Annotated in this window: 107 protein-coding genes, 3 tRNA genes and 1 pseudogene (2 of these 111 cut by a window edge); 45 read left to right on the top strand and 66 right to left on the bottom strand. The window is 58.9% G+C overall.

What is annotated here, in order from left to right; genetic code table 11:
• Positions 1 to 929, bottom strand: partial view of a class I adenylate-forming enzyme family protein gene (locus tag BLW66_RS04235; RefSeq protein ID WP_089945682.1) — the 5' portion only. 559 nt of this gene lie to the left of the window's left edge; the window shows 929 of its 1,488 coding nt (coding positions 1-929); the start codon lies at positions 927 to 929; its stop codon lies beyond the left edge, outside the window.
• Positions 930 to 986: 57 nt separating this feature from the next.
• On the opposite strand from BLW66_RS04235, the gene BLW66_RS04230 reads away from it, so the two are divergent.
• Entirely contained in the window at positions 987 to 1,610 is a 624-nt protein-coding gene (locus BLW66_RS04230; RefSeq protein ID WP_089945313.1) for a helix-turn-helix domain-containing protein, read from the top strand.
• Between the two features lie 14 nt (positions 1,611 to 1,624).
• On the opposite strand, the gene BLW66_RS04225 is transcribed toward BLW66_RS04230, so the two are convergent.
• Together BLW66_RS04225 and BLW66_RS04220 are read right to left on the bottom strand one after the other, a co-directional pair.
• A complete protein-coding gene (locus BLW66_RS04225; protein ID WP_089945312.1) occupies positions 1,625 to 2,653 on the bottom strand; it encodes a patatin-like phospholipase family protein in 1,029 nt (342 codons plus the stop codon).
• Positions 2,654 to 2,681: 28 nt separating this feature from the next.
• Positions 2,682 to 3,467, bottom strand: a complete 786-nt coding sequence (locus BLW66_RS04220; RefSeq protein ID WP_089945310.1) for a 3-hydroxybutyrate dehydrogenase — start codon at positions 3,465 to 3,467, stop codon at positions 2,682 to 2,684.
• Positions 3,468 to 3,784: 317 nt separating this feature from the next.
• On the opposite strand from BLW66_RS04220, the gene BLW66_RS04215 reads away from it, so the two are divergent.
• Positions 3,785 to 5,596, top strand: coding sequence for an extracellular solute-binding protein (locus tag BLW66_RS04215; RefSeq protein ID WP_089945308.1), 1,812 nt, complete (start codon positions 3,785 to 3,787; stop codon positions 5,594 to 5,596).
• Positions 5,597 to 5,641: 45 nt separating this feature from the next.
• Here BLW66_RS04215 and BLW66_RS04210 read toward each other — a convergent pair whose 3' ends face one another.
• The 11 genes from BLW66_RS04210 to BLW66_RS04160 form a co-directional block, all read right to left on the bottom strand.
• On the bottom strand, positions 5,642 to 6,613 hold the full coding sequence (locus tag BLW66_RS04210) for an ABC transporter ATP-binding protein (RefSeq protein ID WP_089945306.1): 972 nt from the start codon (positions 6,611 to 6,613) through the stop codon (positions 5,642 to 5,644).
• On the bottom strand, positions 6,610 to 7,587 hold the full coding sequence (locus BLW66_RS04205; protein WP_089945304.1) for an ABC transporter ATP-binding protein: 978 nt from the start codon (positions 7,585 to 7,587) through the stop codon (positions 6,610 to 6,612). Before BLW66_RS04205 ends, BLW66_RS04210 begins: the two co-directional genes overlap by 4 nt.
• Positions 7,588 to 7,591: 4 nt before the next feature.
• Positions 7,592 to 8,497, bottom strand: coding sequence for an ABC transporter permease subunit (locus BLW66_RS04200; RefSeq protein ID WP_089945303.1), 906 nt, complete (start codon positions 8,495 to 8,497; stop codon positions 7,592 to 7,594).
• Entirely contained in the window at positions 8,498 to 9,505 is a 1,008-nt protein-coding gene (locus BLW66_RS04195; RefSeq protein WP_089945301.1) for an ABC transporter permease subunit, read from the bottom strand.
• Positions 9,499 to 10,608 (bottom strand): M24 family metallopeptidase, encoded by a 1,110-nt coding sequence (locus tag BLW66_RS04190; protein WP_089945299.1) that lies wholly within the window; start codon positions 10,606 to 10,608, stop codon positions 9,499 to 9,501. The genes BLW66_RS04195 and BLW66_RS04190 overlap by 7 nt, the downstream gene beginning before the upstream one ends.
• Before the next feature lie 78 nt (positions 10,609 to 10,686).
• The gene (locus BLW66_RS04185; protein WP_089945298.1) at positions 10,687 to 12,276 is read right to left on the bottom strand and encodes an ABC transporter substrate-binding protein; all 1,590 of its coding nucleotides are present in this window, start codon (positions 12,274 to 12,276) and stop codon (positions 10,687 to 10,689) included.
• Positions 12,277 to 12,351: 75 nt separating this feature from the next.
• Positions 12,352 to 13,002 (bottom strand): helix-turn-helix domain-containing protein, encoded by a 651-nt coding sequence (locus tag BLW66_RS04180; protein ID WP_280140664.1) that lies wholly within the window; start codon positions 13,000 to 13,002, stop codon positions 12,352 to 12,354.
• 164 nt (positions 13,003 to 13,166) lie between these two features.
• Positions 13,167 to 13,868, bottom strand: a complete 702-nt coding sequence (locus BLW66_RS04175; protein WP_089945296.1) for a DUF502 domain-containing protein — start codon at positions 13,866 to 13,868, stop codon at positions 13,167 to 13,169.
• A 98-nt stretch (positions 13,869 to 13,966) separates the two neighbouring features.
• Entirely contained in the window at positions 13,967 to 14,869 is a 903-nt protein-coding gene (locus tag BLW66_RS04170; RefSeq protein ID WP_089945294.1) for a pseudouridine-5'-phosphate glycosidase, read from the bottom strand.
• Entirely contained in the window at positions 14,866 to 15,741 is an 876-nt protein-coding gene (locus BLW66_RS04165) for a PfkB family carbohydrate kinase (RefSeq protein WP_089945678.1), read from the bottom strand. The genes BLW66_RS04170 and BLW66_RS04165 overlap by 4 nt, the downstream gene beginning before the upstream one ends.
• 71 nt (positions 15,742 to 15,812) lie before the next feature.
• Positions 15,813 to 16,250: a hypothetical protein gene (locus BLW66_RS04160; protein WP_089945292.1), complete on the bottom strand. Its 438-nt coding sequence runs from the start codon at positions 16,248 to 16,250 to the stop codon at positions 15,813 to 15,815.
• Positions 16,251 to 16,545: 295 nt separating this feature from the next.
• On the opposite strand from BLW66_RS04160, the gene rpsB reads away from it, so the two are divergent.
• Both rpsB and tsf read left to right on the top strand, forming a co-directional pair.
• On the top strand, positions 16,546 to 17,307 hold the full coding sequence (gene rpsB / locus BLW66_RS04155) for a 30S ribosomal protein S2 (RefSeq protein ID WP_089945290.1): 762 nt from the start codon (positions 16,546 to 16,548) through the stop codon (positions 17,305 to 17,307).
• A gap of 81 nt (positions 17,308 to 17,388) precedes the next feature.
• Positions 17,389 to 18,264: a translation elongation factor Ts gene (gene tsf, locus BLW66_RS04150; protein ID WP_089945288.1), complete on the top strand. Its 876-nt coding sequence runs from the start codon at positions 17,389 to 17,391 to the stop codon at positions 18,262 to 18,264.
• A 432-nt stretch (positions 18,265 to 18,696) separates the two neighbouring features.
• Here the strand turns inward: tsf and BLW66_RS04145 are convergent, their stop codons facing one another.
• From BLW66_RS04145 to BLW66_RS04070, 16 genes are all read right to left on the bottom strand, one after another.
• Complete coding sequence (locus tag BLW66_RS04145; protein ID WP_089945286.1) at positions 18,697 to 19,455, bottom strand: LuxR family transcriptional regulator; 759 nt, start codon at positions 19,453 to 19,455, stop codon at positions 18,697 to 18,699.
• Positions 19,452 to 19,901 (bottom strand): type II 3-dehydroquinate dehydratase, encoded by a 450-nt coding sequence (aroQ, locus tag BLW66_RS04140; protein WP_089945284.1) that lies wholly within the window; start codon positions 19,899 to 19,901, stop codon positions 19,452 to 19,454. The genes BLW66_RS04145 and aroQ overlap by 4 nt, the downstream gene beginning before the upstream one ends.
• A gap of 319 nt (positions 19,902 to 20,220) precedes the next feature.
• Complete coding sequence (phoB, locus tag BLW66_RS04135; RefSeq protein ID WP_089945282.1) at positions 20,221 to 20,907, bottom strand: phosphate regulon transcriptional regulator PhoB; 687 nt, start codon at positions 20,905 to 20,907, stop codon at positions 20,221 to 20,223.
• Between the two features lies 1 nt (position 20,908).
• Positions 20,909 to 21,625: a phosphate signaling complex protein PhoU gene (gene phoU / locus BLW66_RS04130; RefSeq protein WP_089945676.1), complete on the bottom strand. Its 717-nt coding sequence runs from the start codon at positions 21,623 to 21,625 to the stop codon at positions 20,909 to 20,911.
• 14 nt (positions 21,626 to 21,639) lie between these two features.
• Positions 21,640 to 22,404, bottom strand: a complete 765-nt coding sequence (gene pstB / locus BLW66_RS04125) for a phosphate ABC transporter ATP-binding protein PstB (RefSeq protein ID WP_244508541.1) — start codon at positions 22,402 to 22,404, stop codon at positions 21,640 to 21,642.
• 42 nt (positions 22,405 to 22,446) lie between these two features.
• Positions 22,447 to 24,225, bottom strand: coding sequence for a phosphate ABC transporter permease PstA (pstA, locus tag BLW66_RS04120; protein ID WP_089945277.1), 1,779 nt, complete (start codon positions 24,223 to 24,225; stop codon positions 22,447 to 22,449).
• Positions 24,226 to 24,237: 12 nt separating this feature from the next.
• A complete protein-coding gene (pstC, locus tag BLW66_RS04115) occupies positions 24,238 to 25,614 on the bottom strand; it encodes a phosphate ABC transporter permease subunit PstC (protein ID WP_089945276.1) in 1,377 nt (458 codons plus the stop codon).
• A 97-nt stretch (positions 25,615 to 25,711) separates the two neighbouring features.
• Positions 25,712 to 26,695 (bottom strand): PstS family phosphate ABC transporter substrate-binding protein, encoded by a 984-nt coding sequence (locus BLW66_RS04110; protein ID WP_089945274.1) that lies wholly within the window; start codon positions 26,693 to 26,695, stop codon positions 25,712 to 25,714.
• Positions 26,696 to 26,836: 141 nt separating this feature from the next.
• Positions 26,837 to 27,862 (bottom strand): ATP-binding protein, encoded by a 1,026-nt coding sequence (locus BLW66_RS04105; RefSeq protein WP_089945272.1) that lies wholly within the window; start codon positions 27,860 to 27,862, stop codon positions 26,837 to 26,839.
• 44 nt (positions 27,863 to 27,906) lie between these two features.
• Positions 27,907 to 29,172, bottom strand: coding sequence for a glutamate-5-semialdehyde dehydrogenase (locus BLW66_RS04100; protein WP_089945271.1), 1,266 nt, complete (start codon positions 29,170 to 29,172; stop codon positions 27,907 to 27,909).
• A 34-nt stretch (positions 29,173 to 29,206) separates the two neighbouring features.
• Entirely contained in the window at positions 29,207 to 30,325 is a 1,119-nt protein-coding gene (gene proB / locus BLW66_RS04095) for a glutamate 5-kinase (RefSeq protein WP_089945269.1), read from the bottom strand.
• The gene (gene obgE, locus BLW66_RS04090; RefSeq protein WP_089945267.1) at positions 30,313 to 31,350 is read right to left on the bottom strand and encodes a GTPase ObgE; all 1,038 of its coding nucleotides are present in this window, start codon (positions 31,348 to 31,350) and stop codon (positions 30,313 to 30,315) included. Before obgE ends, proB begins: the two co-directional genes overlap by 13 nt.
• 56 nt (positions 31,351 to 31,406) lie before the next feature.
• Positions 31,407 to 31,943 carry a GNAT family N-acetyltransferase gene (locus tag BLW66_RS04085; RefSeq protein WP_089945265.1) on the bottom strand — a complete coding sequence of 179 codons (537 nt, stop codon included), beginning with the start codon at positions 31,941 to 31,943 and terminating at the stop codon, positions 31,407 to 31,409.
• The gene (locus BLW66_RS04080; RefSeq protein ID WP_089945263.1) at positions 31,943 to 32,542 is read right to left on the bottom strand and encodes a LysE family translocator; all 600 of its coding nucleotides are present in this window, start codon (positions 32,540 to 32,542) and stop codon (positions 31,943 to 31,945) included. Before BLW66_RS04080 ends, BLW66_RS04085 begins: the two co-directional genes overlap by 1 nt.
• Positions 32,543 to 32,622: 80 nt before the next feature.
• Positions 32,623 to 32,892 carry a 50S ribosomal protein L27 gene (rpmA, locus tag BLW66_RS04075; protein WP_073141622.1) on the bottom strand — a complete coding sequence of 90 codons (270 nt, stop codon included), beginning with the start codon at positions 32,890 to 32,892 and terminating at the stop codon, positions 32,623 to 32,625.
• An 11-nt stretch (positions 32,893 to 32,903) separates the two neighbouring features.
• A complete protein-coding gene (locus BLW66_RS04070; RefSeq protein WP_089945261.1) occupies positions 32,904 to 33,581 on the bottom strand; it encodes a 50S ribosomal protein L21 in 678 nt (225 codons plus the stop codon).
• 141 nt (positions 33,582 to 33,722) lie between these two features.
• On the opposite strand from BLW66_RS04070, the gene BLW66_RS04065 reads away from it, so the two are divergent.
• Positions 33,723 to 34,115 (top strand): hypothetical protein, encoded by a 393-nt coding sequence (locus BLW66_RS04065; RefSeq protein ID WP_139254522.1) that lies wholly within the window; start codon positions 33,723 to 33,725, stop codon positions 34,113 to 34,115.
• Here the strand turns inward: BLW66_RS04065 and BLW66_RS04060 are convergent.
• Positions 34,112 to 34,933 (bottom strand): DUF2059 domain-containing protein, encoded by an 822-nt coding sequence (locus tag BLW66_RS04060; protein WP_089945257.1) that lies wholly within the window; start codon positions 34,931 to 34,933, stop codon positions 34,112 to 34,114. The genes BLW66_RS04065 and BLW66_RS04060 overlap by 4 nt on opposite strands.
• 181 nt (positions 34,934 to 35,114) lie before the next feature.
• Here BLW66_RS04060 and BLW66_RS04055 point away from each other — a divergent pair.
• The 4 genes from BLW66_RS04055 to BLW66_RS04040 all read left to right on the top strand — a co-directional run bounded on the left by BLW66_RS04055 (position 35,115) and on the right by BLW66_RS04040 (position 39,161).
• Positions 35,115 to 35,204, top strand: a tRNA-Ser gene (locus BLW66_RS04055).
• A 125-nt stretch (positions 35,205 to 35,329) separates the two neighbouring features.
• Entirely contained in the window at positions 35,330 to 36,616 is a 1,287-nt protein-coding gene (locus BLW66_RS04050) for a tyrosine-type recombinase/integrase (RefSeq protein ID WP_089945255.1), read from the top strand.
• 189 nt (positions 36,617 to 36,805) lie between these two features.
• The gene (locus tag BLW66_RS04045; RefSeq protein ID WP_170833386.1) at positions 36,806 to 38,674 is read left to right on the top strand and encodes an HsdM family class I SAM-dependent methyltransferase; all 1,869 of its coding nucleotides are present in this window, start codon (positions 36,806 to 36,808) and stop codon (positions 38,672 to 38,674) included.
• Position 38,675: 1 nt separating this feature from the next.
• A complete protein-coding gene (locus BLW66_RS04040) occupies positions 38,676 to 39,161 on the top strand; it encodes a restriction endonuclease subunit S (protein ID WP_089945251.1) in 486 nt (161 codons plus the stop codon).
• Positions 39,162 to 39,325: 164 nt separating this feature from the next.
• On the opposite strand, the gene BLW66_RS18055 is transcribed toward BLW66_RS04040, so the two are convergent.
• Positions 39,326 to 39,655, bottom strand: coding sequence for a hypothetical protein (locus BLW66_RS18055; protein ID WP_244508540.1), 330 nt, complete (start codon positions 39,653 to 39,655; stop codon positions 39,326 to 39,328).
• Between the two features lie 127 nt (positions 39,656 to 39,782).
• Positions 39,783 to 40,391 (bottom strand): annotated as a pseudogene (locus BLW66_RS18265) (MobA/MobL family protein); the annotation flags it as partial.
• An 82-nt stretch (positions 40,392 to 40,473) separates the two neighbouring features.
• On the opposite strand from BLW66_RS18265, the gene BLW66_RS17725 reads away from it, so the two are divergent.
• Positions 40,474 to 40,749: a hypothetical protein gene (locus BLW66_RS17725; protein WP_139254521.1), complete on the top strand. Its 276-nt coding sequence runs from the start codon at positions 40,474 to 40,476 to the stop codon at positions 40,747 to 40,749.
• Here the strand turns inward: BLW66_RS17725 and BLW66_RS04030 are convergent.
• The 3 genes from BLW66_RS04030 to BLW66_RS04020 form a co-directional block, all read right to left on the bottom strand.
• Positions 40,718 to 41,848 (bottom strand): AAA family ATPase, encoded by a 1,131-nt coding sequence (locus tag BLW66_RS04030; RefSeq protein ID WP_170833385.1) that lies wholly within the window; start codon positions 41,846 to 41,848, stop codon positions 40,718 to 40,720. The two genes, BLW66_RS17725 and BLW66_RS04030, sit on opposite strands and share 32 nt — an antisense overlap.
• A 324-nt stretch (positions 41,849 to 42,172) precedes the next feature.
• On the bottom strand, positions 42,173 to 42,928 hold the full coding sequence (gloB, locus tag BLW66_RS04025) for a hydroxyacylglutathione hydrolase (RefSeq protein ID WP_089945246.1): 756 nt from the start codon (positions 42,926 to 42,928) through the stop codon (positions 42,173 to 42,175).
• A gap of 62 nt (positions 42,929 to 42,990) precedes the next feature.
• Positions 42,991 to 43,746: an HpcH/HpaI aldolase family protein gene (locus tag BLW66_RS04020; protein WP_089945244.1), complete on the bottom strand. Its 756-nt coding sequence runs from the start codon at positions 43,744 to 43,746 to the stop codon at positions 42,991 to 42,993.
• 102 nt (positions 43,747 to 43,848) lie between these two features.
• On the opposite strand from BLW66_RS04020, the gene BLW66_RS04015 reads away from it, so the two are divergent.
• The 3 genes from BLW66_RS04015 (at position 43,849) to BLW66_RS04005 (ending at position 46,958) form a co-directional block, all read left to right on the top strand.
• The gene (locus BLW66_RS04015; RefSeq protein ID WP_089945242.1) at positions 43,849 to 44,862 is read left to right on the top strand and encodes a C4-dicarboxylate TRAP transporter substrate-binding protein; all 1,014 of its coding nucleotides are present in this window, start codon (positions 43,849 to 43,851) and stop codon (positions 44,860 to 44,862) included.
• Positions 44,863 to 44,928: 66 nt separating this feature from the next.
• The gene (locus tag BLW66_RS04010; protein WP_089945240.1) at positions 44,929 to 45,558 is read left to right on the top strand and encodes a TRAP transporter small permease subunit; all 630 of its coding nucleotides are present in this window, start codon (positions 44,929 to 44,931) and stop codon (positions 45,556 to 45,558) included.
• Positions 45,558 to 46,958, top strand: a complete 1,401-nt coding sequence (locus BLW66_RS04005; RefSeq protein ID WP_089945238.1) for a TRAP transporter large permease — start codon at positions 45,558 to 45,560, stop codon at positions 46,956 to 46,958. Before BLW66_RS04010 ends, BLW66_RS04005 begins: the two co-directional genes overlap by 1 nt.
• 2 nt (positions 46,959 to 46,960) lie before the next feature.
• On the opposite strand, the gene BLW66_RS04000 is transcribed toward BLW66_RS04005, so the two are convergent.
• Positions 46,961 to 48,052, bottom strand: a complete 1,092-nt coding sequence (locus BLW66_RS04000) for a PQQ-dependent sugar dehydrogenase (protein WP_089945236.1) — start codon at positions 48,050 to 48,052, stop codon at positions 46,961 to 46,963.
• A 196-nt stretch (positions 48,053 to 48,248) separates the two neighbouring features.
• Between BLW66_RS04000 and BLW66_RS03995 the strand changes: the two genes are divergently transcribed.
• The 6 genes from BLW66_RS03995 (at position 48,249) to BLW66_RS03970 (ending at position 53,805) form a co-directional block, all read left to right on the top strand.
• Entirely contained in the window at positions 48,249 to 49,445 is a 1,197-nt protein-coding gene (locus tag BLW66_RS03995) for an ABC transporter substrate-binding protein (protein ID WP_089945234.1), read from the top strand.
• A gap of 72 nt (positions 49,446 to 49,517) precedes the next feature.
• Positions 49,518 to 50,297: an ABC transporter ATP-binding protein gene (locus BLW66_RS03990; protein WP_089945233.1), complete on the top strand. Its 780-nt coding sequence runs from the start codon at positions 49,518 to 49,520 to the stop codon at positions 50,295 to 50,297.
• Positions 50,294 to 51,130 (top strand): ABC transporter ATP-binding protein, encoded by an 837-nt coding sequence (locus BLW66_RS03985; protein WP_089945231.1) that lies wholly within the window; start codon positions 50,294 to 50,296, stop codon positions 51,128 to 51,130. Before BLW66_RS03990 ends, BLW66_RS03985 begins: the two co-directional genes overlap by 4 nt.
• A 1-nt stretch (position 51,131) precedes the next feature.
• Entirely contained in the window at positions 51,132 to 51,494 is a 363-nt protein-coding gene (locus BLW66_RS03980; RefSeq protein ID WP_089945229.1) for a hypothetical protein, read from the top strand.
• Complete coding sequence (locus BLW66_RS03975) at positions 51,494 to 52,504, top strand: branched-chain amino acid ABC transporter permease (protein ID WP_089945227.1); 1,011 nt, start codon at positions 51,494 to 51,496, stop codon at positions 52,502 to 52,504. The genes BLW66_RS03980 and BLW66_RS03975 overlap by 1 nt, the downstream gene beginning before the upstream one ends.
• A complete protein-coding gene (locus BLW66_RS03970) occupies positions 52,501 to 53,805 on the top strand; it encodes a branched-chain amino acid ABC transporter permease (RefSeq protein WP_089945225.1) in 1,305 nt (434 codons plus the stop codon). The genes BLW66_RS03975 and BLW66_RS03970 overlap by 4 nt, the downstream gene beginning before the upstream one ends.
• A 136-nt stretch (positions 53,806 to 53,941) precedes the next feature.
• Here BLW66_RS03970 and BLW66_RS03965 read toward each other — a convergent pair whose 3' ends face one another.
• From BLW66_RS03965 to recA, 3 genes are all read right to left on the bottom strand, one after another.
• Positions 53,942 to 54,232 (bottom strand): DUF1330 domain-containing protein, encoded by a 291-nt coding sequence (locus BLW66_RS03965; protein WP_089945223.1) that lies wholly within the window; start codon positions 54,230 to 54,232, stop codon positions 53,942 to 53,944.
• Position 54,233: 1 nt separating this feature from the next.
• Complete coding sequence (gene alaS, locus BLW66_RS03960) at positions 54,234 to 56,882, bottom strand: alanine--tRNA ligase (protein WP_089945222.1); 2,649 nt, start codon at positions 56,880 to 56,882, stop codon at positions 54,234 to 54,236.
• A gap of 155 nt (positions 56,883 to 57,037) precedes the next feature.
• Complete coding sequence (gene recA / locus BLW66_RS03955) at positions 57,038 to 58,144, bottom strand: recombinase RecA (protein WP_089945220.1); 1,107 nt, start codon at positions 58,142 to 58,144, stop codon at positions 57,038 to 57,040.
• A gap of 180 nt (positions 58,145 to 58,324) precedes the next feature.
• On the opposite strand from recA, the gene BLW66_RS03950 reads away from it, so the two are divergent.
• Positions 58,325 to 58,939, top strand: coding sequence for a hypothetical protein (locus tag BLW66_RS03950; protein WP_089945219.1), 615 nt, complete (start codon positions 58,325 to 58,327; stop codon positions 58,937 to 58,939).
• A gap of 10 nt (positions 58,940 to 58,949) precedes the next feature.
• Here BLW66_RS03950 and BLW66_RS03945 read toward each other — a convergent pair whose 3' ends face one another.
• From BLW66_RS03945 to guaB, 3 genes are all read right to left on the bottom strand, one after another.
• The gene (locus BLW66_RS03945; RefSeq protein ID WP_089945217.1) at positions 58,950 to 61,256 is read right to left on the bottom strand and encodes an ATP-binding protein; all 2,307 of its coding nucleotides are present in this window, start codon (positions 61,254 to 61,256) and stop codon (positions 58,950 to 58,952) included.
• Positions 61,257 to 61,348: 92 nt separating this feature from the next.
• Positions 61,349 to 62,521, bottom strand: coding sequence for an RsmB/NOP family class I SAM-dependent RNA methyltransferase (locus BLW66_RS03940; RefSeq protein ID WP_089945216.1), 1,173 nt, complete (start codon positions 62,519 to 62,521; stop codon positions 61,349 to 61,351).
• Positions 62,522 to 63,970 (bottom strand): IMP dehydrogenase, encoded by a 1,449-nt coding sequence (gene guaB, locus BLW66_RS03935; RefSeq protein ID WP_089945214.1) that lies wholly within the window; start codon positions 63,968 to 63,970, stop codon positions 62,522 to 62,524.
• 112 nt (positions 63,971 to 64,082) lie between these two features.
• Here guaB and BLW66_RS03930 point away from each other — a divergent pair, with 112 nt between their 5' ends.
• Positions 64,083 to 64,538 (top strand): YaiI/YqxD family protein, encoded by a 456-nt coding sequence (locus BLW66_RS03930; RefSeq protein WP_089945211.1) that lies wholly within the window; start codon positions 64,083 to 64,085, stop codon positions 64,536 to 64,538.
• A gap of 224 nt (positions 64,539 to 64,762) precedes the next feature.
• A complete protein-coding gene (locus BLW66_RS03925) occupies positions 64,763 to 65,167 on the top strand; it encodes a hypothetical protein (RefSeq protein WP_139254520.1) in 405 nt (134 codons plus the stop codon).
• A gap of 66 nt (positions 65,168 to 65,233) precedes the next feature.
• Here the strand turns inward: BLW66_RS03925 and BLW66_RS03920 are convergent, their stop codons facing one another.
• Positions 65,234 to 65,977, bottom strand: coding sequence for an RlmE family RNA methyltransferase (locus tag BLW66_RS03920; protein ID WP_089945208.1), 744 nt, complete (start codon positions 65,975 to 65,977; stop codon positions 65,234 to 65,236).
• 73 nt (positions 65,978 to 66,050) lie between these two features.
• Complete coding sequence (locus tag BLW66_RS03915) at positions 66,051 to 67,193, bottom strand: Ppx/GppA phosphatase family protein (RefSeq protein WP_089945206.1); 1,143 nt, start codon at positions 67,191 to 67,193, stop codon at positions 66,051 to 66,053.
• A 263-nt stretch (positions 67,194 to 67,456) separates the two neighbouring features.
• Between BLW66_RS03915 and BLW66_RS03905 the strand changes: the two genes are divergently transcribed.
• The 7 genes from BLW66_RS03905 to BLW66_RS03875 all read left to right on the top strand — a co-directional run bounded on the left by BLW66_RS03905 (position 67,457) and on the right by BLW66_RS03875 (position 73,809).
• A complete protein-coding gene (locus tag BLW66_RS03905) occupies positions 67,457 to 67,756 on the top strand; it encodes a virulence factor (RefSeq protein WP_089945203.1) in 300 nt (99 codons plus the stop codon).
• Positions 67,757 to 67,787: 31 nt separating this feature from the next.
• Positions 67,788 to 68,711, top strand: coding sequence for a methylenetetrahydrofolate reductase (locus tag BLW66_RS03900; RefSeq protein WP_089945202.1), 924 nt, complete (start codon positions 67,788 to 67,790; stop codon positions 68,709 to 68,711).
• Positions 68,712 to 68,724: 13 nt separating this feature from the next.
• Positions 68,725 to 69,807 (top strand): methyltetrahydrofolate cobalamin methyltransferase, encoded by a 1,083-nt coding sequence (locus tag BLW66_RS03895; protein WP_089945674.1) that lies wholly within the window; start codon positions 68,725 to 68,727, stop codon positions 69,805 to 69,807.
• Positions 69,808 to 69,920: 113 nt separating this feature from the next.
• Positions 69,921 to 71,063: a sterol desaturase family protein gene (locus BLW66_RS03890; protein WP_089945200.1), complete on the top strand. Its 1,143-nt coding sequence runs from the start codon at positions 69,921 to 69,923 to the stop codon at positions 71,061 to 71,063.
• A 123-nt stretch (positions 71,064 to 71,186) separates the two neighbouring features.
• Positions 71,187 to 73,220, top strand: a complete 2,034-nt coding sequence (locus BLW66_RS03885) for an ASKHA domain-containing protein (protein WP_089945198.1) — start codon at positions 71,187 to 71,189, stop codon at positions 73,218 to 73,220.
• A 35-nt stretch (positions 73,221 to 73,255) separates the two neighbouring features.
• Positions 73,256 to 73,329: transfer RNA gene (locus BLW66_RS03880), tRNA-Gly, on the top strand.
• Between the two features lie 6 nt (positions 73,330 to 73,335).
• Entirely contained in the window at positions 73,336 to 73,809 is a 474-nt protein-coding gene (locus BLW66_RS03875; protein ID WP_089945196.1) for an acyl-CoA thioesterase, read from the top strand.
• A 15-nt stretch (positions 73,810 to 73,824) separates the two neighbouring features.
• Here the strand turns inward: BLW66_RS03875 and pgi are convergent, their stop codons facing one another.
• From pgi to zwf, 3 genes are read right to left on the bottom strand one after another with little or no spacing between them, the layout of a single operon-like run.
• On the bottom strand, positions 73,825 to 75,420 hold the full coding sequence (pgi, locus tag BLW66_RS03870; RefSeq protein ID WP_089945194.1) for a glucose-6-phosphate isomerase: 1,596 nt from the start codon (positions 75,418 to 75,420) through the stop codon (positions 73,825 to 73,827).
• The gene (gene pgl / locus BLW66_RS03865; RefSeq protein WP_089945192.1) at positions 75,420 to 76,067 is read right to left on the bottom strand and encodes a 6-phosphogluconolactonase; all 648 of its coding nucleotides are present in this window, start codon (positions 76,065 to 76,067) and stop codon (positions 75,420 to 75,422) included. The genes pgi and pgl overlap by 1 nt, the downstream gene beginning before the upstream one ends.
• Entirely contained in the window at positions 76,067 to 77,518 is a 1,452-nt protein-coding gene (gene zwf / locus BLW66_RS03860) for a glucose-6-phosphate dehydrogenase (RefSeq protein ID WP_089945189.1), read from the bottom strand. The genes pgl and zwf overlap by 1 nt, the downstream gene beginning before the upstream one ends.
• 192 nt (positions 77,519 to 77,710) lie before the next feature.
• Between zwf and BLW66_RS03855 the strand changes: the two genes are divergently transcribed.
• Complete coding sequence (locus BLW66_RS03855) at positions 77,711 to 78,670, top strand: radical SAM protein (protein ID WP_089945187.1); 960 nt, start codon at positions 77,711 to 77,713, stop codon at positions 78,668 to 78,670.
• Here the strand turns inward: BLW66_RS03855 and BLW66_RS03850 are convergent.
• On the bottom strand, positions 78,667 to 79,251 hold the full coding sequence (locus BLW66_RS03850; RefSeq protein ID WP_089945186.1) for an HNH endonuclease: 585 nt from the start codon (positions 79,249 to 79,251) through the stop codon (positions 78,667 to 78,669). The two genes, BLW66_RS03855 and BLW66_RS03850, sit on opposite strands and share 4 nt — an antisense overlap.
• A gap of 226 nt (positions 79,252 to 79,477) precedes the next feature.
• Between BLW66_RS03850 and BLW66_RS03845 the strand changes: the two genes are divergently transcribed.
• Positions 79,478 to 79,993: a hypothetical protein gene (locus tag BLW66_RS03845; RefSeq protein ID WP_211664258.1), complete on the top strand. Its 516-nt coding sequence runs from the start codon at positions 79,478 to 79,480 to the stop codon at positions 79,991 to 79,993.
• Here the strand turns inward: BLW66_RS03845 and BLW66_RS03840 are convergent.
• The 4 genes from BLW66_RS03840 to BLW66_RS03825 are packed head-to-tail and all read right to left on the bottom strand — an operon-like array spanning position 79,959 to position 83,008.
• Complete coding sequence (locus BLW66_RS03840; RefSeq protein WP_089945183.1) at positions 79,959 to 80,630, bottom strand: alpha/beta hydrolase; 672 nt, start codon at positions 80,628 to 80,630, stop codon at positions 79,959 to 79,961. The genes BLW66_RS03845 and BLW66_RS03840 overlap by 35 nt on opposite strands.
• A complete protein-coding gene (locus BLW66_RS03835; RefSeq protein ID WP_089945181.1) occupies positions 80,627 to 81,250 on the bottom strand; it encodes a DNA-3-methyladenine glycosylase family protein in 624 nt (207 codons plus the stop codon). Before BLW66_RS03835 ends, BLW66_RS03840 begins: the two co-directional genes overlap by 4 nt.
• A complete protein-coding gene (locus BLW66_RS03830; RefSeq protein ID WP_089945179.1) occupies positions 81,237 to 81,968 on the bottom strand; it encodes a cobalt-precorrin-6A reductase in 732 nt (243 codons plus the stop codon). The genes BLW66_RS03835 and BLW66_RS03830 overlap by 14 nt, the downstream gene beginning before the upstream one ends.
• Positions 81,965 to 83,008 (bottom strand): cobalt-precorrin-5B (C(1))-methyltransferase, encoded by a 1,044-nt coding sequence (locus tag BLW66_RS03825; protein ID WP_089945177.1) that lies wholly within the window; start codon positions 83,006 to 83,008, stop codon positions 81,965 to 81,967. Before BLW66_RS03825 ends, BLW66_RS03830 begins: the two co-directional genes overlap by 4 nt.
• A gap of 96 nt (positions 83,009 to 83,104) precedes the next feature.
• On the opposite strand from BLW66_RS03825, the gene cobA reads away from it, so the two are divergent.
• From cobA to BLW66_RS03810, 3 genes are read left to right on the top strand one after another with little or no spacing between them, the layout of a single operon-like run.
• Entirely contained in the window at positions 83,105 to 83,956 is an 852-nt protein-coding gene (cobA, locus tag BLW66_RS03820; protein ID WP_089945175.1) for a uroporphyrinogen-III C-methyltransferase, read from the top strand.
• Positions 83,953 to 85,233: a cobyrinic acid a,c-diamide synthase CobB gene (locus BLW66_RS03815; RefSeq protein ID WP_089945172.1), complete on the top strand. Its 1,281-nt coding sequence runs from the start codon at positions 83,953 to 83,955 to the stop codon at positions 85,231 to 85,233. Before cobA ends, BLW66_RS03815 begins: the two co-directional genes overlap by 4 nt.
• 15 nt (positions 85,234 to 85,248) lie before the next feature.
• Positions 85,249 to 86,481 carry an MFS transporter gene (locus BLW66_RS03810; RefSeq protein ID WP_089945169.1) on the top strand — a complete coding sequence of 411 codons (1,233 nt, stop codon included), beginning with the start codon at positions 85,249 to 85,251 and terminating at the stop codon, positions 86,479 to 86,481.
• On the opposite strand, the gene BLW66_RS03805 is transcribed toward BLW66_RS03810, so the two are convergent.
• From BLW66_RS03805 to cysS, 3 genes are read right to left on the bottom strand one after another with little or no spacing between them, the layout of a single operon-like run.
• Positions 86,478 to 87,230 (bottom strand): squalene/phytoene synthase family protein, encoded by a 753-nt coding sequence (locus BLW66_RS03805; protein ID WP_089945166.1) that lies wholly within the window; start codon positions 87,228 to 87,230, stop codon positions 86,478 to 86,480. The two genes, BLW66_RS03810 and BLW66_RS03805, sit on opposite strands and share 4 nt — an antisense overlap.
• Positions 87,220 to 88,836 (bottom strand): citramalate synthase, encoded by a 1,617-nt coding sequence (cimA, locus tag BLW66_RS03800; protein WP_089945164.1) that lies wholly within the window; start codon positions 88,834 to 88,836, stop codon positions 87,220 to 87,222. Before cimA ends, BLW66_RS03805 begins: the two co-directional genes overlap by 11 nt.
• Positions 88,833 to 90,233, bottom strand: a complete 1,401-nt coding sequence (gene cysS, locus BLW66_RS03795) for a cysteine--tRNA ligase (RefSeq protein WP_089945162.1) — start codon at positions 90,231 to 90,233, stop codon at positions 88,833 to 88,835. Before cysS ends, cimA begins: the two co-directional genes overlap by 4 nt.
• A 264-nt stretch (positions 90,234 to 90,497) precedes the next feature.
• Between cysS and BLW66_RS03790 the strand changes: the two genes are divergently transcribed.
• The 5 genes from BLW66_RS03790 (at position 90,498) to BLW66_RS03770 (ending at position 96,039) form a co-directional block, all read left to right on the top strand.
• Positions 90,498 to 91,670, top strand: a complete 1,173-nt coding sequence (locus BLW66_RS03790) for a pyridoxal phosphate-dependent aminotransferase (protein ID WP_089945160.1) — start codon at positions 90,498 to 90,500, stop codon at positions 91,668 to 91,670.
• Positions 91,667 to 92,461 (top strand): isocitrate lyase/PEP mutase family protein, encoded by a 795-nt coding sequence (locus BLW66_RS03785; RefSeq protein WP_089945159.1) that lies wholly within the window; start codon positions 91,667 to 91,669, stop codon positions 92,459 to 92,461. The genes BLW66_RS03790 and BLW66_RS03785 overlap by 4 nt, the downstream gene beginning before the upstream one ends.
• 42 nt (positions 92,462 to 92,503) lie before the next feature.
• Entirely contained in the window at positions 92,504 to 93,661 is a 1,158-nt protein-coding gene (locus BLW66_RS03780) for a TPM domain-containing protein (protein WP_089945157.1), read from the top strand.
• A 223-nt stretch (positions 93,662 to 93,884) separates the two neighbouring features.
• The gene (locus tag BLW66_RS03775; RefSeq protein WP_089945155.1) at positions 93,885 to 95,447 is read left to right on the top strand and encodes a trimethylamine methyltransferase family protein; all 1,563 of its coding nucleotides are present in this window, start codon (positions 93,885 to 93,887) and stop codon (positions 95,445 to 95,447) included.
• Between the two features lie 85 nt (positions 95,448 to 95,532).
• Positions 95,533 to 96,039: a thioredoxin family protein gene (locus tag BLW66_RS03770; protein WP_089945153.1), complete on the top strand. Its 507-nt coding sequence runs from the start codon at positions 95,533 to 95,535 to the stop codon at positions 96,037 to 96,039.
• Between the two features lie 22 nt (positions 96,040 to 96,061).
• On the opposite strand, the gene eda is transcribed toward BLW66_RS03770, so the two are convergent.
• The 7 genes from eda to BLW66_RS03735 all read right to left on the bottom strand — a co-directional run bounded on the left by eda (position 96,062) and on the right by BLW66_RS03735 (position 104,994).
• Positions 96,062 to 96,703, bottom strand: a complete 642-nt coding sequence (gene eda / locus BLW66_RS03765; RefSeq protein ID WP_089945152.1) for a bifunctional 4-hydroxy-2-oxoglutarate aldolase/2-dehydro-3-deoxy-phosphogluconate aldolase — start codon at positions 96,701 to 96,703, stop codon at positions 96,062 to 96,064.
• Positions 96,704 to 96,767: 64 nt separating this feature from the next.
• Positions 96,768 to 98,573 (bottom strand): phosphogluconate dehydratase, encoded by a 1,806-nt coding sequence (edd, locus tag BLW66_RS03760; RefSeq protein WP_089945150.1) that lies wholly within the window; start codon positions 98,571 to 98,573, stop codon positions 96,768 to 96,770.
• A gap of 101 nt (positions 98,574 to 98,674) precedes the next feature.
• Positions 98,675 to 99,772, bottom strand: coding sequence for an ABC transporter ATP-binding protein (locus BLW66_RS03755; RefSeq protein ID WP_089945148.1), 1,098 nt, complete (start codon positions 99,770 to 99,772; stop codon positions 98,675 to 98,677).
• A gap of 19 nt (positions 99,773 to 99,791) precedes the next feature.
• Positions 99,792 to 101,444, bottom strand: coding sequence for a beta-galactosidase BglA (gene bglA / locus BLW66_RS03750; protein WP_089945147.1), 1,653 nt, complete (start codon positions 101,442 to 101,444; stop codon positions 99,792 to 99,794).
• A gap of 25 nt (positions 101,445 to 101,469) precedes the next feature.
• Positions 101,470 to 102,594: a carbohydrate ABC transporter permease gene (locus BLW66_RS03745; RefSeq protein WP_089945145.1), complete on the bottom strand. Its 1,125-nt coding sequence runs from the start codon at positions 102,592 to 102,594 to the stop codon at positions 101,470 to 101,472.
• On the bottom strand, positions 102,594 to 103,571 hold the full coding sequence (locus BLW66_RS03740) for a carbohydrate ABC transporter permease (RefSeq protein WP_089945144.1): 978 nt from the start codon (positions 103,569 to 103,571) through the stop codon (positions 102,594 to 102,596). The genes BLW66_RS03745 and BLW66_RS03740 overlap by 1 nt, the downstream gene beginning before the upstream one ends.
• A gap of 67 nt (positions 103,572 to 103,638) precedes the next feature.
• On the bottom strand, positions 103,639 to 104,994 hold the full coding sequence (locus tag BLW66_RS03735; protein WP_089945142.1) for an ABC transporter substrate-binding protein: 1,356 nt from the start codon (positions 104,992 to 104,994) through the stop codon (positions 103,639 to 103,641).
• Positions 104,995 to 105,273: 279 nt separating this feature from the next.
• Between BLW66_RS03735 and BLW66_RS03730 the strand changes: the two genes are divergently transcribed.
• Genes BLW66_RS03730 through BLW66_RS03720 form a run of 3 tightly spaced genes read left to right on the top strand, consistent with a single transcriptional unit; the run spans position 105,274 to position 108,605 of the window.
• Complete coding sequence (locus tag BLW66_RS03730) at positions 105,274 to 106,302, top strand: substrate-binding domain-containing protein (protein ID WP_089945141.1); 1,029 nt, start codon at positions 105,274 to 105,276, stop codon at positions 106,300 to 106,302.
• 12 nt (positions 106,303 to 106,314) lie between these two features.
• Positions 106,315 to 107,628 (top strand): GH1 family beta-glucosidase, encoded by a 1,314-nt coding sequence (locus BLW66_RS03725; RefSeq protein WP_170833384.1) that lies wholly within the window; start codon positions 106,315 to 106,317, stop codon positions 107,626 to 107,628.
• A 5-nt stretch (positions 107,629 to 107,633) separates the two neighbouring features.
• Entirely contained in the window at positions 107,634 to 108,605 is a 972-nt protein-coding gene (locus tag BLW66_RS03720) for a glucokinase (protein ID WP_089945137.1), read from the top strand.
• 407 nt (positions 108,606 to 109,012) lie between these two features.
• On the opposite strand, the gene BLW66_RS03715 is transcribed toward BLW66_RS03720, so the two are convergent.
• On the bottom strand, positions 109,013 to 110,203 hold the full coding sequence (locus BLW66_RS03715; RefSeq protein WP_089945136.1) for an FAD-dependent monooxygenase: 1,191 nt from the start codon (positions 110,201 to 110,203) through the stop codon (positions 109,013 to 109,015).
• A gap of 104 nt (positions 110,204 to 110,307) precedes the next feature.
• Here BLW66_RS03715 and BLW66_RS03710 point away from each other — a divergent pair, with 104 nt between their 5' ends.
• From BLW66_RS03710 to BLW66_RS03700, 3 genes are read left to right on the top strand one after another with little or no spacing between them, the layout of a single operon-like run.
• Complete coding sequence (locus BLW66_RS03710; protein ID WP_089945134.1) at positions 110,308 to 111,498, top strand: winged helix-turn-helix domain-containing protein; 1,191 nt, start codon at positions 110,308 to 110,310, stop codon at positions 111,496 to 111,498.
• Between the two features lie 57 nt (positions 111,499 to 111,555).
• Positions 111,556 to 112,200, top strand: coding sequence for a 3-oxo-tetronate 4-phosphate decarboxylase (gene otnC / locus BLW66_RS03705; RefSeq protein WP_089945133.1), 645 nt, complete (start codon positions 111,556 to 111,558; stop codon positions 112,198 to 112,200).
• Positions 112,200 to 112,967 (top strand): hydroxypyruvate isomerase family protein, encoded by a 768-nt coding sequence (locus BLW66_RS03700; RefSeq protein WP_089945131.1) that lies wholly within the window; start codon positions 112,200 to 112,202, stop codon positions 112,965 to 112,967. The genes otnC and BLW66_RS03700 overlap by 1 nt, the downstream gene beginning before the upstream one ends.
• A 77-nt stretch (positions 112,968 to 113,044) precedes the next feature.
• Here the strand turns inward: BLW66_RS03700 and BLW66_RS03695 are convergent.
• Together BLW66_RS03695 and BLW66_RS03690 are read right to left on the bottom strand one after the other, a co-directional pair.
• Positions 113,045 to 113,134 (bottom strand) — tRNA-Ser (locus tag BLW66_RS03695).
• A 94-nt stretch (positions 113,135 to 113,228) separates the two neighbouring features.
• Positions 113,229 to 113,401, bottom strand: partial view of an alanyl-tRNA editing protein gene (locus BLW66_RS03690; RefSeq protein ID WP_089945129.1) — the final stretch only. 547 nt of this gene lie beyond the right edge of the window; the window shows 173 of its 720 coding nt (coding positions 548-720); its start codon lies beyond the right edge, outside the window; it ends in the stop codon at positions 113,229 to 113,231.

Raw genomic sequence — 113,401 nt, 5'->3', positions numbered from 1 at the left:
CCCGAGACTAAGGTGGAGCACTCGGACATGCCCAAAGCCTCGTGAATATCTGTGCCAGTTGTTTCCTGCCAAGCTATGCGAACGGCATCCGGCAGGCTTTCACCGGCCGATAACCCGTGGCGTAGCGCGGGCATCGTAGGAACCGCGAACTTTAGCATCTGCCGGTAAACCCCTGGTGCAGCTGCAAAGATGCTGGCGTTGTGCTTAGCGACCAACCCCGCCAGCGCGTCAGACGGAACGCCAGCGGAGGGGATCAGAGCCGTCGCGCCCATGCTCCACGGATCCATCAATCCTGTGCCTAGTGTGTACGTCCAGTTGAACGCGCCCGCGTGCATAACGCGGTCGTCTTGGCGCAGCCCGTACCAGCCGTCCCACATCATGCGCCGCGCCCAGATCGCGCGGTGGGCATGGCGCACCCCCGTCGGGCGGCCGGATGTGCCGGAGGTGAAAACAATGTAGGCCAAGCGATCAGGGTCGCCCATAACCGGAGGGATCTCTGCGGCCTCCGGCAATTCGCCGAGCACGGGTGCCGCACTATCCGGCAGGGACACGCCGTCTTGGTGTAAAATCAGGGCAGGCTGCGTTTGGCGCGCGATGTCTGTGGCCTCTCGCTTCGTCAGTTGAGAGGACGCGGGGATCGGCACAAGTCCCGCCCAAATACACGCGAGATATGCGATGGGGAAGTCTGGCGTATTGCCTAGGCGAAACAACACGCGGTCGCCAATGTTAAGCCCTTGCGCCCTTAAGCCGCCGGCCACACGTTGCACACGCCTACAAAGGGCGTCGTAGGTCAGAACCGATGCATCGCCGCCCACGACCTCCAGCGCGGGTTTGTTGCCAAGACTTGGCGCGTAGGACAGCACATAAGCCGCCATATTGAACGGGGACGGGCAGGGCGGCGGTGGGCCGTGATCAAAGACAGATTGCATAACCAAAGGGCTAGTGCCCATTGCCACATGCCGCAAGAGGACGCTATGAGAACGACCATGACCAGTAAAGACGAACCCAGCCTCATTCGCCTCGCCCGCGCCAGCGGCGACAGCAGCCCTGTAGAGCCATTGAACCTTGGTGCCCGTGTGCGCGAGTTACGCAAAGCCCGCGATTGGACGCTGGAACAAGCCGCGAAGGAAGCCGGACTGGCGCGCTCCACGTTGTCGAAGATTGAAAACGAGCAAATGTCGCCGACGTTCGAGCTGATGAAGAAGCTGGCCGACGGGTTGGGCATCGGCATGCCACAACTGTTCACGCCGCCCAAAAAAGCGCAGGTGAACGGTCGCATGGATGTGACCCGTTCCGACCACGGCTCCGCCCATGTGACGCCGACCTATGAGCATGAGTTGCTTAACTCCGGCTTAACCAAAAAGGCGATGTTGCCCTACCGCGCCCGTATTCGCGCGCGCAGCTTTGATGAATTCGACGGCTGGATCCGCCATGACGGCGAGGAGTTCTTGTATGTGCTGACAGGCGCGGTTCAGCTGTTCACCGAGTTCTACGAGCCGGTTGACATGAAACGCGGCGACAGCGCTTATTATGACGCGTCGATGGGGCACAACGTGGTGTCGACCAGCGCGGAAGACGCGCTGATCCTTTGGGTCACATCCATGGCCTAAGCGGCCTCGGTCCACTAGCTGAACATCTCTCGCAGATCGACGGAGGACCGCGCGCCAAGATCATCGAAATGCGCCTCAAGGAACGCATCTGCCGCGATCCGGCCAGCCGCTTTCAACTCCTTTAACACGTAAGGCGTGGGGATGCTTTTCGTCGCCACGGAAAGCTGGGTCATCAGCGCATCATCCGAGATCATGTGAACTAGCACATCTTTCATTGACCCGCGCGATAGTTTGCCGCTTACGATAAGGTCATGAACGAATTGGACCGCGCGCAGCTCTCTGAACAACGACCCGTTGAAACTGATCTCATTGATCCGGTTCTGGATTTCCGACGCTTTGCGCGGTACCTCGTCGCGGTGCAGGGGGTTGATGTTCACAATCACTAGATCGGACGGGAAGTCCGGTTCGAACAGCGGGAACAGGGCAGGGTTGCCCATATAGCCGCCGTCCCAATACGCCTCCACACGGTCGGTCTTGGGATCAAAGATCTCCACCGCCTGAAAGATCGTCGGCAGGCAGCCCGATGCCAGAATGGCATCCGTGTTGGTGTCATCATGATCGAAGATACGAATTTTACCGGACCGCACGTTGGTGGCGCAAATGAACAGGGCAGGGCCTTCCTTGGCGCAAACCTCGTCGAAGTTCAGCTGCTCCACAATTGGGCGCAAGGGATGCGCGTAGAGCAGGCCAAGATTGTAGGGGCTGGCCACGCGGCTGAACATATCCAGCGCTTGGTAGAACGGCGAGGACTCAACCGCATGACTGACAGAGCCGGGGCTGACGCCCTGCATCCAGCTTTGTAGGTGGGTTTGATCGCTCGCGCCGATTTCGCCCCAAAGCCAGTCCAGCTTGGCCTTGGCACCAGCTGCGCCATCTTCCAACAGGCCTGACTTTAGCGCGGCCCCGTTCAGAGCGCCCGCGGAGGTACCGCTAATCGCAGCGATCTCGATACGGTCGTCCTCCAAGATGCGGTCGAGGACGCCCCATGTGAACGCGCCATGCGCGCCGCCGCCCTGCAAGGCAAGGTTGATCCGCTTTTTCATCGGGCGCGCACCAGCCGCAAGCCCCGCGTCACAACGCGGTCCATCCGCCGTCCACGCTGATCGTGGTGCCCGTGATCTGCGTCGCAGCATCCGAGCATAGGAAGGTCGCTACGCCGCCAAGCTGCTCCGTTGTGGCGAACTCTTTGGACGGCTGGCGCTCCAGCATCACGTCCTTGATGACTGTCTCGCGGTCCATGCCGTATTTCTCCATAGTGTCGGGGATTTGCGACTCCACGAGGGGCGTCATCACATAGCCCGGACAGATGGCGTTGGCCGTGATCGGCTCACGCGCGGTCTCAAGGGCCACCACTTTGGTCATTCCGACGACACCGTGCTTTGCGGCGACGTAAGCCGACTTATACGGCGATGCGGTCAGCCCATGCGCGGAGGATATGTTAATCACGCGGCCCCAGCCTGCCTTGCGCATCATGGGCAGGGCGGCGGCGGTCGTGTGAAACACAGAGCTGAGCATGATCGCGATGATCGCATCCCATTTGCCCACGGGAAACTCGTCGATGGGGGCAACATGCTGGATGCCCGCGTTGTTGATCAGGATATCGCATTGGCCAGCCTGCTCAATCAGGGCGCGGGCCTGTTCGCCGTTGGACAGGTCAGCTTGGATGTAGCGAGCTTCAAAACCGCTGTCCTTCGTGATCTCTGCCGCGATGGCGTGATCTTCGTCTGTGTTTGTGTAGGAGTTCAGAACCACGTTCGCGCCGGATTTCGCAAGCTCGCGCGCGATGCCCAATCCGATACCGGAGTTGGAGCCAGTGATGACGGCTGTTTTGCCTTTGAGTGGGGTAGGGAGAGACATTCGTCGGAATCCTTTCAATCACGTTCCGCTACAACCTACATGCTGCAGCTGCGAAGGCTATGAAAAGCTTCTGCACCATTTGGTGAAAGCTGTCGGTTTGCGCGGACAAGTCGCGCCGCCTGTGCCAAAAAAAAACGCCAGCACGAAGCTGGCGTTAAGTTATTGAGGCAGGTTTCATACAGGCAAGAAACCTATCGAGCAGTGCCCTCTTTATAAGCCGTCCTCCGCCACCCGCCAAGCTAAAAGTTTGAAAAGGTTGATAACCCTGCGTAGCATGGCCGTTGAACAGGCAAGGGCGTCGAAGGATTGTTACCCAAATGAAATCAAACTTTTTCCAATCGGTGCGCAATGGATTGTCCTGCGCGGCAATTCTTGCGGCCAGCACGGCGTTGGCGGAGCCCCAGCATGGCATAGCTATGTATGGCGATCCGGCCCTACCACCAGAATTTGTGTCCCTACCATACGCAAACGTGAACGCACCGACGGGGGGAAAAATTGTCACCGGCGAGGTCGGCAGCTTCGATTCGCTAAACCCCCACATCCGCAAAGGACGTGTGCCTTGGCAGCTACGGTTCCTTGCATATGAGAGCCTGATGGGGCGTTCTTGGGACGAACCTTTCACCCTCTACGGGCTTCTGGCCGAAACCGTCGAGACCGATTCGACGAATCTCTGGGTGGAATTCAAGCTGCGGCCAGAGGCGCGATTCTCTGACGGGAGCCCCGTAACTGCCGAAGATGTGATCTGGTCTTACGAGACCTTGGGCACCGAAGGGCACCCACGCTATGCGGGCACGTGGTCCAAGATCGAGAAGTCAGAGATCACCGGTGAGGGCAAAATCCGGTTCACTTTCAAAGAGCCTGACCGCGAATTGGCGCTGATCATGGGGATGCGTCCGATTTTGAAGAAGGCGCAATGGGACGGCGCGACCTTCGAGGACAGCGGGCTGGATACGATTCCGATTTCTTCAGCGCCCTACGTGATCGAGGATTTTGAAGCAGGTCGTTTCGTGTCCCTTAAGCGTAACCCCGATTACTGGGGCCGCGACGTGCCGTTCCGGCGCGGGACAAACAACATCGACGAATTGCGCATGGAGTTCTACGGCGACGCCACCGCCATGTTCGAGGCCTTCAAGGCGGGGGAGCTAAATACCCTGCGCGAAACCAGCACCGCCAAATGGGCGCAGCAATACGACTTTCCGCGTGTAAGGAACGGGGAGGTCATCAAATCAGAAATCCCTCATCAACGGCCCACGGGCATGGATGGGTTCGTGATGAACACCCGCCGCGATATCTTCAAGGACTGGCGCGTCCGCGAGGCGATGCTGCAAGCGTTCAACTATGAGTTCATCAGCGAAAAGCTGAACGGCAAGGACGGCCCGCCACGTATCGCATCCTACTTCCACAACTCCGTCTTGGGGATGGAAGAAGGCCCCGCGACGGGCAAGGTCGCGGCATTGCTGGAACCCTTCAAAGACCAGCTATTGCCCGGCACGATAGAGGGCTACGCACTGCCCGAAAGCAACGGATCCGCCCGCAACCGGTCAGGCATTCGTGAGGCCACACGGCTTCTGGAGGAAGCCGGCTGGGTGGTGAAAGATGGCGTTTTGACGGGGACCGACGGGCAGCCGTTTGTGTTCGACATCTTGCTCAAGCAAGGCAGCGCGGAACATCAATCCATCGTCAGCATCTATAAGGAACATCTGGAACGTCTGGGAATTTTTCCGACCATCACTGTGATTGACAGCGCCCAGTATCGCGCCCGCACCGATGCCTATGACTTTGACATGACCCACTTTATTCGCGGTCTCTCCCTCAGCCCTGGAAATGAACAGATGGCCTATTGGGGCAGTGACGGGGTCACGGAAGAGGGCTCTCGCAACCTGATGGGGATGAACAGCCCAGCGGCGGAGGCGATGATCCAAACGATGCTGACCTCGTCCAGCCAAGAGGATTACCGCGCCGCGGTCAAAGCACTGGACCGCATCTTGACGGCAGGCCGCTATGCGGTGCCGCTGTGGTATTCCAACGTCTCCATGCTGGCGCATGACGCCAACCTGAAGTTTTCCGACAAGCTGCCGGTATACGGCGACTGGATCGGGTTTCAGCCGGATGTGTGGTGGTCTGAATAAGCCCTGTGCTGGCGCGGCCGCAAAGCCGCGCCAGCATCACGCCATTTAAGCTGGCGTGCCGCCGTTCTCTGGGAAGAAGCAGGCGGCGGTATGTGCCTCATCTGACAATTCCGGACGCGTGGTTCGGCACTTGTCTTGCACCTTCCAACAGCGCGGCGCAAACGGGCAGCCCTGCGGTATGGCCAGCGGTGATGGCAATTCGCCGTCGAGCTTGATCCGTTCCTTGGTCTTGCGCGGATCAGCCTGCGGCGTCGCCGACAGCAGCGCTTTGGTGTAGGGATGAAAAGGTGCTGCGAACAATTCGTCGCGGCTGCCTTTCTCTACGCCACGGCCCAGATACATCACGATCACCTCGTCCGCGACATGGCGCACCACGCTTAGATCATGGGAGATGAACAGATACGCCAGTTGCATGCGTTCTTGCAGGTCCACCAACAGGTTCAGAACAGAGCTCTGGATCGAGAGATCAAGCGCCGACACAGGCTCGTCCAGCACCAGAACTTTAGGGTCCAGCATCAGCGCGCGGGCGATGGCGATCCGTTGGCGTTGGCCGCCCGAAAACATGTGCGGATAGCGATCGAAGTGCTCAGGGCGCAGGCCCACCATGCCCAACATCTCGCGCGCCTTTTCCGTGCGCTCTTTCGCGCTCATCTCGGGGCGGTTGATCTTCAATGGCTCTTCCAAAATCATGCCGACGCGCTGGCGCGGGTTCAGGGAGCCGTAGGGGTCTTGGAACACGATCTGTACCGAGGTGCGCAGTGACGCCCAGTCATCACGAACCACGGGCTTACCGTCGAGCAATAAAGTGCCCGCCGTCGGTTCCTCGATCATCGTGACCATGCGAGCCAGCGTGGATTTCCCGCAGCCACTTTCGCCCACGACGGCCAGTGTCTTGCCAGGGTAGAGCGCGAAATCGAGCCCGCCCACAGCCTTCAACGTGCGTGGGGCACGGAACAAACCGCCACCGACTTGGTAGTGCCGCTCAAGTGCGGTTGCTGTCATCACCGGATCTGTCATGATGCCGCCCTCTCGTCTGAATTCAGTGGATAAAAGCACCGCGCGTAGCCTAGGTCACTGCCCAACGCCAACGGGGTCTCTGCCTTGCATTTCGCGTTTGCGAACTTGCAGCGCGGTGAGAACAGGCAGCCCGCAGGCCGGTCAAACTGGCCTGGAACCACGCCCGGAATAGTTGGCAGGCGCTTCTCCGTAGCCCGTTCGGGCAGGGCGTCCAGAAGGGCCGATGTGTAAGGGTGGTGCGGGGTCTCGAACAGCGGCACAACGGGCTGCTCCTCGATCTTTTGGCCCGCGTATTGCACGCTGACGCGCTCAGCGGTTTCAGCGACAACCCCCATATCGTGGGTGATCAGCACCAGCCCCATGCCTGTCTCGTCCCGCAAGGAGGCGAGCAGGTCAAGGATTTGCGCCTGAATGGTCACGTCGAGCGCGGTTGTCGGTTCATCCGCAATCAGTAGTTTGGGTTTACAGGCAATCGCCATGGCGATCATCACCCTCTGGTTCATCCCGCCCGACATCTGGTGCGGGAAGGCGGACAGGCGTTTTTCGGGATCGGGGATGCCGACCTGCTCGAACAGCTCAATCGCGCGGGCCTGACGTTCGCGGCGGCCCATGCCCAAATGAACCCGTAGCGCCTCGCGGATTTGCCAGCCCACGGTGAAGCAGGGGTTGAGCGACGACATCGGTTCTTGGAAAATCATGGCCAGATCGTTGCCCACGATCTTGCGACGCGCGCGTTGATCCATGGTCAGCAGGTCATGCCCGTCGAATGACAGCTCATCTGCGGTGACCGTTGCCGTCCACGGCAGCAGCCCCATCACGGCCAGCATCGACACCGATTTGCCAGAGCCACTTTCGCCGACAATAGCCAGAATTTCGCTGTTGTTGACGTCTTGGTCCACACCGTCCACCGCACGGAACTTGCCGGTGGCGGTCGCGAAGTCGACGCTTAGATTTCTGATACGTAAAAGGGTCATGGGCCTAGCTCCGCTTCAGTTTCGGGTCAAGCGCGTCGCGCAGCCCGTCACCCATCAGGTTGATCGCCAGAACGGTCACAAGAATTGCGAGGCCCGGGAAGGTCACAACCCACCAAGCGCGCAAGATGAATTCCCGTGCCTCTGCCAGCATGGTGCCCCATTCCGGCGTGGGCGGCTGCGCCCCCATGCCAAGGAAGCCCAATGCCGCCGCGTCAAGAATGGCGGTGGAGAACGACAGAGCTGCCTGCACGATGATCGGCGCCAAGCAGTTGGGCAACACAGTGACAAACATCAAACGGAAGATACCGGCACCGGCCACGCGGGCGGAGACAACGTAATCCTTTTGCAATTCGGAGAGCACGCTGGCGCGGGTCAAGCGCACGTAATGAGGTTGCAAAACAATCGCGATGGCGATCATCGCGTTGGTCAGCGACGGCCCAAGAATAGCTACCAGCACCAAGGCGAGCAGCAGGGACGGGAACGCCAACACAATGTCCATCACGCGCATGATGATGCTATCGGCCCATTTGGGCGAGAAGCCCGCGATAAGACCGATGATGATACCGCCAGTTGCCGCAATGCTGACAACGACAACGCCCACGAAGAACGAGTACCGCGCGCCGACAATCAGACGAGACAGCATGTCACGGCCCAAGGGATCGGTGCCCAGTATGTGGGTCCATGTGCCGCCGTCTTGCCAAACCGGCGGCTGCAAAGTCGCCTCGCGGAACTGGTTGGTGGCGTCATGGGGTGCGATCAACGGTCCGAAAAAGGCAAGGAATGCGAAGATCGCAAAAATCCAAAGCCCGATGACGGCTCCGCGGTTCTCACGGAAATAAAACCAAAACTCGCGCAGGCGGCCCGGACGTTCCTGAACCATCTCTGCTTCGGCTGAAAGTGCGTCGTCCATCTATCGCTTCCTGATCTTCGGGTTGATCACGCCGTACAGCATGTCAACGGTAAGGTTCACGATCATCACCATCACGGCGATCAGCAACAGCCCGCCTTGGACGACGGGATAATCGCGCCGGAAAATACTATCGACCATCCACTTGCCGATACCCGGCCAGCTGAAAATGGTCTCTGTCAAAATTGCGCCCGCAAGCAACGTGCCGACCGACAGGCCGATTACCGTGACCACGGGGATCAGGGCGTTGCGCAAGGCGTGAACACCGTTGACGCGCAACGGCGACATGCCTTTGGCGCGGGCGGTGCGGATGTAGTCTTCGCCCAGAACCTCCAACATGGCGGAGCGCGTCTGGCGGGCAATCACCGCAAGGGGGATCGTGCCCAGCACAACCGTCGGCAGGATCAGGTGGCGCAGCGCAGAGGTAAACGCCCCTTTCTGGCCCGACGCGAGGCTGTCGATGATCATAAAGCCCGTCGGGTCGGGGAAGTAGTAAAGCAGGTCAATGCGGCCTGACACTGGCGTCCATTGCAGGTTACCAGAGAACACGATGATCAGCAGCAACGCCCACCAAAAGATAGGCATCGAATAGCCAACGAGTGCTGTGGACATCAACGCGCGGTCAAAGAACTTGCCGCGGTTCACGGCGGCAATCACCCCCGCAGGCAGGCCCAGCAGAACCGCGAAGATCATCGCGCAGATGGACAGCTCCAAAGTGGCAGGAAACAGAGCGAAGAACTCGTCCCAGACGGGGCGTTTGGTCACGAAGGAGTTGCCCAAATCGCCTTGCAAAACGCCGGTCAGATACTCCCAGAACTGCACATAGATCGGGCGGTCGTAGCCAAATTGTTTGGCCAATTCGGCATAGCGCTCGTCAGAGATGCCGCGCTCGCCGGCCATCACTTGGATAGGGTCGCCGGGCAGGGCACGGATAAAGCTGAACGATATCAGCGTAACCCCAACGAACGTGGGTATAAACGTGAGCAGGCGGCCCAAAACATAGTTCAGCATGATATCACCATCAGGTCTTTGGGGAATTTGGTTAAGGTCTCGTATCCGTCATCGGTAATCAGCACGTCATCTTCGATACGCACACCAAACTTGCCGATCTGATAGAGTCCGGGCTCATTGGTGTAAACGGTTCCGGCGGGTAACTTTGTGTGGTTGCCGCGTACGATATAAGGCGCCTCATGCACATCGCGGCCCAAACCGTGGCCGGTTTTTGTGCGGATGCGGTCTGCGTAGGGCGAGGCCTCCAGCACGTTGGTCACGACGTCGTCAATCTCATGCGCCGTTACGCCAGCGCGCGTGATAGCAAGGCCCGCAAGATTGGCCTGCAAAACGGTATCATAAACCGCGCGACCTTCATCACTGACGTGGTCAAGAAAAACAGTGCGCGTGATGTCAGCGGCGAAGCCATTCTTACGCGCGCCAAAGTCGATCAAAAGCGCGTCGCCAGCCTTCACAGCGTAGTCATGACGCGCATGGGCATGGGGGCGGGCGGAGTTGTCGCCTGCGGCAACAATAGGGCTAAACGACAGGCCGTCCGCGCCCTCGTCGAACAGGCATTTGACCAGCATCTGCTCGATATCAACTTCGGACTGCCCCAGCTTCACGCTGTCCAGCGTGCGGTGCAACGCACGCTCCGAGATATCAATGGCCTCTTGCAGTGCGGCGAGGTCTTGCGGCGTCTTGATCATCCGCAGGCCAGAGATTTCGCGCTCCGCGTCGGTGATCGTCAAAGACGGCTGCGCGGCGAGCAGGGCATGATGCACGAAGACGCGCATCACTTGCCCCTCTACAGCCAGTGTTTTGATGTCCAGATGATCGGTCAGCGCCTTGAAGGCGTCCGCGTAACCGGTCTGGTCGCGCCAATCAAAAACCGCGCCCTCAAAACCAACCAGCTCCCAGCTGCCCAATTCCAGATTGGGAACCAACGCTGCGGCGGGTTTGTGAGCTGGGATGACCAACACGAATGGCCGCTCATGGCTGCCAAAGCTGTGATCCAAAGCACGGGTGAAATTCGGTCCGGGGACCAGCGCCACGGCATCAACGCCTAAATCTTCGGCAACCTTGGCGTATTCGGATAGGCGTTGCGATAATGACTGTGACACAGGCAAGCGCCCCCCGACGTTGTCAGAATTATTGGTAGGGACGGCGCATAACGCGCCGTCCCCGATTTGAAAAGCCTATTATTTAGACAAACCAACTTGGTTGAAGATGTGGCCACCCAGCGGGTGCACAACGTAGCCGTCAACCTCTGGGCGCATCGCCATGTAAACGACCGAGTGAGCGATCGTTGCCCAAGGTGCTTGGTCTTTGAAGATGACCTGAGCTTCTTCGTACAGCTTGCTACGCTCTTCCTGTGTTGGCAGGACTTTCGCTTTCTGGATCAGTGCGTCGAACTCTTCGTTACACCATTGCGCACGGTTGGATTTCTCCACGCCGTCACAGCCCAAAAGAACTGCCAAGAAGTTGTCTGGGTCGCCGTTGTCGCCAGTCCAACCCAGCAGAACAGCACCGTCACGATCCTTGGCTTTGGAGCGCTCAAGATACTCGCCCCACTCGTAGGACACGATCTCAACGTTGACGCCGATTTTCGAGAAATCTTCCTGCATCAACTCAGCCATGCGGCGTGCGTTCGGGTTGTAAGGGCGCTGAACAGGCATCGCCCAGATTTTCAGGTCCAGATCGGACACACCTTCAGCTTCCAAAGCTGCTTTCGCGGCTTCTGGGTCGTAGTTGTCGTCCTCAACGGCCTCATTGTAGGACCACATGGTTGGCGGGATCGGGTTCTTGGCGATCTGGCCGGACCCTTGGAACACCACGTCGATGATGGCTTGTTTGTCGATCGCCATGTTCAGTGCTTTACGCACGTTTGGATTATCGAACGGTGCCACTTGGGTGTTGTAGGCAAGGTAGCCGACGTTCAGGCCTTCCTGCTCCATGACGACAACGTCTTCGGCGTCTTTCATGGACTGGATGTCAGCAGGGTTAGGGTAGGCCGTGACGTGGCATTCGCCCGCTTGCACTTTTTGGTAACGCACGGAGGCGTCTGGCGTGATCGCGAAGATCAGGCTTTCAACCTTGGCTTTGTCGCCCCAATACGCGTCGTTGCGCAGATAACGGATAACCGCATCTTTTTGGTAGGCTTGGAAGGTGAACGGGCCAGTGCCGATAGGCGCTTGGTTCAGCATTTCCGGTGTGCCAGCTTCCAGCATCGCGTCCGCGTATTCTTTGGATACGATCGACGCGAAGTCCATTGCCATGTTGGCAATGATTGGCGCTTCGGCGCGGGTCAGGTTGAAGACAACAGTGTAGTCGTCGACTTTTTCGATGCTTTCGATCAAGTCGGGCATCGACATGCCACCGTAGTATTCCCACGTGCCGCCGGACACTTTGTTGTATGGGTTGTCAGGGTTGCCCTGACGGTCGAAGCTAAAGATCACGTCGTCCGCGTTGAAGTCACGTGTCGGTGTGAACTGCGCGTTGGAGTGGAACTTCACGCCTTTACGCAGGTTGAACGTCACCTTGGTGCCGTCTTCGGACACGTCCCAGCTTTCCGCCAGCGCAGGAATGGTTTCCGTTGTACCGACTTTGAATTCCGACAAGCGGTTGTAGATCGGGTGGCTCGACGCATCGAAGGTTGTGCCGGATGTGTACAGTGCCGGGTCAAAGCCCTCTGGGGACCCTTCGGAACAGTAGACCAGCGATTGCGCCTGTGCCGACACGCCCAGCGTGCTCAGCAACAGGCCAGTGGCCATGATTTTGTTTAAAGACATCAGTTTCTCTCCTAGTTGACGACTTGTTGTTATTATTCAGCGACATCGTTTTGGCGCCGCTGAGGGTGAACTTGGTCAGCGTCTGAGCGGTAGCATCTCGCGCTGGTTGTCTGTGTCGGTGGTCGCGGCGGGGCCGCTGTCGACGGGTTTGCCGTATTGCATGCGGCCGACCCAAAGGATCCGCGCCAGCTTTTCGGTCTTGTTTGCCCAGCAATGCGGCGTGGTGCCAAGATAGTGCAGGCTGTCGCCAACACCCATCAGGTATTCGCGTTCCCCAACCATCTGCGAGATTTCACCCTCTAGTATATAGATGATTTCTTCGCCGACGTGGGTAACAACTTCGGACTCGTAGCCGGGCGGCACGTTCATCACATAGGATGTCAACTCGTGGCCCGCGCGCTCCGCGCCGATCTGCTCATACTCAATGGACGATCCGGCAACTGCAAACTTGGGCCGCCCTGCGCCGCGTGTCAAACTGTCCACCGCACGGGGCGGGCGGATGAAGTAGTCGGTATCCACCTCAATGGCTTTGGCGATCTGGTTAAGCGTGCCGAGGGTCGGTGTGGCATTGCCGCGCTCTACCTGACTAAGGTAGCCCACGGAAACACCGGACACGGCGGACAACTGCTGCAACGTCATCGACAGCCGATGGCGCTGTGTACGCATGCGCGTGCCCAGCTCATCAGTTGGATTGGGTGCGGCTGCAAGCCCGGCCTTATCAATCAAATTGTCCCCCCAGCGGATGCTCTTGAGCACTCCTGCGCGCAACTTGTCGTGACATCTTGTGAGCGTCAACAATAAAAATTTTTCTGAAGGTATAATTAGAGCTAAACCTGCGCACGCAGGCAGCCGGATGCAACGCACCGCGCGCACCTACCAAAGATTGAAGCCTATTGGGCGGCCACCGCCTGCGCGGGTTGCGCGGGGTTCTCTTTGTTCGGGTACACCAGACCAGCCGAAATGACCAATTTCGCGGCGTCCTCCACGCTCATATCCAATTCGATGACATCGGATTTGGGTACGAACAGCAAAAAGCCGGAGGTCGGGTTGGGGGTCGTCGGCAAGAAGATCGACATAATCTCGTCTTCCACCGGAATGTCGCGGTCAATCTCACCCTTGGCCGTGGTGGAGATGAAGGCAATCGCCCAAATCCCACGGCGCGGGTATTCGACCAGACAGGCCTTCTCGAACGAGGTTTCGCGCTGTGAAAACACCGTCTCGGCGATCTGCTTCAGACCGTTGTAGATGGAGCGCACGACAGGCATGCGGTCCACAAGACTTTCGCCCCACCGCAAGAAGGAGCGCCCCAAGATGCCTTTGCCCATCCAGCCGACAAGCATGGTAAACAGCAAGAAGAATACCACCCCGACGCCGCGCAGGTTGATACCTACGTATTGCTCTGGGCGGTAGTGATACGGCACGAATGGCAGCACCCAACTGTCGATCCAGCCGACAACGCTCCACGTGAGCCACATGGTCAGCCCGATAGGGGCAATCACCACCAAACCCGCCAAGAAGTTGCCGCGCATCCGCGCGAACAAACCCGGCCTGCGGGACTTTTTGTGGTCGTTTTCGTGATCGTCCAGCAGCATGGCGGCCTATGGTCTCTCGGTTGCGCTATAAGTTATGTATGACCGCACTGCGCATCCGACAAGCGGGCAGTGCGGTCAGACACAAATAATGATCCGATTTAGATCAGATTTCGCGCAATCTGCGCCGCCAGCCGCGCATTGTTAAGCACAAGCGCGATATTCGCCGTCAATGATGCGCCCTCGGTCAACTCAAAGATGCGGCCCAGAAGGAACGGCGTGACCGATTTACCGTCGATGCCTTGCGATGCGGCCTCTGCCAGTGCCTGCTCAATGATCGGCGACAAAGTGGAGGACGCGATTTCGGCCTCTACGGGGATCGGGTTTGCGATCAACTGACCGCCCGGCACCCCCAACGCCGCCCGCATGCGGTGCGCCTTGGCGATGCTGGCTGCATCATCCATGCGCAAGGGTGCAGCCAGGTCGGATTCGCGCGACCAAAAGGCGGGCAGGGTATCTTGACCGTAAGCGATGACCGGCACGCCCAACGTCTCTAGGACTTCCAGTGTTTTTGGCAGATCGAGGATGGCCTTTGCGCCTGCGGCCACCACTGTCACGGCTGTTTGCGACAGTTCTTGCAGGTCGGCGGAGATGTCAAAGCTCAACTCCGCGCCGCGGTGCACGCCGCCGATGCCGCCCGTGGCGAACACTTCGATACCGGCGTAGCGCGCGGCGATCATTGTCGCCGCAACGGTCGTTGCCCCTGTGCCGCCGGTCGCGATGCACGCGGCCATGTCCGCACGCGACAACTTCGCCACGTTGCTGGCTTGCCCCAACGTATCCAGCTCTGCATCCGTCAGCCCGATGTGCAGCTTACCTGCGATCACTGCAATCGTCGCAGGCACGGCGCCGTTGTCACGGATGGTTTGTTCCACCTCGCGGGCGGTCTCCACGTTTTGCGGGTAAGGCATGCCGTGGGTGATAATGGTGCTTTCAAGTGCGACGATAGGCTGGCCCGCGGCCTTTGCGGCCTCAACTTCTGGGGCGTAGTGTAGAGGGATCAATAGCTGTCTCCGGATATATAGGTGGCGGTGGCGCTCATGGCGTTTTGCAGGGCCGACTCTGGGTCGGCCCCTTGGGCTTCGGCGGCAATATGTGCGGCCATGAAGGTGTCGCCCGCGCCAGTGATGCGTTTCACCTGAACTTTGGGGGGCGTGAAGGTTAACAGATTGTCACCGAACGCAAGCGATGCGGCCTCAGCGCCATTGGTGACCAGCGCACGGTACAACCCTTGCCCCAGCAACGCGCTAGCGGCGGCGGTACTATCCGCAAAACTGGTGTCGAGCAGCAGCGCGGCTTCCTCCATGTTTACATAGAGCGTCGCTGTCGGGTGGCTCAGGAACGGGCGCAACCGCTCCGCCTTGCCGGGGGAGGCGGGGGCGATGCGCAGGTCCGTCTCGGCGAACCTCTGGTCGGTGGCAATCTGGGTGAGCAACTCCACGGTCAGATTGCCGTCAAGCGCTACAAGCCCTGTCCAACCCGACAAGGCGTCCTGCATGGGGGCCAAGATCGCGTCGCCGGATTTTTCCAACGAATGCGCGTCCGCAATCGCCGCGATCAGCCCGTTGCGGCCTTCAATCGCCATATAGCGGTCTGTGGGAAGCCCGTCGGGGCGGTGAATGTGATCGGTGATCATGCCCATATCGGCGCAGGCGCGCAGCAGCTCGTCGCCCTCCGCGTCCTGACCGATCGCGGTCAAAAGGGCAGGGGTCATGCCATAAGCTTGCAGCGCCATCGCGATATTCATCGCAACGCCACCTGGCAGGCGGGTAATGCGGCCCGGACGGTCATGACCGCGCTGCATGTCGTTGTCGTGGCGTCCGATAATGTCCCAAAGGACAGCACCGATGCACAAGATGTCAGGTGTGTTGTTCATGGCCGACTTAAAAGCAGGCCAAGGGCGGGGGTTCAAGAGGTCATCCACCTGATCCCCGCCCAAAGAGCAGGTTACTCCACTGGGATGCTCTCGATCGTCTCGATGCTGTCTATTACTGGCGGCTCCGAGCGCGGTTCCTCATAGCTCGGCTCCCGCGCAACGGTGGGGGCAGGGCGCGCCACTGTCACCCGCGTCGAGGCGCGCGACGCCTCCTCTACAGCGCCGCAGGTGCGCGATATGCTGCTGGGCAATTCAGACGCTGGGATGTTCATGGCGGTACCAAGATAGGCCCGAACGCGGCTGTCGCGGTAGAACACCTGCCGTGTCAGCCCCTCTGTGCCCATGCGGATATCGCGCGTGCCATCTGCCGTGACCACCCGGAGCACGGGGCTGTAAAGCCCAGGCGAGACCTGAACGTTGCATCGCATAGCGTCCGCCGCTGCTGCCGGCGTTGCCAAGGCAACAGATATGGCGAGCGCACCAAGCCCTGTGATAATTGAACCATACATATGACTTCTCCTTTAAATATACTGACCGTCCGCACCGATTTTGCGCCCTGACATTGCGCGTGGATAGGGGCATCAGTCCCATTGCATGGGTTTTTCACCCTAATTTCACGCGGCAATCACCTAATCGCGGCCATTTCGCCCTTTGGGACTTGCGGCACAGAGGGTCATGGGCTAACTGGCGCGTACTTCGCAGGCGGGGTCGGGCCGATTGGGGGAGAAATCCCATGACGTCCACCGGTTGAGGCATCCGCCTCTAACACCCCGCCGAGGCTTAAACCGGAAAAGGAAAACGGATATGGCACTGCCAGAATTTTCGCTCCGTCAGCTCTTGGAAGCTGGCGTTCACTTTGGTCACCAAACCCAACGCTGGAACCCGCGTATGGCCCCGTACATCTACGGCGCTAAAAACGGTATCCACATCATGGACCTGACCCAAACTGTCCCAATGCTGGATCAAGCGCTGCAAGTTGTGCGCGACACCACAGCAAAAGGCGGCCGCATCTTGTTCGTCGGCACCAAGCGTCAGGCACAGCGCCCGATCGCAGAAGCCGCAGAAAAATGCGCACAATACTACATGAACCACCGCTGGTTGGGCGGCACGTTGACGAACTGGAAAACCGTTTCCAACTCGATCAACCGCCTGAAGAAAATCGACGAAGCCCAAGAATCCGGCTTCACAGGTCTGACCAAGAAAGAGCGTCTTGGCATGGAACGTGACCAAGGCAAGCTTCAGGCTTCCCTCGGCGGCATCCGTGAAATGGGCGGCGTTCCTGACCTGCTGGTTGTGATCGACGTAAACAAAGAAGACTTGGCCATCGCCGAAGCAAAGAAACTGGGCATCCCAGTTATTGCTGTGGTTGACACCAACTGCTCCCCTGACGGCATCGACTACCTGATCCCGGGCAACGACGACGCATCGCGCGCTATCGGCCTGTACTGTGATCTGGTTGCACGTGCGGCTCTGGACGGCATGCAGGCGCAAATGGGCGCTGCTGGCGTTGATCTGGGCGCAATGGACGAAGCAATGGCTGAAGAAGCTGTTGCGGCTGAAGGCTAAGCCTTTTCCACGCTAATCTGTTACCCGAAGGCCTGAAATACGGCCTTCGGGATCAATCCAATTCTATTCAGGAGATCCAAGATGGCGATTACCGCTGCAATGGTGAAAGAACTGCGTGATTCCACAGGCGCAGGCATGATGGACGCGAAAAAAGCGCTGACAGAAAACGACGGCGACATGGAAGCCGCTGTTGATTGGCTGCGCACCAAGGGCTTGGCAAAAGCCGCCAAGAAATCCGGTCGCACCGCCGCTGAAGGCCTTGTTGCTGTCAAGGTAGACGGTGGCGTTGGCGTTGCGGTTGAAGTGAACTCCGAAACCGACTTCGTTGGTAAAAACGCAGAGTTCCAAGCAATGGTTGCGGGCGTTGCAGACGTCGCTATCGGGGCGAAAACAACCGAAGAGCTGGCGGCAGCCGACATGGGCGGCAAGTCCGTCGCTGACACGATCACGGCGAAAGTCGCGACCATCGGCGAGAACATGTCCCTGCGCCGCATGGCACGCCTTGAGGGCCAGTCTGTTGTGTCCTACGTGCACAACGCTGCCGCAGAAGGCATGGGCAAAATCGGCGTTCTGGTGGCTCTGTCCTCCGAGAACGAAGCATTCGGCAAACAGGTTGCCATGCACGTCGCTGCCGTAAACCCAGCGTCCCTGTCCGAAGCTGACCTTGACCCAGCCGTTGTTGAAAAAGAGAAAACCGTCCAGATGGATATTGCCCGTGAAAGCGGCAAGCCAGAAGCGGTGATCGAAAAGATGATCGTTGGCCGCATGAAGAAATTCATGGCCGAGGTTACTTTGCTGAACCAACAGTTCGTTGTGAACCCAGACCTGACCGTCGAAGCTGCTGCTAAAGAAGCTGGCGTTGAGATCACTGGCTTCGTGCGTCTGGAAGTTGGCGAAGGCATCGAGAAAAAAGAAGAGAACTTCGCAGAAGAAGTGGCGGCAACGCTGAAAGGCTAATTCCGCCTTCATCTGTAGAACCTAAAAACGGCGCGAGGGGGAAACCCTTCGCGCCGTTTCTGGTTGTCAGGCCCCCACGCTGGGGAAGATGCAGGCCCGACAGGGAGGAGAGCATACATCCTCAAGACCTGTCGAAGCCTTGGGGATGTGCGCCAACGGGACGGATCCTGTCGGCAGCAACCCTTGGAAATGCAAGGTGCACCCTTAACATAGTCTCACGGCCGAAGCCGTCACTCATGAGACATGGTTAAAACTATTACGCTGCAGTGCAAAATTTCAAAGTATGGCTTTCCTTACCTCCACTCGACGCCAACATTAGGAGTGGCGCGTAGAAGCTTGATTCAAAACGGAAACCTAACTCTTAGTGCCAGATTTTTCAGGGCGAAAAATCAACACAAAACTTCACTGAAAACGGACGTCAGGGCAGGGTGCCTATTCGCTCTCAATCAGGAAGAACTGGTTCTGGCTGGAGGCCTTCAAAATAGCCTGCGCAGTGGTGTCCACATCCAAGGTTTCTCGGGCCAAACGCAGGTGCTTTTCGATCGTAGCGGGGTTCAATCCCATGATCGTCGCAGTGTCTTGGATCGTCTTGCCGTCTGCCACCCATTCCAGCACCTCGCGCTGGCGTGCGGTGAGCGGACGACGCTGGCCGGTAGTATGCGGCAGCTGCGTGACCTTGAGGTGCATAACCTTGTTGGCCAGTTCAATATCTGCGCCATGCTTGGCCCAGATCTCGTCCACGTCGTCTTGCGACAGCCCACGACGCGCGGTGAGGCCCGTTGCACCCTTAGCCCGCATCGAGACATCGTGAAAACTAATCGTGTAACCCGCAGTAACGCCAAGCCTTTGGTTCAGCGCGACAACTTCCATCTCGCCAGGGGACAGCTTGCCCGACATCGCCAAATCCCGCATCAGGGACCAGCTACACGCGCCCACGTTCTCTGCGGCCCATGCGACCATCGGGCCTTGATAATAGCCGCCGTCGCCCACAAAGTGCTCCACATAGGCGGGCTCGTGGTTGGTGAGGATCAGCGCGTCTTGCAGGTCGCCTAAAGTCGATCCAGTCCGAAAACGTGTGTAGCCGTAGACCAAGCGGTCAAACCCGAACTCCGCCATTTTGGCGGTGTGCAGGGACCAGACGTCCTCCAGCGAATTGCTCGCGATGATATCTCCAAGGTGCTCTTGTATCATGCTCCGCGCCCACGCCCCAAATGCGCCGACAGCGCGTCCAGCGCCAAAAGATAACCCGTTGCGCCGAACCCTGCGATTTGGCCCAACGCGACAGGGGCGATGAAGGACTTGTGGCGGAACGCTTCCCGCGCATGGATGTTGGACAAATGCACCTCGACGACGGGCAACTCCACAGATGCGATAGCGTCCATAAGTGCCACAGATGTATGGGTAAAAGCACCAGCGTTCAGCACGATACCGGCATGCGATCCTTTGGCCGCATGTATCGCGTCGATCAGCACGCCTTCATGGTTCGACTGCAGGCAGGAAATCTTCATTCCCAAGGACTTGCCGTGCGTTTCGCACATTTCCTCCACGTCCGGCAGTGTGACGGAGCCATAAACATCCGGCTGCCGTGTGCCCAGTAGATTCAGATTTGGCCCATTGAGGACAAGAATAGAAGTCATCGACGGCTCCTCGCAGTATCCTTAAATACCTACGTCCTCGCGCAGATACTGTCGAGCAGTTTACGCTCGGCATATGGACATTCGCTACGAAAAGGCGCGGTTTGGCGCAATAAAATTAACGCAGACCTGAAAACTTACACAAGAAAAGGCGTTAGCCGTCGGTCGCAGCTGGGGCGAGAATTTCGGAACACTCAGCGTTGAGTGAGACACACACGCTTTACCTATAATCAGTATTATGTAAATAAATAGTGGGTGCAGTGCAATAATATATGATAAAGCCCTGCAATAACCCTCAGCTATATATGAGTAATTTAAACCGTTAGCCTAACGCATATCCGGCGCCGCGCACCGTGCGCACCGGATCGTCGCCGCCTGTTGAGCATAAAACCTTACGCAGACGCCCGACATGTACGTCCACCGTGCGCGTGTCGACGTAGATGTCGCGGCCCCAGACGCGGTCCAACAACTGCTCGCGCGACCACACGCGCCCTGGGCGTTCCATGAATGTGGCCAGAAGCCTGAATTCTGTCGGCCCAAGCTTCAGCGCAGTATCACCGCGAAACACGCGGTGCTCCTCAACGTCCATCACCACGTCCTCATATTCGAGACGTTGACCAACCGCAGACGGACGTGAGCGGCGAAGCTGCGTACGCAGACGTGCCAAAAGCTCCGCAACAGAATACGGCTTCACAACATAATCATCTGCACCGATCTCCAGCCCGCGCACGCGGTCATCTTCCTCGGAACGTGCCGATAGCATGATGACCGGTATCCGCCGCGTCTCAGGCTTGGCTTTGATTTGGCGGCATATTTCGATGCCGGAGACATTTGGCAGCATCCAGTCCAGCACGATCACATCCGGCGCGTGTTCCTGTATGCGTAGCAGCGCCTCGTCGCCATTCTCGGCGGTTTCGACCAAGTAGCCTTCCGCACGCACGTTATAGGCAAGAACTTCCCGTTGCGCAGGATCATCTTCAACAATTAGAACAACAGGTTGCGACGTCATATTAAACCTTTCCGAGAGTGCTGTCGGTGGATGTTCTGTCCGTTTTTGTGCGGTCCTCATCCGGCATCTCGCCGGTCACAAGATAGATGACCTGCTCGCAGATCGACGTCACGTGATCGCCCATCCGTTCGACGTTCTTGGCGATGAAATGCAGGTGCATGCACGCCGTAATGTTGCGCGGATCTTCCATCATATGCGTCAGGAATTCGCGAAACAGCGCATTATACATCTGATCAACGTCCGCGTCGCGCTGGCGTACATTGATTGCCAGCTCCAGGTCGCGCTGGATATAGGCATCGAGTGCATCTTTCAGCATCAGGTTCACAAGCTGCGTCATCCGGCGCAACGCGCCGCCTGTGCCGGTAATCGCTGGCATTTCGGACAGAACAGCCGTTCGTTTCCCCAAGTTTTTGGCATAATCGCCCATGCGCTCCAGATTGCCCGAGATCTTCAGCACGGAGAGCACCGTGCGCAGGTCACCCGCCGCAGGCGAACGCATCGCAATCACCCGTGCAACTTCCGAGGCGACTTGCTCTTCCAGCTCGTCGATCAACTTGTCGTTCTGGCGCACTTGTTCGCCCAGTTCGGTATCGCGCATCTCCAACGCCCGCGCGGCGTCGGAGATTGCAGTTTCAACCAAACCGCCCATTTTCATGATCAACGCTTGGACAGCGTCTAGATCACGGTCAAATGCGGATGCAATATGTCCTTGGTCCATCATAGTCCTGCTCCCTACCCGATCCGTCCGGTGATATAGCTTTCAGTGCGGCTATCTTCGGGGTTGGTGAAAATTTTATCCGTATCGCCGTATTCCACAACGTTGCCCAAGTGGAAAAAGGCAGTTTTCTGGCTGACCCGCGCGGCCTGCTGCATGGAGTGCGTCACGATAACAACGGTGTAGCTGGCGCGGAGTTCGTCGATCAGCTCCTCAACCTGCGCCGTGGCAATCGGGTCAAGTGCGGAGCAAGGCTCGTCCATCAACAAAACTTCCGGCGCGGTGGCGATGGCGCGCCCGATACATAGCCGCTGCTGCTGGCCACCCGACAGGCCCGTGCCAGGCTGGTGAAGGCGATCTTTCACCTCATCCCAAATGGCGGCGCGGCGCAAAGATTGCTCAACAATTTCATCAAGTTCTGCCTTGTTCTTCGCCAAGCCGTGGATCGTGGGGCCGTAGGCCACATTGTCGTAGATCGACTTTGGGAAGGGGTTCGGTTTTTGGAACACCATGCCCACCCGCGCACGCAGTTGCACGGGATCGATGGACTTGGCGTAGATGTCTTCGCCTTCCAGCAAAATGTCACCCGTAACGCGGCAGATGTCGATGGTGTCGTTCATCCGGTTAATGCAACGCAAAAACGTGGACTTGCCGCAGCCTGACGGCCCGATGAATGCGGTGACGGACTTGTCCTCGATTTCGACGTCAACGCCTTTGATTGCGTGGGTGTCGCCGTAGAAGACGTCCACGTTCTTGGCGCTAATCTTGATATTTTTGGACATGGTCCGCTCCGTCTGAAATGTCTGTGTCGTATCGAGCATGGTTTACCACCGTCTTTCAAATCGTTTGCGCATGAACACGGCAATCGCATTCATCACGACAAGGAACAGGAGAAGCACGCAGATCGCCGCGGAAGTCCGCGCCTCGAACGCACGCTCGGGGAAGTCGGACCAGCGGAACACCTGCACCGGAAGCACCGATGCGCTGTCAGTGAAAGAGCCGGGGATATCCACGATAAAAGCCACCATGCCGATCATGATCAGCGGCGCTGTTTCACCCAAGGCTTGCGCCATGCCGATAATTGTCCCCGTCAAAATGCCTGGCATGGCCAATGGCAAGACGTGGTGCAACGCGGCTTGGATCGGGCTTGCGCCCAAGCCCACGGCGGCGTCACGGATAGATGGTGGCACGGCACGGATGGCGGCGCGGGAGGCGATAATAATCGTCGGCAGCGTCATAAGCGCCAACACGATCCCACCCGCCAGTGGTGCGGAGCGCGGCACGCCGAACACCCCCAGAAAAACCGACAGCCCGAGCAGACCGAACACGATCGACGGCACAGCCGCGAGGTTGTTGATGTTCACCTCAACGAAGTCGGTCAGCTTGTTCTTGGGTGCGAATTCCTCAAGATAGATCGCGGCCATCACACCCGTGGGGAAGGCCAGCAGGAAGGTCACGACCATTGTCCAGAACGACCCGACAACCGCGCCCCAGATGCCCGCCAGTTCCGGCTCGCGGCTGTCGCCTGCGGTAAAGAAGCGGGTGTTGAACACGACGTCCACTCTGCCCTGCGCCTGCAGCTGCTCAATCCAGATGATCTGGTTGTCAGACACTTTGCGCGAGGATTCCGGCAGGTCCGTGGTGAACAGCCCCCAAGTATTTGAGGCCGACACCGGACGCTCCATCGGCACGATAGCCTCGGCGATCCCGCCGCTTGGGGTGATCTGCGTCATCTTCAGCCAACCGCCTGCAACGTTGATCAGCACCGAACGGTTGTCTTCATTCAGCACCTCGTCACCGCCCGCAGCCACCGCGCGCAGGTCCAAGGCGTCCGCATCTGCCAGCAGTTTGTCGCGTGCAGCTGCGCGCGCTTCTGCCAGTGCGGTGTTCTTTTCACGCTCCTCTGTGGACTCCGCGACCTCCGCGCGGCGGGTAAATTCCACCACGCCGTTGTCTTGCAGTTTCGCCAAGCCGCGCAGACGGTCAGCGTTGACGGTCAGGCCTTCTTTGACGCGCTCCAGCGCTTTGGAAAAGTCATCCGAGGTTGAGGACACCAGATAGCTGCCGTCCTGCTCTGTCAGCGTCAGGTTGCCCTTCACCGCTTGCGAAACCAGATCCCCGAAGGCGCCTTTCAGGTAGAGGTCCGTCACATCCGACGCGAGGAATTCATAGTCGATGGTTTGGCCAATCAGCGACGGATCGGCGGCCACCTCATCAGCCAACTCAAACGCCGCGCCGGAGGATGTAAGGTCGTAGAGCTCACGGCGGACAGTGCGCCCCTTGGCATTCGGGAACTGTGCCTTCAACATGTCCTTGGTCAGCCCAGAGAAGTCAGCACGCCGGATGATGCTCGCGTCTTTGGTGCCATCAGGATCAATCTCGGACGCTTCCAGCGTCACCGGCAACGTCAGGTAGGTCTCCGTCAACGCACCACCCGCCTTGGTGAAGACAGAGCCCAAAAGTGCGATCAGCGCCGCGCCCGCAAAGGCCAGTGCGAAGATGCCATAGGCTTTCAGCCGTGTCTCAGCGGCACGCCGCTTACGGATGCGCTTGGCCGAGGCCTCGCCGGAGTGGCGCACGCTAAGTGTTGTCATATCAACCATTTGCCAAGGCCCTTAATCGTAAAGTTCGCGGTATTTGTGCACGACACGTTGCGCCGCGATGTTCATAAGCAAGGTTACGCAGAACAGCGTAAATCCAAGCGTGAAGGCGGGGCCTGCGGCGGTGGATGCCTCAGTGTCGCCGGTGATCAGCATAACGATTTGCACAGTCACGGTCGTGACGGCTTCCAGCGGGTTCGCAGTCAGATTTGCACCCTGCCCCGCGGCCATCACCACGATCATCGTTTCGCCCACAGCGCGCGACACGCCCAGCAGCACTGCCGACACGATGCCGGGCAACGCGGCAGGCAGCACAACCTGCCGGATGGTTTCCCCCTTGGTGGCCCCCAATCCATAAGAGCCGTCGCGTAGGGATTGTGGCACCGCGTTGATTACATCGTCCGACAAAGAAGAGATGAACGGGATAATCATGATCCCCATGACGATACCTGCCGCCAGCGCGCTCTCCGATGCGATGGTCAAGCCGATCGCCTCACCAGAGTTCCTTATGAATGGTGCCAGCGTGATCGCAGCGAAGAAGCCGTAAACAACCGTGGGGATACCCGCCAAAAGCTCCAGCATCGGCTTGGCCCATGCACGCACACGGGCGCTGGCAAAATCCGACAGGTAGATAGCGGACAACAATCCGATTGGAACCGCCACCAGCATGGCAATCACGGTGATCATCAACGTCCCAGCAAACAGCGGGATCGCGCCCACCTTGTCGGGGTCAAGCTTGCCCGCCTGCACGCCGGACAAAGGTGACCACGTCGTGCCGAACAGGAACTTATGAATTTGCCAGTCAATGTTGTCGAAGAAGTTGATCGTCTCGAAAATCAACGACATCACAATGCCAACCGTGGTCAGCACTGCGATAATGGCCGTCAGCATCAGCACGCGGCGCACGATGGTCTCGGAGCGGTTGCGCGCGCGCCATTCAGGGGCAATCTTTGCGATCGCCCAAAGCCCCGCGAGAACGGTCAGGCCCAGTGACACCGCGATGGTGCCCCACTGATGAAGCGCGCCTTTGCTTGTTACCTGCTCCGCCATAGCGATACGCAGCGCGTCGCTGCGCGAGGCAATGCCGCCGCTGGCAAGCGCATGGGCGTCCGACAACACCAGCTCGGCTTCAATCGGGGTCAGGTCAGGTTGTGCCGCCATAATGTCGGCTAGCAGGCTGCGCTCGATGTAGGCGCCCCATGCGGTGCCGATCACCAGCAGCGCCAAAATTCCGCAGATTGCGGATAGCATCATCGCCAGCGTGCCGTGGAAGTTCGGGCGGGAGTGCAGCTGGTGCACCTCGCCCCCAACAACGGACACGGCGCGGCTGCGGCCAACGAGGTAGAACGCCAGCGCAAGCGCCAGGATCGCGAAGAAAGTAACTGTCAGCATCCGCCCCCCGAAGGAAATCTAGTGGTCTTGCGTGGTATGGCAGGGGCCACACCCATGTGCCGCCCCTGCCCGTTTAGGTTGATCTAAGCCAGTGGGCTTAGTTCCATTCGTTGCCAGTCATCTTGGTCAACGCGCCAACGTTACCAGAGATGGTTTTGAACTCGTCTTCCGGCAGTGGGATCAGGCCTTTGTCGACCAGGTAACCCTCTTCGCCAGCTGCGCCCTCGGACATGAATTCGTTCGCGAATTCTTGCAGGCCCGGGATCACACCAACATGCGCGTTCTTGATGTAGAAGTACAAGGAACGCGACACAGGGTATTCGCCACCGGCGATGTTGTCGAATGTCGGCTCAACACCGTCCACAACAGCGCCTTGCAGCTTGTCGGAGTTTTGGTCGAGGAACGAGAAGCCGAAGACGCCAACCGCGTTCGGGTTCGCTTCCAGCTTGGACACGATCAGGTTGTCGTTTTCGCCTGCTTCGATGTATGCGCCGTCTTCGCGGATTTCGATGTCGTCACATGGGATGCCTGCGCCTTCGCAGCCTTCTTCCATGACCAGCTCTTCAAACGCGTCACGTGTGCCGGACGATGGTGGTGGTCCAAGAACCTCGATCTTGATGGCAGGCAGCGATGGGTCAACGTCGGACCACATGGCTGGCATGCTGTCTTGCTTGGCCAATGCCATAACCAACTGCTCGCGGGAGACACTGAATTCTGGGCCGCCCTTGGCGTTTGCGATGACGATACCGTCGAAACCAACAACAGCTTCAGTGACTTCGGTCACGCCGTTGTCTGCGCACAGCTTGAATTCTTTTGCTTTCATGCGGCGCGATGCGTTGGTGATGTCTGGGTGCTCTGTGCCGACGCCTGCGCAGAACAGCTTCATGCCGCCGCCGGAGCCAGTGGATTCAACAACTGGAGTTTGGAAATCTGTGGAGCGGCCGAACTGCTCAGCAACTGCGGTCGAAAATGGGAAAACGGTGGAAGAGCCAACGATGCGGATCTGGTCGCGGGCATCAGCAGCAGATGTAGCTGCGGCAGCGAGGATTGCGGCGGAAGCCACGGTTTTGACGAACGACATAGGGTCACTCCTTTGGTGTCATGTGCGCGCTCCCACCCTCGTGGCGGCAGCGAATGACCGACGATCTAGAGACGCCGTGCTGACCTTTTGTGAACCTTTCGTAACGGTTTCATGACAACCGACAGCCATTGCGTAAACTAATTACGGCCCAGCCGGAAAAAATACCGAAAAGCGGCTACCAACCCCTTGATCTGACTTGATTTCCAACCGCCCACGGTGCCGGTTCACAATGTGCTTCACAATTGCCAATCCCAGGCCAGTCCCGCCCTGATCACGGCTTCTGTGGTCGTCAACGCGGTAGAAACGCTCTGTCAGGCGGGGCAAATGCATCTCATCGATTCCCTCCCCCTCATCCCGAATCTCCACCTGAATGGCAGGCTGGCGCAGCGGCTGGTCACGGCTCAGCCGTTGGATGCCCACGTGGATGGTTTTACCTGCCCCCCCGTATTTGATCGCGTTCTCAATCAGGTTCAAAAACAGCTGGGTCAGTTGGTCGCGATCCCCGAGGATCGAAAACTCCTGCTCCAGATCGGCGGCCGCCACGGTGATGTCCGCGTCCGACAGCTTCCCCTCCAGCGTAGCAATGACGGAGCGCAGGACGCTTGCCAGATCAATCCTGTCGCGGGGGCGGATACGCTCGTCGACCTCCACACGGCTGAGCGACAGCAAGTCACTGACCATGCGGTTCATCCGCTGCGCTTCCTGCTCCATAATGGTTAGAAATCTGTCATGCGCATCCACATCACCGCGCGCAGGTCCGCGCAATGTCTCGATGAAGCCCATCAAGCTGGTCAGCGGCGTGCGCAGTTCGTGGCTGATGTTGGCCACAAAGTCGCGGCGCATCATTTCGCTTTCTTCTTGGCGCGATTGGTCCTCAAAACACAGAACCGCCGTGTCATCAGGCAGTGGGCTGGCGGATATCAGATAAACATTCTCGCCCGACTGCCCCGACATAATGAACCGCGCCGATCCTGCCGTTTTGCGGTCTAAACAGCCGTCAATTGCCGCCAGCACCGGCGCTTGGCGCAGCAGGGAGACAACATTAGCGCCCGATGTTTCACGGCCGAACACCTCCGCCATGGCGGAGTTCGTCAGCGTCACCATCCGGCTTTGATCCACCACCATGAGCGGTAGTGGAATGCCCTCCATGAGCGTTTCTACAGTCATTGTGGCCCTCGTCCGTGTTGTCCGTCCAACGTGTGATGGGTTACCTAGCTGCGAACGGTGCCGTCGCCAGTTACGATATACTTGAAGGACGTCAGCTGTTCCGCCCCCACAGGGCCGCGTGCGTGCATCTTGCCTGTGGCGATACCGATCTCTGCGCCCATGCCGAACTCCCCACCGTCCGCAAACTGCGTGGAGGCGTTGTGCATCAGGATCGCGCTATCTAGGCGGGACAGAAACAGATCCGCCGTCGCCTGATTTTCGGTCATAATACAATCGGTGTGGTTGGAGCCATATTCGCGGATGTGCGCCATCGCGTCCTCCACACTGCTCACGGTTTTCGCGGCGATTTCCATGTCCAAGAACTCATGCCCCCAGTGGTCTGGCCGCGCAGGCGATGTGCCTTCAATCTGGGCCAGCTTCATGTCCGCGTCCACCGTGACACCTTTGTCGAGCAGCGCACGGATAACACCTTGGCCGATGGTGTCCACGACGTCTTCGTGGATCAGCAGACATTCTGCCGCGCCGCAAATCCCCGTGCGGCGGGTCTTGGCGTTCATCACCACGTTCAGCGTTTTCACGGGGTCCGCGTCCTTGTCGATATAGATGTGAACGATGCCTTCCAGATGCGCAAAGACCGGCACGCGGGCTTCGCGTTGCACCAAGCCCACCAAGCCTTTGCCGCCACGCGGCACGATCACGTCGATGTGGTCGGTCATCGTCAGCATTTCGGTCACCGCTGCGCGGTCGCGGGTGGGCACCAGCTGGATCGCCGCCTCAGGCAGACCCGCGTCGCGCAGCCCTTGGGCCAAACAGTCATGGATTGCGCCCGAGGAATGGAAGCTTTCCGACCCGCCGCGCAAGATCACTGCGTTACCGGCTTTCAAGCACAACGCGCCTGCGTCCGCCGTTACATTAGGGCGGCTTTCATAGATGACGCCGATCACGCCAAGCGGCGTGCGCACGCGTTTGATGTGCAGACCGGACGCCATGTCCCATTCGGTAATCGTCTCGCCGACGGGATCGTCCTGCTCCGCCACCGCGCGCAGCCCGTCTTGCATGGCGCGGATACGGTCCTCGTCCAACATCAAGCGGTCCATCATCGCGGGTGACAGCCCTTTGGCGCGGCCAAACTCCATGTCCAACTTGTTGGCTGCGATGATTTTGTCGCGATTTTCCCAGACCGCTTCCGCCGCTGAAATCAGGGCGGCGTGTTTGCGCTCCGCACTCGCATAAGACAGCTCCGCAGCAGCGGCGCGAGCGTTCTTACCGATATCGGCCATGACTGCAGGAATATTCTCAACGTCGGTCATAGGATCAGGCTTTCTATGGAAGTTTCGCGTGGGGTTAGAGCACCATATCATCGCGGTGAACAAGGGCGGCGCGCCCCGGATACCCAAGTACGGCTTCGATCTCGCTTGACTGGCGGCCCGCCAAAAGCACGGCCTCTTCGGCGGTGTAGCGCGACAAGCCGACGCCTATGGTCGTCCCCTCTGGGCGGAGGAGTGACACAGGGTCGCCGCGTTCAAACTCGCCTGTCACCTCAGTGACGCCAGCGGGCAGAAGTGATTTCCCCCGCCCAAGCGCCGCAACCGCGCCCGCATCCAGCATCAACGCGCCTTGCGGCTTCATCGCAGAAATCCAGCGTTTGCGGGCCAGTTGCGGGTCTGTTTGCGGCACGAACCAGCTGGCGTTCGCGCCTGCCTCCAGCGCCGCCAACGGCCCCATGACGGAGCCTTCGGTGATCACCAGCGCCGCGCCGCCTGCCATTGCGGTCTTCGCCGCCATGACCTTGGTTTTCATGCCCCCTTTGGACAGGCCCGATCCGGCATCACCGGCCATCGCCTCAATCTCTGGGGTCACGTCGCGGATGACGTCCAAACGTGTGGCGGTCGGATCTTCGGCGGGGTTGGCCGTGTAGAGCCCGTCAACGTCGGACAGCAAGACCACCAAATCGGCGCCCACGGTCACCGCGACTTGCGCCGCCAACCGGTCGTTGTCGCCATAACGGATTTCATCTGTCGCGACAGTGTCGTTCTCATTCACGATCGGCACAACACCCATGCGCAGCAGTTGGCCAAGCGTGGCGCGTGAATTCAAGTATCGGCGGCGGTCACGGCTGTCTTCCAAGGTGACCAAGACCTGCGCGGTTGTTACTTCATGCGGCGCAAGCGCGTCCTCGTAGGCGCGGGCCAGACGGATTTGACCGACCGCGGCGGCGGCTTGTGATTGCTCCAGCGGCAACGCCCCTGCCCCAAGACCTAGCACCGTGCGCCCCAAAGCGATGGAGCCCGACGAGACCAGCACCACGTCCTGCCCCCGCCGTTTCAGGCGCAGTACGTCTTGCGCAAGGCCGTGCAACCATTCCTGCCGCAACGCGCCGGTGTTTCGGTCCACCAGCAAGGCGGAGCCGATCTTGATGACGACGCGCTTGGCGTCTGGCAATGCTGTCGTTACGGGCGCCATTGCTCAGGCTCCTCGCTGGCTTTGGCGATGCGCAGACGATCCTCCTGAATCTCGGCACGCACCGCGCGCAGCACCTCTGTCAGCCCCTCGCCAGAGACACCGGACATCATCATCACCGGACCACCGCACGCAGCTTCCAGTTCTGCCTTTTTCTCCGCGCGCTCCTCATCATCGAGGGCGTCAATCTTGTTCAGCGCCGTCACCCGTGGCTTGTCCGCCAATTCGCCGCCGTAGGCTTCAAGCTCAGTGATAATAGTCTGGTAATCCTCGGCCACGGTGTCAGAGCTGCCGTCGACCAGATGCAACAGCACCGAGCAACGCTCCACGTGGCCCAAAAAGCGGTCTCCGATGCCCTTGCCTTCGGAGGCACCCGCGATCAGGCCCGGAATATCAGCCATCACGAATTCCGCGTTATCAACGCCAACGACGCCCAAGTTCGGGTGCAACGTGGTGAACGGGTAATCCGCGATCTTCGGTCGGGCGTTGGATGTCGCGGCGAGGAACGTCGATTTACCCGCGTTGGGCAGCCCTAAGAGGCCGGAGTCCGCGATCAGTTTCAGGCGCAGCCACAGCGTCCGTTCTACCCCCGGCTGGCCGGGGTTGGCGCGACGTGGGGCTTGGTTGGTCGCCGATTTAAAGTGCAGGTTGCCCCAGCCACCGTTGCCACCTTGCGCCAAGACGATGCGCTGGCCCACTTCGGTGACATCCGCGATCACGGTGTCTTCATCCTCGTCGAGGATTTCTGTCCCGACGGGCACGCGCAAAATCACGTCCTCGCCGCTTTTACCGGTACGTTGCTGGCCCATGCCGCCTTGGCCGGACTTCGCAAAGAAGTGCTGCTGGTAGCGGAAGTCGATGAGCGTGTTCAGCCCTTCAACACCTTCGGCGATGACGTCACCGCCACGGCCACCGTCACCACCATCCGGGCCACCGTATTCGATGTACTTCTCACGACGAAAGCTGATGCTACCGCCCCCGCCGCCACCAGAGCGAACATATACCTTTGTGAGGTCGAGAAATTTCATAGTCTTTCGCCTTTTCTAGCGGGTTGGCGCAGCCATACCGCAGGTGGCCGCTGCGCTCAATCCAGCTTCTTAATATAGGTCCACGTGGGCACCGACGCGTCACGCGCAACCGAGAAGGTTTCGGCGTCGCCGATGTATTCGAACCCCGCGTTCGTCAAAACCCGCGCCGAGGCGGGGTTGTCTTGAAAGACCGAACCGAACAGCGTCCGGCAGGCTTGCGGGTTCGCCGCGACCAAAGCCTCAACCGCTTTCGATGCCAAACCATTGTTCCACAGCTGCGGCGCAACCCAATAGCCGATCTCTGACTGCTCACGATCCATGCGGGTCAGCCCGATCACGCCCAGAACCTGTGAGCCGTCGTCGGAGGGGTCGATCACCCACGCATCTTCGGCGCGGTCGTCCGCAAGCGAGCGCTCAATAAAGCCCTCGGTACAACCGGGGGGCAACGGGTGCGGGATCGACGATGTTGCCTTGGCAATCCGCTCATCGCCCGCATAAAGGCTCAACTGCCCCGCGTCGGCCTTGGTCAATGGACGCAGAACAAATCCGTCGGCCTCAATCACCGGCTGTGTGTATTTATCCTCAAAACTCATTATTTGCCTCCCGCAAATAGTACAAAAAGGACGCTTGCGACGGTTAAAGCCGCCAAGGTCCACATCAAATATTTCTCGGCGGGGCGCCCCGCCACGCTGCGCGCAATGCGCTCCCCGCCGTATGTCCAAATCGGATGAAGCACCAATTGGAGGCCCAGTAATATCAGGGCAATTGTAACGGTTGCTTCAAGACTTGGTGTGTCGGCGGTGGTAAATGCGGTGAAACTCGCCGTGACCATGGCCCAGGCTTTCGGGTTCAACGGGTGCACAATCAGCCCCGCCGCAAATCCGGGCGCCTTCGCCTCGGTGTTCGTGTTCAAACGCAGGTTTGCCACGCGCCACGCCAACCAGATAATATATAGCGCCGACGCCCACTTTAGCGCCTCGAAAAGCCACGGCGCGCTATCTGCCAGTTGCATCAAGCCAAAACCTACGGGCCAAATGATCAACTGCTTGCCGAGTGCCACGCCAAACACAAATGGCATAGCGCGTCGCAGGCCATACCGCGCACCGGTTGCCAGCAGGGCCATGTTGGCCGGCCCTGGTGTGCCGACCTGTGAGGCGGCAAAGATGGCAAATGATGCAGCGGCGACGCTCATGGTCAGCCCTAACTATGCAAACAGAAAAAGGGACCGGTTTTTCAACCGATCCCTCAAATTTTTAACCTTGTGGGTCTCGGTTACTCGGCAGCCTCCGCCATCGGGACGATCGAGACAAAGGTGCGGCCTTTCAGGCCTTTGTGGAACTTCACGTTGCCTTCGACTTTGGCGAAGATCGTGTGATCTTTCCCCATGCCGACGCCTTCGCCAGGCCACTTAACAGTGCCGCGTTGACGAACGATGATGTTGCCAGGAATGACGAGCTCGCCGCCATATTTTTTCACGCCAAGACGGCGACCTGCTGAGTCGCGACCGTTCCGGGACGAACCACCTGCTTTTTTATGTGCCATTGTGTGTCTCCTTAGCCTTTAGCGAGTTCTGCAGCCTGCTCGAGCCAGTTATCCCGGTCGATGCGGCCTTTGAAATTCAGTTTCTCGTCCATATCAGCAATGTCCTCTGGGGTCCATGCTGCGATCTGGGCAAATGTTGTCACGCCAAGATCGTGAAGCTTGCCGACGATAACCGGACCAACACCACTGATGCGCGACAGATCGTCAGCGCCGTCAGTTTTCGCAGCAGCCTTCTTAGGCGCGGCTTTCTTTGGTGCAGCGGCTTTTTCAGCTTTTGCAGCTGGCTTGGCGGCAGCTTTTTTCTTGGCAGGTGTCGCAGTGTCCAAAGCAGCAACCGAAACGCCAGCGCCATTGATGGCAGCTTTAACGCCGGACTTACCTGCACCCTTTTCAAGGATGTCGGTGATGCGCAGCAGCGTCAGTTGTTGACGGTGGCCCTTGGTCCGCTTGGACGAGTGCTTACGACGACGCTTAACGAAGTTGATCGTTTTTACGCCTTTGATCTGGTCGATGACTTCGGCTTGAACGCCTGCGTCTTCAACCAACGGAGCACCTACAGTGCCGCCAACCATCAAAATTTCGTTGAATTGGATTGTGTCGCCAGCGGCGGCATCCAGTTTCTCGACACGCAGAACATCGCCCGAGGCGACTTTATACTGCTTGCCGCCGGTTTTTAGAACCGCGAACATATCGCATACCCTTTTGTTATCCGCGTCCTGTGGCCCCGCATTTTGCGGCGTTCATGGGCCCGTTCGGGCCACCTCGGACAGCGCGCCCCCGGATCGGGACGTCATTGCATAAATCCACGCATCATGCGCAGATGCGGGCTTATGTTGGAATTGCACGCCCCTGTCAACCGGCTCCGCCCGAATATCGTCGCGGTAATCAGCTTAATTGCATTGGCGCTGGCTGGGTGCAGCCCAAACGCGCCGTCGCACCTGCCAAATCCGGTGCTATTGCCAGCACATGCCGTGGGTAACGCGGTATCAAACGCCACTTACAACGCGCGTCGTGCCACTGTCAAAAGCTATGTCGCGCGCAACTTTTCTGCACTTACCCAAAACATACGCACTGGCGGCGGGGACGTCTTATCAAAAGCCTACGACCTCGCCCGCGTGCCCACGCAACGCCGCCCTGCCCTGACGCAGATGCTGGCAGCGGACCCCGCCTTATCCGCAGATGTAGAAGCACTAACCGTCAGCCTCATGGTGCACGGGATTTAGGTGTCTTCGCCAATCATGAACTGGGCTGTCGCGCGGCCCAACTCATAGCTTTGTTGCTCGAACATCTTGTCGAACCCCGCGAATAGCACCGCGTTCAGACGCTGCCCTGCCTCGGTTTCGGATATATCGATGTAGCTTTGCAGCTCCGCCTTGGTGAGCGCGCTGTAGGCCACGGTGGAGAAGTTGATCGTCCACTCCTCCATCTCCTCGCGGATTTCCGGCTCTTGCTCCCAAACGGAGGACAGCATGAAGCTTTCGCTCAACCCTTCTGCGTAGCTCTCGTTCGTCGCCATCCCGCGGTAGAATGCCAGATTGGAGTTCAGCGCCCCCGCGACATTGCTTTCAACCAGCCCGTTCACCTCGATGAAATGCTGGTACATTAAGTAGAGCGCCGGATCGTCCTTACGCAGTGCGTCGACCTTGGCGGCGGCCTCCGCCTCCCCAGCTTCGGAGTTCAGCGCCTCGCGCGCCTCGATCTCGATCTGCACGATCCGTGCGCCGAGGTCTGTCTCGAAGAAGGCCAGCGCCTCCTCCGTCTCCTCAATGCCTTTCACGGCCTTCATGCCGTCGATAAACGCTAACTTGGCCTTCTCGGGGTCGTAGATCGACTCTAGCCGTGCCGTCCATGCAGGCGATGGGGACACGCTGTCGGGGCTGGACATGTCGCGCCCCGCCGCCACGCCTTCGTCTTGCAGCACCTTGAACACGGTCTCCATATCCAAGGCGGTGAAATAGCGATCCACAAGCGACGCGCTCTGCGCTGCGACTGCCGAGGCCGAAATCATCAACGCGGTAAAACTAGCTGTCAGAAGACGCATCACATATCCTTTTAAACGGAATTTACCCGCAAGATATGCCCCAAACGCCCGCGCGACAATGGCCGCCGCTATGAATTTATTGCGAGACGCCCCCGCTTGCGCGGAAATCGGCACAGATGGGCTTGCGGCGGGCGAACAGGCCCGCTAAACCCCGCGCACCTGATCACAAATCAGCCTCTGCGGAGAGGTGCCGGAGTGGTCGAACGGGACGGTTTCGAAAACCGTTGAGCTCGAGAGGGTTCCCAGGGTTCGAATCCCTGTCTCTCCGCCAGATATCCCCGGTGCGCAGGGGGTGGGCACAATAAAGCCCCACATTTACTGGTTATTGACAAACTTGCATCAACATCTGGCCCCAAACCTCCCGCAAAGAATGTGGGACAAAATGAGGGTTGAGATATGAACGGTTCGTCATTTCCTGAGTCAAAGCGGCGTGTGAAGTCAGGTCCGCACGTTGAAAAGAAGCTTAACGCCGCATTCGTGCGAAAAGCTGGTCCTGGAAGACACGCGGACGGCGGAGGTCTTTATTTGAAGGTTGATTTATCCGGGGCGCGTCGTTGGATGCTTCGGACGGTTGTTCGCGGACGCCGCCGCGATATTGGCCTTGGATCAGCAAATCTGGTGACGTTAGCAGAAGCGCGAGAAAAGGCCCTCGACCTACGTCGGATTGCTCGAAGTGGAGGAAATCCGAAAGTGCGGACGCGCGAAGATGAAGGTAAAGTCATAACTTTCAAAGAGATTGCCTGCCTCGTTCACGAGCGGAAGTTCAAGGACAGAAAGAACAATGGTAAGCACATCGCGCAATGGATTCGGACACTTGAAACCTACGCTTTTCCGATTCTGGGTGATTTGGCAGTTTCGGAGATAAATCAGGATGATATCGAAGCGGTCATTGACCCCATTTGGACGACGAAGGCACCAACGGCCAGCCGCGTGCTTCAACGCATATCAGTAGTCTTCGATTTTGCATGTGGCCGTGGCTATCGGACTACTGGTAATCCAGCGGCAGGAATGCTGGGTACGATGAGACCACAAGGGCAAAAGGCAAAGCATTTCTCTGCAATGGACTATCACGATCTTCCAGAGTTGATGAAAAGGCTTTCGCGGCAAAATGTGGTCGGTGCACTGGCGCTGCGGTTCACTATTCTTACGGCTTTGCGCTCTGGATCGGTGCGGCACGCGCGTTGGGATCAGTTTGACGCAGGTCTCACCGAATGGACTATCCCTGCTGAAATGATGAAGACACGCAGCGAGTTCATTGTTCCGATCTCTATGCATGCACGCGAAGTGCTTCTCACGGCGCAGATACATCGTACCAATGGCAGCCCACTTGTCTTCTCATCGCCGAGCAATCCAAAGAAACCAATCTCCGACAATACGATGCGGAAGCTGCTTCAAACCTACGTGCCGGGGGTTACTGTTCATGGGATGCGGGCGGCATTTAGAACGTGGGCGCGAGAAGATACGGCTGCTCCCGATGACGTTGCGGAGATGGTCCTCTCCCATGCTGTTGGCTCGAAGACAGTCCAAGCCTACAACCGAGCCAAGCTGCTTCACGAGCGTCATAAGTTGCTTGAGCAGTGGGGGATGTGGGCTATGGGTGAGTTTGAGCTTTATGCAGACCCTGAGACCCGCGCAGCAGAGGTGGGTCGGCGTACGATCCAGATGTTCGCAAGTCTCGATTAGTGCCCCTCGGCGAGACGGATGCGCAGCGAGGCTTATGGTCTGGGCCGCTATCAGCCTGAAGATGGAGCTGAGGGGGGCGCCTAACGCGCTTGAAACTTTCTCCTCAACCATGTTTCATTGGCACTTGCCGCATCACCAAAGAATAGTGATAAGTGATCAAAAACAATGTTTTACCCGAGCAGGATAGTTATGCCCAGAACTTCTGAATTTTCATCGTACGTTTTTATTAAGAATGATTTGAAGGCTTTTGGTTGGAATGTAAGAAACCCGAACAGAGATGCCGCTGGCCAACTTTATTCGCAACAGGAGTGTTTGGATCACCCTGAACTCGCTGCTGGCCTCGGAAAGCAGAAACCCGAGTATGTCGTCAAAGTTCGGGAAGACGCCTACTGGGTAATCGAAGCGAAAGGTAGCCTCGATAAGATTGATGCCGCTTATAATGAAGCCGTACAGTATGCCAGAGATATTAACGCAAAAACGAAGCTCATTCGCGCCTCAATAGCCACTGGCGTGGCTGGTTCGGATGAGCAAGGATATATCGTCAAAACCGGTGCGATCCTCCCTGACGGCTCTGTCAAAGTCATTGAGTATAACGGAAAGCCAATAACCGGCTTTCTCTCGCCCTCACAGGCGACTCATTTGGCCGATAACCAAACTAACGTCCTCAACACTTTGGTAACTGATGAGGTTGTGCTGTTAAGCATTGCCGAACAAATCAACGAGGAGCTTCACAAAGCATCTATCAACAAAGATCTGCGCGCCACAGTAATGTCTTCAGTTCTATTGGCTATGGTCTCCGATACACTGCCAAACTTCAATGCATCGCCAGATGTATTTATTAAGGATATCAATAATAGAGCAGAAGACGTTTTGATAAACCATTCAAAGAGAGAGTTTGCTGAGTATATTGAGCTTAGATTGCCTCACGAAGATGCAGCTAAGGCAAAGTACAAAGCGGCGGTCGTGAAGGTTTTCTTTCTGCTGAGAAAAATAAATATCAAGGCGGCCATGGACGGCAGCCACGATCTTCTGGGGAAGTTTTATGAAGTTTTTCTCAAATATGGCAATGGCGCAAAGGACATTGGCATTGTCCTGACTCCTCGTCACATAACTGAATTTTCAGTTGAGATTCTGGACATAAACTCCGATGACCTTGTGTACGATCCCGCCTGCGGAACCGGAGGATTTCTTGTCGCTGCATATGATAAAATTCGCCAAGAATATCCGGGCGATGTGGAGATGTTCAAAAAGCACCGGATATTTGGTGTCGAGCAACAAGCAAACGTGGCATCGCTTGCAATCGTCAATATGGTCTTCCGGGGTGACGGGAAAAGCAATATTATCAATGATGATTGCTTATCTCTGCATTTAACAAGAAAAATAAGGAATGGTGAGGTTAGCGCCGAGTACACCAAAGAAACTGCTGACCGTCTTTCGGTTTCGAAAACCCTGATGAACCCACCATTCGCATTGAAACGGGATGACGAGCAAGAATATACTTTTGTTGACCATGCATTGAACCAGATGGTGGACGAAGGCTTGCTTCTCGCGGTTCTTCCAGTTTCTGTTATGTACTCTGGAGGTAAAGAGCTCGCATGGAGAAAACGGCTCTTAGAACGAAACACCGTGATGGCAGTGATTTCATTTCCTAATGACCTTTTCTACCCGCAGGCGTCGGTTGAGCCATTGATTGTTGTGATAAAAAAGGGGCAGCCTCACTCGACTACGCAAAAGACTCTTTTTTCCCGGATAAGTGATGATGGCTTCCTCAAGCTTAAAAAACGGCGACTGCCTCATGGTAGAGCGTCGCAACTCGATGAGCTAACCCCCCAAATAAAGTCGTTTCTCTCTGGGAGTGGTATGGTTGTCGAGACACCTGGGATTCTTCAGGAGAAGGTCATTGACTTGAACGATGATCATTTGGAGATCGTGCCTCAGTTTTACTTAGATCATCCAGAGTTAGGTGACGATCAGATTAGGGCGGAAATGGGCGCGATTTATTCGGAACTCGTGTTTCAGGAAATGCGGAGATCTTTTCAGGAAGCGCAGGAGAAATAGAATGAAAATCAGTGATATTTTTAAGGTAGCAGTCGCCCGTTCGAAAAGCGTAGACGACTACACAAGTGGTATGGTCCCGTTTGTCACCAATACTGAGCTGAACAACGGGATCGTAGATTACGTTGAGCCATTCGATGATGATAAAGTATTTTCAGGGCCTGCAATCTGCATTTCCGGTCTTGGTCACGCAACTGTGCACGCCAAATCGTTTTTGCCAAAAGGAAATGGTGGCGATTCCTGTACAATCCTTTCCGCGCTTGATGAGCTGACCCATACAGAACTGGTTTATTACGCCGCATTGTTTAACGTCCTGCACAAATGGCGGTTCTCGTATGGACGGAAAGCGAGCAAAAGGAGGTTGGAAAATCTTGACTTATCACCCACTCACAGCGAGACATCAATCGATCTAAGCGGCGAAATCGAAAGCAATAATGAAATGATGCTGGCGCTTCTGAAGTCCAAAGAAGCCGCTCTTTCTGAGGTATAAGCTTCAGCGAGTTTCAATATGTCTCGCTTTTTTTCGAACCCGAGTTTTGGCTTTTTCTTGCGTCAGGTTTTGGGGCGAATGCTGTTTTGTTTGGTGCTGTAGCGAAGCGGTGCGGTGACTGCTAAGATTCGCAAGCCGCACCCTAAGCGTGTCTCGCAGGAAGATTAGTTCCAGAAATAAACGCCTGATATGAGGCCGCCTAACAGGAGGCCGGTCAGGCCAGTTAGAAGACGTGTGGGAAGGTCTCTTGTCTCCTTGCTTGGTTGAGCTTCCAAGCGAGCTGTATTTGATTTCAGAGCGCGTTCCAGCGTTCCAAGGCGGCTGTTGGTCTGCTGCTGCTCCATGTTGATTCTGGCAAGCGTTTTCGACTGGGCCGCGGTCTCCATAAGAGCCTGGGACAGCCCCCCAACTGTCCTTTCTGAATGGCGGGCAGCGGCTGCCGCTTTCTGCCGGATTTCCTCGATCTGAGCTTCCCAGTCGATTGTGTGGGTCATCTTTGCTCTCCTCTCTGAGTGTGTTTATTTCCCGGATAAGGCGGTTAGCTTCTGCGCGGGTTCGCCCAGCGTCTATTCGCTCCCACTCCGGTTTGCCTGTGGGATACTTTTTGCGTTTGATTATGGAGCGGCCAGTTGGACCTTCGTGTATCTGTGGAATGCGGTCGATGCCTTGCTTTTTGAATGACAAAGGACTTATGGCACATTCAGGTCCGAATCCCCATTCGTGCATTTTTTGGTTATGAATACTGGCCCAGCATTTTGCCCAACGCTCAACTGCGTTTTTTCGCGCCATCCCGAGAACGCTGCGTGGTCTTCCCCTTGTTCCGGTTTTCTCGTGAATGTCGAATGCTACGAGATGGAAGTGGGGGTTTTTGACATCGTTGCCGGCCTTGTCGTGGATAGCGAGGATATAGCTTGCCCTACCCTGTGTCAGGACTTCAGCGAACGCGGAAGCAAGTTCTGCACGCTGCTCTGGCGTGGTTTCTACGGGTAATGCGATGATGAATCTCTCACACGCTCTTCCCTTTCGTTTCAGCGCGTTTTGCTCAGCAGAGCTTGCATGTTGCTGATCCGTATCGCGGCCAAATCTCGCTCGCAGGACTTTTCTCGCCGCCGAAGGCCGAGTTATGTAGCGGAGATGTGCTGCCGTCTGTCCTGCTTTCGCTACTCGGCCTTTCGTTTCGCACTTTGGCGAAAAGGTTTTTACTGAATGTCGAAACGAAAACAGTGCCATGTCTTTCCATTTTGGATTAGGGATAAAATGACTATTTTATCCGTTGTGCGCCTTCAAAAATTGAACATAGGGAATGAAAGCAATGGATGAAAAACTAAAAAAATCGCTTGATACCATTTTGGCTAACGCGGCGAGACACTGCGTCAGATTCAGATTGGTAGATCATGACTTCACCGCGATCCCCTCTTCGGATCTCCGGCGGCTGGCCTCCTCTATGCTTGATTATTTCGAAGAGGAAATGGAAGGTCTGAGAGGTAATGTCGGAGGAACTTTTGAAGGAAGCGTGCCTTCTGGAACCGGGGCCGAGGGCGCGCCGCCTTTGGGAGTTAATCGCTCAACACGTGGTCATTGGCGTTAGAGGGCGGAAGAGAACTCCGATAACCCTTTGTACCGCGTTCGGCCTTGCCAGCTTTCTCTAAAGCTACCAGCGCCCGTCTCACCGCAACCCGCAGACTGTCGGAACCTCTAACATTGTTGAAGATCGAGCCCGAACGCTCTGCTATCTCCGATTGAGTAAAATAGCCGCCGGGATGAGTCTTAGCGAGCTCCACCAGCACGCGTTCGATGTCAGCTACGCGTTCCATGGTGTCCTGTGAAGGTTGCTTGTTGTGATTGGCAACTTTCGCCTGTGTCAACGCTTTCGAAAATGCCTTTGGCTCCATCGGGATTGCCATCGGAACGGTAACGTCGCAGCCTTCATGATCCACGCCGATTCTCAACGCCGACAACTTGAATGGAAGTGAGCCCAGTTCTTGGGCGTTCTTTTGTTTGATTGCATTGAGCAAAACGACTTTTTCTGACCCAGTTACAGACGTTTTCGAAATCAAGCAGAGGCAGTCAACATTTCCATGGAATGCCGAGGATCCCCGCGGTCGGTCGGGATTGCCGTTCCCCACGTGATGAACAAATACGACGGATGAGCGAGTGGTTTGAGCAATAAATGTCGCGTTCCCAACAACAGTGCCCATCGAGCTCGACGAGTTCTCGTCTGCCTCACCTATACACCGATTCAGCGTATCAAAGATTACAAGCGCTTGCTCACAACCATATTCGGCCTTTTTTGCCTCGATGAACCTTGCGACCTTCTCCGGTGTTTCAGCGTCCATCAGATTAGGTGCGCCGTGGATCACGTAAAACGGTGCATTTGCACAGGCTGGGTCTCGCATATACGGGTGTGCTCGGCAAAGAACTCCGTAAGCGTCTTCGGCGGCGTAGTAGATTACAACCGTTTTTCGGACAGACAAACCGCCAAAGTCACGACCCTGCGCAGCATGTGCCGCTATCGCCGCCGAAATAGTTGATTTGCCAAGTCCGGGCGCGCCCGCAATCATCGAAACCTCGCCGGGTTTGAAAAGGTTCTTCACAACAAAGGGTGCGTTAAGTTGGGGGCGAAACTCACCAGCCTTGGTTACGGCAGGTGCAGAGCTATATTTAGATTTTGGGGATGTGATGTTCATAGTCATTCTTTCATTTTGAGTAAGTCAAGATCGGCACCGCGCCTCTCCCTCCTGAAGAAGACATTGTTCCGGAGGTGACCGGACCAAAATGAAACCGCAAAAAAAGTTCTGGGCGGACGGACACCCACACCGCCCCATAGGGGGCGGGGTGTCCGTCCGTCCAGAACTGCTATTGATCGGCTCAGTTCACCTTGCCAAATGGACTTGGGATCTCAATGTGGGATAGAATGGCAGTTAATATTTGATTATCGCCCTGATATCGATTAATAATCAATATATTAGGCCAGAAGTGCTTCAGCCTGTCTCTCCGCCACACACCTTACCTCAAAACTCATCCTTCAAACGTCGCAGTTCCGCGAAGACTTCGCCTTCGCTCGCGTTTTCCATGCCAAGGCCTGCGCGGATAGCTGGGTCGTTGCAGCGCAGGAAGGGGTTTGTTGCCAGCTCTGCCTCCAGCGTTGTTGGCACGGTCGGGTCGCCTTGATCGCGGAGCTGGTCGACCTCAATTGCGCGGTTTTTCAAGACCATGTTGCTGGGATCAACGGACAGGGCGAACGCCGCGTTCGCCTGTGTGTACTCATGGGAGCAATAGATTGTCGTCTGCGCGGGCAATTTCATCAGTTTTTGCAAGCTGGCCCACATATCCGCAGGCGCCCCCTCAAACAGCCGACCACAGCCCATCACGAAGAGCGTATCCCCTGTAAAAACAATACCTTCCGATGCAACATGAAAGTTAAGCATATCCATCGTGTGACCGGGGGTGTGGATGACACCTACAGTGCGCCCCGCGAACTCAAACGTCTGACCGCCTTCGAGCACCCTATCCACACCAGCAATGCCCGACGGGCCATAAACAGTGGCGCCGCTGGCGGCTTTGACTTCCGGCAAGCCGGTGACGTGGTCGTGATGGTGGTGCGTCACCCAGATTTGCGTGGGCGTCCAGCCGGTTTCCTTGATCGCCGCCATGTAGGACGGCCCGTCGCCCACGTCGATTGCCGCGGTCTCACCCGTGTCAGGATCGTGAATCAGCACCCCGTAGTTTTGAAGTGGCGGATGCGGGAACTGGTGGATTTGCAGCATGGGGGCCTCCGGATGTCACTGTTGCGCTTTAGCCGTAAAGCCCCCTACGCCGTGGCGCAATGCTATTGCAAATCCGTCGACACCGTGCGCAGCCCCGCCGACAGCACCGCCACATCCGAGGCAACAGCCACGAAGCGCGCGCCCATGTCGACGTAATGCGCGGCGCGTTTTGCGTCAAAGCTAAGGCACCCTGCGATCTTGCCGGACGCTGCGATCTTGCGTAACGCAGCGTCAATGGCCGCCTGCACAGGGGCCGCATCTAGATCGTGCAGATACCCCATGGAGGCCGCCAGATCAGCGGGGCCGATAAACACGCCGTCCACGCCGTCCACTGCGCAGATTTCGTCCAGATTCTCCAGCGCCGTCACCGTCTCCGCCTGAACCATCAGGCAAACGCGGTCGTTGGCTTCGGCCAAATACGCGGTGTCCTGATCGTAGCCGGAGGCCCGCACAATCGCTGCCCCTATCCCACGGGTGCCCTGTGGAAATTCCTTCGACGGGTAGCGCATGGCGCAGGCTAAGGCGTGGGCCTGCTCGGCGGTATCAACCATAGGAACAACGACCGTATGAAGCCCCAGATCAAGCACCTGCTTGATCATCCAGTCCTCCGCTTTGGGGATACGCACGCAGGCATCAGGCCCCAAGACGCGCGCTTGCTCTGCGATGTTGGCGATGTCGTATGCGCCGTGCTCACCGTCAATCAAACACCAGTCCAAACCGGAGGTCGCGGCAATTTCCGCACTGGCGGCGCTGCCCAGCCCCAACCACAACCCGCGTTGAACCTTACCAGCAAGGAGATGTGTTTTTAGCGATGACATTAGTCGGTCCTTTCAAGACAATAACGGTTGTACCTGATCAAAAATAATCACATCATCTGTCACATAAAATCGGATGAAATACATCCTGTCTGGGAGGACTCTATGAATAAACTACTGAAAACCACCTCGGCGGTGGCCCTTACCTTTGCATTCGTTGGCGAAGCTGCGGCGACTGAATGGAACGTGTCCGTATGGGGCAAACGCCGCGCCTTCACGGAACACGTGGAGAAATTGGCCGAGCTGGTTTCCGAGAAGACCAACGGCGAATTTACCATGAACGTCAGCTACGGCGGGCTGTCCAAGAACCGCGAAAACCTTGATGGTATCTCCATCGGTGCGTTCGAGATGGCGCAGTTCTGTGCGGGCTACCACCGCGACAAAAACCGTGTTGTGACCGTACTGGAGCTTCCGTTCCTTGGCGTTACCAATCTGGAAGAAGAAGTTGCCGTATCCCAAGCTGTTTACGCGCACCCTGCTGCTGCCGAGGAAATGGCCCAGTGGAACGCAAAGCTGCTGATGACTTCGCCAATGCCGCAGTACAACATCGTCGGCACCGGCGAACCGCGTGACACGCTTGAAAAGATGAACGGCATGCGCGTGCGTGCAACGGGCGGTCTGGGCAAGGCGTTTGAAGCCGTGGGTGCGGTCCCGACATCTGTGACCGCGACCGAGGCTTACCAAGCGATGGAATCCGGCGTTGTGGACACGGTGGCATTCGCGCAGCATGCGCATTTGTCCTTTGGTACGATCAACCAAGCCGAGTGGTGGACCGCCAACCTGAACCCTGGCACTGTGAATTGCCCCGTTGTGGTCAACATCGACGCGTACGAGTCGCTGTCTGATGCGGAGCGCGAAGCGCTCGACAGCTCCATCCCTGAGGCGCTGGATCACTACCTCGCCAACTACGGTGAGCTGCTGAAGAAATGGGACTCGGTTCTGGAAGAAAAAGGCGTCACCAAGGTCGAGATTAGCGACGAGGTGCTGGCCGACTTCCGCGCCAAGGCGGCTGACCCAGCCCGTGAAGAGTGGATCGCGGACATGGAAGCCCAAGGCCTGCCTGGCCAAGAGCTTTACGACCTTGTCGTGAAAACGCTGGCTGAAAAGCGCGGCGGCTAAGGCCAAACCCACAAGCGGCGCCCCAGTGAGGGCGCCGCATCAACTTCGACCACAGGGGAGCAGACCATGGCAGGCACCGCAGCCGTGCTGGAGGATTCCAGCCTACTTAGCCGGCTTGACCGCGCGTTGGTTCCACTAGAGCGCTTGTTTGCGTTGCTTTCCGGACTTGCGGTCTTCTCTTTGATGTTTCTCGCCGCCTACTCCGTGGGTGGGCGCAAATTCTTCAACATGCCCCTGTCGGGCTACGTTGACTATATCGAGGCCGCGATGCCGCTGATTGCCTTCATGGGCGTGTCTTACGTGCAGCGCGAAGGCGGGCACATCCGCATGGATATCGTCATATCCGCGCTCAAAGGCCGTGCCATGTGGCTGTTCGAACTCATCTCAGTCCTTCTCATTCTGGCGCTGATCCTTGCGCTTATCTGGGGCAGCTGGTCCCATTTCGACCGTAGCTTCGACATGAGCAAACCACTGTGGAGCCGTGACAGCTCCATCGACATCGGGTTGCCGATCTGGCCGTCCAAGCTGCTGGTCCCTGTTGCCTTTAGCGTGCTGGCATTGCGGCTGGTCTTACAAGCATGGGGCTATGCCCGCGCTTTCATACTCGGGTTGGAAAACCCCGTGGCCGTGCCACTGATCTTGACTGTGGCAGAACAAGCCCGTCTGGAAGCCGAGCAGCTTGAGGGATCTGACTAATGGATGAAATTACAATTGGCCTGTGGGTCTCGGGCTTCATGCTGGTCATGGTTGTGCTTGGCATGCGTGTCGCTTTTGCGGCTGCTATGGCAGGGATGCTGGGCCTTATCTGGCTGCGCTGGAACGGATTTGATTACGCCCCCGACCGGCTTTGGAAATCCATCGAGATCAGTGTAAAGATCGCAGGCCAAGTTCCGCACTCCAAAGTGTCGTCGCAAGCGCTGAGCCTGATCCCCACATTTATTCTGATCGGCTATCTGGCCTATTACGCCAAGCTAACGACCGCCCTATTCGAGGCCGCCAAGCGTTGGATCGCTTGGGTGCCGGGTGGCCTTGCGGTGGCCACGGTATTTGCCACCGCGGGTTTTGCCGCCGTGTCCGGTGCATCCGTGGCGACGGCTGCCGTTTTCGCGCGCATCGCGATCCCGGAAATGCTGAAAGTCGGCTACAACAAGCAGTTCGCGGCCGGTGTCGTGGCCGCTGGCGGGACGTTGGCGTCGCTGATCCCGCCCTCCGCCATCTTGGTGATCTATGCCATCATCGTGGAGCAGGACGTGGGCAAACTGCTGCTCGCGGGCTTCGTGCCGGGGGCATTTTCCGCGATCATCTACGCGGTGCTGATCATCGGCATCGCCGTCATTTTCAAGAACGTCGGTCCGCCGGTCTCTGGCTTCACATGGCGCGAGCGCTTTGTGTCTTTGCCGCCTGCGCTGCCGATCGTGGCCGTTGTGGTGATCATCATCTTCTTCGTCTACAATCCTTTCGGTGACGCATGGGGCACCCCGACGGAAGGCGGCGCCGTGGGCGCATTCATCGTCTTCCTCATGGCGCTGTACCGTGGGATGCGCTGGGGGCAGTTGAAAGACGCGTTAATCGACACCGCCAAGCTGACCGTGATGATCTTTACCATTATCTGGGGCGTGCTGATCTATGTGCGCTTCTTGGGGTTCGCCGACCTGCCCGGCGCGTTTTCCGATTGGATCACCGCGCTGGAGATGTCGCCCATGCTGATCTTGGTGTGCATCTTGCTGGCCTATGCCGTCTTGGGCATGTTTATGGACGCCATCGGGATGTTGCTGCTGACCCTGCCCGTCGTCTACCCCGCCGTGATGGCGTTGAACGGTGGCGAAGCGGTGAGCGCGGCGGAAAGCACCTTCGGGATGTCCGGCCCTATGTGCGCGATCTGGTTTGGTATCCTGGTCGTCAAGATGGCCGAATTCTGCCTGATCACGCCGCCGATTGGTCTGAACTGCTTTGTGGTCGCCGGTGTGCGCGACGACCTGAGCGTGCAAGACGTGTTCAAGGGCGTCACACCGTTCTTCATCGCAGATGGTCTGACCATCGCGGCGCTGGTGGCATTCCCAAGTATCGTGCTGTGGCTGCCATCCCTCGCCGGATAGCGTTACCTAGGGGTTAAGGCGTAGAGCGCGCCGTCGTACACGGACAGGAACCAGATTTCACCGTTCGGTGCTTCCACGACATCGCGCACGCGGCCTGTCTCGTCAGACTGCAACCGCTCCTCAGCAAAGGTCTCGCCGTCTAGGCGGGACAAGAAGTCCGACTTCAAGGAGCCAACAAAGATGTCGCCAGCCCATTCCGGCCACAGCTTGCCCGAATAGATCATCATGCCGGACGGCGCGATGGATGGATCCCAGTAATGCACGGGCTGCTCCATACCTTCTTTGGCGGTGCCCTCCCCGATTTTGAAACCGGAGTAATGGCGGCCATAGCTGATCACCGGCCAGCCATAGTTCGCACCGGCCACGACGGCGTTCACCTCATCGCCGCCCTGCGCACCGTGCTCCACCACAAACAGGTTGCCGTTCAAATCCAGCGCTGCCCCTTGCGGGTTGCGGTGCCCGTAAGAAAATATCTCAGGCTCCGCACCTGGCATGCCGATGAACGGGTTATCCGGCGGCACAACGCCGGAACGGCGTAGGCGCACAACCGTGCCATTGTGATTTTGCAGGTCTTGCGCCGTGTCGCGCTCTCCACGTTCCCCTATGGTCAGGAAGATCGTGCCGTCACGCGCCTCCACAATGCGGGAGCCAAAGTGCTTGGCATTATCGCTGCCACGCGCTTGCTGGAAGATACGTTTGAACCCTGTCAGCTCGCTCCCTTCGGTGGTGAGCTTGCCGCGCCCCAAGGCGGTGCCGTAGCTGTCGTCCTTGCGGTTGGCATAGCTCAGGTACACCTCTCGGCTGGTCTCGAAGTCGCGCGGGATCATAATATCAAGCAAACCGCCCTGCCCTCGATCCTCCACCTCTGGTACACCGCTCACTGTGGTGCGGGTGCCGTCGGGGCGCAAATGGGTCAATGTCCCGCCGCGCTCACTCACCAAAATGCCGCCGTCCGGCAGCGGCTCAACCGCCCAAGGCTCGTCAAAGCCGTCGGCGATCAGGCGCACCGCGATATCGCCGGCGCTGGAGGTCATCGCGGTGGCGGGGCTGGCAAGCATAAAGGCGGTCGCCAGCAAAGATTTCGTTGTCGTCATGAGGCAGTCCTGCAAGGTTTCGCGCGAAGTTAGCACAGGCGTGCGAGGCAGCTAAAGGCCCAACCGACCCAGCATTCCCTCAACGTGCCAAGACAGCGGCCTTTGCCGTTACGGCAAGCCAACTAAGCCCCCTTTTCTTTTAGAGAATCGCTGCGTAGACTTCGCCTATAAAAAGTTAAGATCAGGGAGATCAACAATGAAAAAGCTGCTACTCGCGACAACTGCGACCGCCCTTATGACGGGTGCCGCATTTGCTGACGGCCACGCCAACACGGTCAAAATCGGCGTCATTCTGGGCTTCACCGGCCCACTTGAATCCATCACGCCACAAATGGCGGACGGCGCAGAGCTGGCGATGAAGGAAGTCACCGACTCCGGCTTGCTGCTGGACGGCGCGACCGTTGAATCCGTACGCGGCGACAGCACATGCGTTGACGCGGGTGCTGCGACAGCCGCCGCCGAACGTCTGGTCACATCCGACAAGGTGAACGCGATCATGGGCGCCGACTGCTCCGGCGTAACCGGCGCGATCCTGCAAAACGTGGCTCGTGCAAACGGCATTGTTATGGTGTCGCCATCGGCCACTTCCCCTGGCTTGTCCACGGCTGAAGACGACGGCCTGTTCTTCCGCACATCGCCATCCGATGCGCGCCAGGGCGTGATTGTGACCAACATCTTGCAAGATCGCGGTGTGAACTCCGTGGCCTTGACCTACACAAACAACGACTACGGCAAAGGTCTGGCGGACGCGTTCCAAGCCGAGTTCGAAGCCGCTGGCGGCGAAGTAACCATCTCCGCCGCGCATGAAGACGGCAAAGCCGACTACTCCGCAGAAGTTGGCGCACTTGCATCCGCAGGTGGCGAGGTTCTGGTTGTTGCAGGCTACGTTGACCAAGGCGGCTCCGGCGTTATTCGCGGTGCTATCGACTCCGGTGCCTTCGACACGTTCTACCTGCCAGACGGCATGGTCGGCACGAAGCTGAATGACGTATTCGGTGAGGAGTTGAACGGCTCCTTCGGCGCCTATCCTGGCACCGACAGCGAAGGCGCTGCGACGTACGGCGAAATGGCGAAGGCCGCGGGCTACGATGGCACATCGGCGTTCTCTGCTGAATCCTATGACGCAGCGGCGCTGATCATGCTGGCCATGCAAGCGGCGAAGTCCTCCGCCTCCGCTGACTTCAAGGACCACATCTTCGACGTGGCAAACGCACCGGGCGAGAAAATTTTCCCTGGCGAGCTGGACAAAGCGCTCAAGCTGATCGCTGAAGGCCAAGACGTGGACTACGTCGGCGCCTCTGCGGTTGAGTTGGTCGGTGCCGGTGAATCCGCTGGTAACTACCAAGAGATCGAGTTCTCGGATGGCGTCTACTCCACCATCAAGTACCGCTAATCTCTCTTGAAAACCTAAAAAAGCAGCCCGAGGTGTCCGCACCTCGGGCTGCTTTGCAAAGGGGCGTATAAAATGATCGAAGTTCACGATCTCCATAAGCATTTCGGCGGGTTTCACGCCGTTGACGGCTCAACCCTGACCATCAAGCAAGGGTCAATCACCGGATTGATTGGGCCGAATGGCGCAGGAAAAACCACACTTTTCAACGTGATAGCTGGCGTTCTTCAACCAACCTCCGGTAAAGTCATCATGGACGGCGAGGACATCACAGGCCTGCCGCCGCACACGCTATTTGGCAAAGGGCTGCTGCGCACGTTTCAGATCGCGCATGAGTTCTCCTCCATGAGTTTGCGTGAAAACCTGATGATGGTGCCCGCTGACCAAGCCGGTGAGAAGCTGTGGAACACATGGTTCGGGCGTAAACGCATCGCCGATGAGGAACGTGCGCTGGCGGCGAAGGCCGACGAGGTGCTTGAGTTCCTGACCATCGACCACATCAGTGATGAGCGCGCAGGCAACATTTCCGGCGGACAAAAGAAACTGCTCGAACTGGGCCGCACCATGATGGTCGACGCCAAAATTGTGTTTTTGGACGAAGTTGGCGCAGGCGTGAACCGCACGCTGCTGAACACCATCGGCGACGCAATCATCCGTCTGAACAAGGAACGCGGCTACACCTTCGTGGTGATCGAGCACGACATGGATTTCATCGGCCGCCTCTGCGACCCCGTGATTTGCATGGCCGAGGGCCGCGTGCTTGCAGAAGGCACGCTTGACGAGATCAAGGCCAACGAACAGGTGATCGAAGCTTATCTGGGCACCGGACTAAAGAACAAGGTGGCATCGGCATGAGTAACAACAGCTATGACGCGCGCGGCAACAAGGATGCGTCCTTGGGCAAAGACCCGACCAGAGCTGTCGGTGGCGCGATTGAGACCCAAAAGACCAAGCACGCCCCGACCAAAGGCGTTGCGGGGGAGCCGTATCTGATCGGCGACGCCATGTCGGGTGGCTACGGCCAAGGGCCTGACATCCTGCACGACTGCACAATCGCGGTGAATGAAGGCGAAATCGCCGTCATCGTCGGCCCCAACGGCGCGGGCAAATCCACCGCGATGAAGGCCGTCTTCGGCATGCTTAACGTACGCCAAGGCGCCGTGCGTTTGGGCGGCGAAGACATCACCAACCTGACCCCGCAAGCCCGCGTGGCCAAGGGCATGGCGTTTGTGCCGCAGACCTCCAACATCTTCACGTCGATGAGCGTTGAGGAGAATCTGGAGATGGGCGGCTTCCTGCGCCGCGACGATCTGCAAGGCACGATTGAGCAGATCTACGACCTGTTCCCGATCCTTAAAGAGAAGCGCAACCAAGCCGCAGGCGAGTTGTCAGGGGGGCAACGTCAGCAGGTGGCCGTCGGGCGCGCGCTGATGACACAGCCCAAAGTCTTGATGCTGGACGAGCCAACCGCAGGGGTTTCGCCTATCGTAATGGATGAGCTGTTTGACCGGATTATCGAGGTCGCTCGCACCGGAATCTCTATCTTGATGGTTGAGCAGAACGCCAGACAAGCACTTGAAATCGCTGACAAAGGCTATGTGCTTGTGCAAGGCGCCAATCGCTTCACAGACACAGGGCAAGCGTTGCTCAATGACCCCGAAGTCCGCAAAAGCTTCTTGGGAGGATAAGATGATATCCCGTAAAATAACAGCCACCACAGCGGCGCTGGCCGCACTGCTGGCCCTGCCGCTCGCCGCGCAGACAACGCAGTGCACCTTCACCACCGAATGCTTCGAGTCCGAGAGCTGCACCGACACCAGTTTTTCGATGGCGATCGAGCAAACCGAGGGCAAAACGGCCCTCGTCAGTGACGCAGAAACCGTGACGGCCAGCGTTGGCGGCAGTGACACCGTGCGCGTCTACGTCGGGGTCACCGACAGCGCGTTTCACCTGATGAGCCGCGCCGCGGACGGCACCGCCCGCTACTCCACACATCTCTATGAAGGGCCGATGGTCGTCAGCTACCTCGGCAACTGCGAAGGGGCAGACTAATGGATTTCTTAAACGCCATTGTGGCCCTGGCAAACTTCGTCATCGTTCCGGGCATGGCCTACGGCGCGCAACTGGCGCTTGGGGCGCTTGGGGTGACGCTGATCTACGGCATCTTGCGCTTTTCTAATTTCGCCCATGGGGACACCATGGCGATGGGCACCATGTTTGTGATCTTGATCACATGGGGCTTTCAAAGCGCTGGTATCAGCTTTGGTCCGTTGCCAACCGCCCTGCTCGCCCTGCCCTTTGGCATCGCGTTGACGGGGCTATTGCTGATCGGCACGGACAAGATGGTTTATCAGTTCTACCGACAGCGAAAAGTGAAGCCCGTGGTCATGGTGATGGTCAGCTTGGGCGTCATGTTCATCATGAACGGCCTTACGCGCTTTATCATCGGACCGGGTGATCAGCGGTTTGCAGATGGCGAACGTTTCATCATCTCCGCACGCGAGTTTAAGGCCATGACAGGTCTGAAAGAGGGTCTGGCGATCAAAACCAGCCAAGGCCTAACCGTCGTCACAGCCGTCATCGTTGTGGCCGTGTTGTTCTGGTTCCTGAACCGCACCCGCACCGGCAAGTCCATGCGAGCCTATTCCGACAACGAAGATCTTGCGCTCCTCTCGGGCATCAACCCGGAGCGTGTGGTCCTTTATACTTGGTTAATCGTGGCCGCCCTGGCGACCGTTGCAGGCACGCTCTATGGGTTGGACAAATCGTTCAAACCGTTCACCTACTTCCAACTGCTGCTGCCAATCTTCGCCGCTGCAATCGTCGGCGGGCTTGGCAACCCTTTGGGTGCCATCGCGGGCGGCTTTGTCATCGCCTTTTCCGAAGTAACGGTAACCTACGCGTTCAAGAAAGTTGCCAACTACGTGCTGCCCGACGCCTTAGCACCGGACGGGTTGGCCCAACTCATGAGCACGGATTACAAGTTCGCCGTGTCCTTCTCGATCCTGATCATCGTGCTTTTGTTTAAGCCGACAGGCCTGTTTAAAGGAAAATCCGTATGACCCGCCGTGACGCACTTCTATTCGTTTTCGTTGGCCTGCTGATCCTTGTGACGGGCTTTGCGCAGTCGTGGAACTCTGCGCTGTATATCCTCAACATGGGGTTAATCTCTGCCATCCTCGCGCTCGGCGTGAACCTTCAATGGGGCCTCGCGGGGCTGTTTAACGTCGGGATCATGGGCTTCGTGGCGCTTGGCGGCCTTGCGGCGGTGATCACATCCATGCCGGCCAACGCAGAGGAATGGAGCGCCGGTGGCTTTCAAGTGCTCGCGGGTCTGCTCCTCGGGGCGGGCACCATTATCGCGGCGATCATGGCCTATCAGCGTTTGCCGAAGGGCCGCACACGGGGGCTGACGATGGTGGCCATCCTGATCGGCGGTTTCTTCCTGTTTCGCTATGTCTTCGACGCGGGTGTTGAGGCTGTTGAAGCCGTGAACCCAGCCTCGACGGGGTATCTAGGCGGCCTAGGCCTGCCTGTTCTGGTTGCATGGCCTGTCGGCGGCCTGTTCGCGGCAGGTGCGGCATGGATCATCGGCAAAACTGCCCTTGGCCTGCGGTCGGACTATCTCGCCATCGCAACGCTCGGCATTGCGGAGATCATCATCTCCGTCATGAAGAACGAGGAATGGCTGTCACGCGGCGTGAAAAACGTCGTCGGCCTGCCACGTCCAACAGGTGTCCCCTACGAGATCGACCTGCAAAACAGCGCCAGCTTTGTCGAGAAGGCAGCGGGCTTCGGGTTGGACGCGTCCACCGCATCAACGCTCTATGTGAAGCTCGGGTACTCCCTATTGTTCACTGTAGTCTTGGTCGTCTTGCTGTGGCTCGCGCAGAAGGCGTTGAACTCCCCTTGGGGTCGTATGATGCGCGCGATCCGTGACAATGAGGTTGCGGCGGAAGCGATGGGCAAAGACGTCACCGCACGGCATTTGCAAATCTTCATCCTCGGCTCCGCCATCTGCGGCATCGCAGGCGCGATGATGACAACGCTTGACGGGCAGCTAACGCCAACCAGCTACCAGCCGTTGCGCTACACCTTCCTGATCTGGGTGATGGTCATCGTGGGTGGCTCCGGCAACAACTTCGGCTCCGTTTTGGGCGGCTTCCTGATTTGGTTCTTATGGGTTCAGGTTGAGCCTATGGGGCTTGCCTTGATGGGCCTGATTACGTCCGGGATGAGCGACGGCTACTGGTTGAAAGATCACCTGATTGAGAGCGCCGCGCACATGCGTCTGCTAACCATGGGCGTTGTCTTGCTGCTGGTCTTGCGGTTCAGCCCACGTGGTTTGATCCCAGAGCGGTAACACGACAGGCCTGATAACAAAAAAACGGCGCGGCGTGGGGAAACCCGCGCCGCGCCGTTTTCGTTTTCGTACGCTAATGACCGTGCTTTAGTGCCCCGAGCTAATCACGCACCGAGACCGAGCGCAGACTATGCGCCTACTCCAACTCCTCCACGATCATCAAGTCGCGCTCCGCAGCACCTTCGGCGAACTTTAGAGCTGCCTGATAAGCGTCTGAATAATAACATTCATGCGCGCGCTTCAGTGACGGAAACCGCGCCACAACATTGCGGGCACGGTCGTTGCCCTCCAGCTGCTCATATGCGCCGTTGCGGGCTAGAAACACGCCGTCATGATCCGCAATCGCGACAGTCGCGCCTGCCGCGTATTTGGCATAACGCTCCGGGTCTGTGACCTTCACATGGGCGATCCATAGGGCTGTTGGCATTCTATCCTCCGATAACGGCTTTGGCCGCGTTGATTGCTGCATCCGCGTTTTCTGCGCTTGCGCCGCCGCCTTGGGCCATCGCGGGACGGCCGCCGCCGCCCTTACCACCCAGTTCAGCGACCGCTGCACGTACCAGATCAACCGCTGACAGCTGTCCTGTCAAATCATCCGTCACGCCCGCCGCTACTGCGGCTTTACCGTCCGCATCTGCAATCAACAACACCGCACCAGACCCCATACGCGCCTTATGCTCGTCGATCAGTGCTGGTAAATCCTTACCCGAGACGCCGGACAGAACCTGCGCAAAGAAAGCTGTGCCGCCGACGTCTTCGTCCGCCACTTGTGCCGCGCCGCCGCTCATCGCCAATTCGCGGCGCAATTGGGCTACTTCGTTGCTAAGCGCTTTGCGCTCATCCTGCAACGCTTTCACCCGTGCTGGAACGTCCTCCGCGGAGGCTTTAAGCGTCGACGCCACATCGGCCAAACGTGCGTCCTGGCTGCTGAGGTAGTCGAACGCCGCCTGCCCCGTCAGGGCCTCTATCCGGCGCACACCAGCGCTGGATGCGCTGTCGCCCAAGGTCACGAACATCCCGATATCACCGGTTTGCTTCACGTGGGTGCCGCCACATAGTTCAAGCGAATATGTCTGGCCGTCAGCGCCTTTGCCCGTCGCGTCCTTGCCCATCGAGACCACACGAACCTCATCGCCGTATTTCTCACCGAACAGCGCTTGTGCACCAATGGCGCGCGCGTCGTCGGGGGTCATAATGCGGGTTTCAACGGTGCTGTTCTGGCGGATGAAGCGGTTAACGTCCGCCTCCACCTGCCGCAGCTGATCCAGAGTCAGCGCTTTGTTGTGGCTGAAATCGAACCGCAAACGATCATCGGCATTCAACGATCCCCGCTGCGCCACGTGGTCGCCCAAGGCAACCCGCAACGCTTCGTGCAACAGGTGCGTGGCGGAGTGGTTGGCGCGAATGGCGCTTCTGCGCGCGTGATTCACGGCCAACTCCGCCCCCGCGCCAACGCGTAGTTCGCCCTCGGTGATTTCCGCAAAGTGGATGAACACTCCGGCGGCCTTGCGTGTTTCGGTCACCGTGCCGGCGCCCGCGTCGGTTTTGACGGTGCCGCTGTCGCCGACTTGCCCGCCGCTTTCGGCGTAAAATGGCGACTGGTTGAACACCAACTGAACCGCGTCGCCCTTCGATGCCACCTCGACCTCGGCCCCGTCTTTCAAGATAGCCACCAACTGGCCTTCGGCCACTTCGGTGTCGTAGCCTAGGAAATCCGTGGTGCCGTGCTTGTCCGCAATGTCGAACCAGATCGTGCTGTCCGCGGCTTCGCCCGTCCCAGACCATGCGGCGCGGGCCAATGCTTTTTGCTCCGCCATGGCCGCGTCAAAGCCTTCCACGTCAACCGTGCGACCCTTTTCGCGCAGCGCATCTTGCGTCAAATCCAACGGGAAGCCAAAGGTGTCATAGAGCTTGAACGCAGCCTTGCCCGGCAGTTCCGCGCCGTCAGCCAAACCCGACATCTCATCGTCGAGCAGGCGCAACCCGCGTTCCAGTGTTTGCTTGAAGCGGGTTTCCTCTGCGCGCAGCGTCTCCTCAATCAGCGCTTGGGCCTGCCCCAATTCAGGGTAGGCCGCGCCCATCTGGGTCACCAATGACGGCACCAATTGGTGCATCACGGGATCTTTCGCACCCAGCAAATGCGCATGGCGCATCGCGCGCCGCATGATCCGGCGCAACACATAGCCACGACCATCGTTCGATGGCATCACACCATCCGCGATCAGAAACGTGGTGGAGCGCAGGTGGTCCGCAATGACGCGATGATGCACGTTCTGATCGCCAAACGGGTCGGTCGACGTCGCGTTCGCCGACGCTTCAATCAACGCTTTGAACAGGTCGGTGTCATAGTTGTCGTGGCTACCTTGCAGCAAAGCCGCAATCCGCTCCAACCCCATACCCGTGTCGATGCTCTGCATCTCCAACGCCCGCATGGACCCGTCTTCGAACCGTTCATTCTGCATGAAAACAATGTTCCAGATCTCAATGAACCGATCGCCGTCTTCCTCTGGGCTACCGGGAGGGCCGCCCCAGATGTGATCCCCGTGATCGTAGAAAATCTCGGTGCATGGGCCGCATGGGCCGGTTGGCCCCATCTGCCAGAAGTTGTCCGACGTCGCGATCCGGATGATCCGCTCTTCCGGCACGCCAAGCTTCTTCCAGATGTCATAGGCTTCGTCATCAGTATGGTAAACGGTCACCGACAAGCGGTCTTTATCGATGCCAAAGTCCTTGGTGATCAGCTCCCAAGCGAAGGCAATAGCCTCTTCTTTGAAGTAATCGCCGAAGCTGAAGTTGCCCAGCATCTCAAAGAACGTGTGGTGGCGCGCGGTGTAGCCCACATTGTCCAGATCATTGTGTTTGCCTCCGGCCCGCACGCATTTTTGTGCGGTCGTTGCACGTTTGTAGTCGCGTGTCTCGACGCCGGTGAACAGGTTTTTAAACTGCACCATCCCCGAATTGGCGAACATCAATGTCGGGTCGTTGCGCGGAACCAACGGGCTGGAAGGTTGCACGGAATGGCCCTGCGCTTCGAAGTAACGCAGGAATGTCGAGCGGATGTCGTTCAGGCTGGGCATGAGGCTCACTTTGCTTTGTTTGCATCAGCAAATATCCCCCCGCGCCGTGCAGGTAAAGCCATCGCCTTGGAAATGGCCACATGAAACGGGAAAGGGCGGCCCAAAAGCCGCCCCCAACCGATTTCCAGATCAAATGTGCGGTGCTCCGCGACAAATCAGCCTTCAATCAGACCATCAGTCTCATCTTTGGCCTCGTCCTTCTTCGCGGCGGCTTTCTCACCTTCTGGCATCTCGAAGTCCAATCCGTGCGCGGCACGAACCTTATCCTCAATGCTTAGCGCAATGTGGGAGTTTTCCTTCAGGAAGGATTTCGCGTTCTCACGCCCCTGCCCGATCCGGTCATCGCCGTAGCTGTACCAAGAGCCGGATTTCTCAACCACACCGGCTTTCACACCAAGATCGAGCAGCTCGCCCATCTTGGAAATGCCTTCGCCATACATGATATCGAATTCGACCTGCTTGAACGGCGGGGCGACTTTGTTCTTCACAACTTTCACGCGGGTCAGGTTGCCAACAACCTCGTCGCGATCCTTCAACGCACCGATGCGGCGAATATCAAGACGAACCGAGGAATAGAACTTGAGGGCATTCCCACCGGTCGTTGTCTCTGGACTGCCAAACATCACGCCAATCTTCATCCGGATCTGGTTAATGAAGATCACCATGCAGTTGGAACGCGAAATAGAACTCGTCAGTTTACGCATCGCTTGACTCATCAGACGTGCGTGCACCCCGACGGAGCTATCGCCCATATCGCCTTCCAGTTCGGACTTCGGTGTCAGGGCGGCAACGGAATCGACGATAACCATGCTCACGGCGCCGGACCGCACCAACGTGTCGACGATCTCAAGTGCCTGTTCACCTGTATCTGGCTGCGAAATCAGCAGCTCGTCCAGATCAACACCCAGCTTGCGTGCGTACTGTGGGTCCAGCGCATGCTCCGCATCGACGAACGCACAAACGCCACCGTTCTTTTGCGCTTCTGCCACGCAATGCAACGTCAGTGTCGTTTTACCGGAGGATTCCGGCCCGAAAATTTCGATGACCCGCCCTTTAGGCAAGCCCCCTATCCCGAGCGCGATATCCAAGCCCAAAGAACCTGTCGACGAAGCTTCCACTTGCTGGATGGAGTTTTCGTCACCCAGCTTCATGATCGAGCCCTTGCCGAACTGGCGCTCGATCTGTGCGAGCGCCGAATCCAGTGCTTTTTGCTTATTGTTTTGATCTTTTGGGTTCATTTTAAGGAGTTCTGCTGTTGCCATGATTTAGTCCCTTATTTCACACCACCTAGACTGCGGCAATGACTGCTTATGTTCTCAATATGTTCCAGGTATCTATGAGCACAAAATGAGAACATATCAAGTAAAATGTTTCAGCACCTTCTCAGACCGCGGGTTAAAGTTTAGTTTAAAACTGAACAAAAACAGTTGGGCTGGCCCGAAATGATGATCTTTTTTCACGAACGGCTGGCATTTCTGGCGGTTCCCAAGACGGGAACATCCGCGCTGGAACGCGCACTGTCGCCAAAGGCGTCGGCTGTTTTCCGTGACCCGCCCGGCATGAAGCACACGAACGCACGCGGATTTGAGCGAAAATACCGCAAGCTATTCGAGCGTGGAAACCTCGCACCACTGGAGACAATGGCGCTTATGCGCGAACCCGTGGACTGGTTAGGGAGTTGGTATCGGTACCGACAACGCCCCGCGCTGAACGGCCACCAGAACAGTACAGACGGGATAAGCTTCGATGATTTCGTCGCGGCCTATCTTCGCGCAGATCAACCGCCCTATGCCGACGTTGGGAGCCAAGCACGCTTCCTCACGGATAGCGGCGGGGATCTACTCGTAAACCACGTGTTCTCATATGGCGACTTCCCCGCAGCCGTCCGTTTTTTGGAGCAGCGCCTTAACTGCGAAATCTCTCTAAAGCCAGTCAATCAGTCACCAAAACGAGATTTAGTCCTGTCGCGTGAATTGCAGCAGGAATTGCATGAACGTCATGCGCTCGACTTTGAGATTTTCGCAGCCCTTCAGGATGGCCCTTTGTCGGTGTCCTGAACCTTCGTCTCTACGCGGCCGCGCTCAAGTGTTTTCTTACCGTTGAGGTCAACTCATCCAGCGAGAAAGGCTTCGGCAAAAACACAGATTCCGGCACCGTGAGTTGCTCCTCCACCGCGCTCCCGTCCGCGTACCCGGACATAAAAACCACCCGCAATTTGGGGTTGTTTTTTCGGGCCTCTTTTACCCACGTTGGGCCGTCCATTCCTGGCATAATGACATCCGTCAAGACGATGTCGATATTAAGCGTGCCATCACTTAGCAGGTCCAAGGCCGTCTCGCCGCAATCGGCCTCGACCACTTGAAACCCGCGATATTGCAACGCCCGACTGGCAAAGGCGCGGACCGGCGCTTCGTCCTCGACCAGCAAAACCATGCCGCCGTTTGGTCCAATGGAGAATTGCTCGACCTTGGCCTCAATTGGCTTAGCTGGCACCACGGGTTTATCGTGGGTTGGGAAATATATGGTGAACACACTGCCACGCCCTAACTCGCTGTCGGCGAAAATGAAGCCACCCGACTGTTTGATGATTCCGTAAGCTGTCGACAACCCCAGCCCGGTGCCCTCGCCGGTTTTCTTGGAGGTGTAGAACGGCTCGAAAATCTTGGGCAGTTTTTCAACGGGAATACCGCAGCCGTCGTCGCTGACTTTAACCAAAACATAATCGCCTGCGGGCACCGTTGCCCTGTCGCGTTTCAACTCCGACGTCAGCTTGGCGTTGCGGGTTTCGATACTGATTTCGCCCTGTCCGCCCAACGCATCGCGCGCGTTCACGACCAGATTCATCAACACTTGCTCCAACTGTCGTCGATCTGCCCGTACCGCCATCAAATTCGGGTCATGCGATAACGACAGCGAAATTTGTGCGCCCACCAAACGGTTAAGAAGGTGCGTCAGATCCGACAATGTATCGCGCATGTCCAAGGCCTCCAACTGCAGGTTCTGCTTGCGGGAAAATGCCAACAGTTGCCCCACCAAAGACGCGGCCCTATTCGCGTTTTGGTTAATTTGCTCAAGGTCGGAATAGTCGTTGTCGCCACGATCATGACGGAGCATGAGCAGGTCGCAATGACCAGAAATCGCGGTCAGAAGGTTGTTGAAGTCATGGGCGACGCCCCCCGCGAGTTGACCAATGGCCTGCATCTTCTGGCTCTGGACAAACTGCTTCTCCAATGACTTGAGCTCGGTCGCGTCATTGAGCAGCACAATGAGTGAAATTTCCCCGCCACTTATAACGCGTCCAAGCGTGACTTGGACGTACATCTCATCCGGTCCGCGCTTGCACTTCAGCACCTCCGGCCGGTGCAACCCTTTACCCTCCGTCGCGTCATTTAGCCAATCTGCAATCGGGCGGCCCAGCCCCTCGATAAGGTCGCCCATCGTGTTTGCTGGGTTGGTGTCGAGGCCGAGTAACGACCTCGCGATCTTATTGGAGTCCGCAATCCGTCCCCTCATGTCCAGTTCCAGCAGCGCGATCGGAAAGTCCTCGAGCTGCGCCATGGGCGGAGGCGCGGGTGAGGTTTGTAGCGCGGGCGCGAGGAAGTATTCCGTTCGCCCCATCGCGCCTTCGACGATCACCACCATAACATCGACCGGCCCGTCTGCGGCGCTGACGGTTGTGGTGCCGCCTGAAGTGAGTGGCACATCGACAAAAATGTTGTTCAGGTTTTTCGGTCGCCCCCCGACCAGTTTGCGCATCGCATCGTTCATGAACAAGATCGATCCGGAGCCACCTGCCGTGAACATCGGCAATGAAAGTCGCTCCGCCGCGTGGCCGGCGCTGGATTGCTCCTGCTGCGCATGCATGCGCCATAGCAAGTTTTCCGAGTTGGCGATGCGGTGGGTCGAAATCCGAAAGTTTCCCTGACGTGTCACCACATCTTCATGCGCGGCGTCCGCTTTCTGCGCCTTCGCCTGTAGCCGAAACACGATGGCACTGGCGTTGGTCATGAGATGGGACAGCGCCTGATCCAGCGCATTGCTGTCGCTGTGCGGGACAAGCCTGTCGGCCGCAGAATTTTGAGACAGGATTTCGCCGGAAGGATCCGTCACGAAAATTGCGCGTTCGTCATGGGTAATCAGATCGTCCCATGGCATGGATGTCACGGCGAGGGGCATAGGCGTCGCGGGCATGTAAAAGGATAGGGCCAACGCCAGCATCGTGGCCGCAGCGACCAATGCGCCCGTCCGCATCTCCGAGACGTGCAAAAACGCGTCCCCCGCGACAAATACAATCAAGAGCTGAACACCAAGACGCCACGAAAAGGCACTTTTAAGTCGCGCCACAAGCCCCGTCGCGTCTACCAGCTGGTTCACTCCCACACTCCCAACAGAATCAGTCCTAAAACCATCCGGCAAAACGATTAACCAGCCCTTAACGCATTAGGTCCGATTAACTATTGGGAGAACTATTTTTGGGTCAAGTACGCGATATAGAACCCGTCGCCGCCGTCAAGCGGAGAGAAGCGGCGCTCGAAGGTGCAGCTCCAGCTTGGGTTGTCATCGCAAAATTGTGCGATTTGATCTTCGTTCTCTTGCCTGAATAGAGAGCAGGTAGCGTATGCTAAAACGCCGTTTTCACAAACTAAATCAGCGGCTTCGCGCAAGATGTTCTGTTGCACTTCCATCAGGTCAATGAGCGCCGCCTGCGTCAGCGACCACTTTCCTTCCGGAGAGCGCCGCCACGACCCGCTTCCAGAGCATGGAACATCGCATAAGACCAAATCAAACGGTGCGGCCTTGCGGCATCCTTTGGTCGTTAAAATTTCCACCTTAACGCCCGCCCGTTTTGCCCGTGGGGTCAGGTCGCGCAACCGCTGTGGGTTGGCGTCATGGGCGAACAACGCGGCGTCGTTCAAATCACCGTAGGCGAGCACCTTGCCGCCGCCGCCCGCGCAGTAGTCCAGCATGCGTTTCGCCGCCGGCAGCCCCGCGCAAAGCGCTTGCGACGCGGCGTCCTGCAACTCGACAAGGCCCGAAGTGTAAGCCTCACTGGCGGACACTTTTCTTGGATTTTCAACAACATGCAAGGCGAGGTTGGACACGTCATGCGCGACGGCGATAACACCGTCTTTCGCCAAGGAGGTGATCGCCCCCTCAACCGAGCCCTTGGAGCTGTTCACGCGCAGGTAGACGCCCGCCCGCTCCGTCAGCGCCTGCGCGACGTCCACCGCCTCATCTCCCAGTGACGACTTCAACGCGCCGGACAACCAATCCGGCATGTTGTATGTCATCTCATCCGATGCAGTGTCACGCGTTTGAACTAAGCCGGCCTCCTCAGCCTCGCTGAGGGGTGCGGGCGCGTGACCTTCACCCGAAAACAACGCGGTCATGTCATCAACTAAGGCCGCATTTTCAGTACTGTAGCACAACACCAGCCCGCGCCCCGTCAACCCAAGGCGCGCATATGTACCCCGCTTGCGCAGGCACTCGAACACGATGTCGCGCACGGCGGCGCGGTCCTTCGACCCCGCGAACCGAGACCGGCGCGCCCAATTGGTTAAGGCCTTCTCAGCGGCGGTGCCTGACAGGTAAACGTCAAGCACCTCAATCGCTGCCGATAACCGTGCCGCGGGTGTCATCTAGCCGACCCGGTAATTGGGAGACTCGCGAGTGATCTGCACGTCATGCACGTGGCTTTCCTTCAAGCCCGCGCCAGTGATGCGGACAAAGTTTGCACGCTCGTGCATGTCCTTGATCGTAGCCGCGCCCGTGTAGCCCATCGCCGCCCGCAGACCGCCCACCATCTGGTGCACAACCGCGCTGGCGGATCCTTTGTAGGGAACTTGCCCCTCAATCCCTTCGGGAACCAGTTTGTCCGACGCGGCGTCCTTTTGGAAATACCGATCGGCGGAGCCATTGGCCATTGCGCCAAGCGACCCCATGCCACGGTAGCTTTTGAAGCTACGCCCTTGATATAGAATAACTTCTCCCGGCGACTCGTCCGTCCCCGCGATCATGGAGCCAACCATGGCGCAGCTTGCACCCGCCGCAATCGCTTTGGCGAAGTCGCCAGAAAACTTGATACCACCGTCCGCAATAACGGGCACGTCGCCCGCACCGGATGCGCAATCCATGATTGCCGTCAGCTGGGGAACCCCAACGCCCGCGACCATGCGTGTCGTGCAGATGGAGCCTGGGCCAATGCCGACTTTAACAGCGTCCGCACCCGCGCCGATCAGCGCCCGTGTGGCCTCCGCCGTTGCAACGTTGCCCGCGACAACTTGCACCTTGCTCGACAGTTTCTTAACCCGCTCCACCGCGATCGCGACCCCTTCGGAGTGGCCGTGCGCCGTATCAATCACCACCAGATCAACGCCGGCGTCAATCAGTGCTTCGGAGCGCTCGAACCCTGCGTCCCCCACGGTCGTGGCGGCGGCAACGCGCAGGCGTCCCAGATCGTCTTTGCAAGCTTGCGGGTTCAACACCGCTTGCTCGATGTCCTTCAACGTCAAAAGCCCCGTCAGCTTGCCGGCGGCGTCAACCACCAGCAGCTTCTCTATGCGGCGGGCTTCCATCAGGGATTTGGCCTCATCCAGATCGGCAGGCTCGCGTAGCATCGCAAGGTTGTCGTTGCTCATCATCGCGGAGACTGGGGTTCTGTCGTCACTGGCAAACCGCATATCGCGGTTGGTAACGATCCCCAGAACATGCCCATTTGCGTCCACGACGGGGAAGCCTGACACCTTGTAGCGGTCTTGAAGCGCCTTGGCGTCGGCCAAAGATTGGTCGGCGGTCAGGGTGATCGGATTGTAGACAATCCCGCTCTCGAACCGTTTCACGCGGCGCACCTGACGGGCCTGCTCCTCAATGTCTAGGTTGCGGTGAATAACCCCGATGCCGCCAGCCTGCGCCATAGCAATCGCCATGCGGGCCTCGGTCACTGTGTCCATTGCGGACGACAGTAGAGGGATATTCATTGCAATCGACTTGGTCACAAAAGTGCGCGTGTCCGCCGTGGATGGCAGCACATTGGATGCGCCTGGAACAAGCAATACGTCGTCGAAGGTGAGGGCCTCGCGAATCTCCATGGGTATCTCCTTGGGGAGGGTTCGTTTGGCAGTTTCCTATTTCATGGATTTCGCGGATGCGAAAGGGCAGATTTTGTGGCAAAGGGGGCCAACCCCGTCAGGAGCCCTAAATATGCCCAGTATTCTTGTCGATGCCGACGCCTGCCCCGTGAAGGAGGAGGTCTTTAAGGTGGCTTACCGCCTGAACACCCCCGTCACCTTGGTGGCCAACAGCTACCTGCGCACGCCGAACCATCCGTTGATTTCCATGCAGGTGGTGTCGGACGGATTTGACGCTGCCGACGACTGGATCGCCGAGAGCGCCACGCCTGCGTCCGTCGTTATCACCGCCGATATCTTGTTGGCTGGACGCTGCATCGAGGTAGGCGCCACGGTTCTGGCCCCGACTGGAAAACCGTTCAACTCCTCCAACATCGGCGGCGCCATCGCCACGCGCGCGATCATGGCAGACCTACGGGCCGGCCTAGAGCAAACCTCCGGCCCCGCCCCGTTCTCCAACAAAGACCGCTCGCAGTTTTTGAACGCATTGGACCGCGAGTTGCAGAGGTTGAAGCGCGAGGGAAGTTGAGTGTTTAAGCTCTTCAAAAAAGACCGATTTCTGCTTTGCGGACGAAGCTGACATTCGTTGATCTATCTAGCTTTCGCTCTTAAGCTCTATACGAAAAAAACAGTGGAGAGGCAAAGCTAGTGATGGGTGATTGCAAATTTCAGATGGCAAGGTTGGTCGCATTCGCCGCCGCTTTAATCGGCTCGATATCTACAGCGGGAATGGTTAGTGCCGAAGATCGCGGAATGGCTGTAGTTTTCGCTTGCATCTCGCTGGAAACAGAGTTCGAGGATGGCTCGAGCGTGGACACAAACTACCGCGCCCATTTCGCAGAAGTCGAACACTTTAGCTTGGGAAGTCGATCATATCAGATGGATACGTTTGCGATTGGTCCGATCGTTTCCGGCGCAGGGGGCGGTATATTTCACAAGATCGAACCAATAATCGTTTCATTAAAATCGTCTCGGGCCGAAATGATCGGCGAAGCGATCAAGCGCGGTGGTCTACGTGGCTGGATCGCAAACGACACCGCACGAGTGCCGATTGGTGCCGATGGGCCGTTATTCTACGTTCGCCCAGCGTCGGAGGTTGGGTGGGGCCGGTCCGGACTTAGCGTGACCGAGTTTGAGTGCTCCCAAGTCTTGTTTTGATTGACAACTTTAAGCTCGAAGCTGACCTTTATCTGTCACAATCTGCTTGGGCTTTGAAGCTAAACCCTAAGCGTCACGCCCCTTAAACCCTTGCGCCACCACGAACTTCTCGGAGCTATCAGACCGGCTCGCACCTGGTTTAAAGTTGGCCACCTTCTTGAAGCGCTGTTTCAGCATATGCTGCAACTCGCCCTCCGCGCCGCCTGCCAGAACCTTGGCCACAAAAACGCCGCCCTCTTCGAGCACGTCGAAGGCAAAATACGCCGCCGCCTCGCACAGCGCGATGATGCGCAGGTGGTCGGTTTGCTTATGGCCACAAGACGCCGCAGCCATGTCGCTCATCACGACGTCGGCTGTACCACCAAGCCATTCCTTGACCTTGTCGTCCGCGCCCTCCTCAAGAAAATCGAGCACATGCAGCTCGCAGCCCGGGATCGCCTCGACCTCTTGCAGGTCAACGCCAAGAACAAAGCCCTGCGCTTTACCAGCCCGCTCCCCCAACGCATTGACGCGTTTGGCCGCAATCTGGCACCAGCCCCCCGGCGCACAGCCGAGGTCAACGATGCGCTTACCCGGCGTCAGGAAGCGGTATTTGTCGTCCGTCTCCGAAATCTTATAGGCAGCGCGGCCACGCAAGCCGTCAGCCTTGGCGCGTTTCACGTAAGGATCGTTCAACTGACGTTGCAGCCACAGCGTTGAAGACATCGTGCGCCCGCGCGCAGACTTCACCTTTACCTTCAGGTCGCGTTGCCCACGGCCGGAGGTGTTGCCGCCCTTGCTGCCTTTTGGTCCGGTTGGTGATTTGGCCATGCTCTCAACTTCATCTTGGTAAAAATATTCCCGCCGGAGGCTTCCCTACGCTGCTACGCCCGTAAAGGCCAGCCTAGTAAGGTCCCTCCTCCAACACGCCGTCACTCGACATTTGCGCGTAAAGAAGCCCCTCACGTAAGCCACGATCCGCCACAGACAAGCGGTCGGTAGGCCAAACCCGCAGCAGGGCTTGCAAAATGGCAGCGCCCGACATGATCAACGCATGGCGGTCCTTGCCAATCCGCGGGTCCGCGCGACGTCCCTCAGGCCCCATATGCAGGTAGCCTTGGATCACGTGGTCAATCTGGTCCGAGGTCATACGCAACCCGTCGACCTTGTTGCGGTCGTAGCGCTTCAACCCCAGATGGGACGCCGCAACGGTCGTAACCGTTCCCGACGTGCCCACGATCTGGAACCCTGCGCGCACCTGATCGGCGTCGATGTAGGGCGTGAACTCCGCTAGGTTTTCCTCAAAGAACCATGACATCAGCGCAAACCGCGCGCCATCGTCGTCCACGTCATTGAACTGATCACGCAGCGTGGCAACGCCCAAGGGCACCGAAATCCAGTCAACCACCTTGGCCGCCGGAAACTCGCTGTCTTTGCTGTCAAAGCCCGTGTGCAGGCGCATAATCGCCCTTGGGCGGTCCACCTTTGGCACGCGGCTCAGATCAATCCAGACAAGTTCCGTCGAGCCGCCGCCGATGTCGACCACCAGCAATTGCTCGGTGTTGACCGACACCAAGGGCGCGCAGGAGATGACGGCGAAACGCGCTTCCTCCTCGGGCTTGATGATTTCAAGGTCCAGCCCCGTCTCGCGGGTCACGAGCTTCAAAAACTCGGCAGAGTTGGTCGCGCGGCGGCAGGCCTCCGTTGCGACCAGCCGCATCCGTTTCACCTCATGGTGACGCAGTTTCTTCTGGCAGATTTTCAACGCGCCCACTGTGCGCGCCATAGAGTTGCGCGACAGCTTGCCGCTGCTCTCTAAACCTGCCCCAAGCTGAACGGACTTAGAGAAGCTATCAACAACGTGAAACTGGCTGCCTTTGGGTTGGGCAATCAGCATCCTGCAAGAGTTCGTGCCAAGATCCAGCGCTGCGTACAGGTCTGCCGGGTCTGGTTTTCCCGCCGGAGCAGGGTTGGTCGCGGGCCGCGCGGTCGGCACTAGGGCCGGTGTGACGAACGGGCCCGCGCTGTGTGGCGGACGTTTCGCCATGGCGCAGGGCCTCCTAAATATGGGTTATCCCCAACCTAGGAGCGCAATCGCCTTGAAGCAAGCACAGACCTTGTCCCAAGCTCATAAAAACCATGAGAAATATGAGGCACCTGCCCGCTGGTCCCGCGCCACAAAGCCGCTTAGCAAGGGCGGCGGCGCTGCAAGGTCGCTCTGCCTTGTTCAAATGTCGATAATGCACCTCGGCGGCAGAAACCGGACGCCTAGTCTTTTCGGAACGGCCGCCAACCAAAGGAATCGATCCTATGCCTGATGTGACAATAGTTTACTGGCGCGACATCCCCGCGCAGGTCATCGTGGGCAAAGGTCGCCGCGCCAATAAGGTCCAGTTGCCCGAACGGTTCGAGCAAGCCATCGACCGCGCGGCAATGAAGGTCGGGGCCAAGGACGCCGACGCCTATCTGGCCGACTGGCGCAAAGCCACGCCCTACAACGTCGATGGTGACGCCCAAGAGGTCGCAAAAAACGAAGCGGCGCGGCTGGAAGCTGAATACGACGGCGAGAGGATCAAGCAGCTGATCGCGAATGATGGCAATGCCACCTGATACGATCGCAACGCGCATTAGGGAGGGGCTCATGGCCTTGCTAAACTTCAAACGTAAGCCAGCGACAGACGCGGTCACGGTGAATCCGCAGGTGGAAAGCTTCCTGCAAGATTATTCCATTGAGGTGATGCCCCGCACCGCGGAGAAGGTCGAAGATTTTCGCGCCCTGCTGCCCGAAGGCACCCGCGTCTACGTGGCCCATATCGACGGGACGCCGATTGAGGACATGGTCGCCACCGCCGCCCGCCTGAACGCCGACGGCTACAAGGTCATGCCGCACTTCCCCGCGCGCATCATCAAGGATCGCGCAACGCTTGTGGATTGGGTCGCGCGCTACCAAGGTGAAGCCGACGTTAAACAAGCGCTGCTGCTGGCTGGCGGTGTGACGGAGCCACATGGCGACTTCGACAGCTCGATGCAACTGCTTGAAACCGGTGCGTTCGGTGACTTCGAGAGACTGCACGTGGCAGGCCACCCCGAAGGCAACCGTGATATCGACCCTGATGGCGGCATGAAAAACGTCGACGAAGCCCTTCTTTGGAAACAGAAGTTTTCTGAAACATCTGACGCACAAATGGCGCTGGCGACCCAGTTTGCCTTTGACGCGGAGCCGATTATCGCATGGGCCAACTCTATCAAAGCCGCGGGCATTGATCTGCCCGTTCACATCGGCATCGCGGGCCCTGCGAAGCTGCAAACCCTGATCAAATTCGCCATCGCTTGCGGCGTCGGCCCGTCCCTTAAAGTGCTGCAAAAGCGGGCGATGGATGTCACCAAGCTGTTGCTCCCCTATGAGCCGACAGAGGTGCTCACCTTCCTCGCCGCGCACAAAGCCAACAACCCCGACTTCAACATTGAATCCGTGCACTTCTTCCCGCTTGGCGGTATCAAAACGAACGCTAACTGGGCCATTGCCAATGGCGGCGCCTCTGGCGTTCCGGCAGACCAAACATAAGAAAGATCACTTAATGACTCGCACCATCGTCGAATCCAAAACCAAAACCGCCATCATCGGCTTTGACCAACCGTTCTGTGTGATCGGGGAGCGGATCAACCCGACCGGGCGCAAAATCCTCAACGAGGAGTTGGAGCGCGGCGATTTCTCACGGGTAGAGGCCGACGCCATCGCGCAAACGCTGGCCGGTGCCAACATTCTCGACGTGAACTCCGGCGCGGTGTTCTCCAACAAGATGGCCGAAGATCCCCGCTACGCCGACAACAACTTCGTTGAACCGATGTTGATGAAGGATCTTGTGGAGCGGGTCCAGAAAGTGACCGACATTCCGCTGTGCATCGACAGCTCCGTTCCCGGCGCGCTGGAAAACGGGCTTGCCGCCGCCGAAGGCCGCCCGCTTTTGAACTCTGTCACGGGCGAGGAGGAGCGCCTTGAGTTGGTGCTGCCGCTCGTCAAGAAATACAACGTCCCCGTCGTGGCCATCTCCAACGATGACACCGGCATTTCCGAAGACCCTGATGTGCGGTTTGCCGTCGCCAAAAAGATCGTGGAGCGCGCCGCTGATTTCGGCATCCCCGCCCATGACATCGTGGTCGATCCGCTGGTTATGCCAATCGGCGCGATGGGCACTGCGGGCTTGCAGGTCTACACCCTTGTGCGCCGCTTGCGCGAAGAGCTTGGCGTGAACACCACCTGCGGGGCGTCGAATATCAGCTTCGGGCTGCCCAATCGCCACGGCATCAACAACGCCTTCCTGCCCATGGCGATGGCCGCGGGCATGACCTCCGCGATCATGAACCCTGTGGCCCTGCCCGTAGGCCCGAAAAAGCTGCAAGAAAAGCTGGATGCGCTGGCGAAGGCGGGCATCATCGTGCCTGACGACATTGATCCGGAGTTGCTGGCGCAACTCACTGGCCTCGGCTCCACCAAACCACAGCCCGGCAAGGAGATGGAAGCCATTCGCGCCGCTAACTTCCTGATGGACCAAGATCCGTCGGGTGCAGCTTGGATTAACTTCAACAAGCCCAAAAACGCTGACGGGTCGACCGCCGCAGCGCGCGGCGGGCGTGCGGGTGGCCGCCGCCGTCGGGGCTAGTCGGGACTAATCCCCACACGCCACGAAAAACCAGCGGGCACAGCCAGAAATGGCTATGCCCGCACACATACACTGGGCATACTCCGGCAATATTTTAGTCAGGAGTTTTGTTTATGTCCTTCATCCGCCGCATAAAAACCGAGTTAGAGCGCCCACGTGAAGACCGCCCATTCGGCAGCGGCTGGCTGTCAGGCGGCGGTGCGTTGCTTGCGGGTATAACTGCAGTCGCCTTGCTGGCTGTGATGCACTACCCCGGACTGTTTTCGACGCCTGATCTTGCTACCGTGATGACCCCCGCCAATCTGCAACTGCTTTTGCAGGTGGTGCTGCTGCTCGGTTACGCCTTCGCGCTGCTGTCGTTGTTGTTGTCCCGCGACAAAATACTGGGGTGGACCGCGCTGTTCATGATCGTAATCGCGTCCTTGATCGGCACACCGGATGACGGCTCCACCCTGACTGCGCCGATGTACTTCGGGCTGGATTTCTTTATCCTGAACGTCGTGTTTCTGGGTTTCCTGTTTGTGCCGTTGGAGCGTTACTTCCCGCAAGACAACGACCAGACCGTCTTTCGCCCCGAGTGGCAGGAAGATATGTTCTACTACCTTGTGTCATCCTTGATGGTGCAGGTTCTGACCTTCCTGACGCTGATGCCGTCAAACCTGATCACCGGCTATATCGACATGGGGCCGATACAAGAATGGGTTTTCGCCCTGCCCTTCATCGTTCAGCTTTTCATCATCTTGGTGTTCTCCGACTTCGTGCAATACTGGGTCCACCGCACGTTTCACACGGTCCCCGCGCTCTGGCGGTTCCACGCGGTTCACCACTCCGCCAAGCATCTGGACTGGTTGGCCGGCTCCCGCATGCACTTCATCGAAATCGCTATCCTAAGGGGCTTCACCGCAATCCCGATGTTCACCTTGGGCTTCGATCCGGCGGCTATCCAAGCCTATGTGCTAATCGTCTATTTCTATTCCCACTTCATCCATTCCAACATCGGCTGGAACCTGAAGCCGATTGAAAGCACCTTTGCTACGCCACGCTTCCACCACTGGCACCACGGCGCGGAGCGCGAGGCGATTGACGTCAATTACGCCATCCACTTCCCGATCTTTGACCGCATCTTTGGCACCTACCACATGCCCGAAGGCCGTTGGCCCAAACGTTACGGCGTCGCAGGCGAGCAGGTTCCGCGCGGCTTCGTGAAGCAGTTCCTGCACCCGTTCACCAAGAAGAAGGTGCCCGAAGCGAAATAGGCCAAGTGCTGATCCATTCATGAAAACCATGCGTATTCTTGCATGATCAGGTCGCAGACAGCCATTGCGGCCGGGGATGAAAGCCCTACAACTCGAAGCAGAAACAACTGCTCCGGTGCGCCCATGTCCGACCTTGATCCACTCGTGATTTTCACCCCCTCCGGCAAGCGGGGGCATTTCCCCAAGGGCACGCCCGTTTTGACAGCCGCGCGCCAACTTGGGGTGGATCTTGATAGCGTTTGCGGCGGGCGGGGTATCTGCTCCAAATGCCAGATCACGCCGTCCTACGGCGAGTTCCCCAAGCACGGTGTGACCGTGCGTGACGGCGCATTGTCCGAGTGGAATAGCGTGGAGCAGCGCTACGACGACAAACGCGGATTGACCAAGGGCCGCCGCCTTGGGTGTCAGGCACAGGTGCAGGGCGACATCGTGATCGACGTCCCCGAAAGCAGCCAAGTCCACAAACAGGTGGTGCGCAAACGGGTGGAGGCCCGCGACATCACGCTGAACCCGTCCACCAAGCTCTACTATGTCGAGGTGGAGCAACCGGACATGCATGAACCCTCCGGCGATCTAGAGCGATTGATCAAGGCCTTGCGCAAAGACTGGAACCTGCCAGAGCTGGAGGCCGATCTGGCGCTGCTGAAAACCCTGCAACCGATCTTGCGCAAGGGCGAGTGGAAAGTCACCTGCGCCGTGCATCTGGGCGATGATCGTCACGGGGCGCAGATTATGCAGGTCTGGCCCGGCTTTTATGAAGGCACGGTTTACGGCCTCGCGGTTGACCTTGGCTCCACGACTATCGCTGGTCACCTGTGCGATCTGGCCACAGGCGAGGTCGTTGCCTCCTCCGGCATCATGAACCCGCAAATCCGGTTCGGTGAAGACCTGATGAGCCGCGTCAGCTATTCAATGATGAACGCAGGCGGTGCCGACGAGATGACCAACGCCGTCCGCGACGGCATGAATACGTTGTTTGACCAGATATCCGCAGAGGCCGGAATTGACGCCGGCCTCATCGTCGACGCCGTGTTCGTTTGCAACCCTGTGATGCACCACCTGTTTTTGGGCATTGATCCCTTCGAATTGGGGCAAGCGCCCTTCGCGCTGGCCACTTCGAACGCCATGAACCTGCGTGCGGCAGAACTGGGCTTGGCATTGCACCCCGCCGCGCGCGTCTATCTGCTGCCCTGCATTGCGGGCCATGTAGGCGCGGATGCGGCCGCCGTCGCCCTGTCGGAGGCACCGGATAAATCCGACGACCTCGTCCTCGTGGTCGACGTCGGCACCAACGCGGAAATCCTGCTGGGCAATAAAGACAAAGTACTCGCGTGTTCCTCCCCCACAGGCCCCGCGTTCGAGGGCGCGCAGATCAGCTCCGGCCAACGTGCCGCCCCTGGCGCGATCGAGCGCGTGGAAATTGACCCCATCACCAAAGAGCCGCGCTTTCGCGTGATCGGCTCCGACCTGTGGTCGGACGAGGACGGCTTTGACGCGGTTGTTGCCAGCACGGGCATCACCGGAATTTGCGGATCCGGCATCATCGAGATGGTTGCGGAAATGCGCATGGCAGGGATCGTAGACGGGCCAGGCCTGATCGGATCGCCTGAACAAACCGGCACAACCCGCTGTTTTCTAGACGGAAGAACCTACAGTTATTTGGTTTATGAAGACACGGAGCGCAAAATTACCGTGACCAACCGCGACATCCGCGAAATCCAGATGGCCAAGGCCGCGCTCTATTCTGGCGCACGTCTATTGATGGACAAGTTCAATGTCGACACCGTGGACCGCGTGGTTCTGGCAGGCGCTTTCGGCGCGCATATCTCGCCCAAACACGCGATGGTTCTGGGCATGATCCCCGACGCGCCGCTCGACAAAGTGACCTCCGCCGGCAACGCGGCAGGGACTGGCGCGCGGATTGCGCTGCTGAACACCAAGACCCGCGCCGAGATTGAGCACACCGTTCACAACATCCACAAGATCGAAACCGCCATAGAGCCGCGCTTTCAAGAGCACTTCGTGAATGCCTCCAACATCCCCAACGCGGTGGAACCCTTCCCGATCCTGTCCAGTATCGTCACCCTGCCCGATGTGAACTTCAACACCGGCGGCGGCGATAAAGAAGGTGGTCGCCGCAGACGCAGACGCTCTTGACGCCGCCCTGCGGCTCACTTAATTCAGACGCATCAGCGGGTATGGTGAAAAGGTATCACGGCAGCTTCCCAAGCTTTAGTTACGAGTTCGATTCTCGTTACCCGCTCCAAAATTTATGAAAACAATCCCCTACCATACCGCGCTTGACGCCGGCACCCTGCGTGCTTTGGGCATTCCGGAACCTTGGGGCTTTGGCGTCGCGGACCGTACGAGGTTTGCCGAGTTGGATCCGCTCGGGCATGTGAACAATACGTCCTATCTGGGTTGGTTCGAGAACTTCCGCATTCAGTATATGAAGGCCTACGGCATCGCATATGTCGGCGATGATGCGGCGCAGTTGGTTTTGCGTCAGGTGCAGGTCGACTACCTGCGCGAGATGAAACTGGATGAGGATTACATCGTCACCGGCCGCGCCTCCAAACTCCGCACATCAAGCTTCAAGATGGATTACGCGGTTTGGGCTGGCGGCAGCCTGCGCACCACGTCGCACGCGATTATCGTGCTGCTGAATTCTGACGGCACCAAGCGCCCGATTTCACCAGCGCTCAGAGCCTTACTGAAAGAGAAAGACGGCGCCGAAGACATCTAGCATCGGCGCCGCTGCTTAGCTGCGTAGATAATCCAGCAACAACCGTGTGGAGCTGTCCTTCTCCGCGTCAGACGCTTCGCCACGCAGAACCGGCGTCAGCGCGTTGGCGAGTTCTTTGCCCAGCTCCACGCCCCATTGGTCATAGGAGTTGATGCCCAGCATCACCCCTTCCACGAAGACACGGTGCTCATAGAGCGCGATGATCTGCCCCAAAACGAACGGCGTCAGCTTCGGGTATACAAGCGTGGTTGACGGGCGATCACCGGGGAAGACACGGTGGCGCGCTTGGCGGTCCAACTCATCACCTGATAAACCGCGTTGCGCCATGATATCAGTGGCTTCCTTAAGGGAGCGACCGACCATCAACGCCTCTGACTGAGCCAGACAGTTGGCGACGAGAAGCTCGTGCTGATGCCCCAGATCGGCCTCGTGCCCTGCACGCGCGACCATGAATTCACACGGGATCACCCGCGTGCCTTGATGGATCAGTTGGTAGAACGCGTGCTGCCCGTTGGTACCCGGCTCCCCCCAAACGACGGGGCCGGAATTCACCTCAAGACTAGTGCCATCCATCGCGACGGACTTGCCGTTGCTTTCCATCTCCAACTGCTGAAAATAGGCAGGAAGGCGCGTAAGGCGTTGATCGTACGGCAAAACAGCGCGTGTGGCATGACCGCACCCTTGGTTGTTCCAGACACCGACAAGCGCCAGCAGCACTGGCAGGTTATCCGCCAGCGGCGCGTCGCGAAAATGGCAATCCATGTCATATGCGCCGCGCAGGAAGTCGGTGAAATCATCGGCACCGATGGCGATCATCAGCGACAGGCCAATGGGCCCCCACAGGGAATAACGTCCGCCGACCCAGTCTTCGAACCCGAAGACATGCGCGGAGGGAATGCCGAACTCTGCGGTCTTTTCCTCAGCGGTGGACAAGGCTGCGAACTGTGCGCCGGTGTCTTTGACGTCCTTGGCCATCCACGCCTGCGCGGTGCGCGCATTGGTCATGGTCTCAATCGTGGTAAATGTTTTCGAGGCAACGATCACCAAGGTCGTCGCCGGATCCAGCCCGCGCAAAGTGTCTGCGACATCTGCACCGTCGACATTGGACACGAAATGCACCCGTGGGCCATCGTGGTACGGGGCCAAGGCCAGCACCGCCATTGCAGGCCCCAAGTCGGAACCGCCAATACCGATATTCACGACGTCGGTAATCGCGCCACCCTGCCCTTGCAACGCACCCGTGCGCACCGCTTCGCTGAAGGCGGCCATACGGTCACGCGTGTCGCGCACGCTGGGCATGACGTCTTTACCGTCGACCAAAATCGCATCATCGCTCAGGTTGCGCAGCGCAGTGTGGAGCACCGCACGGTCCTCGGTCTCGTTAATCTTTTGTCCACCAAACATCGCCGCGCGGCGGTCTTCCAGACCTGCGTCCGATGCCATCTGGATAAGCAACGCGCGGTCGTCTTCGCCGATGTGGGTTTTGGAGTAGTCGAACAGCATGTCACCGTGCCGCGCGGAGAATTCTTCGGCGCGGTTCGGGTTCTGCGCAAACAGGGATGCGAGTGTTTGGCGTGCGTCGGCGCGGGTCTTCAGGTCAGTCCAGTTCATCAGGGAGCCCAGTGTACGGTTGCGTTTGCGAGGACGGTTCGGATCGGGGCTTCCATTCGGGTGAAGTTGGCCGCCTGTTCCAGCGCGTCGCGTTTCTCTTGCCCCGCGATCAACACATGTGTGCTCATCGCCTCGGACAGAACGCGGCCCGTCATGGTGATGCGCGGCTCCAGCCCGTCGGCGGCTTCGACCAGCATCAGATCGGGGGCGTCATCCGCTAGTGCGGCCTCCAGATCAGCCGATCCAGGGAACAGCGACGCGGTGTGCATATCCGCGCCCATGCCGACCACCAGCACCGACAAAGGGAGGTGCGCCGAAATATCAGGAAGCGTTTCGCCGTCCGGACGGATGGAGACATAGTTAGCCGCCGCCGCCCGCGATGTCAGCAACCGCGCACGGATCATCCGCTCGTTGGAGCGCTCATGGTCTGCAGGCACGCGCCGCTCATCGCCGACCAATATCGTCACCCGCGACCAGTCGATGTCTGCCGCACATAGTGCGTCGAATACCGGGCCGGGGGTGGAGCCGCCTGGGACCGCGATGCTCGCCTGATCATGCGTCATCAAGGCCTCGTTCAACTCCCCTGCCAAGTGGTTGGCAAGGTCGATCATCATCAGATCACGATCAGGATATTCAATAAATTCCATTATTTTATCTCCCGCCAGCGACGCCCGTCGCGATGTAGTAGCATCAACGCATCCTCCGGCCCGCTGGTTCCCGGATCATAGGGTACCGGTTTGTCACCACGGCTGGTCCAGCCGTTGATGATCGGATCGGTCCACGCCCATGCCGCCTCTACCTCGTCGCCGCGCATGAACAAGGTTTGGTTGCCACGGATCACGTCCATAATCAGCCGCTCGTAGGCGTCGGGCACATCCGCGCCCTCCGGTCCAAGTGCGTCCGCGAATGTCATGTCGAGGGGCACGTCCACCAGACGCATCCCGCCCGGCCCCGGTTCCTTGATGGTGACACGCAGGTCCATGCCCTCGTCTGGTTGCAAGCGGATCGCCAACACGTTGGCCTTGCTGCCCGCCTCCTCGCCAAAGATGGAGTGCGGCACCTCTTTGAAATGCACGACGATCTCCGACATGCGGCCTTTCAGGCGCTTACCCGTGCGCAAGTAAAAGGGTGTGCCTTTCCAGCGCCAGTTGGAGATATCGACCTTCATTGCGATATAGCTTTCGGTCTTGCTCTCGGGGTTTTCGGAGTGCGCGATGTAGGAGTCTTGGTCCTCGTCAGCGTTGTACTGACCGCGCACGATGCTGTCGGGCTTCACTGGATCAAGCGCGCGGATCACCTTGAGCTTTTCGTCGCGCACTGCATCCGGCTCAAAGTCCGACGGTGGTTCCATCGCCGTGAGGCACAACAGCTGCATCAGGTGGTTCTGGATCATGTCGCGCATCGCGCCGGACTTATCGTAATACCCCCCGCGCCCGCCAACGCCGACGGTCTCCGCGACGGTGATCTGCACATGGTCGATGTATTGCGCGTTCCAGATCGGCTCAAACAGCATGTTGGCAAACCGCACGACCATCAGGTTCTGGACGGTCTCTTTGCCCAGATAGTGGTCGATGCGGTAAATCTGATGCTCATCAAAGCTGTCCGCCAGCACCGCGTTCAGCGCCTTGGCGCTTTCCAGGTCACGCCCGAACGGCTTTTCAACCACGATGCGGCTTTCCGCATTGGCGATCTTGTGCTTGTGCAACCGCGTTGCCAGATCGCCAAACAGGCTTGGCCCGACCGAGAAGTAGAACGCCTGCACCACATCTTTGCGGACCAGCTTGGCCAGCGTATCCCAGCCGTCTTCGCCTTTGGCATCAATCGGAGTGTAGTGAAGCTGCGCAAGAAAGGCGTCAATCACCTTCGGATCGCGCTTGTCGTCGGAGACGAATTCGTCAATCGCCTCGCGGATCATGTCGCGGAAGCCGGTGTCATCCAGATCACTGCGGGCCGCGCCGATGATACGCGCGTCTTCGGGCATTTGCCCGGCCAAAAAGCGCCGATACAATCCCGGCAACACTTTACGGCGGGCTAAATCGCCAGTGCCGCCAAAGATCACCAGATCAAAGCTCTCTACTGGGATGACGCGTGAGACCATGATTTTACCCTTCCTACTGCCGTCAAGTCACCGCCCTGTTAGCGCTAACGACGACGTATTTCCAGTGGAAATAATTTAAATGCATCCTAGCATCACACGGATCAGTCACAAGCGTGTCAGATGATACTCGAAACACTTTCTCTTCGCACCACAAAGCGATAGCCAAGGCAAGCAGCCAACGGAGCAGACCGCATGAAAGACCAACTAAGCACCCAAGCCACCGCAAACATCGGCAAGTTTTCCGATCCATTTGTGACAGCCAAGGGTGATCGTCGGGCCTCTGTGGCGCTCAGCAATCCGCAAACGCTTTGGTTCAACACTGGCACGCTGTGCAACATTGAGTGTGAGAACTGCTACATCCTGTCGTCCCCGTCGAATGACGCGCTGGTCTATATCACCACTGCGGAGGTTGAGGACTATCTGGACCAGTTGGAAACCCGCAACTGGGGTGTCAAAGAGATCGCCTTTACCGGCGGTGAGCCGTTCATGAACCCCGATATGTGCGACATGGCACGGGCATCACTGGCGCGTGGCTACGACGTGCTGATCCTCACCAACGCCATGCGCCCGATGATGCGCAAATCCGTCCGCGCCCAGTTGGAAGAGTTGATCGCAACTTACGGCAGCAAGCTGACATTCCGCATTTCGCTCGACCATTGGTCGCCGGAAGTACACGACAAGGAACGCGGCAAGGACGCATTCTCCAAAACGATCGAGGGGATGGAATGGCTGCGTGATCAGGGGGCCACAATGGCCGTCGCAGGCCGCTCCGTCTGGGCGGAGAGCGATGCAGCAGCCCGCGAGGGGTACGGCGAGATTTTCGCCAAACACAACTTCAATATCGACCCGCAAAACCCCGCAATGACTGTCCTTTTTCCAGAAATGGACGAAGGTGTCGAGGTTCCAGAAATCACCACAGACTGCTGGGGCATCTTAAACAAGTCGCCCGACGCCGTTATGTGCTCCTCCTCGCGCATGGTGGTGAAGCGCAAGGGCGCGGACAAACCCGCTGTGCTTGCCTGCACGCTTCTTGCCTACGCCCCCGAATTCGAGCTGGGCACATCGCTGGAGGACGCGGAGAAAGACGTGCAGCTGAACCATCCGCACTGCGCGAAATTCTGTGTTCTAGGCGGGGCAAGCTGCTCCGCTTAACGCTCCAGTTCCGCGTCCCAGTACAGAAAGTCGATCCAGCTGTCATGGAGATGGTTCGGCGGAAACTTACGGCCCAAATTCATCAATTGCCCCGCGCTTGGCTGCCCCGGCGGCTTGCGCAGCGCCATTCCAGATTTGTGCAACCACTGCGATCCCTTTCGCAAATTGCACTTTGAGCACGCCGCCACCACGTTTTCCCATGACGTCACGCCGCCGTGCGCACGGGGCACCACATGGTCAAAGGTCAAATCCCCGCGTGCGCCGCAATACTGGCAACAAAACTCGTCGCGTAAAAACAGGTTAAACCGCGTGAATGCCACCTTCTTTTGCGGCCTCACGTAGTCTTTCAGCACCACCACGCTGGGAATTCGGATTTCCATCGTCGGGGAGCGCACGACCTCGTCGTATTCGCTCAAGATGGTGACGCGGTCCAGAAATGCCGCCTTCACGGCTTCCTGCCACGTCCATAAAGAGAGCGGTAAATAGGATAAGGGTCGGTAGTCCGCGTTCAGGACCAATGCCGGGTTGTGCTTCAAGCTGCCCGGTTCATGTACAAAATCTTGCCTAAAGTCGCCGTCCATAGAGAAGAAGTCTCCTGCTCTGTCGTGCAATTAGAACACCAGAGCGGGGAGCCCCGCCCCAGTCATGAAAAACTATATATCGTTATTCTCACCTGACAACCCAGATATGTAGCGCCTCATGCGGCAAATATGCCCGCGCTAGGTAAATGCTATGTGACGATTCTGCGCAGGGTCATGGCGCATTAACCGGTGCTACACTGTGGTAACCGTCCCGAAGGAGATCGTGATGATAGACATCTCGACACCGCCCCTACCCGATGACGCGCTACTTGGCCGCTACGCGGCGGGCACTGGCAACCACACCGATTGTTACATGGTGACCGTGGCGGGCACTGTCAGCCTTGGGGAATATGTGACCGCCTTCTACACCGCGCCACTGTTTCGCTGCGAACGGGTCATCTTGAAACTCGCGGTGCGTCGCCCGTCCACCGACCAAGACGCGGCCGATGTCGCCCACGGTCGAACGCAAAAATTCGCGGCATGGACGGTCGAGGACCGCAGCGACACGCAGCTGTTGATGTGCGATATGGCGTCAAAAACAAGATCATGGTTTAAGATCCGAGCGACTTCGAGCAGCACCCAGCTCTACTTTGGATCCGCGGTTATTGCGGACCCAAAAACGGGGCATCAAGGCGCGCTGTTTCATGCGTTAGCGCCACTGCACAACCTATACGCCCGCGCTTTGCTAAAAGGGGCCGTGCGTCGCCTTAGCCAAGATCCAAGCCCAGTTGCTGCCCGATAAACGACAGCGCCACACCCAACCCGTCGGGTGCAATACCATGGCCGGTGCCCTTCATAACGTGGCCGTACACGGGGAACCCTGCTTCTTGCAGCGCGTCGCCAGCCTCCGGCATGGAGATCGGCGGCACGACGTCGTCTTGATCGCCATGGATCAACACAACCGGCGGCTTGGATTTCGCCTCATCCGCCAGCAACTCAGGCCGCAGCAGACGGCCAGAGAACGCGACAACGCCCGCAAATTGATCCTCACGGCGCGGCGCAATATGCAGCGCCATCATCGTGCCTTGCGAAAAGCCCACAAGGATCGTCTCCGCCTCGGACACACCCTCTTCTTCCATCACGGCATCGACGTAGGCGTTCAGATCGTCAACGGCCTGCATCATGCCGCGCTCCGACTCTTCTTCAGAAGAGCCGTCAATCCAAGGGATTGGAAACCACTGGAACCCCATCGGGTTGCCCGTGCATTGCTCCGGCGCGTTGGGGGCCACGAAAACCGTGTCAGGCAAATGCTCCGACAGCGGATCGGCCAACCCCAGCAGATCGGCGCCATCCGCACCATAGCCGTGCAAGAAGATCACCAGCGAGCTGTCCTCGCCTGATTTCGACGCCTTACGGCCGCTTTCCAAAACCCGTGTCATGTGATCCCCTCTCGGTCTTTTTCTACTCGGTAATAGGCCCACAATATGCGCGCGGCAACGCTTTGCCACGGTGACCAATCTAGCGCCATCTGGCGCATCTCTTTTTCTTTAGGGCGTGCGGGCAATTCAAACAAGATGCGCGCGGCTTCCTGCAAGGCCAAATCACCAGACGCGAACACATCCGCATGTCCAAGGGAGAACATCGCGTAAATCTCGGCTGTCCAAGAGCCGATGCCTGGCACAGCGGTCAATGTCTTGATCACATCCACAGTAGGTTTGCCGCGTAATGCGCTGAAATCAATACCCGAGTTCGCCAAAGCGTGCGCATAGCGTATCTTTTGGCGCGACAACCCGCAGGCGCGCAACTCCTCCTCGCTTGCCGCCGCCACGGCCTTTTCGGTTACCAGTCCCGCATCCCTTAACCGGCCATTGATCGCGGCGGCTGACGCGATGGACACTTGCTGGCCCATGATCGCAGACAACAACTCCCCAAAACCCTCCGGCTTCAAGCGCAACGGCAGTGGCCCCACCTGACCTAAGGCGCGGGCAAAGCGCGGCTCCGCTGCGGCCAGCCACAGGGCACCTTCTTCAACGCAGGCGTCGCCCTTAATAATGCGCATCTAGCCACTCCAATGCGGCACCGACCGTTGCCACCTTTGGCCCCACAGGTCGCTGGGCACGGTTGATCATGAGTACGGGCATTCCCATCTGGCGCGCCGCGTCTAGCTTGGAGCGCGACATATCCCCGCCTGCGTTCTTCACCACCAGCCAGTCGATTTTCAGCTTTGTGAATAGCGCCACTTCATCTTCCACGGAAAAAGGCGGCCGCCCGACAATGAACTCCCCGTTGCTGAGCGGGAAAGGACCGTTCGGTGGATCAATCTGGCGGCAAAACAGGTAGCACGATGACAGGCCTGAGAACCGTTCCAGCGTCTGACGCCCCGTCGCCAGAAAGACGCGTGAATTATCTGGGATCACCGTCTCTGATTGCTCCGGCTCATCGATAAATGTCCATTTATCACCTGTACTTGCTGACCACTCCTCACGCAAAACCTGCAAATATGGCAGGTTCATCTCGCCGCAAACTCGCGCGCTCCGTGCCGTTATATTCACCGCGAACGGGTGCGTGGCATCTATGACCAGATCGACGGGGTTTTGCGTGATCCAGTCGCGGAACCCTTGCTCGCCACCGAACCCGCCCGTGCGTGTGTTGCACCCTAGATCGCGCGGCGCGCGCGTGGCCCCCGCGAGCGAGGCCGTCACGCTATGGCCCTTTGCGACCAGCGTCGCCGCGAGGTCGCGCGCCTCGCTTGTGCCTGCCAGCAGTAATATCCTCATACCCCAACCTTCGCGAGCACCTTGCCCGCCCGATCTATCACAACAATACTTGGCTCGACGGGGGCATCCTTCAGGATCAGGCGCACGTGACGTAATGCTTCCTGCGCCACGCGGTCGGCCAGCTCCGGCGCAATCGTCACGGCTTCCAGCGCCGTATTCGCACCTGAGATATCTACCTCAACCCATTCATTTAGCGCCGTAAAGTCCACTTTAGACCTTTTGGAGTGCAAATCCCGCGCCCCCTGCGCCAGCTTCGTTATCTTGCCGATACCACCGCCTATCGTGATCCGGTCAACAGGATTGCGCGACAGGTACTTCAGCAACCCGCCCGCGAAATCCCCCATATCCAACATGGCATGATCGGCAAGCCCCAGCATCTCCTGCACGACCCTCTCTGACGTCGCGCCCGTGCAGCCCGCGACATGCGTTAACCCATCGGCCCGCGCCACATCTATCCCACGGTGGATGGACGCAATCCAAGCCGCGCATGAAAATGGCCGCACCACGCCGGTCGTCCCCAAAATGGACAGCCCGCCGACGATCCCCAAGCGCGGGTTCCATGTCTTCAGCGCAATCTGCGCGCCGTTCTCAACCGACACCGTGATCTCCACATCCGGCATGCGGCCATATTCGCTGGCCATCTCTGCCACGACCTCGTCCATCATCGCGCGCGGCACTGGGTTTATCGCGGGCTCCCCCACGCCGATGGGCAACCCCGCCTTGGTCACCGTGCCAACGCCGTCGCCTGCACGAAACACCACGCCGCCGTCCGACGCCGCTACCCTCGCCTTGATAAGCGCGCCGTGTGTCACATCGGGATCGTCGCCCGCGTCTTTCTCAATCCCTACCTCCGCCCAACCGTCGCCCTGCGCGGTGAACGCCAACGCGAAGACGGGCGTTTCGCCCTTAGGCAAGGTAATCCCTACAGTTGAGGGCACGTCGCCGCCCCACAACATCTGCAACCCTGCCTTCACGGCAGCCGTGGCGCAGGCGCCAGTGGTCCAGCCACGGCGCAATTGAGGGGGCGTCTGATCACTCATAGCGCCGACCTTACCCCCACGCCTTGCCGCCGCCAATGGCGATTGCGGTGCCGCTCTTTCGCTTTTGTGTAGGCGGGTTACAGGTCATAAAGGGGTATGAGCGACTCGATGCCCCTTCCCCAAGGCCAATGGCCAACCCTAGAGCCCGGCTGGGTCTGGCTGTGCGGCGCAGGCCCCGGCGATCCCGGCTTGTTGACCTTGCACGCCTTGAACGCGCTGCGGCAAGCGGACGTGGTGATCTACGACGCCTTGGTTCAAGAGGCGATCTTGGACTGGGCCCCGCAGGCGGAGCACATCTACGCAGGCAAACGCGGCGGCAAACCCTCTGCCAAGCAGCGCGATATATCGCTGCGGCTGGTCGATCTGGCCCGCGCAGGCAAACGGGTGTTGCGCCTCAAGGGCGGCGACCCGTTTGTGTTCGGGCGTGGCGGTGAAGAAGCACAAACCTTGGTGCAGCACAACGTACCCATTCGCATCATCCCAGGCATCAGTGCGGGGATCGGTGGCTTGGCCTATGCGGGCATCCCCGTCACCCACCGCGACGTGAACCAATCTGTCACCTTCGTGACGGGCCACGATCAAAGCGGTAACGCCACCGAAAGCCTAGATTGGTCCGCAATTTCAAAAGGATCTCAGGTGATCGTGATCTATATGGGCATGAAGCATATCGCCCATATCACGGCGCAATTGATGGAGGCTGGCCGCCCCGCGTCGGAGCCTGTGGCGATTGTCACGACCGCCACCACCAAGGACCAGCAGGTGCTGGAAACCACCCTTGGCACCTGTGTCGCGGATATTGCCGCCGCCGGTGCAGAGCCGCCCGCTATCATCTGCGTCGGTCGCGCCGTGGCAATGCGCCAAGTCCTTGACTGGCAAGGCCAAATCGCAGGCGAGAAGCCCCGCAATCTGGATCCCCTAGGCCGAGGCCGTCCGGCCGAAAGCGCATGACGCCGCGCCACGGGCTGTTGATCGCCGCACCTTCCTCCGGCACTGGCAAAACAACCGTGACGCTGGGGTTGCTGCGCGCGCTGTCGCGACGCGGTGCAGTGCGCGGCGCAAAATCCGGCCCCGACTACATCGACCCGCGGTTCCACGAAGCCGCTTGCGGCCAACCCTGCTACAACCTTGACGCTTGGGCGATGCAGCCAAACCGCATACGCAGCTTGGTGGCAGCCAGCGATAGTTTCTTGCTTGTCGAGGGCGCGATGGGGCTGTTCGACGGCGCTATGCCGGACGGCAAAGGCTCCGCCGCTGATGTTGCTGAAATCCTTGGAATTCCGGTAGTATTAGTGATCGACGGCTCCGGCATGGGGCAAAGCGCGGCGGCGATTGCCGAAGGGTTTGCTCGCCACCGCGACGGCGTTCGCGTGGCAGGTGTGATCTTAAACAAAGTCGCTAGCGCACGTCATGAGGCGATGCTGCGCAAGCATTTCCCCGACCACCTGCCCGTCCTTGGCGCGATACCCAGACGGCCTGATCTGGCACACCCTTCGCGCCATCTTGGTCTGGTTCAGGCGTCGGAACGTCCGGACTTGGAAACATGGCTAGATCAGGTCGGCGACCTTATTGAGGCGCATGTTGATCTAGACGCATTGCCATCCTCCACGATTGCGCGACCAAAGCCACATTTAGCCAAAAGCTTACCCTACGCCCGCATCGCCATCGCGCAGGACGAAGCCTTCGCGTTTGCATACCCCCACCTGCTGGATGATTGGCGCGCTGGTGGGTCGAAAGTCACGACGTTCTCCCCGTTGATGAACGAGCCCGTGCCCCCTTGCGATATGGTATTTTTGCCCGGCGGCTACCCTGAACTGCACGCCGCCAGATTGGCAGGTAATTCCAATTTTATGGATAGCCTTAGAAATACCTCTCAATCATCTGATATATATGGTGAATGCGGGGGATACATGACCCTCGGGCAGTCAATAGTCGACGCTGATGGCACATCCCACAAGATGGCCGGATTGCTGGATCTGGAGACCAGTTTCGCGCAACGAAAGCTTCACCTCGGTTACCGAAACCTTACCGCCGATGGGCCCCCGTTCAAAGGTGCGTTCAAGGGGCATGAATTCCACTACGCCACCACTCTCAGGGCCGAGGGAGAACCGCTGTTTCATACGACCGATGCCGAGGGCACGACCCTGCCTCCGATGGGGTTGCGGAAGGGTCGGGTCTGCGGCTCCTTCACGCATGTCATTGACAGTCTGGACACCCCTGCCGACTAGGCGTAGCGATAGGGCATGACCGACGCCACAATTGCCCCCGCCCGTTCCGATCCCCGCACCCGCCGCAATGTGGCTGTGTTGGTTGCCGCCCAAGCCATTTTGGGCAGCCAGATGCCAATGCTCTTTGTGGTGGGCGGCCTCGTTGGCAACACGCTGACGCCAAACCCTTGCCTCGCCACGCTTCCTATCTCGATGATTGTGTTCGGGTCCATGACCACCGCCCCGTGGATCAGCCCGCTTATGCAGAAGCGCGGGCGGCGCGCTGGCTTCGTCATTGGTGCGCTCGCAGGGGCGTTGGGCGCAACGGTCGCTGGGTTCGGGCTGTACTTCGGGTCGTTCTTGTTGCTGCTCTTGGGCAGCTACATCAGTGGCATCTACATGTCGGCGCAGGGTTTTTACCGCTTCGCCGCCGCCGATGGCGCGTCAGAGCAATTTCGCGCCAAAGCGATTTCTTACGTCATGGCGGGTGGCCTGTTGTCCGCAATCGTTGGACCGCAGCTCAATAAGGTGATGTTTGATTTCAGCGTGATCCCATTCTTGGGCAGCTATATCGCGATTGTCGTCCTTAACCTCGTTGGCATGCTGCTGTTTTTCTTGCTGGATCTGCCCAATGCGGCCGCTATGGCGGCCTCTCGAACCACCGAAACCATCCGTAGCAAGATGGAGCTCTTGAAGACACCCCATGTTGCTGTCGCGATCATTTGCGGCATGGTCTCTTACGCGTTGATGAACCTCGTGATGACCTCCACGCCGCTGGCGGTCATGGGGTGCGGGTACACCTCCGCCAACGCGAACGACATTGTGTCTGCACACGTGCTGGCGATGTTTGTTCCCTCGTTCTTCACCGGCCATTTGATCAACCGTTTCGGGGTGGAGCGCATCTTGGCCTGTGGCCTCGCCATCCTTGGCCTTGCGGGCATTGTGGCCCTGACGGGCGTGACGCTTGGCAACTTCTTCGCGGCGCTCATTCTGCTGGGCATCGGCTGGAACTTCGGCTTCATCGGGGCCACCACAATGCTGGCGTCGTCGCACAGCGTGGCAGAGCGCGGCGTGGTTCAGGGGATGAATGACACCATCGTCTTCGGTTGCGTGACGCTGGCGTCCTTGGCGTCCGGCGGATTGATGAATTGCTCCGGTGGATCTCCGGTTGAGGGGTGGAATGCGGTGAACATCGCAATGATCCCGTTCCTGACACTCGCTGGCGGCGCGTTGATCTGGCTGGCACTGCGTCCGAAATCGGTGCGCTAAGCCAGCAGTAACCGCCAGCGTTTGCCAAACTCGCTTAGGCCCAATGCGCCGTCCGCCACGCGTGTCGGGTTGGCGATCACTTGCTTGAGCAATGCACGCGTTTGCCAGCCTTCTGTGAGGACGCAGGCTGCGTCCGTACCCAGTTGCCGCTTCAAAGCCCCCCGCGACGGCATTTCTGCCAAGACACGCGCGCACAACTCCTTGATGGCGTGCGGGCGTCCATCAACCAGCGGGCGGCGGCCACGGGACTCCAGCTCCGGTGCGGCCTGTAGGAAGCGCACCAAACCACATGCACGGCCATAGCGGATCACATCCGCCCGCACAGTGGAAGGCGCGCCAAGCGCCGCCGCACCGGCCCACATCAGCAGCGCTGCCGTGTCGTCCAGGTAGGACAGCAAATCTGCCTCATCCTCAAAAGCGTCTTTGTAGATGTCCCAGCGGCGCGCTTGAACCAGTCGGTCCAAATCCGTGGCCTCCGGCGCACCGATTGCGCTGGCAAGGGCCGTCGTGACTTCATGCGCGCGCACGGGTTTGCCTTGCGCAATCTCCTCCAGCGCGTCGCGCCACCACTGCAGGCGCATCTCCGCGATCATCGGTTCTTGCGTCACCCACGGCGCGCGGCTGACCTCTATGTTCATCGCATAAAGCGGCCAGAGCACCTGCTGGGCGGCCTCGGTGCCCAGTTGCGCAGCGACAAACCTGTCAGGATCAGCGCGTTCCACCAAGGCGCGGCACGCCTCAAGTGACATTGGCGCCCTCTTGCACAAGCTTCCAGTTGATCGCGTCCAGCAATGCCTCGAAGGAGGCATCTACGATGTTTGGGGACACACCCACGGTGGACCACCTGCGCCCCTGTTTGTCGGCGCTGTCGATGATCACGCGGGTCACGGCCTCGGTGCCGCCTTGAGTGATACGCACTTTGAAGTCAACCAGCCGCATGTCCTCGATCAGCGCCGAATACGGCCCCAAATCCTTGGCAAGCGCTTTTGACAGTGCGTTCACCGGACCACGGTCCGAGCCGGTTTCATCAAGGCTTTCCGAGACGGAGAGCATCTTGTCCTCGCCGACTTTCACCACAACGACCGCCTCCGAAAGGCTGATCATCTTGTCGTATTTGTTTTTGCGCCGCTCCACGGTGACTTTGTAGCGCTTCACCTCGAAATACTTGGGCAAGAGCCCCAACTCACGCCGCGCCAGAAGTTCGAAAGAGGCTTGCGCGGTGTCGTAGGAATAGCCGTCGTCTTCGCGCTGCTTAATCACATCAAGTATGCGCGGTAAGGCATTGCTATCAATGTCTTTCAATCCCATTTCGGCAAGACGTTTTCGCAGGTTGGACTGTCCCGCCTGATTGCTCATCGGGATGATGCGGGTGTTGCCGACGATTGCGGGATCGATGTGTTCGTAGGTGGTTGGATCCTTCAGGATCGCAGAGGCATGCAGCCCCGCCTTATGCGCGAAAGCCGACACCCCGACGTAGGCGGCGTGCTTGTTCGGGACACGGTTCAGGATATCGTCCAGTTTGCGCGATGCGTAAGTCAGGCGCGTCAGGTTTTCCTGTTTCACCCCAATGGCGTAGCGCGATTTGTAAGGCTCTTTTAGCAGCAGCGTCGGGATGATCGAGGTAAGGTTGGCGTTGCCACACCGCTCCCCCAGCCCGTTCAGAGTTCCTTGGATGTGGCGCACACCTGCGTCCACCGCCGCCAGTGATCCCGCCACCGCGTTTTCCGTGTCGTTGTGGGTATGGATGCCCAGACGTGCACCGGGGATGCCGCTGTCGATGACTTTACCAACAATTTCAGATATTTCCGCCGGAAGTGTGCCGCCGTTGGTGTCGCACAAAACGATCAACGCCCCCGCGCCGTAAGCCGCATGAATGCAGGACAGCGCGTAGTCGGGGTTGGATTTGTAGCCGTCGAAAAAATGCTCCGCATCAAAGAGCGTCTCGCGGTTTTGCGCGGCGATGTGCTGAAAACTTTTCTCAATGTTTTCAAGGTTCTCTTCGAGAGAGATGCCAAGCGCCGTTTCAACGTGGAAGTCATGCGTCTTGCCCACAAGGCAGACCGCAGGCGTGTTGGCGTTTAGAACGGCGGCGAGCACATCATCATTCTCAGCCGAGCGCCCCGCCCGCTTGGTCATCCCGAAGGCGGTCATCGTCGCGGAAGTTCTTGGGACGTTTGAGAAAAACTCGCTGTCCGTGGGGTTCGCACCGGGCCAACCGCCCTCGATATAGTCAATGCCGATGCCGTCGAGCATCTGGGCGATCTCAACCTTTTCAGGCGTCGAGAACTGTACGCCCTGCGTCTGCTGCCCGTCGCGGAGGGTCGTGTCGAACAGGGTGAGGCGTTCGCGGGTCAAAGCTCGGCCTCCACATCGCGCTCAATCTTCCACAGAAGGCCGCTGTCAAACTTCGCATTTGGTTCAAGATCTACCCCATCTTTAGACATCTTCACGTCAATGCCTGCGGCAGAAAGTTGCGCCTTGTAGTCATCTATAGTCGAGAAGTCCTTGGTTTCCATCGCCTTCTTACGTGCAGCTGCAAACCAGCGAGCGATATCATGCAATCTGGAAACATCAGCACCATCAGCCGGTCCTGTCTCCGCCCAAGCTCCCATCTCGTTCGTCAGGAAGCCCAAAGCATGAGCAGACGCCAGTAGGTTTGGCGCATCGCCAGCCAGCGCGAGTTGTTGCAACTCCGCGATCGCGCCATGGGTATTTAAATCGTCACGCAGCGGGTCAAGAACTTGGCTCAAAGGTTCGGATGCGGGAGTTACGCCATCGGTCAGCTCACGCCACTTCCTTAGCGTCTTCTCCGCCTCCTCCCGCTTCTTCTCTGTCCAGTCCATCGGCTTGCGGTAATGCGTGCTCAGCACCACAAACCGGATCACCTCACCCGGGACGCCTTGGTCCAGCAGGTCGCGTACGGTGAAAAAGTTGCCCAAGGATTTGGACATCTTCTTGCCTTCCACCTGTAGCATCTCGTTGTGCATCCAGACGTTGGCAAAGTCGTGGCCCGCGCATTTCGACTGGGCGATCTCGTTCTCGTGGTGCGGGAACGTCAGGTCGTTGCCGCCGCCGTGGATGTCGAACGCGCTGCCCAGAAGCTCATACGCCATGGCGGAGCATTCGATGTGCCAGCCCGGACGCCCCTTGCCCCACGGGCTATCCCAACCCGGCAGATCATCAGACGACGGCTTCCATAGCACGAAGTCCATCGGGTCTTCTTTGTAGGGGGCCACCTCCACCCGAGCGCCTGCGATCATATCATCGACGGAGCGGCCGGAGAGCGCGCCGTAGTCGGTGTAGCTGCGCACCTTGAAGAGCACATGACCCTCCGCCGCGTAGGCGTGATCCTTGGCGATCAAGTCTTCTATCATCGCAATCATCTGGCCGATGTAGGCCGTGGCGCGGGGGGCGTCGGTCGGTGGCAGCGCACCCAAGGCCCCCATGTCATCCAGGAACCAGCCGATTGTCTCGTCGGTGATCTCCGAGATGGGCCGCCCCGTTTGGGCCGCACGGGCGTTGATCTTGTCGTCCACATCGGTGAAATTGCGCACATATTTCACATTCTCTGCCCCGTATTCGTGACGCAGCAGACGGTACAGAATATCGAACACCAGCACGGGGCGGGCGTTGCCGAGGTGCGCGCGCTCATAGACCGTGGGGCCGCAGACATACATGCTGGCGTGGCCCGGATTGATTGGCTCGAAGACCTCTTTCTTGCGGGTCTTGGTGTTGTACAGCTTGATCGTCATATCGCCCTCGCGCGCAGGTGTTGCGGCGGGTTTAGCGAAACTGACCTAGATTGGAAAACGCAAAACGACCCGCCTGAGACTTCTCAGATGGTAATGCAGCAACAAATAATGATGGTGCGTGTCGTCATGGCCCCTCGTTAGCAGGCGCAGGCGGGTTGGTCGAGCGTGGATTTAGGTCAGCGATGGTGACCATCACAAGATTCGATTTGACAAGGGCGGGCTTTGCCATTCCCTCTTCGCCCCAATATCAATGAGGAGCGATGCATGAAATTGTCGAAGCGGATAACAGGTTTGACGGGTGGCGGATCGGATGGATGGGACTTGTTCATCAAGGCCCGCGGTATGATCGACGCAGGCCAAGCGGTGACAGAGCTGACCATCGGCGAGCATGACATCAGCACGGACCAAAGCATTCTGGACGCCATGCACCGCTCCGCCAGCAACGGGCACACCGGCTATGCGATGGTTCCGGGCACCGATGCGTTGCGCGATGCTGTCGCCGCCCGCCTGACCGCGCGCACCGGCGTGCCAACCAGCCGCGACAACGTATTGATCACCCCCGGCGGGCAATCGGCGCTGTTCGCGTCGCATCATGCGGTCTGCGACGAGGGCGATGTGGCACTTTACTGCGATCCCTACTACGCCACCTACCCCGGCACCCTGCGCGGTGTCGGCGCGGTCCCGCGCTCCATCGCCTGCCTGCCGGAAAACGCGTTCCAGCCCAGCTACGACGACATCGCCGCCAAGGCGGACGGTGCGAAATCGCTGCTGGTCAACACGCCTAACAACCCCACGGGCGTTGTCTACTCCCGCGACACCGTGGAAGGCATCGCCCGCGCCTGCCAAGAGTACGACCTGTGGTGCATTTCAGACGAGGTGTACGACACCCAGATTTGGGATGGCACACATATCAGCCCGCGCACCATCGACGGCATGGAAGCGCGCACCTTGGTCATCGGCTCCATGTCAAAAAGCCACGCCATGACTGGCAGCCGCGTCGGCTGGATTGCGGGGCCGACAGAGGCGATTGAGCACCTGATCAACCTCGCGACACACACCACATACGGGGTTCCGGGCTACATTCAGGACGCCGCCACCTTTGCCTTGGCGCAAGGTCTGGCGCTGGAGGAGAAGGTCGGCGCACCGTTCCGGCGCAGGCGGGCCTTGGGACAAGCCATACTGGCCAAACAAAACGTGGTCGGCTTGGTGCCATCGTCGGGCGCGATGTATATGATGCTGGACATACGCGCCACAGGTCTTAGCGGTGACGACTTCGCGGACAAACTGCTTGAGGCGCACCATATCGCGGTGATGCCCGGCGAAAGCTTCGGCGCATCTGCGGCGGGCCACGTGCGCGTTGCAATGACGGTGGAGGACAGCGCGTTTGAGGTCACCCTGCAAACGCTTGTAGATTTTGCCAAGGAGATTCGCCCATGAGTTTCCGCGACCTGCACCAACGGGGAAACCCCGTTATCCTCGCCAACGCGTGGGATGCGGGGTCTGCCAAAATGCTGGCGGGCTTGGGCGCGCAGGCTATTGGCACGTCCTCCGCCGCGCATGCCTTTACCTTGGGCAGACCGGACGGCGGCCATGTAACGCGCGACGAGGCCTTGGCCCACGCGCAAGACTTGATCGCCGCCGTAAAGGTTCCCGTATCGGGCGACTTTGAAGACGGCTTTGGCGCGGCACCCGACGCGTGCGCGGACACCGTGCGCCTGTCCGGCGAAATCGGGCTGGCGGGCATTTGTATTGAGGACACCATCGAGGCATCGAACCGCGTGTATGACTTCGACCTTGCCGTAGAGCGTGTCCGCGCCGCCGCAAGCGCCGCCCGCGCCCTGCCCCAAGACTTCGTGTTTATCGCGCGCGCCGACGGTGTGATGACAGGTGCTTACGATATTGAGGAAGCCCTGCGCCGCATTCGCGCGTTTGACGCGGCGGGTGCGGACGGGCTTTACGTGCCCATGCCAAGGACCATGGATGACCTGAAGCGCGTGATCGACGCCACCGACAAGCCGGTCAACGTGCTGGCCGCGGGCCGCTATGCCCAGCACACACTGGCGGATTTCGCAGCCCTTGGCGCGGCGCGGATCTCTGTAGGATCTGCATTAGCACGCACCACACATCGCGTGATCCACGACATGGGCCGCGCGATGTTGGGCGACGGGGATTTCACTGGCCTGAGCCATGGAATTTCCAGCACAGAGGTGGACAAGCTGCTCGGATAAAGGGCATCACCGCGTCAAAGTAATTTTGACGAGGGTAATTTAATGGTTCGTTATCTGTTGGCGCTTGTTCTGGCGGCCTTTTGCGGAATGGCAATCGCGCAGGAGAAGCTGCCCTATCCGCAGCATTACTCCGTACTGACGAACGATTTTGCTGATATCCTGAGCCCCGAAGCCGAGGCGCAGATCAACGCAGAGTTGCAAGCCGCCCGCACGGAGCGTGGCCGCGAAATGACCGTCGTGACCATCCGGTCGCGCGATGATTACCTGCCCTCGACCGACATTGTGGGCTTTGCGAAAGACCTGTTCAACGGCTGGGGCATTGGCAATGCAGAGCGCAACGACGGGCTGCTTTTGCTGGTCGCGATTGAAGACCGCGAAGTGCGCATTGCACTCGGCGCGGGCTATCCGGCCCGCCAAGACGGCGTCGCCGCGCGCATCATTCAGACCCAGATTATCCCCGCCTTCCAAGAGGGCCGTGTGGCAGACGGCATTCTTGCAGGCACCCGCGCCGCGCTGCGCCAAATCCAGCACCCTGACGACAAGCCAATCGCTGCGGCCCCGCGCCCGCAACCTCAAACGCAGCCCCAAACGGCCGTGCCCCCCGCCCCGCGTGTCCTGGAGCAGGAGCCTACGCCGCGCAGCGTCGGCGTCCTCAACCGCGCGTGGGAAGCGTTCCAGTCTTCCCCCATTATATCCATGCTCCTCGCGGCGGCCGCCGCTGTGGCTGGCTTCTTCGGGTTGCGAGAAGCCCAACGCCGCCGTCCCCGCAAATGCCCACAGTGCGGCGACTTGATGCTGCGCCTTGGCGACGCCCAAGAGGATCAATATCTGGACCACGGCCAATTGGTGGAGGAACGTGTCAAATCCAAGGATTACGGCGTCTGGTTCTGCACCAAGGACGAACACATCACGGTGATCGGCTACCCCAAGATGTTCTCTCGCCATGCGGCCTGCCCGAATTGCACCTACCACACCTATGAAACCGAGCGCACCGTCCGCACCCCCGCGACGACAACAAGCATGGGCGTCGCCCAGCTGGATCACCACTGCAAAAACTGTGACCACAGCGCGTCGGAGACCGTCACCATCCCCAAACGCCCAGAGAATAACTCCAGCGGTACCAGCTTCTCTGGATCAAGCGGCGGTGGGTCTTTTGGTGGCGGAAGCTCCTCTGGCGGCGGCGCATCGGGCAGTTGGTAGCGTTTTGATGACGCAAACAGACGCGATTGGCGCAAATAGAACAGAATGACCCTCCGTGGGGCCCAAAACTGGCCCCACGGAGGAGTGTGATGCAGAAGTACGGATACAAGACAGTTCTTGTGGCCCGCACCATCGGGGCCCGCAGGGGCCGCGCTGCACGGGGGCGTCCAAGGCAGGTTTGAGCCGCAAACCTTGCCCTGACATCTTCGCGAAAGTCCCTCACATGACAGATCAATCGCCTTCCTCGCCCCGCCGTTCTGGCGGTCGCGCCGCGCGCCGTGCGTTGCGTGCCGCCCCGCTTGCCACCGACAAACGCCCCGTACATGCCGGTTTGCGCGGCGGCCAATTGCGCGTCTTAAGCGACCTCGACATTGCCAACATCCACGAAGCCGCGCTGACTGCGCTGGAACACATAGGTCTCGCCGACGCGCCGCCAAGTGGCATCGAGATCCTGACCCGCGCAGGCGCGATCCTAGGGGAGGATGGCCGCATACGCTTCCCGCGCGCGCTGGTGGAAGACATGCTGGCCGTCGCCTGCAAGGACGTCACATTGTGCGGCCGCGATCCCGGAAACGACCTGCATCTTCAGGGGACGAAGGTGCATTACGGCACTGCGGGTGCGGCCGTGCACATGGTCGACGTCGAGGGGCGCAACTACCGCGAAAGCACGGTGCAGGACCTCTATGACGCCGCCCGCATCACCGACCAACTGGACAACCTGCACTTCTTGCAACGCCCGATGGTCTGCCGCGACATCGCCGACAACTACGAGATGGACCTGAACACCGTTTATGCCTGCACGCGCGGCACGACCAAGCACATCGGTGTGTCCTTTACGGAGGCTGACTACGTCGCGGGCGCGTTAGAGATGCTCCATATGATCGCCGGAGATGAGGACACGTGGCGCGCACGGCCTTTCGTGTCCAACACCAACTGCTTTGTGGTCCCTCCCATGAAATTTGCCACAGACGCCTGCCGCGTCATGGAGGCCTGCATAGAGGGCGGCATGCCTGTGCTTCTGCTGTCGGCTGGCATGGCGGGCGCTACCGCGCCATCGCCCATCGCGGGCGCAATTGTGCAGGCCGTGGCGGAGTGTCTTGCAGGGGTGGTCTATGTGAACGCCATCAAGCCCGGCCATCCCGCCATCTTTGGGACATGGCCATTCGGATTAGACCTGCGTACGGGTGCTATGTCGGTGGGCTCAGGCGAGCAGGCATTGCTCACGGCAGGCTGCGCCCAGATGCACCATTTCTACGGCATACCCGGCGGCGCGGCCGCGGGTGCGTCCGACGCCAAACTGCCCGACATGCAAGCCGGATGGGAGCAGATGTGCTCTAATGTGATGGCAGGTCTTTCCGGCCTCAACATGGTTTACGAGGCAGCGGGCATGCATGCCTCCCTGCTGGGCTTTTGCCACGAAAGCCTGATCTTGGGCGACGACCTGATCGGGCAGGCTTTGCGCTGCGTGCGCGGTATTGAGGTGACGGAGGAAACGCTGGCGCTTGATGTGATGCGCACCACCTGTCTGGGTGACGGCGATAAGGCCGGCGTCGGTCACTATCTGGGTGCCGCGCAAACCCTGACGCGCATGGAAAGTGACTACGTGTACCCCACTCTAGGTGACCGGATGTCCCCGAAAGAATGGGCGGAAAAGGACAAGCCCGACCTGTTGCAGAAAGCCACGGCCCGCAAGCTGGAGCTTCTTGCCGCTCCGTCGTCAGCTGCGTTTAACCCTGCATTGGACAGCGCCATCCGCGCGCGGTTCACCATTCACCTGCCGCCATAGGCGTGTGCCTCAAGGGAACGTGATTTGAAGCTGCGCGCTGGACGCGCGACCTGTGGTGTTCACCTATCTAAGCGGACGCTACACGATGAAAAAGAAAACCAGAAAAACGCCCCCCAAACGCACGCATTCCCAACCGGACCCTGCGCCCGCCGCCCAAAAGGCCAAAGCGCATAGCCGCCGCAATGTCTTGCGCCTGATGCGCAACGCGGCAATCGCTGTGCCAATCCTAGGGATCGCGGGCTATCTGGTGATGGACAGCGTGCAGGCGTCGGCGGCGGAAGCCGACTTGTCAAAGATCGGTGGTGGCAAGCTATCCGTCGTGCAAATTCATGACCCGCAATGCCCGCTCTGCCGGACATTGCAAAAGCAAACTCGCAAAGCTTTGAAATCGTTTGAGGAAGATGAATTCACTTTCTTGGTCGCCAACATCAAAACGCCCAGAGGGGCGGAGTTCGCGGCGCAATATGGCGTACCCCATGTGACACTGTTGCTGTTTGATCGCCGTGGGGAGATGGTGGAAATCGTGCGTGGCCCAATCGCCAGCGATGCGTTGCAAAATGTGCTGCAAGCCCACGCGGCGGCCCACGGTTGAACATAGGCCACCGCGCTAAATTCTAGCGAGACAGTGCTGCCGCGGCTTTCGCAATGGTGGTGATGCCGTCCCAGTCGCCAGCCTGCATCTTGTCTTTCGATGCCACCCAAGAGCCGCCCGCGCACACCACATTGGGCAAGCTCAGATAGCTATTCGCGTTGGCGGGGCTTACGCCGCCCGTCGGGCAAAAGCTGACCTGCGGGATTGGCGCGCCAATGGCTTTGACAGCAGGTGCGCCGCCAGCGGCTTCTGCTGGGAAGAACTTCAACATGGTGTAGCCGCGTTCCAGCAGGCGCATGGCTTCGGTGGCCGACGCCACCCCTGGCAACAGCGGAAGGCCCGCTTCTTCGCAGGCGTCCAAAAGCCGATCCGTCGCCCCCGGCGAGACGCCGAATTTCGCGCCCGCGTCGATCGCCGCGTGCACGTCCTCTGGCGTGAGCAATGTGCCCGCACCCACAACGCCGCCTTCGACCTTGGCCATCTCCGCAATGACTTCGAGTGCAGCGGGCGTCCGCAACGTGACCTCTAGCGCAGGCAAGCCGCCGGTCACCAAAGCTTGCGCCAACGGCTGCGCGTGGGCGGCATCGTCAACCACCAGAACGGGAACGATTGGCGCAAGCTCGCAGATTTCACGGGCAAGTTGGCTGGCTTGAATGGGTGTCATGGAAAAGTCCTTTAGGAAGCGTGAAGAAATCGGGGTCGCCGAGCTTTTAGAACAGTGCGCGGGTTTAGACCACCACCCCTGCGCCATCTGCCGCAATACCCGCGTTTTGGCGGAACATGGAGAACAGTTCGCGCCCGATGCCGTGGGAATTGTCGCTGAGGTTTGGGGTGGCCGCGCTGCGGGCCTCCACGCCTTCGGTCAGCACCTCTAAGGTGCCCGCCGTCGCGTCCAACCGCACAATGTCGCCGTCCTGCAGCTTGCCGATCAATCCGCCATCGACGGCCTCCGGACACACGTGGATCGCTGCGGGCACCTTGCCCGACGCGCCCGACATACGCCCATCGGTGACCAAGGCGACCTTCAGCCCACGGTCCTGCAACACGGCCAAGACCGGCGTCAGGCCGTGAAGTTCTGGCATGCCGTTGGATTTTGGCCCTTGAAAGCGCACCACCACCACTGTGTCCGTGGTAAATTCACCCGCCTTGAAGGCGGCCTTCACCGCGTCTTGGCTGTGGAAAATTCGTGCTGGCGCCTCAATGAAACGTCGCTCCGGCGCAACGGCGGAGACTTTGATCACCCCGCGCCCAAGATTGCCGTTCAGCTGCTTCAAGCCGCCTTCGGGGGCGAAGGGATCACTGACAGGCCGCAAAATCCGGTCATTTTGTGTCTCGCGCGGCGCGTCTTCCCACGTCAGCTCCCCGTTGCGCAGCTTCGGATCCCGCGCGTAAAGGCCAAGCCCGTCGCCCATCACCGTGCGCGTGTCGGGATGCAGCAGCCCCGCGTCGAGCAACTCACCGATCATGTAGGTCAAGCCGCCAGCGGCGTGGAAGTGGTTCACATCGGCCAAGCCGTTCGGGTAAACCCGCGCCATCAGCGGCGTCGCGTCGGACAGGTCGGACAGGTCTTGCAGATCAAGAATAACGCCCGCAGCCCGCGCCATCGCCATAATGTGGATCACGAGGTTGGTGGAGCCACCTGTCGCCATCAGCCCGACAAGCCCGTTTACGAATGTCTTCTCGTCGAGGATATCGCAAACAGGCGTGTAGTCGGACCCGAGGGCCGTAATCTCCAGCGCCCGTTTGGCGCCGTAGCTGGTCAACGCATCGCGCATTTCGGTGTTCGGGTTCACGAAACTGGAGCCGGGCAAATGCAGCCCCATGAACTCCATCAGCATCTGGTTGGAGTTGGCTGTCCCGTAAAACGTACATGTTCCGGGCGAATGGTAGGACGCCATTTCAGCCGCCATCAACGCATCGCGGCCCACTTCACCGGACGCAAACTTTTGGCGAACCTTGGCTTTTTCATCGTTCGGTAAGCCCGATGCCATCGGCCCCGCTGGCAAGAAAATACCCGGCAGGTAGCCAAACGTGGCCGCCGCGATGATCAGGCCTGGTACGATCTTATCACAGACGCCCAAGTAAACCGCCGCGTCAAAGGTATTGTGGCTGAGCGCTACACCCGCAGACAGGGCAATCACGTCGCGCGAAAACAGGGATAGCTCCATACCCACCTGCCCTTGCGTGACACCGTCACACATCGCCGGAACGCCCCCCGCCACTTGCGCGGTGCCGCCATTGGCGCGTGCGGTCGCTTTGATCAGGTCGGGGTAATCTTTGAACGGCTGATGCGCAGACAGCATGTCATTATAAGCCGTCACGATACCGATGTTGCCGCCGGTCCCCTCCAACATCGGGGCTTGGTCTTCCTCCATCGCTGCATAAGCATGGGCTTGGTTGCCACAAGTCAGGTGGCCGCGACGCGGGCCTTCCTCGGCGGCTTGGCGCATACGCTCCATGTAGGTTGTACGTGCGCCTTTGGAGCGGTCGATAATGCGTTGGGTGACGTCTTGAATTGTGGAATTGAGCGGCATGGCGTCCTCCTTTGGTTATCGCCCATATACGCCTGTTAGCGCTAACAGTAAAGCCCCCAAGCCCGACTGCTTCGGCGCACGCAAATCCTCGCCGCGACTATCTATCGGTACAACAACGAACGCCCGTCCGCGAACAAATGCACCTTTGACGGGTCGGCTGTCATTTTCATCACCCGTCCGCGCACATCGGTATGGATGCCCTGTAGCTTGGCAATCACCGGCTCATGCTCCGGCGCTGATTTCGCAAAGTAAAGCTGCGTCACCTCGCCCAAGGCTTCCACAATATTCACCGTGCCGGCATAGGCGTAGATGTCGCCGTCGGTGACGGTCATGTCCTCCGGCCGGATACCCACATTGACCTTGAGGCCCATGTCGTCCGCGTTGGTCGGGATATTGGCCGTGATCGTGCCCGCCCCTTCGGGCAGCGCGACAGTTGTGACCTCACCAGTGCCAACGACCTCCCCCGCCATCAGGTTCATCGCGGGGGAGCCGATGAATTGCGCCACGAATTCGTTCTCCGGCGTTTCATAAAGCTCCAGCGGGCTGCCCACCTGCGCGATGCCTTTGTCCGCTAAAACGACGATACGGCTGGCCAGCGTCATCGCCTCCACCTGATCATGCGTAACATAGATCATCGTGGAATTCGGCATCGATTCCTTGAGTTGTGCGATCTCGATCCGCGTTGCCACGCGCAGGCTTGCGTCGAGGTTGGAAAGCGGCTCGTCGAACAGGTAAACCTTCGGATCCCGCACGATACTGCGCCCGATGGCTACCCGCTGGCGCTGCCCGCCAGACAGCGCTTTGGGCAGGCGGTCAAGATACTCCTCTAGCTGCAACACTTTGGCAGCGCGCCCCACGGCGGCCTCAATTTCCTGTGGCGACTTCTTCGCCAGTTTCAGCGCGAAGGCCATGTTGTCGCGGACCGTCATATGCGGGTACAGCGCGTAGCTTTGGAACACCATGGCGATACCGCGCTGCGCCGGCGGGACGTCGTTCATCACGTCCCCGTCGATTTGCAACTCGCCTGCGGTGATCTTCTCCAGCCCCGCGATCATGCGCAATAGCGTGGACTTGCCGCAACCGGACGGGCCTACGAAAACGATCAATTCACCTGTGGTGATGTCAAGGTCGATGTCCTTGAGTACCTCCACAGAGCCGCCGTATGTTTTGCCGACGCCCGTAAGTTTCAGGTCTGCCATGGTATAAATCCCTCCGGCGTTAGCGTTTCAGCGCGAAGCATGGCTGCCACGGCTCTAGTTGCAGTTTGCCGTCAACCGGCGTCGCGGTCGCCCCAAGTTCGCCGCCTGTCAAATCCCAATTGCCCGACGGCATGTCCACTGTGACGGGCGCATCCGACAGGTTGAAGGCGCAAAACATCGTCTCGCCATTCTGCATGCGTTGGAAGCTTAGCACATCACCCTCAGCCCGCATCGCGGACTGCGCGCCCTTCACAAGGGCGGGATGGGCTCGGCGAAACGCCAGAACTTTGCGGTAATGGTGCAGCGGCGCGTCGGGGTCGGTTTCCTGCACAGCGACGGAGCGTGAGATATGCGCGCCACTCACGGGAAGCCAAGGTGCGCCCTCGCTAAAGCCGCCGTTCTGGTTCGACCCGCCCCACACCATCGGCGTGCGGCAACCGTCACGGCCTTTAAACTCCGGCCAGAACTCGATCCCGTAAGGGTCTTGCAAGTCCTCAAATGCGACGTCTGCCTCCGGCAGGCCCAACTCCTCCCCCTGATAGAGGCACAAAGAGCCGCGCAACGCGCCCATCATTGTGGTGTAGCCGCGGTGCGCCTCTGGCGACAGGTTCCAGCGCGTCGTGTGCCGGACCACGTCGTGGTTGGAGAAGGCCCAACACGCCCAACCGTCCGGTGCCATCTCCTTTAGGCGGGTCATCGTCTCCACCACGCGGGTGGCGGTCAGGATCTCGGGCGACAGAAACTCGAATGCGTAGCACATGTGCACACGCTCATCGCCCGCCGTGTATTCACCCAAAAGCTCAAGACCGCGCTGCGCATCACCGACCTCGCCCACACAGGTGGCGGCGGGGTATTCATCCAGCAGCGCACGGTAGCGCTTCAGAAACGCAAGGTTCTCCGGCTGGTTTTTGGAGTAGAGATGCTCTTGGTGGTTATACGGATTGACCGAGGGCGCGATGGACGCGTTGCGCTTCTCTGGTGACAACGCGGGGTTGTCGCGCAGTTGCTTGTCGGCGAAGTAGAAGTTGATGGTGTCCAACCGGAAGCCGTCCACCCCCCGCTCCAACCAGAACCGTGTGGCGTCGAGCAAAGCGTCTTGCACGTCAGGGTTGTGGAAGTTCAGGTCAGGTTGGGTCGCGAGGAAGTTGTGCAAATAGTACTGCTCGCGCCGCGCGTCCCAATGCCACGCAGGCCCGCCAAAGATCGACAGCCAGTTGTTGGGCGGTGTGCCGTCCGGCTTTGGGTCGGCCCAGACGTACCAATCCGCCTTATCATTGTCGCGACTGGCGCGGCTTTCCTTGAACCACGGGTGCTGGTCGGAGGTATGCGACAGCACCAAGTCGATCATCACTTTCAGCCCGTGGCTATGGGCCGCCTCAACCAGCGTATCAAAATCGCCAAGCTTGCCGAACATCGGGTCCACGTCGCAATAGTCGCTGACGTCATAGCCAAAGTCTTTCATCGGCGAGGTGAAGAACGGCGAAATCCAGATCGCATCCACCCCAAGCGACGCAATGTAGGGAATGCGCGAGGTGATGCCCGGAAGGTCGCCGACCCCGTCACCGTTGCTGTCTTGGAAGCTACGCGGATAAATCTGGTAGATCACCGCACCGCGCCACCAATCGGCATCCACGGCGGGAACAGAAGTCAGGTTTACGTCGATTTTGGTCATATCGGTCTCGTGTTATTTGACGAAGTTACTTGACGGAGCCAGCCAGCAGGCCGCGCACCAGATAGCGTTGCATTGTAAAGAAAACGATCAGCGGAACAGCGATGGAGATAAAGGCCGCCGCCGCAAGGATACCCCAATCGCCGCCCTTGGAGCCCAGCAGGTCATCGGCGATTTTCACGGTCATCACCCAAGACTCCGAATTGGAGGGCAGAAACACCTTTGCCACCAGCAGATCGTTCCATGTCCAAAGAAATTGGAAGATTGCGAAACTAGCCAGCGCAGGGAAGCTCAGCGGCAGCACGATTTTTGTGAACACCTGAAAATCCGTGGCCCCGTCGACCTTGGCGCCTTCGATGATGTCGCGCGGAAGGCCAACCATGTAGTTTCTAAGCAGATATATCGCCAGAGGCAGCCCGAAACCGGTATGCGCCATCCAGATCCCAAGGAAGCTTTGCCCGATGCCCACCTTGTTATGCAGTGTCAGCAACGGCACCAAAGCCAGCTGCAACGGCACCACCAGTAGGCCCACGACCAGTGCTATCAGAAAACCCCGCCCGCGAAAATCCATCCACGCCAAAGCGTAGGCCGCGAAGGCCGCGATCAGGATCGGGATAATCGTGGCCGGAATAGTCACCGTCAACGTGTTGATGAACGCGCGGTCCATGTTATCGGACGCCATGATGGTGCGGTAATTGTCGAGCGAAAAGTCCGGCGGGCTTTCAGCGGCAAAGTAGATCGACGGATCACGTTTGATCGCCGCAGGGGATGTATAAACGTAGCTGCCATCCCGCTGCACGCTAAGGGTTCTGTCCTTTCTAAGTTGCGCGGTATCCCCCGCCTTGAATTCGGTGGGCGCGGCGCGCTTGCCGCCGAAGCGCGACACCGTACCCTCACCGTCCCCGAATACGTTCCCTTCGATAACATTGCGGTCCCCGTCCACCGTCACGTCGCCCGCAGGCGCTTTCACCTGATAGTTCTGCTCCACCGGAAACGGCGACAGCCACCAACCCGTGGCGCTGATCTGGTCACGGTCGCGGAACGACGACACCAGCAACCCGACCGTCGGGATGAGCCACAGCACCACCAAAAGCACGACCGAAATATGCACCACCCACGTCAGCGCGGGTTTTGTGCCAGCAATATTGTCCATTATCTCATCTCCGCGCGGGCTTGGCGTATGTTCCAGATCATCACCGGCAAGACGATGATCATGATCACAAAGGCCACCGCCGTAGCGCGCCCGTCATCGCGGAACATATAGGCCATCATGTAGCTGGGCAGGATTTCCGTGCCAAAGTTGCCGCCTGTCATCGTGTAGACAATATCGAACACCTTCAGCACCAGAATGGTGATGGTGGTCCACACCACCACAATCGTGCCCATGATCTGCGGCACCTTGATGCGGAAAAAAACCTGAAACGGGTTCGCGCCGTCGATGATGGCGGCCTCGACCGTCTCCTCCGGAATGCCGCGCAACGCGGCGCTGAGGATCACCATGGCGAAGCCCGTTTGGATCCACACAAGGATGAACATCAGGAAAAAGTTGTTCCAGAACGGCAACTGTAGCGGGTCCAGCGGTGCCGCGCCGAAACTGTCCCTGATCGCGTTGATTAACCCGATGTCTGGGTTGTTGGCATAGACAAACTTCCAGATCAGCGATGCACCCACAAACGAGATCGCCATAGGCATGAAGATAATCGACTTGGCGATATTCCCCCACGCCAGCCTGTCTGTCAGCTGCGCCACCAGCAGGCCTAGGAACGTGGCCGCAGCCGGCACAAACAAGACCCACAGGAAGTTGTTGAGCAACGCGGTTTGAAATCCGTCATCGGCAAACATTGTTCGGTAATTGCCAAAGCCGATGAATTCCTCACCGCTGCGGTTGAACAATGAGCGATAGAAAGAGCCAACCACCGGATAGAGCAAATACAGCGACAACGCCGAAAGTGCGGGCAGCAGGAACAACCACGGGCGCACCATGTTGGCGCGGTTGATGTTCTTTCCGGGGTTCACGGTCTGGGGCGGGAAGATGATTTTATCAAGGATCAGGTTCGACGCGAAGAAGTACCCCACGCATCCGCCAACACCGATAATGATCGTTAAGACACCCTGTAGCAGCGGCGACATCTCTAGCCCTCCCCAAGCCAGTTAAGGACGGTCTGCGACATGACATACATGCCGCAGACCCTTGATTTTATTGAATTGCGTCCCAGCGATCCTGAATACCTTTGGCCACGTCTGCGGCTTCGGTTCCGGTGACGTAGTCGACCATGCCGGTCCAGAACGCCCCTGCGCCGATTTCACCCGGCATCAGGTCAGACGCGTCGAAGCGGAACGTCGTGGCGTTTTGCAGAATTTCGCCTTGCGCGCGCAGGCTGTCGTCCGCATAGGCCGCCAAATTGACGCCCGCGTGGGCCGTAAGGAAGCCGCCTTGCGTCATCCACAACTCATGCGCGATTGGGAGTTTCATGAACTCGATCATCGCGTTCGCCGCTTCGGACGGGTTGGTGATCGCAAAGAGCGCCCCTGCCCCAAGAACCGGCTTGCCTAAGTCTTTCTCTTCAAACGCCGGAAAGTAGAAGAAATCGACGTCTGTGCCCATTTCGGTGCCCTCTGGAAAGAAGGCAGGAATAAAGGACGCCTGACGGTGCATGTAGCATTTTTGCGGAATCGTGAACAGGCCCGCAGGGCTGTCACGAAAGTCGGTGCTGGCGACGGCCGCCGCGCCGCCGTCTACATAGGCGTCATTGCGGGCGAACTCGCCGAAGGCTTCAATCGCAGCAATAACCTTGGGATCGTCGAACTTCATCTCGTTCTTCACCCACGCGTCGTAATCCTCAGGCGTGTTGGTGCGCAGCATCATGTCTTCAACCCAGTCGGTTGCAGGCCAGCCCGTCGCCGCCCCTGATCCCAGACCGATGCACCAAGGGGTGCCGCCGTCTTCCACGATCTGATCGGTCAGCGCCTTCAGCTCTTCCATCGTCTCTGGAATGTCGTAGCCGCTTTCGTCAAAGGCTTCCGGCACGTACCAAACCAAGGATTTCACGTCGACGCGGTAGAACAAGCCGTATAGCTGGTCGGCCCCGTCCTTGTCCGCATAAGTGCCCAGATCAACCCACGACTGGCCCGCCGCGAAGTTGTCGCGCACCCATGCGTCGCTGCCCTCGGCCAATGGCGTCAGCAGGCCTTGGCTGGCCATATCGGCCGCAAGACCAGGTTGAGGGAAAGCCGCCAAGTTCGGCGCGGAGCCGGAGCGCGCGGAAACCACGATATCTTGCTCGAAGCTGTCGGAACCCGAGTAGTTCACCTCAGCGCCGGTGGCTGCTGTGAAATAGGCGAACACTTTTTCCACCTTTTCCTTTTCGTTCCCCGTCCAAGCGCCGGTGATCGACACCGTTTGGCCGCTCAAATCCGTGGCGGCTGCAAATTCATTGTAACTGTCCCACGTGAAGTCACCGCCGTCGGTGCCGAACGCAAGATGACCGTCCGCAATGGCAGACGCAGTGCTCAGCGCGACAATAGCGGCCGAGGTGTACAAGCTAATCTTCATGATATCCTCCCAGTTTTGGCGCGTACTGCGCCCAAGTATCTTTTGCGCGTCGAGAATCGTTTTTCAAAGCGCTTTGGATGAATGTGAACGTGCAGCAGACAAACCCGCCTGTCAACAAATCGCAAAGCTGAGGTACGGTTTTCCTTATCTTTTCTGCACCTGCATACTGAATAACTGCACCATCTAGTTTAAAATCCCCTTTGACGCCCCTCGAAACTGCCCGTAAGAATTACCGCAGTCACCCAAAGCGCTTTGGGAGATCTGGGGAGGGAAAACCGGATGAATTTACGAGAGCTGTCGGACCTGCTCGGCCTGTCCCAAACAACGGTCAGCCGCGCGTTAAACGGCTACCCCGAGGTCAAAGAAGCCACCCGCATCAGGGTCGCGGAGGCCGCCTTGGCCCACAACTATCAGCCAAACACCCGCGCCAAAAGCCTAGCGACGGGCCGCACTATGTCAATCGGGCACGTGATCCCGCTGTCAAACCAGCATGAAATGGTCAACTTGGTGTTTTCGGACTTTATCGCCGGCGCTGGCGAGGCTTACGCCCGTGAAGGCTATGACATGCGGGTATCCGTGGTCGACGATTCCCAAGAAGCCGCCGCCTACGAGCGGTTGGCCAACACCGGAACCGTGGACGGTGTGATCGTGCATGGCCCCTTGGTAAATGATGCGCGTATCCCGCTCCTCCAAAAGCTGGGGCTGCCCTTCGTTGTGCACGGCAGATCCAGCAATTGCCCGACCCCCTACAGCTGGCTCGACGTGAACAACCGCTCCGCGTTTCTACGCGCGACCGACTTTCTGCTGGATCTGGGGCATACGCGCATCGCTTTGATCAACGGGTTTGAGCAGATGGATTTCGCTATGCGCCGCCGCGCCGGATACGCAGATGCCCTCTCTGCGCGCGGTGTGGCTTTGGACCCAAGCCTGACACACGCATTCGAGATGACCGAGCCCTTCGGCTACGCCAAAACCGCGCAAATGTTGGATGCCGACAATCCCCCCACCGCTGTCATTGCGTCGTCGCTGATCCCCGCGATGGGCGTCCGCAGGGCGGTTGAAGAGCGCGGTCTGGTGGTTGGCAAGGATGTGTCGATCATCTGCTTTGACGACGCGTTGTCATACCTTCCCAACGGTGAAGGCTCCCCGATTTTCACCGCCACCCGCTCCTCTGTGCGCAACGCGGGGCGGCGCTGCGGCGAGATGCTGATGGATCAGATCGCGGGGCGCACCACCGGCCCCGTTCACGAGTTGTGGGAAGCCGAACTTGTTGTCGGCGGCTCCACCGGCCCTGCCCCAACCCGCTAAAGGTCTGACATGATGCAGTTTACCCGTGCCGATTTCCCCAAGGATTTTCTATTCGCAGCCGCGACATCGGCCTACCAGATCGAGGGGCACAGTTTTGGCGGCGCAGGCCGCACCCATTGGGACGACTTCGCAGCAACCCCCGGCAACGTGGTGCACGCGGAGCATGGTGCCATCGCCTGCGACCACTACCACCGCTACACCGAGGATCTGGATTTGATGGCAGCGATGGGCCTCGACGCCTACCGCTTCTCCACGTCGTGGGCGCGGGTGATGCCCGAGGGGCGTGGCGCAGCTAACCAAGAGGGTTTGGACTTCTACGACCGGCTGGTCGACGCGATGCTGGAGCGCAACCTGAAGCCCATGGCCACGCTCTACCACTGGGAACTGCCCTCCGCCCTTGCCGATCTGGGGGGCTGGCGCAATCCGGACCTGCCCAAATGGTTCGGCGAGTATACCCGCGTCATTATGGACCGCATTGGTGACCGCATGTTCTCTGTCGCGCCGATAAACGAGCCTTGGTGCGTCGGCTGGCTCAGCCACTTTCTGGGTCACCACGCCCCGGGGTTACGCGATATTCGCGCCACGGCCCACGCCATGCATCATGTGCTCTGCGCCCACGGCCGCGCGGTGGAGGTGTTGCGCGACCTCGATGTTGCGAACGTTGGTGCAGTTTGTAATTTTGAATACGCCCATCCCGCCACCGACAGCGCCGCCGACAAAGAGGCCGCAGCGCTCTACGACGGCTATTATAACCGTTTCTTCCTTGGCGGGTTGTTCAAAGGTGCCTACCCCGACAATGTCATGGCGGGCTTGGAGCCACATATGCCCAAAGGCTGGCAGGATGACTTCGCGCTAATCGGCCAAAAGCTCGATTGGCTGGGGCTGAACTACTACACCTGCAAGCGCGTTGCCGCGACAGACGGCGCGTGGCCCGCCCATGAAGAGGTCGCGGGGCCACTGCCAAAAACCCAGATGGGATGGGAAATCTACCCCGAGGGCCTGCATCATTTCCTAGGCTGGGTGGACGCAAACTACACCAAGGGCCTGCCGCTCTATGTAACGGAGAACGGCATGGCGAACCCTGACCAGCCAGACGTGCCGGACGCCGCACGCATAGATTATTTGAACCAACACCTTGCCGCAGCCCGCCAAGCCATCGCCGACGGCGTACCGCTCGCGGGGTACACATTCTGGTCCCTACTCGACAATTATGAGTGGGCTTTGGGCTATGAAAAGCGCTTCGGATTGATCCATGTCGACTTCGAGACGCTTGAACGCACGCCCAAAGCCTCTTACCACGCCCTTGCACTTGCCTTGAAAGCCTAACCGTTATGACCCGCCCAGCTGACACCTATTCCCTTGTAGCCGACATCGGGGGCACCAACACCCGCGTCGCTTTGGCCGAGGGCACCCGCCTGCTTAAAGACACCGTGACCCGCTACGCCAATGTGGACCACGCGGGGCTGGAATCGGTATTGAAGGCCTATATCGCCTCACAGGACGTCACCTGCAAAGCGGCGTGCGTTGCGCTGGCGGGTCCGGTGAAAGATGGGCGCGGCTCTATGACCAACCTCGATTGGGAACTCGACGAGGCCACATTGGCGCAGGCCGCGCATTCGGAAACGGCCTACCTGCTGAATGACCTGCAAGCCCAAGGCCACGCCTTGGGGGCGTTGCCCGAGGGTGCGGTAACGCAACTGGTTGCGGCGCAGGACAAAGACCACGACCCGATGGCCACGAAGCTGGTGATCGGTGTGGGTACCGGCTTCAACATCGCGCCGGTTTATGAAACCCGCTGGGGCCGCCACGTGCCCCCATCCGAAAGCGGTCATGCAAATCTGCCCTTGCGCTCTCAGGATGAACTACGCTTGGCGCAGTACTTCGAAACGGCCCACGGCTTCCCCGCAGTGGAGGACATGATGTCCGGCCGCGGGTTGGAGCGTGTCTACGCGTGGCTGGGCATAGAGGCAGGTGATCCGCGCGAGGCCTTTGCCGCAGACATCATGGCGGGTTTCGAGAACGGGACCGATCCGCGTGCGGAGCAAGCGGCAGCCCTTTTCGTGCGGATGCTTGGCACCGTTGCGGGCAACCTGTCGCTAATCCATCTACCGTTCGGCGGGGTGTTCTTCTCCGGCGGCGTCGCGCGCGCGTTCTCGCGCCACTTCGGCCCGCTCGGCTTCTCTGACGCCTTCCGCGACAAGGGCCGCTTTGCGGGCTTTATGGGCAACTTTGAGGTCGGGGTGATTGAGGACGACTACGCCGCCCTCACAGGCTGCGCCAACTACCTTGCAACCATGAACTGAAGCGTGATGCGAAGCGGCGTGTCAGGACATCGTGCCGCTTCACACCCGTGAAACCCGTTTCACGCCTTATTCACGCCTTGTAAGTCACTGATTTTAAACAATACCATCGAAACACCTTAACGCCACGTTAACTCCCCTCTTGATCACCTTTGGGGGAATGACGCAGGGTCATTTCAAGCGGAGAGTGAACCGCTTGTTTTATGACGAAACTCTACTTGCCGCCCGGTCGCGCTGCTTTCGACGAGGATTTTCCCTTTGCAGGCCGCCGGGCAACGCAAGCCCACGTTAAGGCACAACGGTGTACCCAGCACCTCCCCATTCTTTGTGCCAAAACGCAGACCCTCTCGTGCGGCTCTCCCCTGCGCAGAGGGTCGCGGGCTCGCCCTAAAAAACTTAGGCCCCCGCACTTAGGAACCAGCGTCAAACCCGTAAATCCAGTCCTGCTGGCGGTGTATCACCGAAGCAGACAAGTGCCCCGCCAACGCCATCGGCCCGTAGGTCGCCAGTTGCGCCGCCGCGTTCGGGCGGTGAAACATCCGCGCATTCATGGCGGAGCGTTGTTGCACCCGTGTGGTACGCGGTTTGCGTGCCGCCTCATAAGCTTGCAGCGCTGCCACCTTGTCCGCGTGCCGCTCCAACATCTGCGCCAGAACAACCGCGTCTTCCAACGCCATCACCGCCCCTTGTGCCATTGACGGCAACATAGGGTGCGCCGCGTCGCCCAGCAGGGTCACGGGACCATCACACCATGTCGCGAGCGGTGGTCGCCCGTAGAGCGCCCAACGAAACAGCCCCTGCGAGGCTTCCAGCACCGCGCGCAGACAGGGTTGCCAATCGCCGAAATCGGCCAGCGCCTCCTCTATGCTTCCGGGGATCGACCAGCCCTCTTCTGTCCAGCTGTCCTGCTCCACAATGCCCACAAAGTTGACGTGGCTTCCGCCCTTCACCCGCGTGGTCACCGCGTGCTTGCCGCGTCCCGCCCAGATCACGCCGTAGGGCGGCGGGGCGTTGTCACCCAAAGCATCGACCGGGACCACCGTGCGCCACGCCACCTGACCCGTGAACCGCGCACGGTCCGTGCCGCACATCTGATTGCGGATAACCGAACGCACCCCGTCCGCGCCGATGACCACGTCGCCAAAGACCCGCTCCCCGCGCTCCAGATAGACCGAGGCGCCCCCGCGTTCGCGCACATAGCCGGTGATCTTCGCGTTGGTGCGCAGTTGCGCCCTGGGCTGCGCGCGCAGCGCTTGCGCCAATGCATCATGCAGGTCCGCACGGTGGATCTGGATAAACCGATGCCCCCAGCGGTCCTGCGCGTAGCCCTTCATCGGCAGGCGAAACACCCTGCGTCCGGTCCGCCCCATGCGCAGCTCTATTGCCTCCGGCTCGAACAAGCTGTGTTCCAGATGGGGCAACACGCCAAGGCGTTCCAGCATCTTCATCCCGTTCGGGCTGACTTGGATGCCCGCGCCAACCTCGCGCAACTCCGGCGCCTGCTCCAGCACCTCGACCTCCCAGCCGCTCTGCGCCAAGGCCAATGCGCTGGCCAACCCACCGATCCCGCCGCCCGCAATCACTGCACGTCTGTTGGTCATGAATAAATCACTGCCCCGATTTGTTTTGCCGGAAGATACGCATGATACGGGTGGTGCGATAGGCCCTAGCTGGTCATAGTGACAAAACACCGCCGGAGCCGCCTATGACCCTGCCCTTGATCCCGCTGCCCACCGTACGCACGCACCACCTGATGCGCCACCGCCTGTGCGAGGCACCGACCGGTGCAGGCAAAGGGGACGACCTGCACGACCTACTGCAAGACCTGACGTTTGTGCAGCTCGACAGCATCAACACCGTCGCCCGTGCGCACCATATGATCCTTCACGCGCGGCGCACCAATTACCGGCCCAAAGCGCTTGACGCGGTGCTGGCGCAGCGACGGGGGTTCGAGCATTGGACACATGACGCCTCCGTCATTGATATGGCCAATTTCGCCCACTGGAAGCTGAAGTTCGCCCGCGACGCGGTAACCATCAAAGCACGCTACAAAAATTGGCACCGCGACGGGTTCGAGCAGAAATTCGACACGGTGCTCAAACAAATCTCCGACCACGGCGCGTGCTGCTCGTCCGATGTGGGCACCGAGGAGAAGAAAGGCTCTGGCGGGTGGTGGGACTGGCACCCGTCGAAGACGGCGTTGGAGTATCTGTGGCGGGCTGGCAAGCTCTCGGTGACGCACCGCCAAGGCTTTCGCAAGTTCTATGACCTGACAGAACGCGTGATCCCAGAGCAGCATCTGGCCGCCACCTTCACGCCGGAAGAAACAATCGCCCACAGCTGCGCCACAGCCCTCGATAAGCTGGCGTTCGCCACCTCTGGGGAGATCGCCGCCTTCTGGGATCTGGTCACCCCCGCAGAGGCCAAAGCGTGGTGCGTTGCGGAGCTTGCCGCCAAGCACCTGATCGAGGTGGAGTTGGAAACCGCGCTAGGCAAGCCACGCCGCGCCTTTGCCCGCCCCGAGACATTGGAGATGCCACTCACCGCGCCCACAAAACGCATTCGCATCCTGTCACCGTTCGATCCGGCGTTGCGGGACCGTAAGCGCACCGAACGGTTGTTCGGCTTTCACTACCGCATCGAGGTCTTCGTGCCGGAGGCCAAGCGCCAGTACGGCTACTACGTCTTCCCAATCCTAGAGGGCGACCGCTTGATCGGGCGCATCGACATGAAGGCCGACCGTGCCCGCGACGCCATGGCCGTGCGGGCCTTCTGGCCGGAGCGCGGCGTACGTATGGGGGCTGGCCGCATCAAGGCCCTGACCCGCGCCATCGAGCGCAGCACGCGCCTTGCAGGCGTCACCGATCTGGAGTTCGCCCACGACTGGCTGCGCTAAAAACTTGATTGCACAGCCATTTACGGCGATGAACGCTCTACACAGCGCGGAGGCCCCATGACAGAGACCCAATTGCGCGAGCAGATTTGTGTGCTTGCAAAATCCATGTTTGATCGCGGCCTCACGGGCGGCTCCACTGGCAACATCTCCGCACGCACCTCTGACGGCGGCTTGCTCGTCTCGCCAACGGGGACGTCTTTCGGGCGCCTAGACCCTGCCCGCCTGTCGCGCTTTGACGCAGCGGGCCAATTGATCAGCGGTGACCAGCCAACCAAAGAGATGCCCTTGCACAGCGCGTTCTACGACACCCGCTCCACCGCTGGGGCCGTGGTGCATCTGCATGCGTGCCACTCCGTTGCATGGTCGATGATGCCGGGCGTTGATGCGGATAATTTCCTGCCGCCGCTGACGCCTTATGCGATTATGAAGCTGGGCAAGGTCAAGCTGCTGCCGTTCTTCATGCCAGGCGATCCTGCGATGGGCGACGCCGTGCGCGGGCTTGCGGGCAAGCGCAGCGCGGTGATGCTAGCGAACCACGGCCCCGTGGTCGCGGGCAAAGACATCGAAGCCGCCTGCAACGCCATTGAAGAACTCGAAGACACCGCCCGTCTGGCGATGATGATGCGCGGTTACGACGCCAACGCGCTCAGCCCAGAGCAGGTGCAAAACCTTGTAACCAAATTCGATGTGGAGTGGGACTGATGGTAGAATTCTCGGCAAACCTTGGCTTTTTGTGGAACGACCTCCCGCTGCCTGACGCTATCCGCAAGGCCAAGGCCGCGGGCTTCGCCGCCGTGGAACTGCACTGGCCCTACGACACCCCCGCCGCGGAGGTCAAAGCCGCCTTGGACGAAACCGGCCTGCCCTGCCTTGGCCTGAATACACGGCGCGGGGATGTGGCTGGCGGCGACAACGGCTGTGCCGCGATTGCGGGCCGCGAGGCGGAGGCGCAGGGCTACATCGACGAGGCATTGGCATATGCCCGTGATATTGGTGCGATGAATGTGCACGTCATGGCGGGCTTCACCGACCAAAGCGCGGACGCCAAAGCCAGCTTCGCGCAAAACCTGCGCTACGCCTGCACGCAGGCCGCCCTGACGCAACGCACGATCCTGATTGAGCCGCTTAACCATCATGACGCCAAGGGCTACCACATTGCCACTATCGCGCAGGCCCAAGAGGCGCTGGCCGACGTGGACCTGCCCAACCTGAAAATCATGTTCGACTGCTATCACTTGCAGATCATGCAAGGCGATCTGGTGACGCTGTTCAAAGGCTGCCAAGACCAAATAGGACACGTCCAGTTCGCCGCCGTCCCGGGCCGAGGGGAGCCGGACCAAGGGGAGGTCAACTACCCATGGCTCCTCCCCGAGCTGGCCCGCCTCGGCTGGAGCGCCCCCTTCGGCGCGGAATACAAACCACGCGGCAAGATGGAAGACGGCCTAAGCTGGATCGCGGCGTACCGCTAGGCCGCACCACGACTATCGGCCACCGCACAAAAAAGGCCGCCCAAGGCGACCAATACAAACTCAACAAAATGGGGTAGTGGCGGACAGACAGGGATTCGAACCCTGGAGACGGTCTCCCGCCTACACACTTTCCAGGCGTGCGCCTTCGACCACTCGGCCACCTGTCCGTGGCGCAGGGTGTAGCCAAAAGCAGGGGGGCAGCGCAAGAGGCAAATCGCTCTTTTTGACAAGAGTTTAGCGACGCCCCCTCACTGCGCCAAATTAGCCCTCCAGATGCAGGTTCACGCGGCGGTTGTTGCGGCCTTTGTTTTCGATTTTTCCGATACGCACGCGGCCGATTTCTGCGGTGCGTGCCACATGGGTGCCGCCGCAGGGTTGCAGGTCTATCTGCTCCGCCTCGGTGCCGATCCGCACCAGTCGCACTTTTCCTGCGC

The sequence above is a fragment of the Litoreibacter albidus genome (assembly GCF_900107015.1).
Lineage (GTDB): Bacteria > Pseudomonadota > Alphaproteobacteria > Rhodobacterales > Rhodobacteraceae > Litoreibacter > Litoreibacter albidus.
Note: the sequence above shows the minus strand (reverse complement) of the source record. Positions and strands in the feature narration are given on the sequence as shown.

Bases quoted from the DNA above. Each gene is read 5' to 3' on its own strand.
- recA (WP_089945220.1), bottom strand. From the start codon at position 58,144: ATGGCAACAGCAGAACTCCTTAAAATGAACCCAAAAGATCAAAACAAT.
- BLW66_RS03785 (WP_089945159.1), top strand. From the start codon at position 91,667: ATGAGTTTCCGCGACCTGCACCAACGGGGAAACCCCGTTATCCTCGCC.
- BLW66_RS03720 (WP_089945137.1), top strand. From the start codon at position 107,634: ATGACCCGCCCAGCTGACACCTATTCCCTTGTAGCCGACATCGGGGGC.
- zwf (WP_089945189.1), bottom strand. From the start codon at position 77,518: ATGGTCTCACGCGTCATCCCAGTAGAGAGCTTTGATCTGGTGATCTTT.
- aroQ (WP_089945284.1), bottom strand. From the start codon at position 19,901: ATGACTTCTATTCTTGTCCTCAATGGGCCAAATCTGAATCTACTGGGC.
- pgl (WP_089945192.1), bottom strand. From the start codon at position 76,067: ATGGAATTTATTGAATATCCTGATCGTGATCTGATGATGATCGACCTT.
- cobA (WP_089945175.1), top strand. From the start codon at position 83,105: ATGAGCGACTCGATGCCCCTTCCCCAAGGCCAATGGCCAACCCTAGAG.
- pstA (WP_089945277.1), bottom strand. From the start codon at position 24,225: ATGGTTGATATGACAACACTTAGCGTGCGCCACTCCGGCGAGGCCTCG.
- BLW66_RS04110 (WP_089945274.1), bottom strand. From the start codon at position 26,695: ATGTCGTTCGTCAAAACCGTGGCTTCCGCCGCAATCCTCGCTGCCGCA.
- BLW66_RS03915 (WP_089945206.1), bottom strand. From the start codon at position 67,193: ATGGCGAAACGTCCGCCACACAGCGCGGGCCCGTTCGTCACACCGGCC.
- BLW66_RS04160 (WP_089945292.1), bottom strand. From the start codon at position 16,250: ATGTATGGTTCAATTATCACAGGGCTTGGTGCGCTCGCCATATCTGTT.
- BLW66_RS04185 (WP_089945298.1), bottom strand. From the start codon at position 12,276: ATGTCTTTAAACAAAATCATGGCCACTGGCCTGTTGCTGAGCACGCTG.
- BLW66_RS03805 (WP_089945166.1), bottom strand. From the start codon at position 87,230: ATGTCACTTGAGGCGTGCCGCGCCTTGGTGGAACGCGCTGATCCTGAC.
- rpmA (WP_073141622.1), bottom strand. From the start codon at position 32,892: ATGGCACATAAAAAAGCAGGTGGTTCGTCCCGGAACGGTCGCGACTCA.
- BLW66_RS04205 (WP_089945304.1), bottom strand. From the start codon at position 7,587: ATGACCCTTTTACGTATCAGAAATCTAAGCGTCGACTTCGCGACCGCC.
- otnC (WP_089945133.1), top strand. From the start codon at position 111,556: ATGACAGAGACCCAATTGCGCGAGCAGATTTGTGTGCTTGCAAAATCC.
- BLW66_RS04060 (WP_089945257.1), bottom strand. From the start codon at position 34,933: ATGCGTCTTCTGACAGCTAGTTTTACCGCGTTGATGATTTCGGCCTCG.
- BLW66_RS03840 (WP_089945183.1), bottom strand. From the start codon at position 80,630: ATGACACGGGTTTTGGAAAGCGGCCGTAAGGCGTCGAAATCAGGCGAG.
- BLW66_RS04145 (WP_089945286.1), bottom strand. From the start codon at position 19,455: ATGATACAAGAGCACCTTGGAGATATCATCGCGAGCAATTCGCTGGAG.
- BLW66_RS03920 (WP_089945208.1), bottom strand. From the start codon at position 65,977: ATGGCCAAATCACCAACCGGACCAAAAGGCAGCAAGGGCGGCAACACC.
- BLW66_RS03715 (WP_089945136.1), bottom strand. From the start codon at position 110,203: ATGACCAACAGACGTGCAGTGATTGCGGGCGGCGGGATCGGTGGGTTG.
- phoU (WP_089945676.1), bottom strand. From the start codon at position 21,625: ATGGACCAAGGACATATTGCATCCGCATTTGACCGTGATCTAGACGCT.
- BLW66_RS04070 (WP_089945261.1), bottom strand. From the start codon at position 33,581: ATGTTCGCGGTTCTAAAAACCGGCGGCAAGCAGTATAAAGTCGCCTCG.
- BLW66_RS03830 (WP_089945179.1), bottom strand. From the start codon at position 81,968: ATGAGGATATTACTGCTGGCAGGCACAAGCGAGGCGCGCGACCTCGCG.
- proB (WP_089945269.1), bottom strand. From the start codon at position 30,325: ATGGCGCCCGTAACGACAGCATTGCCAGACGCCAAGCGCGTCGTCATC.
- BLW66_RS03810 (WP_089945169.1), top strand. From the start codon at position 85,249: ATGACCGACGCCACAATTGCCCCCGCCCGTTCCGATCCCCGCACCCGC.
- eda (WP_089945152.1), bottom strand. From the start codon at position 96,703: ATGACACCCATTCAAGCCAGCCAACTTGCCCGTGAAATCTGCGAGCTT.
- BLW66_RS04215 (WP_089945308.1), top strand. From the start codon at position 3,785: ATGAAATCAAACTTTTTCCAATCGGTGCGCAATGGATTGTCCTGCGCG.
- BLW66_RS04100 (WP_089945271.1), bottom strand. From the start codon at position 29,172: ATGACCGACGTTGAGAATATTCCTGCAGTCATGGCCGATATCGGTAAG.
- BLW66_RS04225 (WP_089945312.1), bottom strand. From the start codon at position 2,653: ATGAAAAAGCGGATCAACCTTGCCTTGCAGGGCGGCGGCGCGCATGGC.
- BLW66_RS03965 (WP_089945223.1), bottom strand. From the start codon at position 54,232: ATGCCAACAGCCCTATGGATCGCCCATGTGAAGGTCACAGACCCGGAG.
- BLW66_RS03895 (WP_089945674.1), top strand. From the start codon at position 68,725: ATGACTCGCACCATCGTCGAATCCAAAACCAAAACCGCCATCATCGGC.
- BLW66_RS03875 (WP_089945196.1), top strand. From the start codon at position 73,336: ATGAAAACAATCCCCTACCATACCGCGCTTGACGCCGGCACCCTGCGT.
- BLW66_RS03970 (WP_089945225.1), top strand. From the start codon at position 52,501: ATGACCCGCCGTGACGCACTTCTATTCGTTTTCGTTGGCCTGCTGATC.
- BLW66_RS04200 (WP_089945303.1), bottom strand. From the start codon at position 8,497: ATGGACGACGCACTTTCAGCCGAAGCAGAGATGGTTCAGGAACGTCCG.
- BLW66_RS04085 (WP_089945265.1), bottom strand. From the start codon at position 31,943: ATGAGTTTTGAGGATAAATACACACAGCCGGTGATTGAGGCCGACGGA.
- BLW66_RS03995 (WP_089945234.1), top strand. From the start codon at position 48,249: ATGAAAAAGCTGCTACTCGCGACAACTGCGACCGCCCTTATGACGGGT.
- BLW66_RS04045 (WP_170833386.1), top strand. From the start codon at position 36,806: ATGCCCAGAACTTCTGAATTTTCATCGTACGTTTTTATTAAGAATGAT.
- cysS (WP_089945162.1), bottom strand. From the start codon at position 90,233: ATGACGATCAAGCTGTACAACACCAAGACCCGCAAGAAAGAGGTCTTC.
- BLW66_RS04015 (WP_089945242.1), top strand. From the start codon at position 43,849: ATGAATAAACTACTGAAAACCACCTCGGCGGTGGCCCTTACCTTTGCA.
- edd (WP_089945150.1), bottom strand. From the start codon at position 98,573: ATGCCGCTCAATTCCACAATTCAAGACGTCACCCAACGCATTATCGAC.
- BLW66_RS04230 (WP_089945313.1), top strand. From the start codon at position 987: ATGACCAGTAAAGACGAACCCAGCCTCATTCGCCTCGCCCGCGCCAGC.
- pstB (WP_244508541.1), bottom strand. From the start codon at position 22,404: ATGTCCAAAAATATCAAGATTAGCGCCAAGAACGTGGACGTCTTCTAC.
- tsf (WP_089945288.1), top strand. From the start codon at position 17,389: ATGGCGATTACCGCTGCAATGGTGAAAGAACTGCGTGATTCCACAGGC.
- BLW66_RS04040 (WP_089945251.1), top strand. From the start codon at position 38,676: ATGAAAATCAGTGATATTTTTAAGGTAGCAGTCGCCCGTTCGAAAAGC.
- BLW66_RS03890 (WP_089945200.1), top strand. From the start codon at position 69,921: ATGTCCTTCATCCGCCGCATAAAAACCGAGTTAGAGCGCCCACGTGAA.
- BLW66_RS04050 (WP_089945255.1), top strand. From the start codon at position 35,330: ATGAACGGTTCGTCATTTCCTGAGTCAAAGCGGCGTGTGAAGTCAGGT.
- BLW66_RS03980 (WP_089945229.1), top strand. From the start codon at position 51,132: ATGATATCCCGTAAAATAACAGCCACCACAGCGGCGCTGGCCGCACTG.
- BLW66_RS03925 (WP_139254520.1), top strand. From the start codon at position 64,763: ATGGCTGTAGTTTTCGCTTGCATCTCGCTGGAAACAGAGTTCGAGGAT.
- BLW66_RS04010 (WP_089945240.1), top strand. From the start codon at position 44,929: ATGGCAGGCACCGCAGCCGTGCTGGAGGATTCCAGCCTACTTAGCCGG.
- BLW66_RS17725 (WP_139254521.1), top strand. From the start codon at position 40,474: ATGGATGAAAAACTAAAAAAATCGCTTGATACCATTTTGGCTAACGCG.
- BLW66_RS03905 (WP_089945203.1), top strand. From the start codon at position 67,457: ATGCCTGATGTGACAATAGTTTACTGGCGCGACATCCCCGCGCAGGTC.
- BLW66_RS03775 (WP_089945155.1), top strand. From the start codon at position 93,885: ATGACAGATCAATCGCCTTCCTCGCCCCGCCGTTCTGGCGGTCGCGCC.
- BLW66_RS03885 (WP_089945198.1), top strand. From the start codon at position 71,187: ATGTCCGACCTTGATCCACTCGTGATTTTCACCCCCTCCGGCAAGCGG.
- BLW66_RS04000 (WP_089945236.1), bottom strand. From the start codon at position 48,052: ATGACGACAACGAAATCTTTGCTGGCGACCGCCTTTATGCTTGCCAGC.
- BLW66_RS04020 (WP_089945244.1), bottom strand. From the start codon at position 43,746: ATGTCATCGCTAAAAACACATCTCCTTGCTGGTAAGGTTCAACGCGGG.
- phoB (WP_089945282.1), bottom strand. From the start codon at position 20,907: ATGACGTCGCAACCTGTTGTTCTAATTGTTGAAGATGATCCTGCGCAA.
- BLW66_RS18055 (WP_244508540.1), bottom strand. From the start codon at position 39,655: ATGACCCACACAATCGACTGGGAAGCTCAGATCGAGGAAATCCGGCAG.
- pstC (WP_089945276.1), bottom strand. From the start codon at position 25,614: ATGCTGACAGTTACTTTCTTCGCGATCCTGGCGCTTGCGCTGGCGTTC.
- BLW66_RS04210 (WP_089945306.1), bottom strand. From the start codon at position 6,613: ATGACAGATCCGGTGATGACAGCAACCGCACTTGAGCGGCACTACCAA.
- BLW66_RS03730 (WP_089945141.1), top strand. From the start codon at position 105,274: ATGAATTTACGAGAGCTGTCGGACCTGCTCGGCCTGTCCCAAACAACG.
- BLW66_RS03815 (WP_089945172.1), top strand. From the start codon at position 83,953: ATGACGCCGCGCCACGGGCTGTTGATCGCCGCACCTTCCTCCGGCACT.
- BLW66_RS03930 (WP_089945211.1), top strand. From the start codon at position 64,083: ATGCCCAGTATTCTTGTCGATGCCGACGCCTGCCCCGTGAAGGAGGAG.
- BLW66_RS04165 (WP_089945678.1), bottom strand. From the start codon at position 15,741: ATGAACAACACACCTGACATCTTGTGCATCGGTGCTGTCCTTTGGGAC.
- BLW66_RS03950 (WP_089945219.1), top strand. From the start codon at position 58,325: ATGATGATCTTTTTTCACGAACGGCTGGCATTTCTGGCGGTTCCCAAG.
- BLW66_RS03850 (WP_089945186.1), bottom strand. From the start codon at position 79,251: ATGGACGGCGACTTTAGGCAAGATTTTGTACATGAACCGGGCAGCTTG.
- pgi (WP_089945194.1), bottom strand. From the start codon at position 75,420: ATGAACTGGACTGACCTGAAGACCCGCGCCGACGCACGCCAAACACTC.
- BLW66_RS03845 (WP_211664258.1), top strand. From the start codon at position 79,478: ATGATAGACATCTCGACACCGCCCCTACCCGATGACGCGCTACTTGGC.
- BLW66_RS04030 (WP_170833385.1), bottom strand. From the start codon at position 41,848: ATGAACATCACATCCCCAAAATCTAAATATAGCTCTGCACCTGCCGTA.
- BLW66_RS03855 (WP_089945187.1), top strand. From the start codon at position 77,711: ATGAAAGACCAACTAAGCACCCAAGCCACCGCAAACATCGGCAAGTTT.
- BLW66_RS03735 (WP_089945142.1), bottom strand. From the start codon at position 104,994: ATGAAGATTAGCTTGTACACCTCGGCCGCTATTGTCGCGCTGAGCACT.
- bglA (WP_089945147.1), bottom strand. From the start codon at position 101,444: ATGACCAAAATCGACGTAAACCTGACTTCTGTTCCCGCCGTGGATGCC.
- BLW66_RS04105 (WP_089945272.1), bottom strand. From the start codon at position 27,862: ATGACTGTAGAAACGCTCATGGAGGGCATTCCACTACCGCTCATGGTG.
- BLW66_RS03770 (WP_089945153.1), top strand. From the start codon at position 95,533: ATGAAAAAGAAAACCAGAAAAACGCCCCCCAAACGCACGCATTCCCAA.
- BLW66_RS03990 (WP_089945233.1), top strand. From the start codon at position 49,518: ATGATCGAAGTTCACGATCTCCATAAGCATTTCGGCGGGTTTCACGCC.
- BLW66_RS03725 (WP_170833384.1), top strand. From the start codon at position 106,315: ATGCAGTTTACCCGTGCCGATTTCCCCAAGGATTTTCTATTCGCAGCC.
- BLW66_RS03780 (WP_089945157.1), top strand. From the start codon at position 92,504: ATGGTTCGTTATCTGTTGGCGCTTGTTCTGGCGGCCTTTTGCGGAATG.
- BLW66_RS03975 (WP_089945227.1), top strand. From the start codon at position 51,494: ATGGATTTCTTAAACGCCATTGTGGCCCTGGCAAACTTCGTCATCGTT.
- BLW66_RS04220 (WP_089945310.1), bottom strand. From the start codon at position 3,467: ATGTCTCTCCCTACCCCACTCAAAGGCAAAACAGCCGTCATCACTGGC.
- BLW66_RS04080 (WP_089945263.1), bottom strand. From the start codon at position 32,542: ATGAGCGTCGCCGCTGCATCATTTGCCATCTTTGCCGCCTCACAGGTC.
- guaB (WP_089945214.1), bottom strand. From the start codon at position 63,970: ATGGAGATTCGCGAGGCCCTCACCTTCGACGACGTATTGCTTGTTCCA.
- alaS (WP_089945222.1), bottom strand. From the start codon at position 56,882: ATGCCCAGCCTGAACGACATCCGCTCGACATTCCTGCGTTACTTCGAA.
- BLW66_RS03900 (WP_089945202.1), top strand. From the start codon at position 67,788: ATGGCCTTGCTAAACTTCAAACGTAAGCCAGCGACAGACGCGGTCACG.
- BLW66_RS03740 (WP_089945144.1), bottom strand. From the start codon at position 103,571: ATGTCGCCGCTGCTACAGGGTGTCTTAACGATCATTATCGGTGTTGGC.
- BLW66_RS03745 (WP_089945145.1), bottom strand. From the start codon at position 102,594: ATGGACAATATTGCTGGCACAAAACCCGCGCTGACGTGGGTGGTGCAT.
- BLW66_RS03755 (WP_089945148.1), bottom strand. From the start codon at position 99,772: ATGGCAGACCTGAAACTTACGGGCGTCGGCAAAACATACGGCGGCTCT.
- BLW66_RS03940 (WP_089945216.1), bottom strand. From the start codon at position 62,521: ATGACACCCGCGGCACGGTTATCGGCAGCGATTGAGGTGCTTGACGTT.
- BLW66_RS03985 (WP_089945231.1), top strand. From the start codon at position 50,294: ATGAGTAACAACAGCTATGACGCGCGCGGCAACAAGGATGCGTCCTTG.
- BLW66_RS03700 (WP_089945131.1), top strand. From the start codon at position 112,200: ATGGTAGAATTCTCGGCAAACCTTGGCTTTTTGTGGAACGACCTCCCG.
- BLW66_RS03825 (WP_089945177.1), bottom strand. From the start codon at position 83,008: ATGAGTGATCAGACGCCCCCTCAATTGCGCCGTGGCTGGACCACTGGC.
- BLW66_RS03710 (WP_089945134.1), top strand. From the start codon at position 110,308: ATGACCCTGCCCTTGATCCCGCTGCCCACCGTACGCACGCACCACCTG.
- obgE (WP_089945267.1), bottom strand. From the start codon at position 31,350: ATGAAATTTCTCGACCTCACAAAGGTATATGTTCGCTCTGGTGGCGGC.
- BLW66_RS03790 (WP_089945160.1), top strand. From the start codon at position 90,498: ATGAAATTGTCGAAGCGGATAACAGGTTTGACGGGTGGCGGATCGGAT.
- BLW66_RS04065 (WP_139254522.1), top strand. From the start codon at position 33,723: ATGTTGGAATTGCACGCCCCTGTCAACCGGCTCCGCCCGAATATCGTC.
- BLW66_RS04005 (WP_089945238.1), top strand. From the start codon at position 45,558: ATGGATGAAATTACAATTGGCCTGTGGGTCTCGGGCTTCATGCTGGTC.
- BLW66_RS04195 (WP_089945301.1), bottom strand. From the start codon at position 9,505: ATGCTGAACTATGTTTTGGGCCGCCTGCTCACGTTTATACCCACGTTC.
- rpsB (WP_089945290.1), top strand. From the start codon at position 16,546: ATGGCACTGCCAGAATTTTCGCTCCGTCAGCTCTTGGAAGCTGGCGTT.
- BLW66_RS03835 (WP_089945181.1), bottom strand. From the start codon at position 81,250: ATGCGCATTATTAAGGGCGACGCCTGCGTTGAAGAAGGTGCCCTGTGG.
- BLW66_RS04175 (WP_089945296.1), bottom strand. From the start codon at position 13,868: ATGCTGCTGGACGATCACGAAAACGACCACAAAAAGTCCCGCAGGCCG.
- gloB (WP_089945246.1), bottom strand. From the start codon at position 42,928: ATGCTGCAAATCCACCAGTTCCCGCATCCGCCACTTCAAAACTACGGG.